Source organism: Streptosporangium sp. NPDC000563, assembly GCF_040299985.1.
Lineage (GTDB): Bacteria > Actinomycetota > Actinomycetes > Streptosporangiales > Streptosporangiaceae > Streptosporangium.
This window is the reverse complement of record NZ_JBEPDA010000004.1, coordinates 233,716-332,135: the sequence shown is the minus strand read 5'-3', so window position 1 is coordinate 332,135 and position 98,420 is coordinate 233,716. Positions and strand designations below refer to the sequence as shown.

Genomic DNA, 98,420 nt, shown 5'->3' with positions numbered 1-98,420 from the left:
CGGCTCCTCCACCGCGTCGGCGGAGGAGCCGGTCGCCGGTGCCCGGCGGGCCGTCGTGAGGCCGCCGGCGAACCGCGACGTAGCGCCGAAACCGAGGATTGATCGGGATTTCGGTCCTGTCGCGAAAGCCGCCCGTCCGGGCCGGCCACGGTGGATAATCACTGATCAGCTCCACTCTGTGAGACTGATCCCCGGTTAATGAGCGGAATGCCGTTATCTATCGCTAAGCTGCGGTTCGTCTGTTATGGGTGGGGGCCCAGACAACTGAGGAGACCGTTATGTACGGCACGCCATCGGCCTGGCGAGTCCCCGGATACACCGAGATCCGCGAGTTGGGCGCCGGTGCGGCCGGGCGTGTGGTGATGGCTCGGCACGACGCCGACGACATCATGGTCGCGATCAAGTATCTGTCCGACGAGCTCAGGAGCGACGTCGGGTTCGTGGCGCGCTTCCGGCACGAGGCGAGGCTGCTCAACGCCCTGAGCAGCCCGCACTCCGTCCGGCTGTACGACTACGTGGAAACCGGCGACGGCGCGGCCATCGTCATGGAGCTGATCAACGGCGTCCCCCTGCGCGCGCTGCTGCGCTCCGAGGGGCCGACCGGTCCCGAGGCGGCGCTGCTCGTGCTCAAGGGCTCGCTCCTGGGGCTCGCCTCCGCGCACTCGGCGGGCGTGGTACATCGCGACTTCAAGCCGGAGAACGTGATGGTGGAGGCCGACGGGAGGAGCAAGCTCGTCGACTTCGGCATCGCGGTCCGTTCCGGCGACGGCGACCTCCCGGCGGGCACGCCGCCCTACATGGCCCCCGAGCAGTGGGTGGGCGGGCCCGCGGGACCCGCCACCGACGTCTACGCCGCCACCGTCGTGTTCTTCGAATGCCTGACCGGCACCCGGCCCTTCCGCGCCACGAACGTCGCCGCGCTGGCCCGCCAGCACCAGATCATGCCGCCGCCGGTCGAGGAGGTGCCCTCCGCCCTGCAGGGACTGGTCGAACGCGGCCTGGCCAAGCACCCCGCCGACCGGCCGCCGACCGCGAGCGCGTTCCTCACCGAACTCGAAGCGGTGGCCGCCGACGCCTACGGCCCCGACTGGCAGGACCGCGGCCGGCGTCGCCTGGCCGCGGTCGCCGGACTGCTCGCCGGGATGTTCCCGATGGAGGCGCCCGTTCCCGGGGCCGACACCTCGCTGGCCATGACCGAGCTCGACGGCGGCGACCTCGACGGGACGAGAACCTCTTCGGTCGGCAGGCTGGGCATCAAGATCCTCGTCGGTGTCGGCTGCATCGCGGTGATCGGCGGGCTGACCGCGGTGCTGGTCGGCTCCGGCGACCCCACGGAGATCCAGTCGCAGGGTGCCGTCACCTCGCACAGCCCCTCCCCCTCCGACCCGCTGGAGACGCTCGCCCCCGAGGACGACCCCGACGAGCTCGACGAGCCTGTGGAGGATTCTCCGTCCGCGGGCACCCCCACCCCGACGCCGACGCCGACGCCGAGCACCACGACCACCTCCGGTCCTCCGCCCGTGGCACCCACCGCGACGTCGGCGGCCGCGACGCCCACAGCGTCGGCGAGGCCCACCACGAGGCCCACCACCCGGCCGACGAGGACCCCGACGCGGCGGCCGTCCACGGAGCCCACCCCGGAGGAGAGCACCACCCTGGACGGCGGCCCCCGCGACCCGGACCGGCCCACCACCGCGCCGCCGTCGGCCACCCCGACCCGGCCGACGACCGCCCCCACCCAGCCCACGGCCCAGCCGACCCGGACATCCCCTACGCGAACGCCGTCGGGACCGCCCCCGGAGCCCACTCCCACCCGCACGGACCCCTCCTCACCGGGCACCGAGCCGCCTCCCACCCTCTCCAGCTCGCCTTTGCCGCCGGTCGAGACGGCCCCCGCGGCGTTCCTCGCACTGGGCCTGGTGACGAGCGGTGTCGTACCGTTCACACTGGCCGTCAAGCGCGGCATGGCAGGACGGCACCGGAGACGCCGGTAGACCGGTAGACAGGGGAACGATCGCGATCATGAATATCACCCCATGAGCACCGATCGCGGAGACATCGCCGGGTTCCGGCTGACCGGCCGTACCCGGGCGGACGACCTGGGAGTCTGGTCGTCGGCCGTCGCGCCCGACGGACGACCGGCCGGCGCGCTCAGATTCGACCCGCGGCTGGTCGCCGATCCCGCGGCGCGCGAGCGGCTGGTCGCGGCCGTGCTCGCCGATCGCGGGCTCGCGCGAGGCGGCGTGACCGGGCTGGTCCCGGTCGCCGACCTCATCACGGCGAGGGACGAGGTCTGGCTGATCACCTCGAAACCGGTCGATCCGACGGTGGGCGACCTGCTCTCTGCCGGGCCGGCCTTCTCGCCCGGATCGTCCCGGCCCGACGCGGGCAGCGCGGCCACCGTCCTGGTGGAGACCGCGCAGACGCTGCTGGCCGTGCACGCCGCCGGGCTCGCCCACGGACAGGTTCACCCGGGCACCGTGGTGATCGCCTCGGACGGGTCGGCGCTGCTCACCGGGCGAGGGCTGGCCGACGCCCTTCTCGGCCGCCCCTCCGCACCGGAACGTGACGTGGCGGCCTGGGCGTCGCTCGCCCGAGGGCTCGCCGCGACCTGGGCCTCGGCCGATCGCGGTGCCGCGGCCCTGCTGGAGAGGGCGGCGGCCACGGCCTCCACCAGGGGGCTCGCCCCCGCGCGGGACGCGCTGCTCGCCGGGCGCGACGTGCTGCCGTCCGGGTTCACCACCCGTGACAGGCTCGTGGAGACCCTGCACCTGTGGCCGGCGCACGAGGCACCCGCTCCGGGCGGTCCCGCGGCCCCCGTACGACCGGCCCCGGACGAGGGGGAGATCGCGACCCTGCTGCACGTCCCGAGGGCCGATGAGCCGCGCGCCCAGGAGACCGGCGAGTGGGCCCCCGGGGGCGACCGGCGGGGGGCCGAGGAGGTGGTCATGAGGTTCGGTCCCGGGGTGCCCTCCGAGACCACGGCAGCCCAGCTCTGGCGGGCCGGAAGGGACCAGCAGCAGACCGAACCGCCCTCCGGCAGGCTCGACGCGGGTGCGGCCCCCCGTGCGCGTCGCAGACGCGGCCGTACGATCCTCGCCTCGGTGATCCTCGCGCTGATGGTCGTGGGCGCGCTGGCACTCTGGCTGTTCCGGGGTTCGGCGACGCCTTTGGAGGTGACGAAGGTGGACGTCAGCGCCCCGAAGAAGACGCAGGGGTGCGACACCACGGTAAAGATCACCGGCGTGCTGTCCACCAACGGCGCGGGCGGCGAGGTGCGCTACCAGTGGAAGCGGAGCGATCGTAAGAAGCCGATCGCGCAGACCGACCAGATCCCGTCCGGGACGACCTCGCACGAGGTGAGCCTGGAGTGGACGGTCAAGGGTGAGGGAAGTTTCAAGGGAACCGCCACCCTGGTGCTGCTCTCCCCGGTACCCGAGGGGAAGAAGATCCAGGACAAGGCTACCTTCGCCTACAAATGTTCATGATTGATCACCAAGGTCCACAATGCGACACAAAGCCGTTCTTACTACTCTGGCGGCCATGACCACGCAGACCCCCTCCGGCTGGTACCCCGATCCCTACGGCTCACCGTTGTTGCGGTGGTGGGACGGCAACCAGTGGACCGACGCCACCCACCAGGCGGACGCTCCCGCCGGACAGGGCACGGCCGAGGGGCCGCGGACCGGCCCCTCCCTCCAGCAGCACCCGGCGGGACCCGACTCCCGGCAGGCGGGCCCGCCTCCCGCGCGGGAAGGGGCGCACGGGGGTGGTCCCACCGGCCAGTGGACCCAGCAGGCCGGCCCCGGGGCGGCGGGCACGGGACAGCCACTGTGGGGCGGCGGGCCGCCGAACGGCGACACGGCGCAGATGCCCATGCCGCCGCACGGCGGCTACCCGTCCGGGCCTCCGCCGCGCAAGAGCAGCCCTCTCCCGTGGATCCTGGGAGGCGGAGGCGCGCTGATCCTCGTGATCGTGATCGTGGTCGCCGCGATGTACCTGATGAACCCCGACGGCACGAACACCGCGGGCAGGTCTCCCGCGCCCCGGACACCACCCCCCACGGCGAGCCTGGAGCCCACCGAGCCGACTCCCGAGGCGACGCCCGCGCCCTCGGGAAGCGCGCCGCCCCAGGCGGTGGACGGGCGCGTCACGGACCCGGTGACCGGCCTGTCGTTCGAGATGCCCGAGGGGCCCTGGGAGGTGCCTCCCACCGTCGGCGGCGGGCTCGGTTTCGTCTGGAACAGCGCGGCCATCGCCGTCGCCCAGGAGAACTTCGACGGCAGGGGCGGCGACTGGCTCGGCAACGTGCTCACCGGCGAGCTTCCCGACCAGTACGGCTACCAGGGCGTCGGCAGCCTGCGTTCGGCCGCCGCGACCCTGCTGCAGGTCGTGGAGCCCGCCTTCTACAGCCCTCCGCACAAGCGGAACATCGTCGAGGACAAGGCCGTCAAGGTGAGCGGCAAGGACGCCTGGCTGCTCGTCTTCGACCTGGACTTCTCCGAGCAGTCCGAGGTCAACGGCTGGAAGTGGAAGCGGGAGCGGGCCGCGTTCTTGATCGTTGACCGTGGCGAGAACACCCGTCCGGCGCTGGCCTACGTCTCCATACCGGACAATCTAGACATATCTGCAGTAGACAAGGTGATCAAGTCATTCAAGCTGCCCTGAAGTGAGTACTACCCTGAGGGCTATGAGTGACCTGCTGGTCTGGATCGACTGTGAGATGACCGGGCTCGACCTTGGCCGTGACGCGCTTGTCGAGGTGGCCTGCGTGGTCACCGACGGCGAGCTGAACCAGCTTGACGAGGGGGTGGACGTGGTCATCAAACCCCCGCCCGAGTCCCTTGAGCAGATGTCGGAGGTGGTGCGGGAGATGCACACCGCCTCCGGCCTGCTGGAGGCGCTGGAGGGCGGCGTCACGCTGGCCGAGGCCGAGTCCATGGTGCTCGAATACATCAGGGGCCACATCCGGGAGCCGAAGAAGGCCCCGCTGTGCGGCAACTCCATCTCCACGGACCGTTCCTTCCTCGCCCGCGACATGCCCGCCGTGGACGGGTTCCTGCACTACCGGATGATCGACGTCTCCTCGGTGAAGGAGCTGGCCCGCCGCTGGTACCCCCGGGTCTACTTCGCCTCGCCGGAGAAGCAGGGCGGCCACCGGGCGCTCGCCGACATCGTCGAGAGCATCCGGGAGCTGCGTTACTACCGCGCGGCGGTCTTCGTGTCCCAGCCTGGCCCCGATTCCGCCACCGCGAGGGAGTTGGCCGAGAGCGTGTCCACGCGTCGGCCTTGAACGTTTCACGAGAAACCCGGTACGAAACGACTCCCAAAGACCGCTACACTTTTCATGTGCTGCTGCGGCGGCGATGGTGGGCGTAGCTCAGTTGGCAGAGCGCTAGGTTGTGGTCCTAGATGTCGGGGGTTCAAGTCCCCTCGCTCACCCCACTGGAACGGCCGGTCCTTAAGGACCGGCCGTTCCGCATTTCCGGCACTATTACCCACCAAAAGTGGATATTGCAGGTTATGCTCGCTGCTATCGCAACGCCGTTAGGACCGGGGGTTTCGGCGACCTGACCGTGTTTCAGCCACGGAGGCCGGATGAGAGTCGACGATGCCCCGTTCGACGCGGAGCCCAGAGCCGTTACGGATCTGAGCAGGCGTGAGACCGAGGTCATGGAATTGATCGCGATGGGGCGCTCCAACGGGCAGATCGCCCAGCACCTGTTCCTGAGCGAGAAGACCGTGAAGAACCACGTGAACCGGATATACGCCAAGCTCGGCGTCGACTCGCGGGTCACCGCGATCGACCTGTGGCTGGAACGGGCCGCGCACGAGGAGCCGCAGCGCCACTAGCGCCCGCCGGCCCGGGACCGTCAGGTCCGTGCTAGGCGGTGAGCCGCAGGCAGCGGGACGCCTCCAGGGCCCGGGCGATGGCGGACGTGCCCTCCCCCAGCTCCGCCGAGGTGATCGAGAGCGCCGGACGCAACCGTACCGACCGCTCCCCGCAGGGCAGGACGAGCACGCCCTCCTCCTCCCGCAGGCGGGCCACCAGGAGATCGCGTTCCACGGGGTCCGGCAGGTCGAAGGCGCACATCAGGCCGCGTCCACGCGCGTTCTCCGCCAGGTCGGGGAAGCGCTCCTGGATCTCCAGCAACCCCGCGAGGAGCTCGGCGCCGAGCCTTCCCGCACGCGGGATCAGGCCGTCACGCTCCACGATCTCCAGTATCCGGCGGGAGCGGACCATGTCGACCAGCCCACCGCCCCAGGTGGAGTTGATCCTGCCGCTGACCTGGAACACGTTGCCCGGCACCGTGTCGACCCTGCGGCCCGCCATGATCCCGCCCACCTGGACCTTCTTGGCGAAGGCCACGACGTCGGGACGCAGGCCCAGCTGCTGGTACGCCCAGGGGGTCCCGGTGGTCCCCGCGCCGGTCTGCACCTCGTCCAGGACGAAGAGGGCGTCGTGCTCGTGGCAGAGCCGTTCCATGGCGAGCAGGAACTCCGCCCGCATGTGGTTGTCGCCGCCCTCTCCCTGGATGGGCTCGGCGATGAAGCAGGCGATGTCGTGGGGGTGGCGTTCGAAGGCCGCCCGCGCCGCGGCCAGGGACCGTTCCTCGGCCGCCTCGACGTCGCCGAGGTGGATCGCGGGCACCTCGATCCTGGGCCAGTCGAACTTCGGGAAGCGGTCGGTCTTGATCGGGTCGGTGTTCGTCAGCGAGAGGGTGTAGCCGCTGCGCCCGTGGAAGGCCCGGGTGAGGTGGAGGACCTTGGTGCCGAGTTCCGGCGAGTGTCCCCGCGAACTGTTGAGGCGGCTCTTCCAGTCGAAGGCGCACTTGAGCGCGTTCTCCACGGCGAGGGCGCCGCCTTCCACGAAGAACAGGTGCGGCAGTTCGGGATCACCGAGCACCCGGGCGAACGTCTCGGCGAAGTCGGCGAGGTGGGCGGTGTAGAGGTCGGAGTTGGCGGGCTTGTTCGCGGCGACCCTGCCGAGCAGAGCCAGAAACTCCGGATCGTCGTCGAACGGGTTCACCCCGAGCGGGGCCGAGGCGAAGAAGGAGTAGAAGTCGAGGTAGCTCCGGCCGGAGCCGGCGTCGACGAGCCGGGACCCCCGGCTCCGTTCCAGGTCCAGTACGAGCCGATAGCCGTCGACGAGCAGGTGACGGGCGAGACGGCCATGAACGTCCATGTCCCCTCCACGGTGATCCGAGAAGATGATCCCCCGCTGTTCGCACATCTACACGGAGACATTACGCGTCAAGGCCGGTTCTTGTGAAGATTTTCTTGCATACGCGTGGTCTGGGCGTGAATATCGGACCGCGCGGCCCGGCCTTCCCGCATGACCGTTCTCCTTCCCCGAGCCCGCCCCCGCCGAGACCATCAGCCGGTCAAATCGGCCTGTCGTGCGACAAGGCAGTGGGAAGGATCACGTCGCCGCGTAGACCACCAGCGAGACCGCCACGTACTGCGCCAGGTAGGCGGCGACGGTGAAGGCGTGGAAGACCTCGTGGAAGCCGAACCAGCCGGGAGAGGGGTCGGGCCTGCGCATGCCGTACACGATCCCGCCCGCCGTGTAGAGCACCCCGCCCAGAAAGAGCAGGGCCACCGCGACCGTCCCCGCACCCTCCACGAGCTGGGGCAGCACGAAGACGGCCGTCCAGCCGAGGCCGATGTAGAGCGCGGTCGAGAGCCACCGGGGAGCGCCGGTCCACAGCACCCGGAAGAGGACCCCGGCGATCGCGCCGGTCCAGATCACGCCGAGCACCACCGCGCCCGCCACACCGTCCAGGGCGAGCAGCGCGAACGGGGTGTAGGTGCCCGCGATGATCAGGTAGATGTTGGCGTGGTCGAGGCGCCGCAGCACCTCCTCCAGGCCCGGGGAGAGCTTCCCCCGGTGATAGGTGGCCGAGATGCCGAAGAGCAGGCCGGAGGTGATCGCGTAGACGACGGCGGCGAGCCTCGCCTCCAGGGTGGGGCCCAGCGCGACGAGGACGAAGCCCGCGACGAGCGCCACGGGCAGCGTCCCGGCGTGCAACCAGCCGCGCAGGCGCGGCTTGACGGACTCTGTGAGCGTTTCCGTGAGGGACGTGGCCATGAACCTACGGTAGCGTAAGTTACGCGTTCGTAGGTTGTGATCCGTCCTACACGGCGTCGACTCGGCGAGAGCCTCGGCCAGAACAAGGCGCCGCACGCCGGACCGTGCAGACGGTGATCCGCCCCACCCGGACGCCGACCGGTCGCCACTGCGCATATGGTTTCCCCTCGGGTTCGCATCAGGAACCCACGGATTCGCATCAGGGAAAAGAGGACCGCACCGATGGGCAGGCGGGAAGCGCGGGAGCCGATGCCGGGACGGTATCCGGTGACCTTCGGCGAGGTCGATCTCCTGCAGGACCTCGACAGGCCCTCCGGCTGGGTGGTCTCCAAGGACGGTGTGCCGCAGTCGTACGTCGACCTCGACGACGCCACCTACCTCGACTTCGAGTACGTCCGGCTGATGGCCGACGTCGTCGACCTCCTCCGCGAGGGTCCGCTGGACGCCGTGCACGTGGGCGGCTGCGCCTGCACCCTGCCCCGCTACGTCGCGGCGACCCGCCCGGGGTCCCGGCAGATCGTCGCCGAGCCGGACGAAGGGCTCGTCCAGCTCGTCAGGGACCAGCTCCGGCTGAAGTCGGTGCCCCGGCTCAAGGTCAGGATCCTCGACGGCCGCACCGCCACCGCCGGACTCGGCGACGCCTCCGCCGACCTGCTCGTGCTGGACGCCTTCAGCGGCGCCACGATGCCGATCGAGCTCGCCACCTCCGAGTACATGGGCGACGTCGCCCGCGTCCTGCGCACGGACGGCACCGTGCTGATCAACGTCGCGGACGGCAAGGGACTCGCCTTCGTCCGCCGGGTGCTCGCCACCGTCCGCGGCACCTTCCCCCAGGTCGTACTGCTCGCCGAACCCGGCGTCATGCGGGGACGGCGCTTCGGCAACCTCATCGTCGCCGCCTCCCGCCTGCCCCTGCCCGTCTCGGGTCTCACCCGCAGGGCCGCGGGCGGCCTCACCCAGGCCCGCTGCGTGTACGGCGACGACATCGTCAACTTCATCGCCGGAGCCCGGCCCCTGCACGACGGCGACGCCGTGGTCATCCCCGTCCCCCCGCCCGCGGTCTTCGGCTGACCCGGCCTCCCGGCCTGTTCCGCCCCTCTCCCTCCGGCACACCGGTCCGGCTGTCCGTCCGGCCTGCCACCCCAGCCCGTCACTCCAGCCCGTCAGCCCGACGCACGGGCCGAACGCGTCGCCCCTGCCCCCCGTTCCGCGCCTCAGTCCGGGACGGGAACCCAGGCGCTGACCAGGGTGCCCTCGCCGGGCGTCGAGGAGACGTCGAGGCCGCCGCCGAGCGCGGCCATCCGGTCGGCGAGCGCGCCCAGGCCCCCGTGGCCGGACCCGTCCCGCTCGAAACCCCTGCCGTCGTCGGAGACCGCGACCCGCAGGCGCCCGCCCGACCAGGCCAGCCGCGCCTCGATCCTGGAGGCGCCGGCGTGCTTGAGCGCGTTGGCGATGGCCTCGCTGACCGTGAAGTACACGGCTCCCTCGATCTCGTCGGGAAAGCGCCGCGAGCGAAGCGCGGGATCGACCGTCACGGTCGTGGCCACCGGCAGCCGCGAACAGCGTTCCTCGACCGCCTCGGCCAGACCGCCCTGGCTGAGCACGGACGGGTGGATGCCCGCCGCCAGTTCCCGCAGGTCGGCGAGGGTCTGGCGAGCCTGCTCGCGCAGGAGCGTCAAGCTGTCGGGGCCGCCGCCGGTGGCGCGGGCCAGCTCCAGCCCCGCGATCAGCGCGACGAGTTGCTGCTGTGCCCCGTCGTGGATGTTGCGCTCGATCCGCCGCCGCTCGGCCTCCTGGGCGTTGACCAGGCGTGCCGCCAGGCCCGCGCTCTGGATCGCCAGCCCGATCGGCACCGCGAGCGAGCCGAGCAGCCTGCGGTCCTCGGCGTTGAGGCGCCCCACGACCTTGGGCCCGCAGGCGATGTTCCCCAGCCCCGCCGGGACGGTGAGCACGGCCTCGCCGTCCTCCCTGCCCGCCACCACCCGTGTGCCGTCCGCGAGCGTCACGGCGGCCCAGCGCGTCTCCAGGCCCGCCCGTACGGCCTCCGCCAGCCTTCCCAGCTGCTCCACGGGCTCCACCTCCTCCAGGCCAGGCCCGAGCTCCGTCAGGAGTTCGTCCACCGTGGGCCTGAGATCGAAGATCAGGAAGAGTCTGGAGCCCCTGATGCCCACCCGGATGTCGAGCAGGTTGTGGCGGAACACAGCCGTGGTGATCACCACGGGCAAGGCCGCCATCGCCGTCACGACGCCGAGCCAGCTCAGCGCGTGGCTTCCCTGCCCGACCCGCCCGACCTGCCCGAGGATCACCGTCAGCACGGAACCGCTCAGACCGGCCGCCACCCCCAGGGCCATCCAGCGGAGAAGGCGGCGCTCGGCGCGGGGTCCGCGCCGAGCGCGCAGGACGAGGGAGACCAGCACCGACAGTGACACGAGGAAGGCCGCGAGCTGCCCGAACCCGCCCACCAGCGCGGCGAGCAGCCCTGCCATGCCTTCGAGCCCCAGCGGGTTGCCGTACGCGAGGGGCGCGTAGACCTCGTCCGGGCTCAGCAGGATGCCCAGCCAGTGCAGGAAGATCGCCACTGCGGCGATCCAGGCGACCGGGCGCCAGCGCGACGAGGGCAACCTGCCGTCGGGGAAGATCATCGGGATGAAAACCCAGCTCAGACCGTAGAAGACGGGAAGCGCCGAGGTCAGCAGCGCGGCGGCCACGGCGAGCGGGCCACTCCCGTCCCCGTACGTCGTCAGCATGCCCACCCCGAGAAGGCCGAGGCCGAGGCAGCAGGCGGCGGCGAGCAGCAGCCAGCCGTAGGGGTTGTCGGGGCGCCTCAGCGCGATGAGCAGACCGACCGACGGCAGGGCCGCGCAGGCCACGAGGAACAACCACTCGGTGAACGGCACGGACATGCCGCCCGTCAGCAGGACGCCCGCGACGATCCCGGCCACCGACACCGCGGCCATCGACGTGGCGAGGACACGAGTCGGGGCGGTGAACGCCGACGGACCCGGCGACGACGCGGGTGCCGGGACGGTGTGGGAGGCCGTGGACGTCATGGCACGTAGGGTGACCTGCCACCGGCTCCGCCGTCCAGGGGGTTGTCCGCACATCCGGTGCGGTTCGCCGCACCCGCGAGACGGAGGACCACCGGGTGTCGTGAGCCGGGAGCGCTTTCTAGTTTCGGATGAGGGCCATCGGGGAGATGGCCGCAACGCCGGAGACCATCAGAAGGAGAACCTCATGCGGTTGCCGTTCCGATCGAAGCGCCTGCTCGCCGTCGCCGTCGCCGTCACGGCCGTTCCGGCGACGGCCCTGCCACTGGCCGTCCCCGCCTCAGCGGTCACGGAGGTGGTCACGGAGGTGGTCACCGGGGGAGCGGCCACCTCCGTGACCACCGCGGGGACGGTCGCGTCAGGAGCGGTCACGGCCGAGACGACCACGTCGGGAACGGTTACGGCCGGAGGCGTTCTCGCCGAGCCGGAGATCCCCGACAGCCCCGCCGGCCGGCAGTTGCGCTGGTTCCTCGGCGCGCCCGACCGGGCACCGCTCTCGGAGAGCGAGCTCGGGGAGCATCTCAACTCCGGCTACCTCTCGTCGCTCACGGTCAACGGCGTCAACGCCTTCCTGCAGGCGTCGAAGGGGTTCCGCCTGGAGAAGCTGACCAGGGAGACGCCGTCCGCGCTGGCCGGGACCGGGGCGATCGGCGAGCAGGCGTTCGTCCTGCAGCTCGGCGTGGACGGCGACGGGAAGATCAACCTGCTCGGGCTGACGCCTCCGGAGCCCTCCGTACCCGCCGCTCCCAAAAGCTGGAAGCAGCTCGACGCCCGGCTCCGCGAGGTCGCGCCGCGCGTGGGCTTCCTCTCCGCCGAGATCGACTCTCGGGGCAGGTGCGACGTCGTGCACGCCGTGGCGCCGGACACGGTCCGGCCGTTGGGCTCGATCTTCAAGCTGTACGTGCTGGGCGCCGTGGCCGAGAAGGTCCGCGACGGCAAGCTGAGCTGGAACACCAAGCTCACGATCAAGCCCGAGTGGAAGAGCCTGGGCGAGGACGGGCTGACGGGCCGTCCGGACGGCGGCACCACCACGGTGAAGGAGGCCGCCAAGCTGATGATCTCGATCAGCGACAACACCGCCACCGACATCCTGATCCACACGGTCGGCCGCAAGGCGGTGGAGGCGAAGGTACGGCAGTGGTCGAGCCACGCCACCCGGAACATCCCCCTCCTCACCACGCGCGAGGTCTTCCTGCTCAAGGGCGTGAACCACCCGGCGCAGGCCCGCGCCTACCTGGCACTCGACACCGCGGGCAAGCGCACCTACCTCAAGGACACGGTCGCCGGACAGTCGCTGTCGGACATCGTGCTCTGGCAGAAGCCCAGGGAGATCGACACTCTGGAGTGGTTCGGCTCGCCCCGCGACGTCTGCCGCGCCTACGCCGGGCTCCTCAAGCTGGGAGGCAAGCAGGTGAGCGCGGTGATGTCGGCCAACGACGTCGGGATCAAGCTCGACAGGAAGAAGTGGCCGGTGGTCTGGGCCAAGGGCGGTTCGGAGCCGGGGGTCCTCGACCTGTCATACCTGGCACGCTCTGCCAACGGGAGGACCTATGTCGTGACCGCGCTGACCAGCGACCCCGCCGGCGCGCTGGACGAGCGGGTCGCGGTCCCCGAGCTGATCTCGCTGAGCCGAGGCGGCTTCGCGTTGGCCGACCCGGCAAGGAATAGTTGAAACATCAACCGAGTTGTCACCGGCGAACATCGCAGGAAGGAATCCAAGATGCCCGCCGTGACCGTTGAGAACCCGTTGACCCTGCCCCGCCTGCCGCAGCCGCTGAACGCGACCCGCGAGCGCCAGGTGCTGGCCGTCACCACCGCGCCGAGCGGATTCGAGGGAGAGGGATTCCCGGTCCGCAAGGCACTCGCGACGATCAAGTCCCAGTATCTCGACCCGTTCATCATGATGGACCAGATGGGCGAGGTCGACTACGCGCCGGGCGAGCCCAAGGGCACCCCCTGGCACCCGCACCGGGGCTTCGAGACCGTCACCTACATGATCGACGGCGTGATGGACCACGCCGACTCGCACGGCGGCGGCGGCACGATCTCCGACGGCGACACGCAGTGGATGACGGCCGGCGGTGGCATCCTGCACAAGGAGGCTCCCCCGGAGTGGCTGGTCGCCAAGGGCGGCCTGTTCCACGGGATCCAGCTCTGGGTCAACCTGCCGGGCAAGGAGAAGATGGTCGCGCCGAAGTATCAGGACATCGGCAGGACCAACGTCGTCCTTCTCAGCAGCCACGACGGCGGAGCGCTGGTCCGCCTCATCGCGGGCGAGGTCGGCGAGTTCACCGGCCCCGGCTCCACCCGGACGCCGATCACCCTGCTGCACGCCTCCCTCAGCCCCGGTTCCCAGCTGACGCTCCCCTGGCGCAAGGATTTCAACGCGCTCGCGTACGTCCTGTCGGGACGCGGCACCGTCGGCGGCGACCGGCAGCCGATCGAGTCGGGTCAGCTGGCCGTCTTCGACGGCTTCGGCAACCTGCCCGGGCTGGGCACCGACGGCGAGTCCATCACGCTCTCGGCCGCCGGTACGCAGGAGAGCCGTAGCCCCAACCTGGAGGTCATCGTGCTCGGCGGCCGTCCGATCGGCGAGCCGGTGGCGCACTACGGGCCGTTCGTGATGAACACCCAGGCGGAGCTGGCCAAGGCGTTCGAGGACTACCAGGCGGGCCGCCTCGGCACCATCCCCGCCGGCCACGCCTGAGCGCGGTCCGGCACCGACCATCCGGTGCCGGGCTTAGCGCTCGACGAGGGTGACGCAGGCGACGCGAAGACCGGCCGCGCCGGCCTCAGGACCCGTGCTGCGGGTGGGCTCGGCGTGGATCACGAGCGACCTGGGGAGCCGCCCGGGGACGAGCGCCCAGTCCTGGGTGGCGGTGCCGGTGGCGACGCCCTGGGCGTCGGTGGTGAAGTCGAGCCAGACCTCGTTCTCGGCGCTCGCGTGGGTGTGGGAGTGCTGGTAGTGCGGCCCGGCGTCCTCCGGTTTGAAGCCGCACGGGTTGACGTGCAGGTGCGCCCCGTACGTGCGCCCGGGGAGCATGCCCTTCACGGTGACCGTGGCGGTGGCGAGCACCGCCCCGGACTCCACGTTGACCTGTGCCCAGGCTCCTGGCGGCACCAGCCGGGTGTCGTAGACGATGGCGGAGGCGCGCGGCGCCGGATCGGTGAACGTGCCGCCCCCGACGAGACGCATCTCGCGGGCGCCCGGGGTGGCCGACGCCACGGCCGGGCCGCGCCCGGCCGGATCGGCGGCCTGATCACCGCAGCCCGCGCAGAGCAGAGCCACGGCGGCGAGAACTCCCATGATGCGCATCCACGATCTCCTTGAGCGGCTGGAGAAGAGCAGAGCCCACCATATCGAGTAATCATATGATCACTCTTGGTATTGACCGCTCTCGGCCATGCCGCCGGGAAGCGCGAGACGTGATCGGCGCGGGAGCGGTTCAGGCGTTGGCCGAGGCGATCTCGTCGATGCGGGCGGCCAGGGTGAAGTCGAGTTCCGTCAGGCCGCCCGCGCTGTGTGTGCTGAGCGCCAGGTGGAGGGTGCGCCAGCGGATGTCGATGTCGGGGTGGTGGTCGAGTTTCTCGGCCTCCACCGCGATCTCGTCCACGATGCGGATCGCGGTCGGGAAGTCGGTGGCGTTGATCGTGCGGCGGATCTCGTCGCCCTCGCGCCGCCACTCGGGCAGGCCGGTCAGCCGAGCGTCCACCGTGGAGTCGTCAAGCAGGTTCATCCCCCCAGGAGATCATGTCTCCGGCGAGGACACCAAGCCTGGGCAGGCTTCCGGCGCGTCTGGCCATGGCCATGATGCCCTGGGCCATGGAGGTCGCGTGGCTGGCCTGGTCGAGGAGAGGCTCCAGCTCGGGCAGCAGTTCGGGCAGCCCGGCGAGGCTCCACTCGTGCCAGCCCGACAGGCGGGTGCCCCCGCTGTCGGGGTCCTCGGCGCGGTAGGCGGCCAGGATCGGGCACTCGCGGTTGATGCGGAGCAGCCATCGCTCGATGTCGGCGTTGAACGCGGCGATCCGGGAGGGGGCGGCGTACAGCCAGCCGTCGTCGCCGATGCGGTCGGACTCGCCGTCGGCGACGGGGTAGGTGCGGACCACCGTGCCGTGCAGGAGCAGGCCGCTCGCCACCATGAGCTGACGGCCCTCGCACCAGTCGATCGCCCCGCGCAGGGGCGCCGGGACGGTGTCGACGATGACCGCGCGCTGGGAGCTGCTGGGCTGACGGGCGAAGCGTACGTGCACCTCGGCCCACATGTAGTAACTCGCCTCCCCCGCGCCGAAGAAGGGGAAGGGGAAATCCTGGTCGGGGTGGGCCATGTGTCGGGTTCTCCACGGGAGAAGGGGACAGGAGTCGTTCCGAATATGAACGACTCCCGACGACGCCTCCGGGATTACTCGCCGAGACCGTTTATTTGACCGGATCCGGTCATTTGACGGCGCCCGAGGTCAGACCCGACTGGATCTGGCGCTGGAAGATGATGTAAATGATCATGACGGGGATGATGGCCATGCTCAGCGCGGCGAACAGCCCCGGCCAGTCGGCCTCGTACCCGGCGCTGGTGGAGATGTTGGCGACGCCCTGGGTGATCAGCCACTTGTCCTCGACGTTGCCCGACAGCAGCACGATCGGCAGAAGATACTGGTTCCACTGGCCCAGGATGTTGAAGATCGTGATGCTGATCAGCCCCGGCCTCGCCATCGGCACCATGATCTGGAAGAACGTCCGGGTGTGCGAGCAGCCGTCCATCATCGCCGCCTCGGCCACCGAGGTGGGCAGCGTCTTGAAGAACGCCGACAGGAAGAAGACGGTGAACGGCAGCGAGTAGGCGATGTAGACGAGGATCAGCCCGAAGTGGGTGTCGATCAGGCCGAGGTTTCTCACCACGAAGAAGAGCGGGACCAGCGCGAGGAAGACCGGGAAGGTCATCCCCGAGACGAACAGGAAGTAGATGAACCTGTTGCCGGGGAAGGTGTAGCGCGCCAGCACGTACGCGGCCATCGAGCCGAGCAGCATGGTGCCCGCCGTGCTGCACGCCACCACGAAGACGGTGTTCAGCATGTACTGGCCGATGTGGGCCTTCTCCCAGGCCCGCCCCCAGGCGTCCCAGCCGAACGTGGCGGGGAGCGTGATCGCGTCCCCGAAGATCTCGGTGTTGGTCTTGAAGGAGGACAGGAACGTCCAGAGGATCGGGCCGACGATCAGGATCGCCCAGACCAGCAGCGCGACGTGGGAGAGCGCACCGAAGATCCCGAGTGGGTTTCTCACCCGGCGCCCGGCGCGCGCGGGGGCGGCGGGGCGGGTGGCGTCGGGCTTGCGAGCCGTGTCCGTGGGAGGCGCAGCCATCAGAACTCGATCCTCTCGCGCCGGGTCACGCGCAGGGTGAGGGCGGCGAACGTGATGGTCATGAAGAACAGCGCCACGCCCATCGCCGAGGCGTAGCCGAACTTGGAGAAGTTGAACGCCGTACGCCAGATCTCCAGCGGGAGCACCGTGGTGGAGTTGTCGGGCCCGCCGCGGTCGACCGAGAGGACCTGGACCAGGGCGAAGGCGTCGAACGCGGCGATGCCGAGATAGACCCAGGCGACCTGCATGGTGTCCCACAGCAGCGGGATCGTGATCCTGAAGAACAGGGTGAACCGGCCCGCGCCGTCGAGCGCGGCGGCCTCGAACACGTCCTTGGGGATGGAGGACATGCCGGCCGAGAACAGGACCACGTAGAAGCCGACGGCCTGCCAGACCATCACCGCGATGATCGACATCAGGGCGATGTCCGGGTCGATGAGCCAGCCGACCGGCTCGATGCCGACCTTGCCGAGCAGGCCGTTGATCACGCCGGTCCCGTCCGGGCGGTAGATCGCCTGGAAGAGCACGCCGACGATGGCGACGGCCAGGACCTGGGGCAGGAAGAAGATCACCCGATAGACCTTCGAACCCCAGATCCCGGTCATCCGCCCGTCCCGCTGCCCGCCGCTCAGGTTGAGCAGGAAGGCGAAGAACAGGGCGATCACGATCGTGACCAGCGGCATGACAAGCAGCAGAACACCGTGGTGCCGCACCGCGGCCCAGAAGACCTCGTCCTCGAAGAGCCTGGTGAAGTTCTCCAGGCCGATGAACTGAGGGTTCGCCGAGATGCCCTTCCAGTTGGTCATCGAGATCTGGAAAGCCTGGATGTACGGGCTGATCACGAAGACCACGTAGAGGAGGACCGGCGCGGCGAGAAAGCCGACGATGAACGGATACTTGCCCTGCCGCATCGGGAGCTACACCGTCCGTTCCTGCTTGGTGATGGACGAGTCGGCCTTGGTCTTGTCGGCGGCCTTCTGCACCTTCTCGCAGAACTCGTCGGCGGAGATGCGGCCGAACATCAGCGCGTTGGTCTGCTTGCGCAGCTCGGTCTCGAACTCCTTGTACCAGTTCTCGAAGCTGCTGAAGGTGACGATGTTCTGGCCGGCGGCGGTCTGCGCGGCGCTGAGGCTCGCGTTGCCCGGTGACAGTTCCAGGCCGTCGGCGGCCCCGGTCACGACGGTGATGTTGCCCGACTTCTCGGTGAAGCCGCGCGCACCCTCCTTGGAGAGCATGATGCGCAGATACTCCAGGCCGCCCTTGGGGTTCTTGCCCTTGGCGGGGACGATGTAGGCCTCGCCGGCCGCGGCGCGGATGGCCTCGAACGGCATCTTGTCGGCGGCGGTGACGCTGGGGGTGGGCGTCAGCGCGTACTTGAAGGTGTCGGGGGTCTGTTCCTTCTGCTCGTTCTCCAGCCAGGAGCCCGACGGGTACAGCGCGATCTTGCCCTGGTTCTGGCGGAGCTGCACCTCGGTGTGGATGAGGCCCTCGAAGGACTTGTCCATGTATTTGGCGATCTCGGCCCAGGCTGCGGCGGACTGCTTCATCGCGTCGCGCTGCCAGACACCGTCGGCGAGGTTGTCGACGTCGATGAGGATCTGGTTGCCCTCGATCTTCGCGGCGGAGATGAGGATCATCCAGTACATGTAGTAGGAGGCGTTCTTGCCCGCGTACGCGAAGGGGGTGATCCCCGCCGCCTTCGCCGTCTCGGCGAAGGTCTTGAACTCGTCGAAGGTCTTGGGCGGGGTCCAGCCGTTCTTCTCGAACAGCGCGGAGTCGTACCAGAGGCCGTACGCGGAGAAGACGTAGTTCATCAGGTAGGGCTTGCCGTCGATGAGGCCGGACTCGACGGTGCCCGGCGCGACCATGTCGCGCACCTTCTTGCTCGGGTCGTCGATGGAGGGGGCGTCCCACAGCTCGGTGAGCTCCAGGAGCTGGCCCTCCTGCTGCAGGGCGCCGTTGTCCATCAGGTCGGTGCCGGAGTTGGCGATCATGTCGGGGACGTCGCCGCCGGCGAACCTCGGCTGCAGGGTCTGGGCGATCTGCTGGGTGGCGACGTGCTTGATCTGGGCCTGCGGGAACGCCTTCTTGTACAGCGGCTCGTGGACCTCGGTGGCGTAGCTGTCGCCCAGGCCGCCCTTGAAGATGACGACCTCGAGCGGCGCGTCGGCGGCGACGCCGAACGGGTTCGCCGCGGAGACCGCGCCGCTCGCGGAGGGTGCCGCGGAGGCGGCGGGGGCCGGGCCGCCGCCGGTGGCGCAGGCGGTGAGCATCCCTGCGCCGGGGCCGGCGATCAGAGCGGTCATGCCGATCCGGCGGAGCATCTGCCGCCGGGTGATATCTCCGGGCGTACTGGCCGATGTGGACATGTAACCCTCCTGCACGGGGGATCAATTAGGAAAGTTTCCTAAACGTTTGCCCGAAGGTACGTATCCCTGGAGCCCACCGTCAAGGGCCCGCATCCGGTCTAGACCGAGCCGTGATGTCCTCGCGACCTATCCGGTAGCAACCAAACGCCAGGGAAGTGCTATCCGGCAACGAAACAGCACATAGCGGTCTAAATTCCTCTACCAACCGTTGACGCACGACCGCCGGAGAGGTAGAGGAACCCTGCTCGCCGACCGCCGACAGGCGGCAACCGGTCTAGACCAGATAATGAAGGTTTGCCGCCCGGTACCGCAACCCCCTACTTTTGACGACATGTTGCTGGCCGAGCAGCGCCGCCTGCTGTGTGAGTACGGCCATCGGGCCGCCACGACCGGACTGGTCGTCGGGACCGCGGGAAATCTCAGCGTCCGCGTGGGCGACCTGGTCGCCGTGACACCCGGCGGCGTCTCCCTCGACCGGCTGGAGCCCGAGGCCTGCCCGGTCGTCGACATCGAGGGACACCTCGTCGAGGGCGATCTGCGGCCGTCGTCGGAGACCCCCATGCACCTCGCGGTCTACGCGACCACCGGCGCCGGCGCCGTCGTGCACACCCACTCCGTCTTCGGCACCGTGGTCGCCACGACCATGAGCGAGCTGCCGCCGATCCACTACAACGTCCTGCTGCTCGGCGGGACCGTGCGGGTCGCCGAGTACGCCACCTACGGCACCCCCGAGCTCGCCGCCTCCGTCAGGGCCGCGCTCAAGGACAGGCGTGCCGCGTTGATGGCCAACCACGGCGGGGTCACGATCGGCGACGACCTGGACGGCGCCTTCGAGGCGACCAGGTTGCTGGAGTGGCTCTGCGAGGTCTACGTGCGGGCCAGGAGCGTCGGCGAGCCCCGCGTGCTCACCGAGGAGCAGCTCGCCTCGGTGGTCCGGCGCGCCCTCGACCCGCCCGCCTTTCCCCGCCGCGAGGACTGAGCGCGGCGCGACCACCTGCCCGTCCTGCACACCGCCGGACCACCCATCGCGAGGACTGACCCCATGCCCCTGCAGCTCACCGGCGCGCCGAGCGATCCGGACCTCATCCGCCTGCCCTGGGACGTCCCGCTGGAGCAGTGGCCCGAGCACCGCCTGGTCTCCCTGCCCCGGGGCATCTCCCGGCACGTGGTGCGCTTCGCCCGCCTGTCGGGCAAGGTGTACGCGATCAAGGAGATCAGCGAGTACTACGCCAAGCGCGAGTATCGCCTGCTGTGGGACCTGAGCCGGATGGACACCCCGTCCGTCGAGCCGGTCGCCGTGGTCACCGGGCGGACCGGCGCGGACGGCGAGCCGCTCGACTCCGCGCTCATCACCCAGCACCTGCAGTTCTCGCTGCCCTACCGCGCGGTCATGTCGGGGACGGTCCGCCCGGAGACGCTCAACCGGCTGCTCGACGCCCTCGCCGTGCTGCTCGTACGACTGCACCTCAGCGGCTTCTACTGGGGCGACTGCTCGCTGTCGAACGTCCTGTTCCGCCGGGACGCGGGCTCCTTCGCCGCCTATCTGGTCGACGCCGAGACGGGCGAGCTGCACCCCATGATCAGCGAGGGGCAGCGGCTGTACGACATCGAGGTGGCGCACACCAACATCTTCGGCGAGATGCTCGACCTGGAGGCGGGCGGGCTGCTGCACTCCTCCATCGACCCCGAGCAGGTCGCCGACTCGGTCTGCCGCCGCTACCACCGTCTGTGGGGCGAGCTCACCTCCGACGAGATCATCGAGGAGGTCGACTGGCACATGATCGACCAGCGGATCCGCCGGCTGAACTCCCTGGGGTTCGACGTCGCGGAGATGATGGTCCGCCGCAAGGCGGGCACCGGGCGGCTCATCGTCCGGCCCAAGGTCGTGGACGCCGGGCACCACCAGCGCAGGCTGTTGCGGCTCACCGGCCTGGACGTGGAGGAGAACCAGGCCAGACGCCTCCTCAACGACCTCGACTCCTTCCGCGTGTCACACGGCCTTCGCCACGAGGACGAGGCGATCGTGGCCCACCGCTGGCTCGCCGAGGTCTTCCAGCCCACGGTGCTGGCCGTCCCCCTCCAGATGCGGGGCAAGCTGGAGCCCGCGCAGTTCTTCCACGAGGTGCTCGACCACCGCTGGTACATGTCGGAGGAGGCCGGGACCGATGTCGGCCTGCCCGCCGCGGTGAATTCCTATGTGAAGAACATTCTCATTTTCAAGCCGGACGAAAAGGCACTCATCGCCGAGGACTAAAGGGTTGATTTCCACCCGGGGTGCATAACTTCCCCTCGGGGTGGTGAATCCTCCCCCTTCTCCCATCAAAGCCCCAGCCGGAGAGAGTGGTTTCCGAGGCTTTTCCCTACGCTGACCGGGCGACGTTCGAAGTCGTCGGCAAGGGAGAGCACGTGCTCGGAATCGAAGACTGCCTCACCGAGGTAATGGCCATCCCCGGGGCCCTGGACGCGATTCTCATCGATCAGACCAGCGGAACCGCGGTGGCCGCCGGCGGTGCGAGCCGCCATGCCGACGTGGAGAGGTCGGCCGCGGGGCTGAGCGAGACCCTGCGCGCGACGCTCGACGGGCTCGCCGTCACCGTGCCCGGCGGCACGGTCCGGATCAACGACATGATCGTGACCACGGACGGCGGACACCATTTACTGAAGCCGCTGGAAACGCCGTTCGACGGCCCGCTCGTCATTTACGTCAGGCTCGATCCGGAACGCTCGAACCTGGCACTGGCCCGCCACCGCCTCCAGGCCCTTTCCGGCCGTCTGATATCGACGTGAGCCCGTGCCCAGCGTCGAGAACATCCTCAGCGGACTCGCCGGCGACCACGCCACCGGATCCCTGCGACTCGGCAAGGCGGGGGTCATCTACCTCACCGACGGCCGGGTGACCTACGCCGAGAGCGCGTCCGCCCCTCGGCTGGAGGACCTGCTGGGTGCCCGCCGCGGCATATCCGCCCATGCCGTACGGCAGATCAGGCAGGCCACCACCCGCCGGCGACCGGACCCCGCGCTCCCTCCCGGGCCGCAGAAGTCGCGGGAGCCCCAGCCGACGGGGGGCGAGCGGCTGATCGCCCAGGGCCTGCTCACCAGGGGTGAGCTGGAGTTCTGCGTGCTCAGCACGGTGCTCGACGCCGCGTACTTCCTGCTGCGGGCCACCGGGCACCGGCCCAGGTTCCGGCGGGGGGAGCTGCACTGGCTCGGACCGCAGTGGTACTTCGACGCGACCGGCCTGCTCCGGGAGTGCGAGCGGAGGAAGGCGCAGTTGGAACAGATCTGGCCGTCCGCGGAGCTGGACACGCTCCCGGTCGTCCCGGTGGAGCGCATCGGCGCCCACCGGGTGGTGCTGAGCGCGCTCCAGTGGGAGGTGCTCGTCGGCGCCGACTCCGTCGCGACCCCGGCCGAGCTGGCGCGCAAACTGGGCCGTCCCGCGTACTCGGTGCTGCTCGCCGTACGACAGCTCGCCTCCTCCGGGCTGCTCCGCGTCCCGGAGCCCGGTCCGGCCGAGGCCCCCGCCGCCCCGGACCCGCTGCCCAGGCGGACGAAGGGCGCCACGGAGATCCCGGCGGCCGGGACGGGCTCCGTGGAGACGTCGGACTGGATCCCCAGGGCGAACGGGGACCCGGCCGACGTCAACCTGCTCATCCGGCTCAGGAACGCATTGGAGGCAATGACTTGAGCCCGGTCACATGCCGATAAGGCTACGGACGCTGAAGTTGATCGGAAGGAGGATGCCGGTGGAACTGCGCGAGGAGATACGCCGTGAGATGGCGATGCTGCGAGAACGCGTACCCGACGTGGACGGGAGCATCGCGTGCAGTGTCGACGGCCTGACGATAGCCAGCGACCTGAGAAACGACGTCGAGCAGACGGGCGCGCTCTCCTCCGCGGTGCTCGCCCTGAGCCGCCGGATGACGGGCATCGCCGGCAAGGGCGCCTTCGAGGAGACGCTCATCTCCGGAACCAACGGCTACGCGGCGTTCTACGCCGCCGGACCCAAGATCGTTCTCACAGTCCTGGCACGCCCGGGGACCAATCTCGGGCTGCTCAGGCTGGAGGGCCGCAGAACGGCGGACCGACTCGCCGCCGTCAGCTCACGCACATCGATATCCCAGTGATCGGAGACAGTAATGGGCAACATGGACATCTCGCTCAAGGAGATGATGGCGATCGACGGTGCCATCGGCGCGGTCGTCGTCGACTACAACAGCGGGATGGCGCTCGGCGCGCTCGGCGGGTCCAAGGACCTCGACCTCCAGGTCGCGGCCGCGGGTAACACCGAGGTCGTCAGGGCGAAGATGCGGACCATGGAGTCGCTCGGTCTCAAGGACGGCATCGAGGACATCCTCATCACGCTCGGCACGCAGTATCACGTGATCCGCCCGATCTCGGGCCGGAGCGGTAAAGGGCTGTTCCTCTACCTGGCCCTCGACCGGAACCGGGCCAACCTCGCACTCGCCCGGCACAGCCTGCGCGGCATCGAGGAGAAGCTCGAAGTCTGACCCTTTGGTTCGCGGTCCGCGCCCCGGCAGGCGCGGACCGCACCGGAACCCTCGGCGTTTCGAGGATGGTTCTTCCCGATGGCCGCGCCGCCGGGGACGGTGACGGCTCTTTTTGGCCGCCACACCGTCGGAGCCGGTGACGAGGACCGTCTCTGCCCGGTGGCCGCGCCGTCGGGGCCGGTGACGAGGACCGTCTCTGCCCGGCCGCCACACCGTCGGGGTCAGTTCTCCTCTGCGGCCACGCCGCCGGGGACGTACTCGGAGACATGCTCGACCATCACCTTGGGCTTGCCGAGCCAGGGTCGCGCCTCCGCGCTCACCAGCTGGGTCTGCAGGCCGATGCCCAGCTTCCTCGCCATCGCGAAGACGGTCGTCGGCGGCTGGGCCGGGTTGGTGTCCCTGCGGTTCCACGCGCCGGTGGAGAACGCGACCGGGTGGTTCTTGATCCCCGTGCCGCCGCCCCACTTGGTGACGACGTACTGGATGTCGATGTGGCCCATGCCACCGTTGCCGTCCACGCCGAGCGTGCCGGCGTTGAACGTGCCGCCGGTCAGGTCGGCGAAGGTCTTGGCGTCGATGTCGATCATGATGCCCTGGTTGGAGGGGTTACCCGGGCCGCGGTCGCCGACGAAGAACTTCGCCTTCTTGCCCTTGTAGAGGATGTATCCCTCGGTGAACAGGGGCCAGCTCGGGCTGGCGATCATGCCCTTCTGCATCGGCTTGCCGCTGGCGGGAAGTCCGGTGTCACCGGCCCGGCCCGAGGAGTCGTCCCAGAAGTAGGAGGCCGTGGTCGCGCCCTGGAGGAGAACGGCCTCGGTACCGGCGGGCGCGCCCGCCGCCGGGTCGTTCGCGAGGTGGGTGGAGGCGGGGGCCGCGGAGGCGGGGGCCGCGGAGGCGGGGAGCGCGAGGGCGACACCGCCGGAGACGAGGAGGCTCGCGGCGGTGAGGGCCGCGGCGAGGCCGCGCCCGAGGGAGGTGTTCCTGTACGGGGATCGCTCGCCCGGACAGGGCGTGTTCAGGTCGTTCTTGTGCATACCAAAGGAGGGGTGCATGGAGAAATGGCTCTTTCGCGAGGGAACGGGGCGGCCAGGTGCGAACACCGAAGGGGTGCACTGGCGGGGACGCGCTCATCGGAAAAGGTGGCGTAGCCGGATCAGCCGATCGCTACGCGGAGCACGGTCCTGAAGGTGCCACGATCAGGCGCGGCGGCGAGGTCGAGGGGACGGGGGGCGGCGTTGAAGTTCAGGTGGTCGGTGCCGACAGGGGGTCCACCGACGTGGTGACGCGGTGATCCATGAGGGGATCTCCTCTCCATCTCGTCTACCGGGTTAGCTGACGGGTTCGGGCGGTGGAGTTGCCCTACCGCCGCGCGTTCGCGGCGGATTCACCCCGGAAAATTGGTTCCCCGGCTCCGGAGCCCTGCGGGCCCTCGGGATTCGACGTCGGCCGGCCGCCTCCTCTTGTGAAGGGCAGGTCGCCAACCGATAACAGTGGACACTACCCACCAAACCGGACAAAGCAAAGCAAACACCATGAAAAACCCAGAAGATCTACCTACAAGCTTCAAGGAAGCCCCATCGATCGCCCCGCCAGGTCGGCACCCGCCCTACCAGCGAGAACGCCTTCCCCAACCCGGTATCCGCCGCGAGAACCCCCGCCCCGGACCCGTACGAGGGCCTTCCCGCCGGCGGCCGGCACCCCCGCCCGCGGGACGAAGCTCCTCCCCCGAGACCCACACAGGGCCTCCTCACCGGGGGTCGACAGCCCATCGCGGGACCCTCACCGAGACCCGCACGGGATCTCCCCCACCCCGCGGGTCATCCCCGTCCGGTCAGTCCCACCAGAACGACCAGGCGTTCCTGCCCTTGATCTGCTCGGCGTAGTCGACGAGGGTCCCCGCTCCCTGGATGATGCTGTCGGGGCAGAACGTCCAGTGTTCCGCCGCGACGTGCAGGGCGTGCTCGGAGGTCGTCGGCGGCGCGGCGACGCTGAGGTCGAGGGTGTTGAACCCCATTCCGACCACCCGCACCCCGAACCTCTCCTCCCAGCTCCGTACGACGGCCGCGAGCGGGACCATCCACTCGTTGTGGTTCAGGGCGCCCTGCCAGCCCATCACGGCCAGGGCGTCGGCCCCGCGCTCCACCGCGACGAGCCCGAGCGGGGTCCTGCGCTCGGCCACCAGCCCGGCGTACCAGTCGGCGACCACACCGGGATCGGCGGCGAGCCTTCCCGCCGGCGCCGGGCCCGGACACTCGGGACCGTAGGGATCAAGGAGTTCGAGCTGGTCCAGGGTCGCCCTCTCGATCCAGTCGGACCACACCTCGGCCATGAACGCGGCGGCGTTGTAGTTGTCGATCTGAGCGGCGGTGTCGGGGGCGATCTGACCCGCCGACCAGGGCTGGACGGAGTCCTCCAGCAGGACCGGCCACAGGCCCGACTGCTCGTGCTGAGCCCTCAACCGGGCCCAGTACTCACCGGAGACCGTCACCTCACTCAGCCAGAACGCCGGACGGCGACGGACCGCGAGCTGAGCGTAACCGGGGTCGGGCCACACCACGTCCCCCGGCGGCAACTCCACCGAGAGCCTCCTGCCCCCGCCTCCCCCGTCCCCCTCGCCTTCGTGGGCTCCTTCTCCCCCATCGGCGAACAACTGGCCCAGAACTGGCGGGAGTCTCTTACGCTCGCAATCGCTCATCTCTACCGATCCGATCCTGACCACGGATCAATTTTGGCCTGTCAACCACCCCGAGGGACAGTTCTGCCCTGGTCCAGGCAAAAATTATCGGTACAGAGAGGAACGAAGCCGAGCGGGTGCCACCCCTCCACGCCCGACGAATGCTCAACGAGGCCGTTCGGGGCCGCACGTCACGTCCGCGAGGGCGCCGTGAGTCTCGGGGGTAATGGACAGGCCCGCGAAGCCGGAGAGCTAGGGCTCGAAGAGCACCAGGGGATGGCGCCGCGTCATCTCCAGGACCACGCGGCACACCTCCCCCGCCCGTGGGAAGACCGCGTTCATCAGCACGAAGTCCTCCCCCACGGTGAGCGGCTCGGACCACGGTGAGGCGCCGTAGTTCTCGACGGTCAGGTCGGGGAAGAGCGCCGTCAACTCCTCGTAGAAGGCCGCCACCTCCGGGCGCGGCTCACCGGGCGCGGCTCCGCTCTCGTCCCAGGCGAGATATCGAAGAAGGGCCTCCCGCGCGGTGATCGGTCCGGCCGCGAACCAGACTCCGAGATCAAAGCTCACACCATGTCCTCGTCGTCCTCGTCGTCCTCGTCGTCGCCTGCCCAGCCGTCGAATCCTACGTGCCCGGCGGACACCTGATATGCGCGAACCGTACGGAAAGATCGACGCCCGAGATGCGCGACCGGCGCGGAAGGATCGACGTCTGGAATGCGCGACCGGCGCGGAGGACGGACACCTTTATATACGCGGCCGACGAGGAGGGGGCGCGGTGGGCCAGGACAACGCGAAAAGGGGGCACGCGTGTCCATGAGCGAGGCTAAATGTCGGTGGCGGGCCGTACCCTGCCGGCGTGATCATTATCTCCGGCTGGATCCGTGTCGACCCCGATGCCCGTGACGACTACCTCAAGGGATGCGTGAGCGTGATCGAGCAGGCCCGCGCCGCGTCCGGCTGCCTCGACTTCACGCTCGGCGCCGACCTCGTCGACACCGGCCGGATCAACGTCTACGAGCGCTGGGAGTCGGAGGAGACCCTCGACGCCTTCCGGGGTTCCGGGCCGAGCGACGGCCAGGAGACGATGATCCGCGACGCCGAGGTGTCTCGCTACCAGATCTCCGGCGTCGGCCCCGCCTGAGCGGGAGGCGACAGATCTCCCCTCCACCGGGTAGGGGACGGCGACGCGGTTCAGGGTCCGGGGTCCGGCAGACTGGATATGACAGAAAGGGGTTCTCGTCATGACCGACAAGCCCATCCTGGAGCCCAGCCCCAGTCACCCGATCACGATCACGCCGAACCCGGCCCGGATCGTCGTCTCGGTGGCCGGCCGGGTGGTCGCCGACTCGCGGAGCGCGTTGACACTGCGGGAGGCGGCGTACCCGCCGGTGCAGTACATCCCGATCACCGACGTCGACCGCTCGCTGCTGGAGCGGACCGACACCGCCACCTACTGTCCTTTCAAGGGCGACGCGAGTTACTACACCGTCACGGTGGACGGGAAGCAGGCGGTGGACGCGGTGTGGTTCTACGAGTCGCCGCATCCGGCCGTCGCCGAGATCAAGGACCACGTCGCCTTCTATCCCGACCGGGTCGACTCCATCGTCGAGGAACCGGCCGCCTGAGCGTCTCCCGGCGCGAGTGCGCCGGGAGACCCATCGATCAGAAGACTGCGTGCAGCCGAATCGCCTTCGAAATGCTCGCTCGACACCAGGCAGGACACAACCCAGATCGGGAACCAGACCTATTTGCGGTGAATGAGGAGGCGATGTGCCTCCTGCATTTCTTTCGGCAGATCGTGTGGCGCGAACCATCTCGCCTCCAGGATCTCGAAGTCGTCGAGCTTGAGCGTTCCACCGACGAGCTCGGCCTCGTACGCCACCTCCAGGCGGAGCCTGTAGCCGCTCTTGAGCTGCACGAGCTCTCCGACGTCGACCTTCAGGCCGGTCTCCTCGCGCACCTCGCGGCGGACCGTGTCCTCGAAGGTCTCCGACCTGTTCGCGCACCCGGTGGGCAACCCCCACTGCCTGCCCATCGGCCAGAAACGATGCTTCAGCAGAAGCACGTTGCCGTCCGCGTCACGGACGATCCCGGTCACCCCGACCGTGAACTTGGCGTGCCGGAGCCAGAGGATGCGCCACTGGAGCGAACCGTTGACGAGCCTCCAGGGCCGGACGATCAGCTTCTTCACGGTAGGTCCCATCTACGGGTCGGCGCCTGTCTGAAGGCTGGACGCTATCGGGAAAAGACGACGCGGCGCCGCCGGTTGGCCCCGTCTCGTACGAGGCCGACGACGGTTCGATCGGGTTCGCCCCGCTGAACATCCGGCACCTGACCGGGAGGTCTCCGTCGTGGGCCGGCAATCCCCCGCCACGGACCGGGATCGCCGTTCGGCGAAACCGATCGACTCCCCGAGTTTGATCACGTTAGCGTGGCCGCATGCTCGAACCGCGCACCGACCGTCTCCTGCTCCGCCAGTGGCGAGACTCCGACCTGGCCCCCTGGGCCGCGATGAACGCCGACCCCGAGGTCAGGGAACACTTCCCGGACCTGCTGACACATGAGCAGAGTGCCGCCTTCCTCACCCGCATCCAGGAAGAAATCGGCAGGCGGGGCTACGGGTGGTGGGCGGTGGAGGTCGTGGCGACCGGTGAGTTCATCGGCTTCACCGGCCTGAATCCGGTCGAGGGCATGCCGTTCACCGGCGTGGAGATCGGCTGGCGGCTGGCGCGCTCGGCATGGGGCCACGGCTACGCCACCGAGGCCGCCCTGGCCTGCCTGACCTTCGGTTTCGAGACCCTCGAACTGCCGGAGATCGTCGCGATGGCCACCACCACCAACCTGCGGTCCCACGCGGTGATGCGCCGGATCGGCATGACCCGTGACCCCGACGCCGACTTCGACCACCCGAACGTGCCCGAGGGGCCGCTACGCCGGCATGTGCTGTACCGGATTCGCCGATGAGGCGCCGGCGATCGGCCATCTGGCGAGGTTAAACGCCGCTCACCGCGCGAAGTGCCGTATCAGCGCGCTCACCACCACGTCAGTGTGGGCTCACACGATTGCTCGGACTTCTTGTCCCGGCTCGTCCCGAGACCGTTACTGGACGCACAGAACCCCCGACCGGTGACCGATCGGGGGTTGCGATAGCGAAGAGGTCGAAATTCTCCTCGCCATTAAGGGATAACCCGAAATGGTTCAATCCCGACAATCAGCTCATACGGTCAAAGTTTCCCGCCTTGATGCCATGAACGAAGGACCGCCACCCGGTGGAGGTGAAGAGCAGGTGGGGGCCGTTCGGGTCCTTGCTGTCGCGGACCGCGACCGCGCCGGACAGGTTGGTGGCAACCTCGACACACTGGCCACCATTCGGGCCGGACCGCGATGACTTCCGCCAGACGGCGGACCTCAGATCCATTTTCGCCTCACCTTCTTTGGAAGATGTCCGACCTTCCAGGGGGTGATCAGACCAGGCGGTCGAACTTCCCGGACTTGATGCCGCCGACGAAAGCTCCCCACTGCGCGAGAGTGAAGAGCAGCTTGGCGCCGTGTGGATCCCTGCTGTCGCGAACCGCGACGACGCCAGGGAGGTTGGCAGCGACCTCGACGCATTGCCCACCGTTCGAGCCGGAGCGGGACGACTTCCGCCATATGGCGGCACTCAGGTCCATTTCTCCTCGATTCGTGTAGACAGCACCCGAGTTCCCGAAGAGATCAGACCAGCCGGTCAAACTCGCCGGACTTGATGCCGCTGACGAAGATCCGCCACTCGCCAGGAGTGAAGAGCAGGTTGGGACCGTGCGGGTCCTTGCTGTCGCGGACCGCGACCGCACCGGGCAGATTCGCGGCGACCTCGACGCACTGGCCGCCGTTGTCTCCGGACAGCGAAGACTTCCGCCATACCGCGACGCTCAGGTCCATTCCTGCCTCGCTTCCTCGATCATTTTGAGGGACATATGGTCAGGATAAGCCCATCGACGTATCGCTTCATAGCGATTCCATATCGCGGTTACGCGGATAGGGTCGGCCGAATTCTGTCCATCTATCGAGGAGTCCACGTGAATCGCGTCCGGCTGCCCACCTGGGAGTTCCGCGATCATGAAAGCACCCAGTACACCGGACAGGCAGAGCTGATCGACGAGTTGGATGGAGATGGAAGGGCGCTGAGCTACCTCCAGCAAGTAACCAAGCTGTTCCCGCATCACCTCCGGGCCGCCGACATTACGGCGCAGCACGCTTTCATCGATGAGAACGAGGAAAAGCGGCGGATTGTCCCCTTCGAGGATTTTCTTACGCCACATGCGTGCCTTGACCCGCTCCTCCAACTCCTCCGGGGTGATCCGAGGGGCATTCTTGAAGATCGCTCGGGCGTACGCCTCGGTCTGCAGGAGACCGGGGATGAGCAGCGGATCCCACGAGCGCAGGACGAGGGCGAACGGCTCGACCTCCTGAGCCCAGCTCATGAACCAGACCGGGCCGCCGTGACGGGCGACGATGTGTTCGCGCAGGTCCGTGAAGTACGTGCTGCCGTCTGAGCCGAAGAGGATGTCCAGGCGTTCGGCGTCGGACTTGGACGGGGTGCGGGCGGCGCTCTCCAGGCGGCTCACCTGAGTCTGGGTGCAGCCGAGACGTCTGCCCACGGCGGCCTGGGAGAGCTGGGCGGCCTCGCGCAGGCGGCGCATCTCGGCGCCGAAGCGCGCGCGGGGGGAGCCCGGGTCCGGGGGGATCTCGTCGCTCATCGCATTCCTCCTGAAATAGAGAAAAACGGATTTTTGGTTATAGCGGCGATTCCAGGCCCTGGCATGCGGAAACCCTCGCCAGACATTCCAGAGCATCCACCGGGGTGTCAATCCAGCCATGAATCCACCTGCCACGCGGGCAATCTAATCACACGTCCTCTCGATCCGACAGGACGAAAAAGAAAGCATCCTCATACTTTTAAATCAGGGACGAGAACGAGTTATGAATGATCAGAACGGCGACCTTTCGCGCCTCGGTCGTGTTCGCCGTACGCATCCGGAGGACAGAAGCGTCACGGCGATCGAGCGGCGTGCGCGATTCATTCATCTGACCCGGCTCAGCTGGGATCTGCACGGCCTCGGAGTGTGCACCTCGCTGGTCCTTCCGGTGGCCGGGCAGCCGATTCTGGAGATCCGGACGGGCACGGCACTGGTCAGGGTCACCGTCGTCCGGCGCCACTGCGGCTGGGCGTTCGTCTGGCGGCCCTGGTGGGCGCGGCTGTGGCAGCGCGGCGAATGGGTCTGGGCGGAAGCCGACAACGCGGCCGACATGATCATGTCGGCGGTGACCGCATGAGGTCCGAGCCGGAGGCGTCGGGGGAAGAGAGCGACCGTTCCGGGCATCGCGGTGAGGGGACCTCAACGATGTCATGCCGGGAAACGGGACGTCACGACGCGATGCCGTGGGCGGGTGGGCCGTACAGCGCGTGGCGGCAGGTCTTTCCCGGCAGGGTGGCATCCGTACCGGAGGTGCGGGCCTGGGCGCGGGACCTGCTGACCGGACGCGTCGCGGCCCCGGTGCTCGACGACGTGCTGCTCCTGCTGAGCGAGCTGACCACGAACGCGGTGGCCCACTCCGACTCCGGACGCACCACGGACGGCCGCCTCACCGTCTACCTGGCCCGTACCACCACGCTGGTCCACGTGGAGGTCACCGACGAAGGCTCCGCCACGAGCGCGCCCGCCGTACGCGTGCCGGAGGCCGACGACGACGGCGGGCGAGGGCTGTGGCTCGTCGACCTGCTCGCCACCGAGTGGGGATCCCACCACGACGGCACGGGCAGGTCGGTCTGGTACCAGGTCACGGGGTAGTGCCCAGGGCGGCGGAGGTCAGGTCAGCACGTCGAACGGGTTGACGACGGATACCCACGTGCCGGATAAGTCGTTGTTTTCCGAATGGCCAGAGTTCAGCGGAAATCGACTGCCTGGGGAAAGTCCTGATTTCGCGGGAAGTCCACGTCGTCGTCCCAGTCGGGGGCCGCGAGAAGAAATCGCCTGAAGTCCGGAGCGTCCCCTTCGAGGTGGCGGCATTCGGTGATGTCGATGACGTCGACCACCTGCTCTCCGTGCCGAGTACCCCTTTGAGGACCTTCGCTCACCGCACGACCTTTCTGAAGCGTTGTTTCGCCTCCTGAATCCGCCATCCGCTCGCCTGCGTCTTCTGTCGAGCCTGTCCGGATACAGAGTAGTCACAGCATGGGATCACGTGGGCGGTCTTGGCAGCCCCGAGCTCGGTGTGGGTTATGAGGCTCCTACCTGCATGATCGGACGGGCGGCACGATCGGCAGCCTCTCTCATCTGATTCGGGAGGCCGCTCTCCAAGCCCTCCCGGACAGCACCGAGAAGATCAGTCGTCGATCTTGTCGGTGTTGCAACCCGCCGAATGATTTTGTGATAGTCGATCCATGGAATCGGCTGATGGCGGAAACCAGCAGGAGCTACTCGACGAGCAGATCATCTACTACCGGGCGATTGCCACAGAATACGAGCGTCATGCTCTCCCCTTTCCCGGAGCCTCTGAGCTGTCGGCGGCGCTTGATGCGTTCCGGCCGACCGGCAGCGTGCTCGAACTCGCCTGCGGCCCAGGCAGATGGACCGCCCAACTGCTCCAGCACGCCACCGATGTCACGGCCGTGGACGCGTCTCCGGAAATGCTCGCTCTCGCCTCGACGCGGGTGGGCGAGGACGAGCGGGTGCGCTTCGTGTCGGCCGACCTGTTTCGCTGGCAGCCGGACCGTCGTTACGACGTCGTCTTCTTCGGGTTCTGGCTGTCGCACGTTCCGCCAGAACGTTTCGCGTCCTTCTGGTCGCTGGTGGCCGACTGCCTAAAGCCGGAGGGGCGGGTGTTCTTCGTCGACGACGGCTACCGCACCGCCGACGAACTCATCGAGGGCGAGCAATCCGCGACCATACAACGCCGGCTCATGGACGGGACCGCTTACCGGATCGTCAAAGTCCCGCACCGCCCGTCGGACCTCGAACGGCAACTTGAGCAGATCGGATGGCGCATCAAGATTCACTCGACCTCTGGGCCGTTCTACTGGGGAGCAGGAAAGCGGTCCTGACCTCAAGAAACCGCCACCTTCGATGGGACGACCTCGGACCGCGTCTCATTCGATGACCATTGGCGAACCACAGGTCGGGATGTCGGCACTCGACTGGTCCAGAGGGAAGTCACACTCGGACGGGTAGCCGTCCGGCTCCAGGAGGTGGCTCACTGGAACCGGAGGGGGCGGTTCGAGCAGGTGGTCAGTTGGCCCAGGTGGCGTTTTTCAGGATGGTGGCGAGGCCGGGGGTGGCCCACTGGTCGATGATGAGGATCTTCGACTGGGGCAGATACCACTCGCGCTGCTTGAACGTCGACTTCTGCTCGCCGCCGCTGTAGGTCACGCACCGGCCCGGCCAGATCCGGTAGTGCGCCTTGTGGGCGACCCCGATGTTGCGGTAGCCGACCGCGATCGCCTTGCCGATGACCTGGCCGTACTTGGGGTTGGTCGCGCAGGGCACCACGTCGGAGGCCGGGTAGTACGGGCCCTGTGTGGGGTCGTATCGCCGGAAGCCTTCTCCCCCGGACTTGAGGGCCTTCGGTCCCATCACCCAGAAGCTGTCACATTTCGGCTGGAAGTAGCCGCCGTTGGGCCGCGCACAGGCACCGGTCACCACCCGGACCTGGTCCGCGGTCCCGTACACCCGCCAGGAGTTCGGGATCTCCAACGTCAAACCGCCGCGCAGCCGGAGCAGCGCGGTGGAGGAACTCGCGGACGCGGGGAGCTGGGCCGCCAGCACGGCGGCTCCGGCGACGGCGGCCAGCGTGATCGTTCTCTTCATCATGACGGCGATGCTATTGATCCCGACTTGCGGGGGATTTGCATATCTCTTGCGACGGGAATCTCGCGGCAGAGAGGCGGTGAGGCAGCAGCGTCTGCTCGCCACCGCCCCGCTCCCGGTCGGCGAGGACGACACCGCCGGGATCCTGCACCGTTCCCTCACCCTCGGCTGAGGGAACGGTGTGCGGGCGGCGGTCAAAAGGTGGGTACGCCGCAGGTTCGAACGCTCCGCGACCCGAGAGAACAGGTGCTCACGCGGGGTCCTTGCCGTCAGGCGGGGATGAGCAGGGTGCTCAGCAAGTCGTCCAGGCTGATCAGGCCGACCAGGGCGCCATCGGGGGTACGGACAAGCGCCAACTGTCTGTGGGCGACACGCAGTGTGGTCACGGCCTCGGAAACCGAGACGGTGGAGGGCAGTTCGGGCAGGCGGTAGGCGAGATCGCCCGCGCGAGAGGTGGCCCCGCGACGGCGGGCCAGGTAGGCGTCGCGCACGTGTACGACGCCTACCGCCTCACCGGCGTCGTCCCGGACGATCAGGCGGGTGCGGCCGGTGCGGGCGCAGGTGTCGATCACCTCCTGGCAGGAGTCGTCGGCCGCGACCGCGATGATGCCGTCCGCGGGGGTGACCAGCGGGGCGATCTCGGCGACCGGAGCGCGCAGTGCCTGGGTGAGCACGGCGTGGTCGGTGGTCTCGATGAGACCCAGCCGTCGCGACTCCTCCACCAGACGCTGCAGCTGGGCGGGGGTGCGCGGGTTGGAGATCTCATCACGCGGCTCGACCCGGAACAGGCGCAGCAGGTGGTTGCTGACACCGTTGAGCGTGGTCAGGATCGGCCGTACCGCCACGGTGAAGCCGCGAAACGGCAGCGCCAGGATGGTGGCCGAGCGCTCGGGGTGGGCGATGGCCCACGACTTGGGAGCCATCTCGCCGATGACCATGTGCAGGAATGTCACGATCGCCAGCGCGATCACGAAGGCGACCGCGTGCGCGGCGGCCTCGGGCAGGCCCAGGTCGTGAAACAGCGGGGTCAGACTTCCCGCGATCAGCGGTTCGGAGACCACGCCGAGGCCCAGCGAGCACAACGTGATGCCCAGCTGCGCTCCGGCGAGCATCAGCGACAGCTCGCGGATGCCCTTGACCGCCGCGGCCGCGGCCTTGCTGCCGTGCGCGGCGGCTTTCTCCAGCCGGTGCCGTTTCGCGGCGACCAGTGCGAACTCGGAGGCGACGAAGAAGCCGTTGCCGATCAGCAGGGCGACGGTGAGGGCCAGGCCCAGGGGCAGGTTCACCTTTCCTCGCTCTCGTCGGACTGAAGCCGTCCGTGGGCCTGCTCACCTGCGGGGCCGAGGCGGCGCAGGGGGTGTAGCCGTACCCGTTCGGGAACGTGCCGGTCCAAGGTCAACACCTCGATCTCGACGTGGGTGGGCGCGTTATCGGCCGTGGAGGGCACCAACTCCACGGTGACCACGTCGCCGGGGACGGCGAAACGGCCCAGGCGATCCAGCACCAGACCGCCGACGGTGTCGTAGTCGTCCTCGTCGGGCAGCTCCAGCCCGGTCTTCAGGGCGACCTCGTCGATGCGCAGCTCCGCCTCGATCTCCCAGTCCTCGCCGGTGTGGAGCACGGCGGGGATGTCGAGGTCGTTTTCGTCGGCGATCTCCCCGACCAGCTCTTCCGCGACGTCCTCCCAGGTGACGAGCCCGCTCAGGCCGCCGTGCTCGTCCAGGACGCAGGCGACCTCCTGCCCGCGGGCGTGCATCTGCGCCACCAGGTCCGGCAGCGAGGTCGAGAACGGCACCACCAGCACGTCGCGGGCGATGTCGGCGACGTGCGTGCCCGCGGCCCGCTGCGGTGACAGCGCGGCCAGCTCGCGCAGGCTCACCATGCCGACCAGGTCGTCCACGCCGTCACCGCCGAGCACCGGGTAGTGGGTGTGTCCGTGGCGGGCGATGATCTCGTCCAGCTCAGGGACCAGCGTCGAGCCGCTGACGGCGATGACGTTCGCACGCGCGACCATGACCTCCTCGGCGGTGTGGTCGGAGAAGGCCAGCGCCCGCTCCAGTAGGTCGGCCTGCTCGCCGGGCAGGTGCCCGTGCGCCTCGGACTCGCCGATGATGTGCCCGAGCTCCTCCAGGGTGGCACCGTGGTGCAGTTCCTCGACCGGTTCGATGCCGACCGCCCGCAACAACCTGTTGGCGGTCGAGTCGAACAGTTTGATGATCGGCCCGGCGATCATCAGGTAGACGAGGGTGGAGGAGGCCAGCGCGCGGGCCAGCGGCTCGGGCCTGGCCAGCGCGAGGTTCTTGGGCGCGAGCTCACCCAGCACCATCTGGATGATCGTGGCGATGACAAAACCGATCACCAGGGCGACGGCGTCGACCGCGCCGCCCAGTCCTGCGGCCACCAGCGCGGGGGCGACCAGCTCGGCCAGCGCGGGTTTGGCGATGAAACCGACGACCAGCGCGGTGACGGTGATGCCGAGCTGGGCACCCGAGAGCATGAACGACAGCCGCTCCATGACCTTGATGGCCTTGGCCGCCTTCTTGTCGCCGGCGGCCGCCTGCTGGGACAGGGCCAGCCTGTCGGCGGTGACGTAGGCGAATTCCTGGGCGACGAAGTAACCGGTCGCCAGGGTCAGCACAAACACGGCCAGGAGGCCGAGGGCGATACTCACCGCGAACCCCTGTCCCGTGATCGACAATCTTCGTGGTGTCCCGCTCTATGGCATGAGTCCGACGACACGGACATCATCACCTGGCTCTCTCCTCGGTTCCAGTGAACCGTTTCGGCTGATCCGGACACCGTCGGCCCGGGTGGTCTCACCATGCTGTGGACCCCTGCGGGACAAAACGACGGCGACATGTTCGCCCAGGCCAACGTCTCACCTGCCGGCCGAGTGCCCGGTTGTGAGGCAGGTCATACCTCGATCGTCTCGCCGATCCCTGTTCGCACGTGTTTACGATCATCGTTGTCGCAGTCTCGCCCCCAGCAGGAGCTGACCACTTGCCAGACCGAGAACGGGTACGTTCCTCCCTCGAAAACCCCCTCGTCGAACGTTTCGTCATCGCCGTCATCGTCTTCAACGCCATCACGATCGGCGCCGAGACCTCCCCCTTCCTCATCGAGCGGATCGGGGGCCTGCTGCACGTCGCCGACCGGATCGTGGTCGCGATCTTCGTCGTCGAACTCGTCGCCCGCCTGTACGCCTACCGTGGCGCGTTCTTCAAGGATCCCTGGAACTGGTTCGACACCGTCATTGTGGCCATCGCGCTGGTGCCCGCCTCCGGCCCGGCCTCGGTCCTGCGGGCGTTGCGCATCCTGCGCGCGCTGCGGCTGGTCGCGGCCGTTCCCAGCATGCGCAAGGTCGTCAACGCCCTGCTCGCCGCCACCCCCGGCATGGCCTCCATCGTCGGGCTGCTCGCCCTGGTGATGTACGTCTTCGCCGTCCTCGCCACCCAGTTGTTCGGCGAGGTGGCCCCCGACTACTTCGACGAACTGCCCACCTCGCTGTTCAGCCTGTTCCAGGTCATGACGGGCGAGGCCTGGCCCGACATCGCCGATCAGGTGATGGACGAAATCCCTTGGGCCTGGACTTTCTTCGTCATCTACATCCTGATGACGACCTTCGTGGTGCTCAACCTTTTCGTCGCCGTGGTGGTCAACGCGATGGACGACTACAACACCTCCGCCGAGGAGCAGCGGACCGAGGACAAGCTCAACACCGTGCTGAAGGAACTCTCCCGGCTGAACGCCACGGTCGAGGCGATGCGGGCCCCCGGCACAACCAACACTGCGGACGCGGCGGACACGGTGGACACAACGGACATGACACCCGCACCTCGGCAGGAATCGTGCACCTGTGACCTCCGCGCCAGGTGAGACACGTTTTTCTTACCTGCCGATTCGGCATGGGACATCGGGAACCCGGGCCACGGAGTGATCGTTTCCATCTCGACCGTCACACCAGACAGAGAGAGGAAACCGTGATCTTCAAACGGATGCTGGGGGCTTTCGGGGTCGGAGCTCCCTCGGTTGACACCGTGCTGGCCGCGCCGAGGGTGCGGCCCGGCGAGCTGCTGAGCGGCGAGGTGCGTGTCAAGGGCGGCGACTTCGACGCCGACATCGAGTACATCGCCCTCGGCCTGGTCACCAGGATGGAGTCTGAGCACGGCGAGGGTGAGCAGACGGGCCTGGTGGAGTTCTTCCGTACGCAGGTCAGCGGGCCGTTCCGGCTGCGCAGCGGCGAGGACAGGGTGGTGCCGTTCCAGCTGCCGGTGCCGTGGGAGGCTCCCGTCACCGAGGTGATGGGCCAGCGCCTGCACGGCATGGTCATGGGGGTGCGCACCGAGCTCGCGATCGCCGCGGCCGTCGACAAGGGCGACATGGACCCGGTCGAGATCGCACCGCTCGTCTCCCAGCAGGCCGTGCTCGACGCGTTCGTGCGGCTCGGCTTCCACTTCAAGAGCGCCGACATCGAGCACGGTCACCTCTACGGTGTCAGCCAGCAGCTGCCGTTCTACCAGGAGATCGAGTTCTACCCGCCGCCCGCGTACGCCGGGCAGATCAACGAGGTCGAGCTCACCTTCGTCGCCAGTCCCGTGGGCCTGGACGTCATCGTGGAGGCCGACAAGCGCTCCGGCGGCTACAGCTCCGGTGGGGACGCCTTCGGTCGCTGGCAGACCAGCCACGACGAGGCCCCGCACCGTGACTGGGCCGCCGAGATCAACGGCTGGCTCGCCGCTCTCGCCCAGAACGGGCACGGCGGCTTCCACGCCGGCGGCCACGACCCCTACGGCGGTCACGGCGGCGGACCCTACGGTGGTCACCACGACCCGTACGCCCACCAGGGCGGCGGCCACTACGGCGGTCACCATGGAGGCCATCACGGTGGCCACGGCAGCGGGCCTGGCTGGGGTGGCGTCGCCGCGGCCGGGGCGGCCGGTGTGGTCGGCGGCTTCGTCGCGGCCGAGATCGTCGACGAGATCTTCGAGGACGACGAGGGCGAGGACGAGTAGTGGGACCTCGGTGAGATCGACCCGTCGATCTCACCGAGGTCCCACCGGAGAGGCCACACCGCCGGGCCCGTCTCGCCAGCGCAGCGGGACGGGCCCGGCGCGGCTCCCCTCGGCTCAAGCGCCGACGATCGTGGCGGTGAGCGGGTCGGGCGAGGACGGACCCGCCGCGGTTCCTCTCGGTGCCTCTCGGCGCCCAGATGCCCAAGCGCTCGGGCGCTCAAGGGCTCAGGTACTCAAGGGCTCGGGTACTCAAGGGCTCGGGTACTCAAGGGCTCGGGTCGAGTGCCCAAGCGCTCAGATGCTCGGGTGCTCAAGGGCCCAGGCGCTCAGATGTTCAGGCGTCCTGAGCACCGTGGACCGGCCTTCAACGACAGGCCGGTCCGGATCGTTCAGTGAGAGATCAGCGGATCTGGCGCTTGTCGTACGCCTTCACCGCGAGCACCACGCCACCGGCGGCGACCGCGATCTGGATGACCAGCTCGATCCAGTCGATCCCACGGGTGTCCGCCACTCCCAGCACCGTCGCGATCGCGGTGCCGATGAACGCGGAGATGATGCCGATCACGATGGTGAGCCAGATCGGGATGGACTGACGTCCCGGGACCACCAGCCTGCCAAGCGCTCCGATCACGACACCGATGATGAGAGCGGAGATGATGCCCGTCACTTCCATGCTGCACGCTCCTGGGAGGCGGTCGCCGACTCGCGTCGGCCGAAGGCTGTGAGTCGATCACTACACCCAACGATCTCGCGCTCGTCGTGGTTCCCTCGGCCGCTCCCGCGTTCTTCATGGTTTCCCCGCTGCCTGTCGCAGGCATAGCGGCAGGCGTCGCCGGTCAGGGGGCCGTCACAGTGCCGATCAGGGTGCCGGTACGGGCTTTTTGAGCACCTCCGCCAGGAGTGAGAAGCTCTCGCCGCCCCGACCCGCGTCGATCGCCTGTCGGGCGACGGCGTGGGCGGCACTCATCACGCCGGTGTCGATGCCCCGGGCGCGGGGCCGCGTGGACGACGTGTTCCATGGTGGCCGCGGCCGACACGATGGTGGACTCGTCGCCCGGGTGCTCACCGTTGTCGACCTGCTCGGCGAACTCGTCGATGATGTCGGGCAGCAGGGCGCCGATCCCCTTGGCGAGCGGGGCGAGGTCCCTGGCGGCGATGTTCTCCGCGGACGCCAGTGCGAAGGCGTGAACGAGACCGCTCATGGACGTCCAGAAGAGGTCGAGCAGGGCGAGGTCGTGCGCCGCCGCCCTTCCGGGATCCGCGCCCAGGTACGCGGAGGTGCCGCCCAGGCTCGCCAGCGTCCGCCGATGGGCGCGGTGGATCTCCTCGGGCCCGCTGTACAGGACGACGGCCGCCGGTCCGCCGATGGTCTGCGTCGGGGTCATGATGGCGCCGTCGAGATAGTCGACGCCGCGCTCGGCGGTCCACGTGGCCATCCGGCGCGCGTGCTCCGGGGTGTCGGCGGTGAGGTTGACCAGGGTGCGGCCCTTCAGCGCGTCGGCGGCCGGTTCGACGATCGCCCGTACGGCGTCGTAGTCGATCACACAGGCGATCGTGAGCGGGCTCGCCGCGACCGCGTCGGCGACCGTGTCGGCGCGGGTCACGCCCCGGGCGACGAGGGCCTCGGCTTTCGCGGCCGTGCGGTTCCAGACGGTCGTGGGATGGCCGTTGTCCAGGAAGGCTCCGGCCAGCGCCCGGCCCATCGGTCCCAGGCCGAGGACCGTCACCGGTACGGGATGGTCGTGGGTCATCTTCTACTCCGATCCGAGGTCGTTCGATCCGGCGTCCGGGACCTTCGCGGGGTCCGTGCGGAGCAGGTCGATCAGGGCCGAGAGGTCGTCGCCGCCCCTGCCTGCGGCGACCCCCCGGTTGAGCAGCACCCCCATGGGCTCCAGTAGCTCGGTGCCGACGCCCTGGTCCCTGCCGGTCTCCAGCAGGTTGACGAAGCCCGTCGCCTGCATCTCCAGGTTCGAGACGGTGGCCGAGTGGTCGTTCGCGTCGTACGCCTTCGCCATCTCGGGCAGACTGGTGATCATGGCGTTGAGCCAGGAGACCACCATCGGGGTGAACTCCGTCGCCGGGACCTTCTCCGAGCCGGCCAGGGCGACGGCCTGGAGGAAGCCGCCGAACATCCCGTACATCGCGCTGAGCAGGGCGATGTCGTAGAGGGCCGCCCGGCCGGCGTCCTCGCCCAGGTAGCTGACGGTGCCCGTCGCCGACAGGGTCTCCTCGTGGGCCGCGAAGGCCCGGGGCGATCCGCTGCAGAGGATGAGCGATCCCGGACGCCCGATCATCGGGGGCACCGCCATGATGCCGCCGTCGAGGTAGTCGGCGCCTTGGGCGGAGGCCCAGCGGGCCAGTTCGCGCGCCTGGCGGGGGGTGCCGTTGGTGAGGTTCACCAGGGTCCTGCCCGCCAGGGCTTCGGACGCGGCGCCGGGGCCGGTGGAAGTGCCGGGGCCGCCGGTGGTTCCGGGGGTGTTCGCGAGGTCGGGCGGGCCTGGGGCGTGTGGGATGTCCGCGCTGTCGGACGCGCCGGGCGCGGCCGGTGCGCCGAGGGTGGCGCGTACGGCGGCGTCGTCCAGTACGCAGACCACGACGAGCGGGCTCGCGGCGATCGCCTCGGCGGCGGTGGCCGCCTCGGTCGCGCCCCGCTCCACGAGCTTCCCGCCTTTTCCGGCCGTACGGTTCCAGACGGTCGTGGGATGGCCGTTGTCCAGAAAGGCTCCGGCGAGCGCCTTTCCCATCGCCCCCAGGCCGATGACTGTCACCGGCGGACGGCCGTCGATATTCATTTATCCCCCTGTTTCATACGGTGTCGGCATGCGAAGGTCCCAGGCCCGGATTTCTTCGTGACCCCGAGGCTGGGACGTTTTGATGCTGTCGCGCCGCTGAAACTTCCTCAAGTACCTACTATTTTGTCAGGTACTAACCTTTTAGTAAGGATGGGGAGCGGGATGAAGAAACAGACCTATTCGTGTGGACTCGACGCCGCCATCGACGTCGTGGGCGGCAAGTGGAAGGCGCTGATCCTGTGGGCCCTCCACTACAACCCGCTCCGGTTCGGGGAGCTGAGGCGGAGTGTGTCGGGCATCAGCGAGAAGATGCTGATCCAGCAGCTGCGGGAGATGGAGTCGTACGGCCTGGTGCACCGCGAGGTATACCACCAGGTTCCGCCGAAGGTGGAGTACTCGCTCACCGAGTTCGGCCACTCGCTGAACACCGCGCTCATCCCGCTCGGCGACTGGGGCGAGTCGCACATGGAGACCATCGAGGCCCTCCCCCGCCCCTGACCGTTTCCGCCGTTCCGTCTCGTCGGCACGCTCGCCGGGAGAGCCCCGACCCGCACGGGACAGGAGCTCACCGGAAGACTCCGGACGGAACGGGAGCTCACCGGGAGAGCCCGCGCGGGACAAGGATTCACCGCAGGAGCCGGGACCCGCACGGCGAGAACTCACCGGAAGGCTCCCGACAGAACGGGAGAGCCCGTACGGGACGAGGACTCACCGCAGGAGCCGGGACCCGCACGGGCGAGAACTCACGCCGAGACTCCCGCCCCGGCCGGGACGGGACGCTCGGCGTGCACCAGCAGGTCGCTGAGGACCTCGCCGAGGATCTCCACGCCGTTCCTGGTGAGCACCGACGCGGGGTGGAACTGCACCGAGACGAAGCCGGGGCCGCGCAACGCGTGGACCTCGTCGCTCGACGCCTCCCTGAACACCTCCACCGTGCCCTCGCGCTCCAGGCAGGGGAACCGGTCGGCGGAGCTGCGGGCCGCGAAGGTGTTGTAGAAGCCCACCAGCTCCGTCCGCCCCATGAACTCGATCTTCCGCTGCACCCCCTGGTTGGGGAACGGGTTCCGCCTGATCTCCAGCCCGAGCAGCGTGCTGAGCACCTGGTGGCCGAGGCAGACCGACATGAAGGGGATACCCAGCTCAAGGAGGCGCAGCGTCGTCTCCCTGAGATGAGCGATCTTGGGATCGGCATAGTCCCTGGGGTCCCCCGGACCGGGGCCGACGATGACCAGATCGTGCTCCTCCAGCCGGTAGTCCTCGTCGAACCGGCGCACGCTGACCTCGCACCCCAGCGCGGCGAGCTGGTGCCTCGCCATCGCGGTGAAGGTGTCCTCGGCGTCGATCACCAGCACCCTGCGGCCGACCAGTCTCGGCACCAGGTGCCTCCTGCTGTCCGGTCCCTCGAACCAGAACCCGGCGAGCGGCGCGTTCCGCTCGATCAGCGCCCGCCGCACCTTCGGGTGGACGCTCATGTCCACCACCGGGGCGGAGGCGCCGATGCCGCCGCCCGGCGCGTGGCGCAGCGCCTCCAGCAGCCCTGCCGCCTTCGTCCGGGTCTCCTCCGCCTCGGAGGCCGGGTCGGAGTCGCGGACCAGCGTGGCGCCGACGGAGATCCGCATCCGGCCCGACGCGTCGATGTCGGCGGTACGGATGACGATCGCGGAGTCCAGCGCCCGCGCGCCGGTCTCGTCCCGGCCGATCAGCGCGACCATGCCCGCGTAGTAGTCCCGGCCCTCCGGCTCGTAGCGGCTGATCACCCGGCAGGCGCTCTCCAGCGGGCCGCCCGTGACCGTGGGCGCGAACATGGTCTCGCGCAGGATGTCCCGCACGTCCAGCGAGCTGCGCCCCTCGATCAGATACTCGGTGTGCGCCAGGCGCGCCATCTGCTTGAGGTACGGACCCACCGTGCGGCCACCGAGGTCGCACACCCGGCCCATCATCTTCAGCTCCTCGTCGAGCACCATGTAGAGCTCGTTCGCCTCCTTGCTGTCGGACAGGAAGCCGAGCACCCCGCACACCTCGGGGCCGTCCGCGGGATACCGGTAGGTGCCGCTGATCGGATTCATCACCACGGTGCCCGCGTCGAGGGTGATGTGCCGCTCCGGCGAGGCGCCCACGAAGGTACGCCCGCCGGTGTGGATCACGAAGGTCCAGTGACAGCCGGGGTCCCTGCCGACCAGCCGCCGGAAGAACGCGAGCGCCGTGCGGGTCGACCAGTTGGTGATCTCGGCGGAGAACGACCGCTTGATGACGAAGTTCGCGCCGGTCCCCCGGCCGATCTCCTCCGACAGCACCCGGCGCACGGTGGCCGCGTACTCCTCGTCGTCGGAGTCGAAGTCTCCCTCGCCCAGCTCGATCGGCCCGTCGGGGAGCCGGTCGAGGATCTCGCTCATCGGCAGTACGGCCTGGTCGACGACGGTCATCGCGAGCAGCGGGGCCTCGTCGTCGGGGAACGCGTACCCGCGCTCGCCGATCTGCCGGTACGGCAGCATCGCGAGCACCTCGTGCCGGGCACCGGCGCCCCGGGCGTCGTCGTCGGCGTTCTCGGGGGGAAGCGGGATGTCCGCGATGCGACTCACCTCGGTGGTCTCCCCGACGAGCAGGTCGAGCCGGTCCGCGCCGGTCGAGCCGGGACGGTGCAGCAGGGCGAACGGGGGTGCGTCCGGACCGAGGATCCGGTCGAGCAGGGTCGTCTCGTTCCTCGCGTCGGCTGTCGTTCCGGTCATCGCTCCGGCCTCCGTCCGGGTCGTCGGTGCGGCCCCTGTCCGGGAGGGCGGAACGGTCCCCGTCCCGGTCCCCGTGCCGGTCGCCGGCCCGGTCACCGTCCCGCTCCTTCCAGGGCCGCCTCGTGCAACGCCACCTCGTTCAACGCCATCTTGCCCGCGACCGCCTCGTCCAGCATCGCCAGCGCGGACCGGGTGGACAGCGTCACCGAGCATCGCGACGCCGCGTAGTCCAGCGCCTGCCGGTGGTACTCCCGCGAGAAGTCGGCCACCGCGTCCGCCACCACGAAGGTCTGGATGTCCTGGGAGAAGCCCTCGTGAGCGGTCATCAGGATTCCGACGTGGGCGTACACCCCGCAGATCACCAACTGGTCGCGACCCCGCTCGCGCAACAGGTCGAGCAGGCCGGTGCGGCAGAACGCGCTGGGCCGCCACTTGGTGAACACGACGTCGGGTCCGGCGGGGGCCACCCGGTCCAGGATCATCCGGTGCTCGGGGTCGGCGCTCATTCCCGAGCCCCAGAAGTCCTTGAGCAGGCCGCGCTGCTCGTCGGTCATCCCTCCCGGCTGCGCGGTGTAGACGACCGGCGCGCCGAGCGCGGCGAAGCGCGTCCGCAGGGCCACGACGTTCTCCACCAGGTCGGTCGTGGGGGCCTGGCCGCGCGGGAACGGGCTCAGGAAGTAGTTCTGCATGTCGTGGACGAGCAGCACCGCGCGATCGGGATCGACGGTCCAGCGCGCGATGTTCTCAGGCAGTTCGTCCTCGGTCGGCATGGGATAGGAGTCGATCGCCGGGATCGCCATGGTGTGCCTCCGTTCTTCGTGAAGTACCGGGTTCCGGCCTCGCCGGGCCGGGGTCGTGCTCATCGGGTTCGCCTCGGCGGACCGGGGCCGTACCGGCCGGGGTCGCCCGAGCGGGCCGGGGTCGTGCTCATCGGGTTCGCCTGGGCGGACCGAGGGCGTTCCCACCGGGTTCCGGCCTCGGTGGGCCGGGTCGTGCTCAGTTGCCGAGGGCGGCGCCGCCGTCGACCGTGAGGTCCTGCAGGGTGATGTGCGCGGCGCGGTCGGAGAGCAGGAAGAGCACCGCGTCGGCGACGTCGGCGGGCCGGGCCAGCCGTCCCATCGGGATGCCGACCCGGAAGGTCTCCGGCGCGCCCTCGATGGAGATCCGCAGCGCGTCGTCTCCGTTCCACAGCGAGGTCAGCATCGGTGTGTCGGTGGAGCCGGGGGCGACGACGTTGCACCGGATCCCGTGTTTGGCGAGTTCCAGCCCCAGGCACTTGGTGAAGCTGCTCGCCGCCGCCTTGGACGCCGCGTAGGCGGCCATGTTCCAGCGCGGGGTCCTCGCCGCGTTGGAGGCCAGCGTGACGATCGCCCCGGAGCCCCGGGGGATCATCCGGTTCGCCACCGCCCTGCTGACGTGGAACACACCGGTCGCGTTGACCGCGAACGTGGTGTCCCAGTCGTCGTCGCTGAGCGAGGCCCCCGCGCCGACGCGCAGCACCCCGGCGGCGTTGACCAGGTAGTCGATCGGTCCCAGCTCGCGTTCCGCCCGCTCCACCATGGCGTCCACCTCGGCGCTGGAGGCGACGTCCGCGACGAGGCCCAGGACGCGGTGCCCTGCCTCGGCGAGTTCCTTGACGAACGTGTTCAGTGCCTCGGCGTTCGCGTCCATCGCCGCGACGGCGACGCCCTCGGCGGCCAGCGCCCGCACCACCGCCTCGCCGATACCGCCTGCCGCCCCGGTGACCAGAGCTGTTTTATCGCGCATCGGTCGTGCCTCCTCATCTTCGTGCCGCACGGGTGAGCGTGGCGACCAGGTCGGGATCGACACCGAGACAGCGCACAGAGAAGGTTCCGAGTGCCTCAAGGTAGTCGGCTTCGAGTTCGTCCTCGTCGAGGCCGGTGGCCCTGCCGCCCTCCACCAGGGTCCGGCCCGCGACGATCACGGTGTCCACGTCCGCCGAGCCGCCGAGGGCGAGGAAGCTCTCCAGCGGGCGTGGGTTGAGCAGGTAGCGCCAGTCGTCGGCGGGGACGAGCAGCAGGTCGGCCTGCTTGCCGGCCTCCACGCTGCCGATCTCCCCCGCCCAGTCCAGCCCTTGGGCCGCTATCCGGGTGGCCATCGCCAGCGCGTCGGTCGGAAGCACCTCGGTCGGGTCGGCGTACATCTCGTTGTAGATCTGCCAGGTGACCCGCATCGCCTCGGCCATGCCGCCGATCGGCAGCGCGGCGCCGTCGGTGGAGAGCGAGACGTCCAGCCCGGCGCGCCGGAACTCCGGGATCACCCGGGTCTCGGTGAGCGAGGACTCCCCGGCGGGGCCGTACTTCGCCGGCGAGTGGCTGATGTGCGCGTTCGCCGCGACGAGCATCTTGCGCTCGTCCTCGTCGGCGAACGCGCAGTGCACCGCCATGAACCGGTCGGAGAGCAGGCCGAGGTCGGCGAACCTGCGGACCGGGGTCGTGCCGTAGTAGCTCCGCATCACCTCTGCCTCGTTGCGCAGCGCGCCGACGTGCGTCGCGAACGGCACGTCGTACCTGGCGACGAGTTCGGCGAGACCGGCGCCGAGCTCGTCGGTCATGGTGACCCCGTAGACCGAGGTCGGCCTCGCCCGTACCAGCCCGCTCGTGTCCTGCTCGCAGGCGCGCAGCAGGTCCTCGATCCGCCGCAGCACCACGTCGGCGTCGCGGGTCCTGCGGAACCGCGACTCGCCGGGGGCGCACACCGCGTCGCTCGCCCAGGTGCTGACCGAGCATCGCATGCCGAGGTGGCGGGCGGCCGAGGCGAGTGCCTCCGGCCGGTTGAACGAGCCCACGTCCCCGAGGGTGGTCGCGCCGGAGCGCAGCTGGGTCCACATCGAGTAGCGGGCGATCGCCTCGGCCTCCTCGGGGGTGAGCCGGTCGATCTGGTCGTGGAAGGAGTCGAAGACCATCGAGATCTGCCGGAGGTCGCCGCCCAGCGCCATGAACACGGGCTTGTCGTCGCGGTCGGCGGCGGGTCGCAGCGCGCCCTTGAAGGGGAACCGCATCGCGAACAGGTCGTGCCAGTGCGCGTTGACGAAACCGGGCAGGATCATCTTCCCCCTGGCGTCGATCGTGCGCAGGTTCTCGCGGTGCCGGGGCTCCAGCGCGGCCTCGACCTCCTCGGTGCTCCCCGCGGCGACGATCCGCTCGCCCTCGACGAGCACGGAGCCGTCGGGGACGACGCTCGCCTCGGCGTCGGCCGGGTAGAGGCAGCCGCCCCTGATCAGCAGCGCGCTCATCGGGCGGCCTCTTTCGTCTTCACCTGCCCGGCCTCCCAGGCCGCGCGCAGGTGCCTCTGCCAGGCGTCGACGGTCGGCTCGGCGGCGAGCTCGCCGAACTCCACGGCGATGCCCTGCCGGCGCCACCGGGTGACGAGCCGCATCATCTCCAGGGATCCCAGTCCGAGGTAGACGAGGTTGGCGTCGCCGGTGATCTCGCCGGGTTCGGTCCCGACGATCGTCGCGATGGCCCGCCGCAGGTCGTCGGTCGTGGGCGGTGCCGAGATGTCGCGTTGCATGGCTGGTTCACCTTTCCTGGCGTGCGAGCGGGCGCACGAGGGTCTTCTCGTGGTCGGGGATGTCCCGGGGGTCGGGGGTGGACGGCGCGGGCGCCCAGTCGCGGGACAGGGCCGGGTCCTTCGCCGCGGCGGCGAGCACCTTCTTGTCGATCTTTCCGAGCGGGGTGAGCGGGAAGTCCTCGACGAACTCCACCCGGTCCGGCAGCTTGAACTCCGCCAGCCCGCGCTCGTGCAGCGCCCGCTTCAGCTCGGCCAGCGCCGGCTTCTCGCCCCGGTGGACGACGAACGCGTAGATCCGCTCGCCGAGGAACTCGTCGGGCACCGGTACGACCGCCGCCCTCGCGACCGAGGGGTGGGTGAGCAGATGACCCTCCACCTCTCCGGCCGAGATCTTGTCTCCGCCGCGGATCACGACGTCCTTCAGCCGCCCCTCGATGACGAGGTTCCCCTCGGGGGTGAGGCTGGCCAGGTCGCCGGTGCGGTAGAAGCCGTCCTCGGTGAAGGCCCGCCGGTTGTGCTCCTCGGCGCGGTAGTAGCCGCGCAGGGTGTACGGGCCGCGGGTGAGCAGCTCGCCGGTGACGCCCGGGGGCACCTCGGCGTCGTGCTCGTCGACGATCCGCACCTCGTCGGCCGGTGAGATCGGCCGCCCCTGGGTCTGCACGACGGACTCGGGGTCGTCGCCCTTCCTGGACATGGAGAGCAGTCCCTCGGCCATGCCGAACACCTGCTGGAGGCGGCAGCCCAGCTCGGGCTCGATCCGCGCGGCCAGTTCCGGCTGGAGCCTCGCCCCGCCGATCTGCAGCACGCGCAGGCTGGACAGGTCCGCCTCTCCCCACGCCGCCTCCTCCAGCCAGAGCTGCGCCACGGTGGGGACGACCGAGGTGACGGTGACCCGCTCCCGCTCGATCGCGCGGAAGCAGTCCTCGGCGACCGGGGTCTCGACGAGCACGACCGTGCCGCCCTGGCCGAGCGTGCCGACGACCCCCGGGCAGCCCCAGGTGAAGTTGAACTCCACCGGCAGCGCCGCCAGGTAGACGTCGTCCGCGCCGAGCTCGCAGACTTCGGCCACCGCTCCTGTCTGGTAGACGTAGTCGTCGTGCGTACGCGGGATCAGCTTGGGCAGCGCGGTCGTCCCGCCGGAGAGCAGGAAGAACGCCACGTCCGAGGGGTCGCTGTCGGGAAGCGGGACCGGGTCGGCGTCCACCCGCGCGAGCGGGATCACCGTCGCACCGGCCGTGCCGGTCTCGGCGCCGCTCCCCGCGTCGCTCTCCTCGCCGTTTTCCGCGTTCAGGACGAAGATCTGGCGCAGGCTCGCCACCTCGTCGGCCATCCGCAGGGCGAGCGCGGTGTGGTCGAACCCGCGATAGACGCCGGGGACGACGTATCCGGACGCGCCGGACAGCTCGCACAGGTGCCTGATCTCGTTCGCCCGGTGCGACGCGAGGGAGAAGACGGGTTTGGCGCCCGCCCTGAAGAGCGCGAAGGCCACGATGACGAACTCGGGCACGTTGGGCAGTTGCAGGACGATCCGGTCGCCGGGCTCGACCCCGAGGCGGTGGAATCCCGCCGCCATCCGGTCGATCCGGTTCTCCAGGTCCCGGTAGGACAGGCGCAGATCTCCGGCGACCAGTGCCGTACGGTCTCCGAAGGTGCGGGCCCAGGTCCGCGGGAGGTCGCCGAGGCGCTCTCCGCGCCAGAGGCCCTCACTCCGGTAAAGGGTGGCGAACTCCTCGGGCCACGGTGTGCATCCGTCAAGCATCTACCGGCCTCCGTTCTCCGGCTCGCGGTTCTCGGGCCCTTGGTCGCCGTCTCGCGGCTCGTGCCCCGGGCGTCTGTGGTCGTCGTGCTGGATCTCCTGGTCCTCGGGCTCGTGGTCGTCGTTCTGGAGCTCGTGGCTCTCGGCTCCGCGGCTCGCTGCCTCGTCGCTCTCAGACCCGTGGTCGCCGGGCTCGTACGGGGCGATGATCTCCAGGACCACGCATCCGGCCTCCATGCCGGGGGCGCTGCCGATGAGCAGCACGTGGTCTCCGGGGACGACCTGCCCGCTCGTCCACAGGTGCTCCAGGCCGATGAACGGGTCGGCGGCGCCGGCGTGCCCGACCCTCCGGGTGAAGTCCCACAGGCCCCGGTCCGCGTCGATCTCCAGGGGGTCGAGGAACATCGCCTCCAGGGAGTTCCGCGCGAAGGCGGTGTGGCAGACGCGGGTGACCTTCTCCATGGAGATCCCGGCCTCCTCCAGCGCCCGGTCGGCCGCCTCGGCGACGCACTCGCCGAAGTGCCCCATGGGGGGTGCGATGCCCGCCGCCCACTGCCTGCGCCAGTAGTCGCTGCGCTCCTCGAAGTTCAGCGAGCGGCCGATCGTGACGCCGGGCGGGAAGATGACCTCCCCGCCCCGGTGCAGTTCCTCCATCCCGGGGTTGGAGACCGTCCCGAAGGCGAGCACCCGGGCGAAGCCTCCGCGCCGCGAGACCACCGCGGCGGCGCCGCCGTCCGCGAGCAGGAACATCCTGGAGGCCCGCCACCGGTCCACCCCCGGGGCCGAGAAGTTGTCGCCCGCGGTCAGCAGCACCGCGTCCTTGCGGTCCCTGCCACGGTCGGCGATGAGCCGGTGCGCGGCCATCTCAAGGCTCGCGATCATGCCGAGGCAGCCCTGCCGGATCTCCAGGGCGGTGATCGGCCGGTCCAGCGTCCTGCGCAGCACGTAGTGCGGCGCCGACCAACCGTCCGGCCCTTGGTGGTAACTGTCGCTGTGCAGCAGCGCGCCGAAGTCGTCGGGGCCGTGGCCCGAGCGGCGCAGCGCGACCTGGGCCGCGCGGGCCGCCATCTCCGGTGCCGGCGTCTCGCCGGCCACCATCACGGCCTCCATCCCGGAGGCCTCGCGGTCGGCCCGGTCGTACCAGGACCTTCCGACCGCGTGCTCGGTGGTCACCACGGGGGGCAGGTACGTGCCCACCCCCGCGAGGTAGATGTCGTCGACCCTCATCGCGCGCTTCCCCCCACGGCGGAGAGCAGGTCGGCGGAGTCGTCAGCCAGGACGCCTCCCCCTGCGGCGGGGACCAGGCCCGCGTCCAGGCCGGCGTCGAGACCGGCGGAGGCGGCGAAGTCGGCCGCCAGGGCGCCTCTCCCGCCGGCGGGAACCAGGTAGCGCGCCACGCTGTCGAGCTTCTCGCAGGTCTCCTCGAACTCCCGCTCGGGAGTGGACTGCCCGACGATGCCGGCCCCGGCGCGCAGCCAGGTGCGGCCGTTCTGGCGGTAGGCGCTGCGCAGCACGAGCGCCGCGTCCATCTCGCCGTTGTGGTCGACGGTGAGCACGGCCCCGCTGTACAGACCCCGCGACTCGGGCTCGTGCCTGCGGATCGTGGTGTACGCGGCCTCCTTGGGCACGCCGGACGCGGTCACGGCGGGGAAGACCGCGCCGAAGGCGTCCCACGCCCGAAGGCCGGGGGCGAGCTTGCCGGACACCTGGGAGGCGAGGTGCTGGACGCTGCCGCGTTCGCGGATCGCCATGAACTCCGGCACCTCGACCGAGCCGGGCACGCAGACGTCGACGAGCTCGTCGGTGCCGACCTTCACCGAGATGGCGTGCTCGTAGATCTCCTTGGCGGAGGCGAGCAGGTCGGCGCGCAGGCTCTCGTTCTCCAGCAGGTCGGAGGTGAGCGCCCTCGTCCCGGCGAGCGGCTGGCTCACCACGCGGCCGTCCGCGGACACCTTGACCACGATCTCCGGGCTGAACCCCGTCGTCTCCACGCCACCGAGGTTGAGCAGGAACGACCGCGCGGGGTTGTTGCCCCGGCGTCCCGCGAGGTAGGTGGCGATCAGGTCGATGTCCTCGTCGACGTCGACGACCCGCGACAGGATGACCTTGTGCAGGTCGCCCCGGTTGATCTCCTCGACCGCGAGCCGCACCGCCGTCCGGTACGCGTCCTCGCCGCGTTCGCGCACGTCCAGCGGCTTCGGCTGCGCCTCGGAGGTGACCGCGGGGCCGGAGATCGTCTCCAGCAGCGCGGTCAGCGTCTCCTGGTCGGCGGCGCGCAGGTGGGCGTGGCCGTCCTCGATGCGGACCTCGGCCTTCGGCACCACGAGGTGCAGCAGCCGGTTGTCGCCGACGTGGTCGAGCCTGCCGTCCTTGGCGTAGGAGAGCTCGAAGGTCGCCCAGCCGTAGGCGCGCCAGGCGGGGACCTTCACGATGTCGAGCAGCCGGGCCACCTGGTGCAGCGGCCGGTCGCTCCAGGGCAGGACGACGTCGGGCTCGTTCTCCTGGGTCAGCCGGGCGCCGGTGCGGTCCAGCGTGACCTCGGCCCGCGCGCCTGCCGCGTAGGACCATTTGCCGCCGCTCTCGTACACGACGTACTCCGCGTACGGGCCGGAGGCGGCGAGCCTGGCCGCGACCCTCGGCGGCTCCTCTGAGAGGGGAACCTGCGTCTCGAAGTAGTGCAGCCACCTGTTGGAACTCATCTGCGGGCATCCTTTCCTGGCCGTGGGAAGCCGGCTCTTTTTGTTACCAGCAATTACGCTAAGCTGGTAACAAAATCAGGACAATGGGCCCGCGATAAGACATGCTTTTCAGGATGCGAAGACGGAATGGCGAGGAAGAAAACGGGAGAGACGAAACAGCGACCGGGAAGTCGACCGGGAAAAGGGCGGGAGGACCGGAGAAACGCGAGGTCGCGGCCGGTTCAGACCCAGCCGGCCCTGATCGGTCAGAGGCCGGTCAGATCCAGCCGACGGACGGCGTCCACCCGGTTCCCCGCGTTCGGCTTGGTGACCGTCTTGCCGAGATGGTCGCGCACGGTCCCGACCCCGGCCGGTCGGAGGCCGGTCAGATCCAGCCGGCCTCGGTGGCGATACGGATGGCGTCCACCCGGTTCCTCGCGTTCAGCTTGGTGACCGTCTTGGTGAGATAGTTGCGCACGGTCCCGACGGACACGTGCATGATGGCCGCGATCTCCGGCGGCTCGGCGCCGCCCGCGGCCAGCCTCAGGACCTGGACCTCACGTCCGGACAGCGGGTTCTCCCCGACGTCCCACGCGGTCAGCGCGAGCTGCGGGTCGACGATGCGACGCCCCGCGGCCACCTCGCGGACCGCCTGGGCGAGGCGTTCCGAGGGCGTGTCCTTGAGCAGGAAGCCGGAGACCGAGACCGACAGGGCGCGGCGAAGGGTGCCGGGCCTTCCAAGGCCGGTCAGGATCAGCGTCCGGCAGGTGGGCAGCTTCGCGTGCAGCTCCTCCGCCGCGGAGAGACCGTCGAGCACGGGCAGGTCGACATCGATGATCGCGACATCGGGGCGCGTCTCGAGCGCGGTGGGCACGATCCTGTCCCCGCTGCCCACTTGGGCCACCACCGTGAGGTCGGGCTCGATGTCGAGGAGGGCCGCCAGCGCTCCGCGCACCATCGGTACGTCCTCGGCGAGGAGGATCTTCAGCACAGCGGCACTCCTGTCCGGACTTCGGCTTCAGGGCGAGAAACGACACCCGGACGCGACAGGGGCTCTCGATCTCGCGGGTGATCCCGCGATCGTCGTCACGGGGGGCTCGGTGACCAGCCTCTCGATCGACCTCGCGAGGCGACTCCCCTCCATGTACGCCTCACCACTGTTCGATCAAGCTTACTGGATCCACCGATCTTGATCCGAATAGTACCCAGTCAATTACGTTTGGCAATGCCAGCGGAATCTGACAGCTGCTTACTCTGACTTGTCAGTCAGAACGATCCGGCCGAATCACCCCCCGTCGCCGTCCGTTCCCTCCACATCCCTCGGCATGTCCCCGGACAGGGCATCGGGCCCGTCCTCCCGCACGCCTCCGGGCATGTCCCTCGGCTTCTCCGCACGGAAGACGACGACCAGCCGGAACGTGCCGTCGACGACCTCGGCCGTCAGTCGCCCGCCGACGGCACGCAGCCGCTCCGTGAGGTCCCCCAGCCCGGAGCCGTCACGGACGTCGGGAAGCGTCCCCGGCGGCACCCCGTCGTTGGTCACGCACAGCCGCGTCCCGGCCTCGTCCACGGCCATCTCGACCACGCAGTGCCGCGCCCTGCTGTGCCGCAGCACGTTCGTGGCCGCCTCCCGCAAAACGACCGCGAGCACCGCGTCCAGATTCCCCGGGGCCACGTCCTCGGGGATCCTCACCTCGACGTCGATTCCGGCGGCGGCGAGTGTGGAGACCAACAGGTCCGACTCCGCGCCGAACGACATGTGCCGGTATCCACCGGCCACCGCCCGGACATCCGCGACCGCCCGCCGCGCGATCTCCAGCACCTCCGCCACCTCGCACTTCGCCCGCTCCGCCGACCCCGGCAGCAGCCGGTACGCCAGCTCGCTCTTGGCGATCATCACCGAGAGGTCGTTACCCAGCAGGTCGTGCAGATCCCGCGCCACCCGCAGCCGCTCCTGGGTCACCGCCATCCACGCCAGTTCCCTTCGCGCCCGGTCCACCCGCGCCACCAGGTCCGACAGCGAGCCGATGCCGAAGACCACCAGGCCGGTCAGCAGCGTGGAGATCACCAGGTACGCGGTCCACTCCACCGTGTCGCCCTGCAGCACGGACAGCAGCAGCACGCCGGCGCCGATCGCCGCGTACAGCACCCACCGCCAGAAGCTCGCCACCATCAGCAGCACCGCCCCCGCGAGGAAGCCGCCCATCGAACCCCACGGCGCGCCGATCCACAGCAGCGGCAGGAGCGTGGCGACGGTCTGCACCACCAGGGTCGCCCTCCTGAGCCACGCCGGCCACGAACGCGGCTCCCCCAGGGAGTCGACGATCTGCACGCCGACCAGCACGGCGACACAGGCGGTGAATCCCGCCAGTTCGAGCGGGCTCGTCGGCCGCGCCAGCACGTTGACCACGATGAGCAGGCCGTACCCCGACAGCACCAGCACGGCGATGAAGCGGGCCACCCGCAGATGCCACGCCCGCGCCGGGCCCCTGCCCGGTGGCCCGTCATCCCGCGCGTCCGGTCGCGCGGACTCGCCCTGTGGCGTGCCGGACATCCCCGGCGCCTGGGAAACCGCGGCCCTCGCGGTGACCGGCGCCACGGGGGCCTCCGCGGTCAGCCGGAACCACTCGTCGTCGACCGTGACCGACAGTCGTCCGCCCGCCGCCTCCAGCCGGCCCTTGAGATTCCCCAGCCCCGTACCGGCCTCGAACGAACGTGCCCTCGGCTCGGTACCGTCCTCGAACGAACGCGCCCCCAGCTCCGGCTCGACCCCGTCGTTGCAGACCCGAAGCCGCGCCCGGCCCTTCTCCACAGACGCCTCGATCTCACAGTGCTGCGCCTTGCTGTGCCGCAGCACGTTGGTGACCGCCTCCCGCAGCACGATCGCCAGCACCGTGTCCAGCGCCTCCGGCAGGCCCTCCTGTGAAACGTTCACCCGGGCCCGCATCTCGGCGACCGAAAGCATCGCCTTCGCCGACTCCGCCTCCGCCGTCAGCGACATGGGCAGATACCCGCCCGCGACCACCCGTACCTCCGCCAGCGCGCGGCGGGCGACCACCAGGACGTCGCGGAGTTCGCTGCGCGCCCGCTCGGCCGCCCCCGGCAGCAGCCGGTAGGCCAGTTCGCTCTTCAGTGTCATCGCCGAGACGTTGTAGCCCAGCAGGTCGTGCAGATCCCGCGCCACCCGCAGCCGTTCCCGCGCCACCGCCATCCGCGCGAACTCCCCCTGCGCCGCGTGGACCGCCCGCACCAGGGACGCCAGCGAGCTCACCCCGTACACCATCAGCCCGGTGAGCAGGGTGAAGTACACGCTGTAGACGACGTCCACCACCATCAGGTGCTGTTCCCTGAGCGCGAGCAGCACGCCGACACCGGCCGCGACGGCGAAGAAGAGTCCCCAGCGCCACGGCCCCGCCACCACCAGCAGCATGGACCCGGCGAGAAATCCCGCGATGGATCCCGCCTGCGGGCCGACCCATGTGAAAGGCAGAAAAGTAACAATGGCCTGTACCGAAAGTGTGAGAACACGGAGCGGTACGGGCCAGCTCAGAGCCTCCTGTGTCGAATGTGAAAGTTGCAGGAAAAGCGCGGCCAGCAGACAGCCGGCGAAGCCCGACAGTTCGGTGCTCGGCAGGCCACTTCCCCATACGAACATCAGTGCGTTGAACACGTAGCCGTACAGAACGGCGACGATGATCGCGCGTGCCACCCTGGGGGCGGCGAGTCCGCCCTCCCTGTGCCGCTTTCTCCGGGTTCTCCGAGATGAACCGGGCAGCGACCTGGCGAGTCCGCGCCAGCCCTGCGGGGAGTCGGCGTCAACCGTCATCGATCGTCTCCTTCGAAGCCCGACCGGTTTCCCGTCCCCACTCATCCCGAGACCCTGAAGCAATCTATATCAGCTAAATAAGCTTAGATAGACCTATTTGCGTAGCTCTGGGTGAATCGACAGGGACTAGCAGTGGAAAACCATGCGTTGTCGCCGTACCGCATGATTCAAGCACGTCCGGCGAGAGGGCGGTGCTCACCGGACTCTCGCCGTGCGTGCCCTCATCCCCTCCGCGAAACGACGGGAAAGGCCAACTATCGGATTACGAGAGTGCCGCCCTCGCCTGAACAACCCATTCGGCATCATTCGCCGCGTATCGCCCGGAAAGCCGACTCGGCTCGGGAACGAGACGGTGGCCGACGACGAACCCGCCGACACTCGACTCGACGCGCCAGTCGAGGCCGAAGACGCGTCCCGTCACCTCGATGTCGCCGCTGTCCAGCCTGCACGCCGCCAGTCCCATCGCCGTGCAGACCAGGGAGAGCGTCTGCGTCAGCGCCCCGACGTTCTTGAGGACCAGCGAGTAGCTCAGCCCGTTGTACTTCCTCGACAGCCTGCGGAACCGCGCGGTGATGGTGATCAGTACGGGCGGCGTCGCGTCCAGGTTCGCCGCCACCTTGCCCGTCTCCAGCAACTCGTCCACGTCCGCCGGGTCGAACCCGATCGGCTCCAGCCGGTGCCGCAGCGGGTCGTAGTGGTAGATGCCCCGGGGCACGTCGGCACACCTGTCCACCGTGGCGTAGAGCTCAAGCTCATAAGAGCTCCCGCTGCTCGGGTAGGGGCGATCGCTCGTCGCGGTCGTCGAGGACTCGTCGGGCGAGCCGACCAGCGAGCGGACCCGGGCCGTCCTGTACAGCAACTCCCCCAGCTCACCGGCCGTCAGCTGCCGCTCGCCGTAGTGCCGGGTGTGCCTGCTCGCCTCGACGACCGCGGTGAGCGGCGGATCCGCCGCGAGCAGCTCACCCCACTTCGGCCGGGGCAGCGCGACGGGAGCCGGCTCCGCGCCGACGGGGACCTCCGGAGGCCCCGGCTTCACGACGGGCTCGACGCTCCACTGATCCCCCATCGGGTACGTCGCCCCGAAGTCGTGATCGTGCCTGCCGAGGGTGGAACGGGTGTGGAACATGAGATCGACGGGAGTCCAGGCGACGAGGGCGGGGTCGACGTCCTCCTCGAACACCATCGGCTGGAAGGGGTCCTCCTCCACGGCCTGCACCACCATCCCCGCCGCCATCAGGTAGGCGACCACGGGCCAGGACTCCGGCCCGATCGCCGAGGGGGCGACCGGGCGGATCAGCGACCCGACACCGGCCATCGCGTCGGGCCGGTGCAGGATGACGCGGTGCAGCGAGAGCGGCGACTCGACGTGGTAGTTGTTGCCGTCGGTTCTGATCAGCGCGAACCTCGACAGGCGGATCGGGTGGAGCAGAGGGACCGCCGGCAGCCGGAACCGCGCCCGCTGGGTGAGCGGGATCACCGACAGCGTCGGCTGCTCGGGATCGAAGCCGAAGGAGCGCACCACCATGTGCTGGAGACCGTCGAGGATCGCCTCCAGCTCCCGCCGTTCGTCCTCCTCGCGGATGACGTTGTCGAGCAGGATGGGCCCCAGGCTCATCCGGCGCATCGCCTCCAGCACGGCGGGTCCGGGGGACGGCAGGATCACGTCCTCCCAGCGGCTGTGCACCACCACGCTTCCGCTGTGCGGCTCCGGTTCGATGTAGACGTCCTCCCGGAACGACCACTGGGGAAATATCTGGAGCGAACCGGCATCATTGCCTTGGCCGCCGACCATCCTGTTGACTCCTGATCCGTGTTGGGACGGGAAAATGGCTACATGAACAGGGGAATCGGGTTGAGATCCTCGTACGCCGTCGCCCTGTCAAGACGTCCGAGCCGGACGGGGACGTCGTACAACCGCCCGGGGCCGAACCTCGCCCAGAAATGCCGTAGACCGGGGACGACCACCTTGACGACCGGCATCCCGATGTCGGGACGCGTCTGGTCGAGGACGAGAACCTCCAGGCCCGCCCGCCCGGCCAGTGTGACGATGTGCTCGACGTCCTCCCGCAGGTCATCTCGGGGAATGTAGGCGTAGTCACTCAGCGCCCGCGGCCCCCGATCCCCGCCCGGACGCAGATAGGGCTGGTTCTCCGTCGTCGCCCTGAGCCACCAGTCCTGGATGTGATGATCTGTCTCACCGTATCCCGTCCCGTCGGCGCGTGCCCCGGCGACGGCAGGAAGCAGTTGCCCGAGTTCGGTCAGCGCGCGCCGCGCGGCGATCCGGGGGTCGAAGTGGGCACCGAACCCGAGCATGATGTCCTCGGCCGGCTTGTCGACGCGCCGCGAGATCGCCGCCATCACGGGGATGCCCAGATCCGAGGTGACGTCGAGGACCCAGAACTCCCTGCCGATGCCCTCGTAGCGCGAGCGCAGGTCGGCGATCCACGGGTCGCCGAACGAGTCGAGGTCCACGGCGGGCTGACGCGTGCGGTTGTACCACCAGATGGCCACCGCGTCGCGCTCGACCAGTTCGAGGAACCCCTGGACGATCGCGTCCTCGACGCTGGAGCCCGCGGCGTTCCCGTTGGAGGTCGCGCGCAGCGAAGGATGACCGCCCCTGGTGAAGTAGAGCAGGTCGGTGGGGAGCAGGCGCTGCCGCTTCTCGGTGAGCGACCACACCGGGGTCCAGTCGACGACCTCCTCGTCGTCGAACGGCTCGGGGATGTGCTGGAAAGCCGAACTCTCGGCGTTCCAGCGGTGCCGGTCCTCGAACTGGCGCCGGTGGAAGTGCTGGCACTCGTCGGGGCGCACGGCCCGCTCACCCAGGCCGCGGAGGCTGCCGCGCACCGTCGGCTCGTCCCCGTGCCGCGATCCGCAGTGTCTCTCCACCGCCTCGCAGAGCGCGCCCACCCTCGCCTCGAGGTCGGTGCTCCCCTTGCCCCCGCTCTGCCGGCGCAGGCCGGCCCTCATCGCGGAGAGACTGTCGTCGGTGAGGGCGAGGTTCGGCCCGGAAAGGTAGCAGTGCAGGAAGGAGGGGCTGCGCGGGTCGCGCTGGATCACGTCCGTGATCCCGGTGAGGGGGTCGGCCAGATGGCGGTAGCGTTCCCAGACCAGTTCGGTCTCCAGCGCGCGATGCCCGTTGCCGCCCACCGCCGCCTTACTCCTGGACGCGACGGCGACGGGCCTGCCGACGCGTTCCGCGACCAGCCCGGGGTCTCCGCAGGAAGAGCACTGCGGGCGCCTCTCCACGGGGTGCCGCACCCCCTGCAGTGAGAAGGTGTCCAGCGTCCACACCGTGTCCTGGTGCTCGTCGCGCGATCCGGCCAGCCACTTGACCGCCTCCAGCGCCGCGAACCGTGCCCCGAGGGCGCGGGTGAGGGGCAGCGACGCCTCGGGCGGCCTGACGGCCCCCGTCTCCGGCGTGCTCCGCAGCCGTGTCTCCCCGCGCCGGTGCGCACGCAACCGCGTGGTCAGGCAGGACAGGCAGGGTCCCTCCCTCGGGCGGAAGATCGGGCCGATCCACAGGTCGGCGCCGACCGGCTTGACGAGCAGCCAGGGCCGCCCGTCCGCCAGTCTCCGTTCGTTGAACCGTTCGAGCTCAGGGTCGAGATAGTCGTCGCAGAGCACGAGGAACAGGGTCGCGGACCCGTCACCGTCCTCCTCGACGGTGACGTCCATCGACCGCAGCGCCTCGGCCGTGGGCCTGGTGTCGACTCCCCCCAGGGAGACGAGGTGGGCGGACGACTCCGCCAGCCCCGACGCGGCCCGGTCCGCGTCCAGCCGCCCGAGGTCCCAGTACGCCTCGGCGGCGGCGTCGGCCCTCGGGGAGGGCTCCGGGCGGCGAGGCCCGACGAGATTCGCCTCCGCCAGCCGGCCGAGGAGCCGGCCGAGCTGCGCGGCCGGGATCCCGGGCGCCACCCGCCTGCGCACCTCGGCCAGGCTGTGATTACCGTCCAGTAGCGGCGCGAGCGTCTGAATCTGCTCACCGGACAGGGCGACCGTCCCCCGTGCCGAGGTGAGATAGACCGCCTCCCCCGGAACCGTCACCGCCCGCAGGTGGCGCTTGAATCCGATCAGCGGTGAGTTCGCCCCGTTCTCAGTGAAGTGGTTCATCCGCAGTAGGTCCAAGCGGCAACGACGGGAGCGGGGTGGTCGAGGTCCTCGATGACGAGGTCTTCCAGGAGCGCGCGCTCCACGATCCCCGTACGCGGCCCGGCCGTCTCCTCGCCGCCGAGGAGGACGCCGAACCCCGCGAACGCGGTGCCTCCGAGGTCACCGGCGTGCCCGCCGGCGTTCTCGGACCCGGTCCAGGTCCTCATGAGGAACTCGGTGAAGCTCAGGTCCTGCTCGTTCACCCGGTCGGCCAGGGAAGCGTTCATGGTCGCCATCGCGGTCTCCTCGATCTGCGTGAGTTCGAATAAGGGAATTGTGCGCTCGACCTGGAGAGGGGAACAGTTTTCACGTCACCAAACGAACGTGAAAGTCTCACATCGCACTCGTGGCGCCGTGTGTAGGACTTCCCGCTCCCGCCGGTCTACGCTGACCGCATCCGGACCAGGAGACTGGAGGAGATCATGGAGCAGAAGCAAATCCGCCGGCCGCAGAAAAAGCTCATCCGGGTCCCCCGGCAGAAAAAGAAGCGCGCGGCCGACTCTCGCCACACCATCGACACCCGCACTCCCAGCGGGGTCTACCTGCCCTACTAGGGCACGGCCGCGCATATCCGGAAAACGAGCGACCTCTTGCCTCAAGAGCCATGCCAACCAAATGGCTTGACACTTTCCTACTAGGTTAGCTTAAGAGGAAAAATGTACCACGACCTGCAAATAAATCGGCTGAGAGCGCTGGTCACCGTAGTCGATGTCGGCGGTTTCCGAAGGGCCGCCGAGGCCCTGCACATAACGCAGCCCGCCATCAGCCAGCAAATTCGCCAGCTCAGCGGCCTCATCAAGGGCCCCATATTCACCTCGACCGGCAGGAAACTGATGCTCAGCCCGCAGGGCGAGGAGCTCCTCGGCTACGCCCGCCGTCTCGTCGCACTCAACGACGAGGCGGTGGGCCGTTTCATCCCCCCTCCGGGAAACCAGCGGCTGTCCATCGGGATCGTCAACCAGCTCGCGGAGGCGCTTCCCGAGATCCTGCGGCTGCTCACCAAGGGCATGCCGCACACCCAGGTCAGCGTCCAGACGGGATTGAGCGAATCCCTGGAGAGCCGGGTGAGCACCGGCCAGCTGGATCTCGCGCTGCTCCTGCAGACGAGACCGCACCGGAGCGGCGCCACCAGCCAGGAGCTCGGCCACATGCGGATGGACTGGTTCGGGCGCCCGGCCCACGGTGAGGGCGCCGCGCTCCCGCTCACGCTCTTCACCGAGCCGTGCACGCTGCGCGGCCGCATCGTGGAGGCGCTCGACGAGTCGGCCGTCCCGTGGCGTGTCGGCTACGAGGGCGCCGAACTCGTCGGACTGCGCGCGGCCGCCAAGGCCGGCCTGGGCGTGGCGTGCCTCGTCGCCAACGGCGACGAGCTCTGGGGCCTGCCCAAGGCTGCCAGGCTCACCCTTCCCTCCCCGCCCGGCCCCCTGCCGGTGACCATGGCCCTGTCCACCGCCGCCGCGTCCTCGGGGTACGTCCCGATCGCCCGCAAGGCCTTCCAGCAGTCACTGCGCGACTACCCCTTCGCCGGCTGAGGCGACCGAACCCCTGCCCCCACCGAACCGGCCGGGCCCGTCGGACCCGATGACACCACCGAACCGACCAGGCCGACCGAGCCCCTCGCACCCACCGGCACCACCGAGCGGCCCTGAACCGGCCGGCCCTGCCCCCGGTCGACCGAATCGGCTGTTCCCGTCCCTGGCCGACCGACCGGCCGGCCCCGTCCCCGAAGGTTCCCACCGGGTGACTCATCCTGAAGATGCCGGATGAATCACCCCGATGGCGCCGGGTGGCCCCACCCCGGCGGCGTCTCCTCGCTGACCTCCTCGTCTCCTCCACCCGGGGCGAGGACCTCACCGCTCAGGAAGCCTCGATGATCCCCGCCGCGCGGGTGGTCCCGTCCGCCGGGTCGATCAGCAGGCAGGAGCCCGTCGTACGGGAGTGCGCGTAGGGATCGACCGCGAGGGGCTCGGTGGTGCGCAGCACGACACTCGCGATCTCGTTCACGGCGAGGCTGTCCGCGCCCGGGGCGCAGGTGAGCTCCCCGAGCGCGGCGGAGGGCACGATGTCCTCGACGACCGCCTGGACCGTCCTGGTGGTGTGCTTGACCAGCACCCGTTCCCCGACGCGCAGGGCGCGCTCGTGCAGGTGGCAGGTGGTCACCCGAAGCTCCCAGGTGAGGGCGGGCGCCGCGTCCTCCGGCACGATGAGGGAACCCCTTGAGACGTCGATGTCGTCACGCAGGCGCACGGCGACCGACTGCGGCGCCCACGCCGTGTCGACCGGCTCGCCGAGCACGTCGATCGCCTCCACCGTGGACGTCTGCCCGCCGGGGAGCACCGTGACCCGCTCGCCGACCCGCAGGACGCCGTTGGAGATCTGGCCGGCGTAGGCACGGCGGCCGTTCGCCCGGATCACGTACTGGACGGGAAGCCGGGCGGGCGTCCCCGAGGGGTCGGTGCCCACCCGCACGGTCTCCAGGAGCTCCATGATCGTGGGCCCGGTGTGCCAGTCCATGTTCGGCGAGGGGGTGACGATGTTGTCGCCGGTGAGCGCGGAGATCGGGATCGCGGTCACCTCGCCGATCCCGAGGCCGGAGGCGTACCGGGTGAACTCCTCGGCGATCGCCGCGAACACCTCCTCGTCCCAGCCGACGAGATCCATCTTGTTCACGGCCAGCACGACGTGGGGCACCCGCAGGAGCCCGGCGACGGCGGCGTGCCGCCTGGTCTGCGAGGCGACGCCGTTGCGGGCGTCGACGACGATGAGCACCAGCTCCGCGGTCGAGGCGCCGGTGACCATGTTGCGGGTGTACTGCACGTGTCCCGGCGTGTCGGCGAGGATGAAGCGCCTGCGCGCGGTGGCGAAGTAGCGGTACGCGACGTCGATGGTGATTCCCTGCTCGCGCTCGGCGCGCAGGCCGTCCGTGAGCAGGGCGAGGTCGGCGGTCTCCCGCCCCTGCTTGCGCGAGGCGCTCTCCACCGCCTCCAACTGGTCGGCGAGGATCGACTTGGAGTCGTACAGCAGCCGGCCCACGAGGGTGGACTTCCCGTCGTCCACGGATCCGGCGGTGGCGAAGCGAAGCAGTGTGGTGGTCATCAGAAGTACCCCTCCCGTTTGCGGTCCTCCATGGCGGCCTCGCTCAGCTTGTCGTCGGCGCGGGTGGCCCCTCGCTCGGTCAGCCGTGAGGAGCGGATCTCCTCGATGACCTCCTCCAGGGTGGCGGCGCCGGAGTCGACGGCGCCCGTGCACGACATGTCGCCGACCGTGCGGTACCGCACGAGACGCCGCTCCAGGCGTTCGTCCCTCCTCGGGCCGCCCCACGCGCCGGGGGCGAGCCACATGCCCCGGCGTGAGAAGACCTCGCGCTCGTGCGCGAAGTAGATCGGCGGCAGCTCGATGCCCTCGGAGAGGATGTACTGCCACACGTCCAGCTCGGTCCAGTTCGACAGCGGGAAGACGCGGACGTGCTCGCCGGGCGAGTGGCGGCCGTTGTAGAGGTTCCACAGCTCGGGCCGCTGCCGTCGCGGGTCCCAGCCGCCGAAGTCGTCGCGCAGCGAGAACACCCGCTCCTTGGCGCGGGCCTTCTCCTCGTCCCGCCGCCCGCCGCCGAAGACCGCGTCGAAGCGGTTCTTCTCGATGGCTTCGAGCAGCGGCACCGTCTGCAGCGGGTTGCGTGAGCCGTCGGGCCGTTCGGCCAGCTCACCCCGGTCGATGTAGTCCTGGACCGAGGCGACCTTCAGCCGCAGCCCGTACTCGGCGACGACGCGGTCCCGGTAGGCGATGACCTCGGGGAAGTTGTGGCCGGTGTCGACGTGCAGCAGCGGGAACGGCACCGGCGCGGGGGCGAACGCCTTGCGCGCCAGGTGGAGCATGACGATGGAGTCCTTGCCCCCGGAGAAGAGGATGACCGGCCGGTCGAACTCCCCGGCCGTCTCCCTGAAGATGTGGGCGGCCTCCGACTCCAGCGCGGCCAGGTGGGACAGCTGGTAGGTGTGGCCGACGGTCTCGTCGACGGCGATCGTTGTCATCGTGATGTCCTCTCTCCTGCGGCGGCCGCGACGGTCACGAGGGCGGCGGCTTCGACGTCCTCGAAGGTGCCGGTTCCGTTCGCGGTCTCGGCGGCTTCGACGGGCCGGGCGCCGTTGACGCCCGCAGCGCTTCCCGGGCTTCCGGGGCTTCCCACGGTTCCGGTGCCCGCGGTTCCTTCGGCGGCGGACGGCGTGGCCCGCGGGCGGCCCTCCGCCACCCAGTTCGCGACCGCCCTGGCCAGCACGGTCCTGGAGCGCCGGAACTCCTCGGCGTCGAGGTGCTCGTCCGGTGTGTGGTCGAGCGCGGCGTCCCCCGCGCCGTAGGCGACCATGGGCACTCCCCGCCAGGTGGTGGCGAGGGTGTTCATGTCGCTGCTCCCCTTCTTCGCGAGGAACCTCGGGGCCACGCCCTCCTCCCTGAAGGCGCGCGAGAACGCCTTCACGAGCGGGCTGGTACGGGAGGTGATCACTCCTGGCGTGGCGCGGAGCACCTGTACGGCGACCGGCCCCGCGACCCGGTGGACGAGGTCGACGAGGTGTTCCAGGTCCAGGGTCGGCGGGACCCGCACGTCGATGACGGCCTCGCCCACCTGGACGTCCCCGCCGTTCCTGGCGTGGATGCCGAGCACGGCCACCAGTGCCTGCGGGTCGGCCGCGCCGATCTCGTCGCGGAGCCGGCTCAGCACGTCCACCAGCCGGTCGGCGGCGGTGGTGACCCCCTGCCCGGCGGTGTGCCCGACGCTGTGGCCGACCCGCAGCCGCACCTTGCACAGACCGTAGTAGCCGATGGTGAGGGCCTTCTCGCCGCTGGGCTCGCCCACGATCACCGCGTCCGCCGGGTAGTGGTCCCTGGCGTGGAAGGCCCCCGCCGAGGTGACCTCCTCCTCGACCGCGCCGATGACGCGCACCTGCGCCCAGCTCGGCACGTCCATCTCCGCGAGGGTCTCCAGGTAGGCGACGAGGCTCGCCTTGGCGTCGACGCAGCCCCTGCCGCTGATCGTGAGCCCGTCCCAGCGCACCGGCCACCGGTGCGGCACGGTGTCGAGGTGTCCGAGCATGAGCAGCCGCCGGTCGCCCGAGCCGCGGGTGGCCACGAGGTTGCCGGCCGCGTCGATCTCCGCGTGGATGCCGCGCTCGGCGCACCACCCCACCAGGTATTCGGCGAGTTCCCGCTCGTCGGCCGACACCGAGGAGATCTCCACGGTTCGCGACAGCAGCGACAGGTCGGGCGCGGGTGGCCGGACGCGCCAGAAGCGCGTCCCCGACGCGGGGGACAGGGTGTGCGGCCCGGTTATCGCGACGTCGGCGCTCCCGTCGAGGGCGATCTCCGCCGCGCGTACCTTCTGCCGCATCCTGCCGCGCGCGAACCGTTCCCCCTCGCCGCGTACCACGTCGACAAGGCGGCTCGCCCGGTCCTCGGGATCGGTGAGCAGGCCGGGTGTGCCGGTGACGAGGCGCAGGTGGTCGGCGTCGAGGGCGTTGGCCAGCTCGGCGGCGAGGACGTCGGCGTCGACGTTGAGCGCGGAACCGCCCGCGCCGTCGGCGACGGGCGGCGAGAGGCACACCACGTCGAACGCGTCGAGCAGCGCCTGGACGCGGTCCGCGGCCACGTCGGTCACGGTGCCGGCCCGGTGGTCGCGGACCACCGTCGTCCTGCCGTCCACCACGGCCCGCAGCGGCCGGTTGGCCAGGGCGCTCACCAGTGCCCCGTCCCGCGCGACCGAGGTGAAGACGGTGAGTCCGCGCGCGGTGAGCGCGTCGCGCACGCGCGGCAGCGTCACCCGCTCGTACGCGTCCACGATGTGCGGCATCTCCTCGGGAGGGCAGTAGCGCACCGCGCTGTCGCCTCGCAGGCTCAGCGTCCTGACGGGACGGCCGATGTCGGCGTAGTGCCGCGCGATGCCGGCCGCGCCGCCCGCGACGAGGAGCACGCGGGCGCCACGGCGGCGCAGCAGGGCCACCTCGTCGAAGAGCGCGTCGTGGCCGAGACTCGCGCTCCCTATCTTGACTACGTAGAGTGCCGCCTTGCGCGTGCTGGCGACGTGTCCGAGTACGGACATCTTTCGCTCCTCCTCAGCTTTCCGGCCCTTCAGCCGATGTCTTCGACCGGTGCTTCCGTCCGATGCCTTCGGCCGACTCTTCGGTCGGCGCCTCCGGCCGACGTCTTCCGTCGACGTGTCCTGTCGGCGTCTTCCATCGGCGTGTCCTGTCGGCGTGCTGCGTTGGCGTCTTCCGTCGACGTGTTCCGTCGGTGTGCTCCGTCGGTGTGCTCCGTCGGCGTTCGGCCGGCGCCTTCAGCCGATGCCGCGGGTGTTGCCTCCGTCGGCCACGAAAACCGTGCCCGTGACGTACGAGGCCTGGTCGCTGGCGAGCATGGCGGCCAGCGCGCCGAAATCCGCCACGTTCCCGATCCTGCCGAGGGGGATCCGCTCGGCGACGCGGGCGATCTCCGTCTCCACGTCCGCGCCGAACTGCTCGTCGAGGATGGGGGTGCGGTGGAAACCCGGGGCGAGGATGTTGACCGTGACCCCGTTCGCGCCGAGCGCGTGCACCAGGCCCTTCATGTAGCCGAGCAGGCCCAGCCGGGCCACCGACGACAACCCGCTCTCGGGGTGGGGCTGGCGCACGGACTCGGAGGCGATCATCAGCATGCGCCCCCAGCCGCCCTCCTTGACGAAGGGCAGCGCCGCGAGGGTGATGCTCACGTGCGGCAGGAGGTTCCCGTCGATCGCCGCGCGGTAGTCGGCGACCTGGAAGCTGTCGACGGGTCCGAACGGGACCCCGCCGGTGTTGGTCACCACGACGTCGAGGCCGCCGAACGTGTCCGCGGTCCGCCGCACCCATTCGGCGGCGGCCCGCTCGTCGCACAGGTCCACCGGGGTGCTGAGCACCTCGCCCGTTCCCATCGCGTTGACCTCGACGTGGGCGAGGGCGAGCCTCGCGGGGTCACGACCGCAGATCGAGACGTTCGCTCCCTCCGCAGCGAGGGCCTTGGCGACGGCCAGCCCGAGCCCGCTGCTCGAAGCCGCCACCAGTGCCACGCGCCCTTTAAGCCGAAGGTCCATGAGATGGCTCCCTAATTCTCGTGCCTACCTGGTCGGCAGGATCGGGTACCCGTAGCGGGTGAGCAGCGGCAAGGCGGGCGCGGTCGCGGCGGCGATCTCCCGCGCGGACAGCCTGGTGCGCCAGCGCTCGTCGGAACGGATCACCGTGTCGCCCTTGGACAGCCGGTCGGGGTTGCCGGTCACCGTGTGGTTCTCCCCGAGCGAGACCAGGCCGGTCTCGTCGACCGGCGGCTCTCCCGCCAGCCCGGCGAAGCTCATGACCCGCGCCAGGACCTCTCGCGGCCGGGCGCAGAGGTCCTCGTGCACGACCCTCAGGTAGCGGTCGGGGGCGGCCGCTCCGACGAGTTCGGAGGCGGTGTTGAACGCGCTCCAGTACCCGCTGCTGCGGGCGGGGCTCATCGGGTCGATGTAGTCCTTGGCGTTCTTGTAGGAGAAGGCCGTCGCGCGGGGGTCGCGCACCATGTGCAGCACCCGGACGTCCAGGTCCGCGCGTCCCAGCAGCGCGGCGGCCTCGGCGGGATACTTCGAGCCGTCCACGATCAGGCGCTCGCCGCCTCGCTCCGCCAGCGTCCGGTAGATGGAGGCGGTGCGTCCGAGCGCCTCCTCGACCCCGGGCGCCGTCCTCGCCTTCCCTCTCGCCTCGGCGAGGCGGTCGCGGGTGTGGCGGGTACGCAGCAGGGAGCGCTGCAGGATCGTCATCCGGCGCGCGGCGCCGATCCCCGCCACATCGCCGTCCCCGAGGACCGGGGACCAGACGTCGCACGCGGTGAGGTCCCTGCCGCAGCCGCAGGTGGAGTTCGTCCCGGCGTTCAGCACGCCGTTCTGCCACAGGTAGTGCAGCTCGCCGGTGTGCAGGACGCCGGGAAGCTCGCCGAGGACGTTGCCGAGCAGGGTGCTGCCGCTGCGCATCCACCCGGTGATGTACAGGATCCGCGGGTCACCCACGGCGACCACCCCACGAGAGCGTGATCAGGTGCTGCGGCAGGTGCACGGCGAGGCCGACGCGGCTGCTCGCCTCGACGAGGTCGGCGCCGTCGCTCCCGGCGCCGCGGCGCAGCGTGATGGAGGAGACGCCAGGCAGCAACAGGGTGAACGCGGCGCGGAAGTCTCCCATGAGCAGGGTGTCCTTCGGGATCATGCGTGTCCTCGACACGGTGATCCCGGCGACGGCGAGGCGGGCGAGCATGCCCGTCCGCACCATCTCCCAGTAGACGGCGGGGTGGGCGACGATGCCGTCGCACGAGCCTCCGGTCTCCTCGACCTCGGCGGCGGTCTGGGTGACCGCCTCCTCAAGGGCGAGGTCGGTCTCACGGTGGCGGGTGCCCGGCAGCCGGAGCAGCCCGGTGATCGCGCCGTCGCCGGTGCCGTGCAGCAGCGCCTCGTTCTCCGCCACCGACAGCCGGACGAGCACGCGGTAGTCGACGTACGGGGCGAGCAGGGCGGGCTTGTCGAGGATTCCCTCGGGGAGCGGAACGGAGACGGTGAGGTCGGTGAGCCGCGCCTCCTCCAGCCTCGGCGCGAAGGCCGCCTCGGGGGTGGCGGCGTAGGAGACGCCCGACTCGCTCACCGCTCCCCGAGGGGGCTCGTAGACGTAGGGCGCCGGGTCGCCGGCCACGGGCGCGGTCTTCAGCAGGTGGCGTACCGGATAGCGGGGACGGGAGGCGAAGAGCGGGAACGACGCGGGCAGGTGCGTGCCGAAGGACACCACCAGGTCCTCGCGCTCGTCGGTGTCGGCACGGTCGCGGGACACGCCCACGGCCGCCGCGAACTCCTCGCCGGGGGTGCGCGCCACGGTTCCGAGATCGAATTCAAGATCGGATGGAGCCGGGTGGGCACCGTTGCCGTTGACGGCAGGACTCTCTGCGATTCCTCGCATTACCCCTCCTTCTGGAGCTGTTCCGGAGACGCCCTGCGTCGGTGCTCCGGACGTTCGCCTGGTGTGCCGGCGATGAGGAAAAAGCCGGAAATAATCATCACTAGCGAGCTTAATCATCCGACATGGACATTTTCGGCCCCTAGCCAAGAAGCGATGCTTATGAGGTAATAGCCCGATAGTTATGAGATCGCCCTATAAGCGAGCACATTCATTCCGAACAAAAGCGCTTATTAGATGTTTTATGCGGAATCGGGTTACGGTTTATGCGAGAAATAACTCACATCAACCGACAGGGATGAGCCCATGCAGAAAGTTCTGAACGGTCCGGAGTGCCCCGAGTGCTCGGCCGAGGTGCCGATCGACGGGGACGCCCGGGTGAGCGAGATCGTCGAGTGCCTGGACTGCCGGAGCGAGCTGGAGATCGCCTCCGTCCAGCCGCCGACGCTCATGCTCGCACCGGACGTCGAAGAAGACTGGGGCGAGTGACACAGGGAGCTGTGCCGTGGATTCCGTAGCACCCCACCTCGCCGTCCTCGCCTCGCGAGTGCGGTTCGAGGAGAAGAACATCATGGCCGCGCTCGAACGGCGCGGCGCCAGGTTCGAACATCTGGATCCCAGGTCGCTGTTCGTCGCGAACGGCTCCCCCTGGAGCGGACCGAACCTCGTCCTCAACCGCGAGGTCGGGCACTTCCGCGCCCTGTACGCGGCGAGTGCCCTGGAGTCGGCGGGGGTGACGGTGCTCAACAGCGCCGCCGCCACGCATCTCAGCGGCGACAAGTGGCACACGTCGGCGGCCCTGCTGAAAAGCGGGCTGCCGACGCCCAGGACCGCGCTGGCGATGACGTCGGAGGCGGCGCTGGAGGCCCTGGACACGATCGGCTACCCGGCCGTGATCAAGCCACTCGTCGGCTCCTGGGGCCGGCTGGTGACCAGGGTCACCGACCGCGCCGTGGCGACGGCCGTGCTCGAACACGTCGCCGCACTGCCCTCGCCGCAGTCGCACGTGATCTACCTGCAGGAACAGGTGCCCAAGGCCGACCGCGACATCCGCGTCCTCGTCGTGGGCGGCGAGGCGCTCGGCGCGACCTACCGCAAGGGAGAGGAGTGGCGTACCAACGTGGCGAGGGGCGCGGTGAGCGAGTACTGCCCGCTCGGCCCCGACCACGTCAAGCTCGCGGTCGCCGCCGCGGAGGCGGTCGGCGCCGACATCGCGGGCGTCGACCTCATCGAGGACATGGACGGGCACCTCACCGTGCTCGAAGTCAACGACCGGGTGGAGTTCCGGGGCTTCCAGCAGGCCCACGGCTCCAGGGTCGACGTGGCGGACGCCATCGCGGCCCATCTCATCGCGAGGGGGGAGACATGACACGCGTCGCGGTCGTCGGGGCCGCCGGCTACATCGGCGGCGAGCTCCTGCGCATCCTGACCACCCATCCGAAGGTCGAGCTGGCCGCCGCCACCTCGCGGCGCCTGCAAGGCCGCCAGATCGACGGCGTCCACCCGAACCTGAGGGGAAGGACCCGGCTCACCTTCTGCCCCGAGGACCGGCTCGACCACTACGACGTGCTGTTCCTCGCCACCCCGCATCGGGAGACGATGCGCCGGATGCCGGAGTTCCTCGACATGGCCGACACGGTCATCGACCTGTCCGGCGACTTCCGGCTGCGGTCCACCGACACCTACGAGAGCTACTACGGGCTCCCGCACGAGGCCACCGACCTGCTCGGCACCTTCGTGCCCGGCATACCGGAGTTCCACCGGGACCGCCTGCGGACGGCCGACCGGATCAGCGTGCCCGGCTGCATGGCGAACGCCGGGATCCTCGCGCTCACCCCGCTGGCCGAGGCCGGGCTGATCAGGGACGAGATAACGGTCGACGCCAGGACCGGTTCCAGCGGTGCCGGAGCGACCGCGGGCTCGGAGAACCTGCACGCCGAACGCAGTGGCGCGCTCAGGGTCTTCGCCCCGACGCGACACCGGCACGAGGCGGAGATCTCCCAGGCGACCGGGCTCCCGGTCCGGATGACCGCGACCGGAGTGGAGGCCGTACGAGGAGTGCAGCTGGTCTGCAGGGCACGCCTCGCCGACGGCGTCACCGAGCGCGACATCCGCTCCGCCTACCGGGGACGCTACGGCGACGAGCCGTTCGTCCGGGTGGTCGCCCAGCGGCGCGGCCTGCACCGGTTCCCCGACGCGAAGATCCTGTCCGGTTCCAACTTCTGCGACGTCGGCTTCGCCCTGGACCCGGGGGCGTCCGACGTGACGGTGATCGCGGCCCTGGACAACCTGGTCAAGGGCGGTTCCGGGAACGCGGTGCAGTGCATGAACATCCGGCTCGGCCTGCCCGAGCCCCTCGGGCTCGACTTCACCGGCCTGCATCCGAACTGACCGAGGCGAAAGGAGTAGACATGAGCGGCGTCTCCACCCTGCCGGGTGCGATCCGAGCCGGGCAGAAGGCCGATCCGGCCGCGATGACCGGCCGGATCAGGGAACACATCGTGAACATGTGCGCGAGTCCCGAGGGCGGGCACCTGGGGGGTTCCATGTCCCTCGTCGAGGTCCTCGCCACCCTGTACTTCCGGATCATGCGAATCGACCCCCGGGATCCGGGCTCGCCCGACCGCGACATGCTGCTGCTGAGCAAGGGGCACGCGGGCATCGCCCTGTACGCGACCCTCTGCGAGGCCGGCTTCTTCCCCTCGGAGCGGCTCACCGACTACGCGCGGCCGGGCAGCGCCTTCATGGCCCACCCCCACGCCGAGGTCCCCGGCGTGGAGATGCCGTCCGGCTCCCTCGGTCACGGCCTCGCGCTGGGGGTCGGGGTGGCGCTCGCGGCCAGGCTCGACGGCTCCGACCGCCGGTGCTTCGTGGTCATGGGCGACGGCGAGCTCCAGGAGGGATCGGTCTGGGAGGCGGCGAGCGTGGCCGCGAGCCACGGGCTGGAGAACCTCACCGCCGTGGTCGACCGCAACCGCCTCCAGATCACCGGCGCGACGGATTTCGTCAACAACCTGGAACCCCTCGCCGACCGGTGGCGGGCCTTCGGCTGGCACGTCAGGGAGGCGGACGGCCACGACGTCGCCGCGCTGACCGAGGCGCTCACCGCGCCGCCCGAGCCGGGACGTCCCACCCTGATCATCGCCCACACCGTCAAAGGCAAGGGCCTGCCCTTCATCGAGGGCCAGGCACGCAGCCACTACGCCAAGCTGGGCGACCGCCAGCACCGCCGCGCGCTCTCCGCCCTGCGTGCCACCCCGGAAGGAGAACGGCGATGACCGCCACCACCCTCAAGACGCGCTCGTCCCGCGAGGTCTACCGCGACGTGCTCGTGGAACTCATGCCGGACGACGAGCGGCTGGTCTGCCTGGACAGCGACACCGGCCTGTTCGGCGGGGTCGACTTCGGCGAGGCGTCCGACAGGTACCTCAACCTGGGCATCGCCGAGCACACCCTCATGGGCGCCGCCGCCGGGCTCGCCAAGGAGGGACGCGTGCCCGTCGTGAACACGATGGCGGCGTTCGCCTCCACCCGGGCGCTGGAGGCCGTCAAGGTCGACATCGCGCTCAACAACCTGCCCGTCCGCATCGCCGCGACCCACTCCGGAGTGTCGGGCGGCCATCTCGGCCCCACCCACCACTCGCTGGAGGACCTGGCCGTGATGCGGAACCTGCCGAACATGACCGTCGTCGTCCCCGCGGACGAGGCCACCACGGACGAGCTGTTCCGCCAGGCCCTCGCCCTGCCGGGACCCGTCTACTTCCGGCTCGGCCGCAACGCCACCCCCGACCTCCCGGAAGGGCCGCCCGTGCGAATCGGGCAGGCCCAGATCCTGCGGGAGGGCGGCGACGTCACGCTCGCCGCCTGCGGCCCGTACCCGGTGCTCGCCGCCCTCGACGCCGCGGACCTGCTGGAGCGGGACGGCATCGCGGCGTCGGTGATCCACGTGCACACGGTCAAGCCGCTGGACACGGCGACGCTCGCCGCCGCGGCGAGCACGACCGGCGTCGTGGTCACGGTCGAGGAGCACTGGCGCGCCGGCGGCTTCGGCGCCGCCGTCGCCGAGAACCTCTCGGAGATCCTGCCGGTCAGGGTGTGCCGGGTGGCGATGCCCGACGCGTTCGTCCCGGTCGCCGGGAGCCAGAAGTACCTCCTGGAGCGGGGCGGCATCACGCCCCAGGCCGTGGCCGCGCGGGCCAGGACCGCCCTGGGCAGAACGAGGAGGAGCCGATGAAGGGCTTCCAGGACTTCCAGGACTTCCGGCGCTCCGGCCAGTGGCGCGACGAGACCGTCCTCGACGACCTACGGCGTTCCGTCGCGAACCACCCCGACAAGCCGGCGCTGGTCTGCTACCGGGACGGCGCCGCGGAGACGGTGACCTACGCCGAGCTCGCCCGGCGCGTCGACCGCCTCGCGGCGAGCCTGGTGCGGCTGGGCGTGGGACGCGGTGACGTGGTGACCCTGCAGCTGCCCAACTCCTGGCAGCTCGTCGCGTCGATCCTCGCCTGCGCGCGGATCGGCGCCGTGGCGGGCCCGGTCGTCCCCATCATGCGCAGGCGCGAGGTCGAGTTCATGACCCGGCTCACCGAGAGCCCGGTGTACATCGCGGCGACGGAGTTCCGCGGCTTCTCGTACGCGGACATGAGCGCCGAGGTCGCCCGCGCCGTCCCGAACCTGCGCCACCGGGTGCTGCTCGGCGGCGGTGCCGGTGTCCACGGCGGCGGCGGTGACGGCATCGGTGACGGCATCGGTGACGGTGGCGCTGACAACGGCGGCGGCGAGGGCGACGGCGGTAGGGGTGGGGCGCTGGACTTCGACCGCGACCTCCTCGGCCCCGAGCCCACCGCCGAGGAGATCGAGGCCCTCGACGCCCTCGAAGCCGCCCCGGACGACCCCGCCCAGGTCGTGTTCACCTCGGGCACGACCGGTGAGCCGAAAGGCGTCGTGCACAGCCACAACACCCTGTACTCGATGAACAGGGCACAGGCCGACGTGCTTCACCTCACCGGCGACGAGGTGACGGCGATGGGGTCCCCCACGACCCACCAGGCCGGCTACACCTGGAACTTCCTCATGCCGCTCATCCTCGGCGCGACGGCCGTGCAGGTGGACGCGTGGGACCCGGCCGTGATGCTGCGGATCCTGGAGGAGCGGAGGGTCACGTTCTTCATGGGCGCGCCCACGTTCCTCTCCGACCTCATCGAGGCGCAGCGCACCGGTCCGAGGGACCTGTCGGCGCTGCTCACGTTCGCCACCGGCAGCGCGCCGATCGCGCCGCTCCTGGTGGAGGACGCGCGGGAGGTCCTCGGCTGCCGGGTGTACGCCCTGTGGGGCATGAGCGAGAACGGCTGCGTGACGATCACCCGTCCCGAGGACCCGCCGATGCGCGCGGCCGAGAGCGACGGCACCCCCGTACCGGGGATGGAGGTCAGGATCGTCGGCCGAGGGGGCGAGCCGGTGGCCGCGGGACAGCCCGGCCTGCTCCAGGTCCGCGGCGCCGCCCAGTGCCTCGGCTACTTCCGCCGCCCCGAGGTGTACGCCGAGTCAATCACCGAGGACGGCTGGTTCGACACCGGGGACCTGGCCCGCGAGGACGGCTACGGAGGCATCCGGATCACCGGCCGGGTCAAGGACGTCATCATGCGCGGCGCGGAGAACATCCCCGTCGTGGAGGTGGAGGCGGCCCTGCTGCGGCACCCCTCCGTCAAGGACGTCGCGGTCGTCGGCTACCCGGACCGGCGGCTGGGCGAGCGCGCCTGCGCGATCCTCGTCACGGCGGACTCCCCGGCGGCCTCCCCGCTCACCCTCGACGACATGCGCGGCCACCTCTCCGGCCTCGGCATGGCCAAGCAGTACTGGCCCGAGCGGCTGGAGATCGTGCCGTCGCTGCCGAGAACCCCCTCCGGGAAGATCCAGAAATTCGCCTTGCGCGACCGGCTCCGGGCTTAGGACACCACATGGACTTCGAATTCACCAGTGATCAGCAGGCGCTCGCCAAGCGGGTGCGGGAGTTCGCGGCCGACAGGATCGCCCCGTACCGCCGGGAGAGCGACGTGCGGCGCGAATACCGTCCGGGGCTCCTCGCCGAGTTGGGCGAGGAGGGTCTGTTCGCGCTCCGGATGCCCGAGGAGTACGGGGGGCTCGGGCTCGACGCGACGAGCGCGGGCATCGCCCTTGAGGAACTGGCGGCGGCGGACCTGTCCGTCTGCTATCCCGTGCTCAACGCCGCCCTCATCGGCGGTGTCCTCGCGGCGAACTGCGCTCCGGAGCAGCTGGCGGGCTGGCTTCCGCCGATCTCCCGCGGTGAGTCGATCGTCGCGCTCTGCCTCACCGAGCCCGGCCACGGCACCGACGCCGCGGGCATCGAGATGCGCGCGGAGCCCGACGGCGACGGATGGGTGCTGAACGGCGAGAAGACCTCCATCATGATCGCCGCCTACGCCACGCACGGCCTCGTCTTCGCGCGTACGGGGGAGGCCGGAGCGCACGGCATCACCGCCTTCTACATCCGGCTCGACCAGGCCGGGGTGAGCCGCGAGACCCTCCCCGACCTCGGCTGCCGGTCCGGCGGGCGCGGCAGGTTCGTCTTCGACGGCGTCCGCGTCGGCCCCGAGGACGTGGTCGGGCAGCCGGGACTCGGCTTCGCGGCGGTCATGCGCGGGTTCGGCGTCTCGCGGGCGTACATCTCGCTGATGGCGCTCGGGGTCGCCAAGGCCGCGCTCGACGAGGCCATCGCCCACGCGGGCGCCAGGGAGGCGTTCGGCCGGCCCATCGGCACCTTCCAGGCGGTCGCCTTCCCCCTGGTCGAGCACGCGACCATGCTGCACGCGGCGCGGCTGGTGTCCTTCGAGGCGCTGTGGCGCGCCGACAACGGCATGGACCCGCGGATCCCCTCCAACATGGCCAAGTGGTGGGCGCCGAAGGCGGCGATGGAGGCCGTCCACCAGTCCCTGCTGACCATGGGCCACCTCGGCTGGGCCGAGGACGGGCCGATCGCGCAGCGGCTCAGGGACGTCATCGGCCTCCAGCTCGCGGACGGCACCGCGGCGGCCACCAAGCTCGTCGTCGCGAGGAAGCTCCTCGGCCGGGAGAACGCGCCGTGACTCCCGGACGACACGACCGGTGGGGGCGGCCGGACCGCCCCCACCGGCATGATCGCGGGCGTCGCGGCGGGCCGGTGTCGTCCCACGGCTCCCGAGACGTGTTCCCGCTCCCGGCCCACGCCCGAGGTGACGCCGCCTGACCCGGACATGCCTGACCCGCGCGCGAGGTGACACCGTCGGAGTCGGACGTGTCCCCCTGCCCCCGCGCGAAGTGACGCCGTCGGAGTCGGACGCGAGGTGACATCGGCGGACTCGGACATGCCTGACCCGCACGCGAGGTGACACCGCCTGACCTGGGCGTATCGCCGTTCCCGGCCCACGCGCGAGGTGACGCGCCGGGCGTACCCGGCAGGGGACCACGTGGTCCGCGCGGCTCAGCCGCTCTCGCTGTGGACCCGCTTCGTCTCGCGGTAGGTGCGCATCTTGGACCGCGTCCCGCACACCGCCATCGAGCACCAGCGGCTGCCCTTGTTTCGCGACCGGTCGTAGAAGATCCACTCGCATCGGTGCTCGCCGCACGCCTTGAGACGCTGCCAGGAGCCGTCGGCGACGGCGCCGGCGACGGCCGCGAGCACCCTGGCCAGGGCTCCGCGCACATCGGTGAGCGCGGGCCGCAGGCCGAGCTCCCCCGTCTCCCCTTCGAACCCCACGACGAGCGGGCAGTCACGCGCGATGTGCTCGATCGTGCGGCGGGCCTGGAGGTCGGGAGGGCCGCCGTTGTTCTCCCGCAGGAGCGCGCGCAACGCCTCCCGCAGGGTCACGGCGTCGCGGCGGTCGAGCTCGCCCGGCTCCACCCTCGGGTCACCGAGGCCGTTGCGCTCCAGCCAGATGGTGAGACCCTCCACGGTGGCCAGATAGTCAGGCCCGAACTCCACGTTCACGCTGTTGACGAACGCCTGCACCAGTGCGAGCGGGCCCGGTGCCACGGCCCTGTCTCCCGGTTGTCGCTTCATCCTGACAATTTTACTATTGAACTACCTTTGCCGGTAGTGCGCTACCGATGATTTAACGGCGATCCGACAGGACTCACGAAGCAGGATCCCCTCCTTTCCTCAACATGCGACGTTCGCATCCCGAAAAGGAGCTCTTATCACACCCCCGTTGCCCTACTCCTGTTACCGCCTTAGCGTAATTGCTGGTAACCGAGAAACGGCCAACCGCGAGTTCCGGAGCGCGAAGGGAAACGACGTGACAACCGAGGTCCACCCCGCCCGCATCGGCGGCGGGCAGATCACCGGTGACACGCGTCCCCCTGGAACGTCCCGAGGCCTCGGCACGGAAAGGACTCTCAGCGATGCGGTTCGATGACATCTGGATCTCCGGCACGGGCGGCACGCTCGGCGACCGGGTGCCCATAACCCGGGCCGTCGAGGACGGCTCGTACTCGGCCGAGGTCGCCGAGAGCACCGGAATGATCTCCGTCGCCCAGTCCTCGCAGGCTCCCCCCGAGATGGCCGTGACCGCCGGCAGGCAGGCGCTCAAGGAGGCCGCCGCCCACGGGACGGAGATCGGCCCCGACACCCTCTACCTGCACAGCCACAGCCACTTCCAGGGCATCGACATGTGGCCCGCGGCCTGCTGGATCGGCGGGGAGCTGCTGGGCACCCGGATGGCCGGGATGCCGATGACCGTCGCCGCGGCGTCGAACGGCTCCCTCGCCTGCCTGGAGATCGCGGCGAGCATGCTGGCGGGACGCCCCGAGCTCCCCTCCGCCCTCATCACGGTCGCGGACCGCTTCGCCCCTCCCACCGACCGCTGGTACCTCTCCCCCGGCATGGTCTTCGGTGACGGCGCCGCCTCGGCGGTGGTCACCCGGGGCCGCGGCCGGCTGAGGCTGCTGTCCTGCGCCTCGCAGACCGACACCGCCCTCGAAGGACTCTCGCGCGGCGACGAGCCGTTCCGTACGGCTCCCGAACCGCACCCCGACATGAGGCGCAGGACCCGGGAGTTCCTGACGCGCGGCGAGCTGTCGCTGCGCGACGTCCGCGCGAGGTCGGCGGCCGGGACCGCCGGCGTCGTCTCCACGGCACTGGCCGACGCCGGCCTGTCCATGGACGAGATCGACTGGCTCGTCACACCGTTCGTCGGGCGGACCCTGTTCAGGGAGAGCTTCGTACGACCCCTGAAGAGCATTCCCGGCAACACCCTGGCCGAACTCGGGCTCACGATCGGGCACCTCGGTCCCGCCGACCAGCTCTACGGCCTGCACCACCTGTTGAACGAGGACCTGCTGGAGCCGGGAGCACGGGTGCTCCTCATCGGCACCGGAATGGGATTCACCTTCTCCGCGGCGGTTCTCGCGGCGGACAACGCCTGACCACTCCACCGGAAGGAACCCCGCAATGACCATCACCCACACCCCCGACGTGCTGCCCTCCCTCATCGACTCCCTCGACTCCCGCGTCACCCCGGTCGACCGGCTCTTCTCACCCTCGGCGCTGCGGGAGGAGATCCCGGTCTCCTCCACCGCCAGGGAGACCGTCCTCGGCGGCCGGTACGGGGTCACCCAGGTGCTGAACGGCGAGGACGACCGGCTCGTCGTGGTCGCCGGCCCGTGCTCCATCCACGACCCCTGCGCCGCCCTGACCTACGCCGAGCGGCTCTCCGAGCTCGCGCGGCAGGTGTCCGGCTCGCTCGTGGTCGTCATGCGGGTCTACATGGAGAAACCGCGGACCCGCCTCGGCTGGAAGGGTCTCATCAGCGACCCCCACCTCGACGGTTCGCACGACCTCAACAGCGGGCTGCGCCTGGCGCGCGGGCTGATGCTGGACATCCTGGAGACCGGCCTGCCGATCGGCTGCGAGTTCCTCGACCCGCTCACCCCCCGCTACTTCGCCGACGCCGTGTCCTGGGGCTCGATCGGTGCCCGCACCGTCCAGAGCCAGGTGCACCGGCAGCTCACCAGCGGGCTCAGCATGCCCGTCGGCATCAAGAACGCGACGAGCGGCCACGTGGAGGACGCGGTCGACGCCATCGTCGCCGCCTCGAAGGGACACGTGTTCCCGGGCATCGACGACGACGGCGTCGTCTCGATCGTCTCCACCAGCGGAAACCCCGACTGCCACGTCGTCCTGCGCGGCGGCAGCACGGCCCCCAACTACAGCCCCTCCGACGTGGCCGGCGCCCTCGCACTGCTGAAGAAGGCGGGCCTGCCCCAGCGCCTCTTCATCGACGCCAGCCACGGCAACAGCGGCAAGGACCACATGCGGCAGCCCCTCGTCGCCGCGGACATCGCGCACCGTATCGCCGGCGGGGAGACCGGCATCGCCGGGATCATGCTGGAGAGCTTCCTCGCCGCGGGCCGGCAGGACCTGATCCTGGGCCGGACGGACGCCCTCGCGTACGGGCAGAGCGTGACCGACGCCTGCGTGGACTGGGACCAGACCACCCGCATGATCCACGGACTCGCCGAGGCCGTCGAGGCCGGGCGTGCCCTGCGACGGGCCGGTGCCGAGGGCATCTCCTCGCAGGTCGAGCTCGCCCTCCCCACCCCGCTGCCGGCTCTCGCCTGAGACCTCCGACCCGCTATTTCGAGAGGAACGATTCTCATGGAAACGACCAACTCGTCGCTTCCCCTAGCCCGTCCCGCCGGTGACGGCCCGCCCGGGGTTCCGCACCGGCACTCCATCCCGGTCCCGGAGAAGGCCCTGCCACACCGGGAGACGTTCGCGGTCGCGGCCCTGGCGGGCCTGCTCCACCGCTACACCGCCGAGACCGACCTGCTGATCGGGCGGGCGGGGCGGGGTCCCGCCGAGACCGTCCGGGTGCGGGTGTCCGGCGACACGACCGCCGCGGAGCTGCTGGCCGCGATCGCGGCCGGCACCGCGGAGCCCGCCACCGGCGAGCCCTGCCACGCCGTCGTCTCCACCGGCGACGCCCTCGCGAACGGCGCCCCCGCGGGTGACGTCTCCGCAAACGGCCTCTCCGCCGGTGCCGTCTCCGCGAACGGTGAGCAGCCGGGTCCGCGCGCCGCGCTGACCGTGTTCACCCGGGACGCCGACGGCCTCGACCTCGTGATGTCGCGGGCGGAGTTCGACGCGGACGCCGCCGCCCAGTACGCGCTGCACCTGGGACGGGTCCTCGACGCCCTCGCCGCCGACCCTGCCGTCACGCTGCGGGACATCCCCCTGCTCACCGAGGAGGAGTCCCGGCGCATCCTCGTCGACTGGAACCAGACCGACGAGCCCGTACCCGCCCTCTTCTTCCACGAGGTCGTCGCGGACATCGCGCGCCGGACGCCCGACACGGTCGCGGTGGCCTGGCCCGGTGGCCGGCTCACCTTCCGCGAGCTCGACGACCAGGCCAACCAGCTCGCCCACCGGCTCGCCGCACAGGGGGTCCGCCCCCGCGACCGGGTCGGGGTCTGCTTCCCACGCGGCGCCGAGAGCCTGATCGCGCAGCTCGCCTGCTTCAAGACGGCGGCGGCGGCGATCCTGCTGGACCCCGAGTTCCCCGACGACCGCGTCCGCTTCATGATCGAGGACGCCTCGGCCGTGGTGGTGCTCACCATGAGGGCCCACGAGTTCAAGGTGTCGGGGATCTGCCCGGTGCTCTCGCTCGACGGCACCGACTGGCGCGACGAGCCCACCACCCCCGTCAGCGAGCCGGTGAAGGCATCAGACCTCATCCACATCTGCTACACCTCCGGCTCCACAGGCGTGCCCAAGGCCGTGATGGTGCCGCACGGCGCGGCCCGCAACCTCATCTACAGCATGCGCGTGATCTGCGGTATCACCGAGGAGTCCCGAGGCACGTGGCTGGCCGCCCCCGGCTACGGCATGGTGGAGGTCGAGTGCTTCTCGGTCCTGGCCGCGGGCGCCACGGTCCACATCCCCGAGCCGTCGGTCGTGACCTCGCCCGAGTGGCTGCGCGACTGGCTCGTCTCCGAGCGGATCACCCACACCCTGCTCATGAAGGCGATGGCCGAACGGCTGTGGACGCTTCACTGGCCCGCCGAGACCGAGCTGGTCAACATCAGGATCTGCGGCGAGCGCGTGCAGTCGTGGCCCTCCGCCGACCTTCCCTTCCACGTGTTCAACCTGTACGGCTCCGCGGAGGCGACGGTGGTGGCCACGTGCGACATCACCCAGCTCGGCGTGGACCTCGGTGAGGAGGGACGCGCCCACCGCCTGCCCCCGATCGGGCGGCCGACGCCCAACGTCAAGGCGTACGTGCTCGGCGAGAACCTCGAGGTCCTCCCGCCGGGAGTCGTCGGTGAGATCTTCGTGGCCGGAGAGAGCCTGTCGGAGGGATATCTGGGCCGGCCGGAGGCCACCGCGGAGAAGTGGCTCGCCAACCCGATGGACCCGGTCCGCCACCCGGTGCTGTACCGGACGGGCGACGTGGCGCGCTACTGGACCGACGGAAGCATCGAGATCGTCGGCCGTACCGACAACCAGATCAAGGTCCGCGGCAACCGGGTGCACCTCGGCGAGATCGAGGCCGTCCTGGCCGCACAGCCGGGTGTCGGCCAGGCGGCGGTGCTGGCCAGGAAGGACGGTCAGGGAGACGTCCAACTGGTCGCCTACATCGAGCCGCGCCCCGGGCCCGTCCCCGAGGTGCGGGACCTTCGAGCGGCGCTGCGCCAGACGCTTCCCTCGTTCATGGTGCCGGCGGCGTACGTGGTCGGCGGCCTCCCGACGACGACGAACGGCAAGATCGACCGGACCGCGCTCCCCGAGCCGCCCCGGTCCCGCCCGGACGTCGGCAGCCCCTACCAGGAGCCGCGCAACGACATCGAGCGGACCCTGCAGCAGATCTGGGCGAAGACGCTGGAGCTCGAAGGCATCGGCATCCTCGACAACTTCTTCGAGCTGGGCGGTGACTCCCTGCGCGCGGCCCGCCTGACCGACCGGATCCGCGAGGCCTTCGACGTCGACGCCGACATCGACGACCTGTTCGACGAGGCGAGCATCGAGCGGATGGCCTGCACCATCGCGGCGGCGCAGAAGGGCTGACCCCTGATTTTCATGGAACGGCGCCGACGAAGCCGCCGACTTCCGTGAAACTGCACCGCTGAAAAAGGACCGGCCCCGGCATTTGCCGGGGCCGGTCCTCGTGTCCAGGCCCCCGGAGCCCGCACATTCGTTCCGCCAACCTTTTTCTGCGACCCCGCTTATCGTTCACATCCTGAGAAGAATGCCTTATCGCAGGGCCGTTGTCCCGCCCTTAACGGCGACCTACCGTAATAGACAACAGTCACAAGAATGGCCGTAAAACCGGAGTCGAAACCCGTTTCCTATGCGGGAAAAACGTCGTCGGCGACAACGGCATAAAGGCATTTGATTCCGGAGGTGTCAAGCGCATGCAGGCCGTCGTCGTCTGGTGGGACCTACGGGAGTCGGACCAGACCGTCGAATCGCTCCGCGCGTTCCTGCGCGACGAGGCGGTGGACCGCTTCGCCGGGATTCCCGGGCTGCGCCTGAAGTTCTGGATCTCCGACCGGAGCAGCGACCGCTGGGGCGCCGTGCTGCTCTGGGAGTCGGCGGAGGCCGCGGCGGTCCCGCTGCCGGCCAGGGCCGCCGAACTGATCGGATTCCCGCCCGTCCAGCGCTCCGTCTTCGATGTGGAGGCCACCACCGAGGGCATCTTCGACGTCGCCGAACTGGCGGGCCGTGGCCTGGCCCTGGAGGGATGACGAGGACATGGCGAGGATTCTCATTGCCGGTGGTGGCATCGGCGGTCTCGCGGCGGCGTTGAGCGTCGCCGATCGGGGACACCGGGTGATCGTGCTGGAACGCCAACCCACGTTCGCCGAACTGGGCGCCGGCATCCAGCTGGCACCGAACGCCTTCCACGCGCTCCGCCACCTCGGTGTCGGCGAGGCCGTGCGCGAGCGGGCGGTCTTCATCGACGAGTTGCGCTTCATGGACGGCACCACGGGCGAGCGGGTGGCCAGCATGCCGCTGACCGACGGCTACCGGCGCCGGTTCGGCGACCCGTACGCGGTGGTCCACCGGGGTGACCTGTACCAGTCGCTGCTCGACGCCTGCCGCGCGTCCGGCGACATCGAACTGCTCGGCAGCCGGTGGGTCACCCGCTACGAACAGGACCCGACCGGTGTCACCGCCGTCACGGACACCGGAGAGCGCTTCACCGGCGCCGCCCTCATCGGGGCCGACGGCATCCGCTCGGCCGTCCGCCGTCAGCTCGTCGGGGACGGCAGGCCCCGGATCTCCGGGCACACCATCTACCGTTCGGTCATCCCCATGGAGAAGGTCCCCGCGGAGTTGCGGTGGAACACCGTCACCCTCTGGGCGGGTCCGAAGTGGCACTTCGTCCACTACCCGATCGGCGGCGGAAGGTTCCTGAACCTCGCCGCCACCCGGGACGACGGCGCCCGCGAGGAACTGGCGGGCGAGCCCGCGGACAGGTCCCACGTGCTGGGCGAGTTCCCCGGCCTGAGCGAGACGGCCCGCGCCCTGCTGGAGCTGGGCGAGGAGTGGCGGACCTGGGTCCTGTGCGACCGCGACCCGGTCGACCGCTGGACGGACGGGCGGGTCGCCCTGCTCGGCGACGCCGCGCACCCGATGCTGCAGTACGCCGCCCAGGGCGCGTGCATGGCGCTTGAGGACGCGGTGGTGATCGGCAGGCTGCTCGACTGCGACGAGGACGCCTTCACCCAGCGCCTGGAGAAGTACAACGCCGAGCGCCGCGAACGCACGGCCAGAACCCAGCTGGTGGCCCGCGCGATGGGGGAACGCCTCTATCACCCGGCGGGCGCCGAGGCACGGGCGCGGAACGCGATGCTGTCCTCCCTCACGGTGGACGACCTGCACGACAAGGTGGCCTGGCTGCACGGCGCCCGCCACTTCGGCTCCGGCCTGGACTTCGGCTCGGGCTCCGATCTCGGCTCCGGCTCCAGGGACCTCGGCGTGTCCGGGGAACACCTGGTGTCCGACGACCTCCTCGAACTCAGCCTCAGTGAAGGAGTGGCCCGGTGAGCAGGTTGCGTTGGCTGACCGCGGGAGAATCGCACGGACCCGCCCTCGTCGCGACCCTGGAAGGGCTGCCCGCCGGTGTGCCGGTCACCACCGGCATGCTGGCCGACGCGCTCGCCAGACGGCGGCTGGGCTACGGCCGGGGCGCGCGGATGCGGTTCGAGATGGACGAGGTGACCATCCTCGGCGGCGTACGGCACGGGCTGACCCTGGGCTCGCCGGTCTCGATCGTGGTGGGCAACACCGAGTGGGCCAAGTGGGAGCAGGTCATGGCGGCCGACCCCGTCGGCCCCGAGGTGCTGGAAGGGCTGGCGCGCAACGCCCCGCTGACCCGACCCAGGCCCGGCCACGCCGACCTGGCGGGCATGCAGAAGTACGGTTTCGGCGAGGCCCGTCCGATCCTGGAGCGGGCGAGCGCGCGGGAGACGGCCGCGCGGGTGGCGCTGGGCGCGGTGGCCCGCTCCTACCTGCGGGAGACGGCCGGGATCGAGCTCGTCTCGCACGTGGTGGAACTCGCCTCGGCCAAGGCCCCCGACGGGGTCCTTCCCGTCCCCGCGGACGCCGGGAGGCTGGACGCCGACCCGGTGCGCTGCCTGGACGCCGACGCGAGCAAGGCGATGGTCGCCGAGATCGACCGGGCCCACCGGGACGGTGACACGCTCGGCGGCGTGGTCGAGGTCCTCGCCTACGGGGTCCCCGTGGGGCTCGGCTCCCACGTGCACTGGGACAGGCGCCTCGACGCGCGGCTGGCGTGCGCTCTGATGGGCATCCAGGCGATCAAGGGCGTCGAGGTCGGGGACGGCTTCGCGCTGGCCCGTACGCCGGGGTCGAGAGCACACGACGAGATCGTGCCGACCCCCGAGGGCGTGAGGCGCACCTCGGGCCGCTCAGGCGGGACCGAGGGCGGTCTGAGCACGGGCGAGGCGCTGCGGGTGCGCGCGGCGATGAAGCCGATCGCGACCGTGCCACGGGCCCTCGCCACCGTGGACGTCACCACCGGCGCCCCGGCGCGGGCCCACCACCAGCGGTCGGACGTGTGCGCGGTCCCTGCCGCCGGGATCGTCGCCGAGGCGATGGTCGCGCTGGTCCTGGCGGACGCGGTGGCGGAGAAGTTCGCCGGGGACTCGGTGGCCGAGACCCGCCGCAACGTCCGCGGCTACCTCGACCACCTGCCCATCGGCTGACACGTCCCCGGGGAGCGGCGGACCGACCGGCGCGGCCGGTCGAGGTAGCGCCAGCTGTACCACGGGTCTCCAGTTCGCGGGATCGAAGTGATGATCTCCCCCGCGACATGCTTCAGGGGTCGGCAAGTGACCCTCGAACAAGGAGTTCCGATGTTCAGCCCCGCCTCTCCCCGCTCCCGTTTCCTCGCCTGCGGGCTCGCCGCGATGATCGCCGTAGGCGCCGCCGCCGCGCCGGTCGCCGCCTCGGCCTCGACCTCGACAAAGGCGTCGGCGACCGCCGGTTTCGACGACGGCGTGCAGAAGTCACTCGACGGGCTGATCGGCAAGGAGTTTCCCGGCGCGCTCGCCTCGGTACGCGACCGCGAAGGTCGCGTCACCCGCTACACCGCGGGCGTCGGGAACCTGAAGACCCGGGAGGAGGTGCCGGCCGACGGCCGGGTACGCATCGGCAGCAACACCAAGACGTTCGTCGCCACCGTCGTCCTGCAGCTCGTCGGCGAGGGCAGGATCGAGCTGGACGGGCCGATCGAGAAGTACCTGCCCGGGATGATCCGCGGCAAGGCCGGCGACGGACGTAAGATCACCGTCCGACAGCTTCTCCAGCACACCAGCGGCCTGCCCAACTACACCCGCTACATGCACGGGGACTTTTCCAAGATCCAGCATCGCTATGTCGAGGCCAGGGACATGATCGACGTGGCGCTGCGCCACAAGGCGTCGTTCAGGCCGGGCAAGAGCTGGGAGTACAGCAACACCGGCTACCTGCTGCTCGGCCTGATCGTGCAGAAGGTCACCGGCCGGCCGATCGCCGAAGAGGTCACCAAGCGGGTCATCGACCGCGCCGGGTTGCGTGACACCTACTGGCCGGGCGCAGGCGACCAGACCGTCAAGGGCCCGCACCCCCGCGGTTACACGGTGAGCGCGCCCAAGGGTAAGTTCGTCGACGTCACCACGATGGACCCGTCCTGGGGCGGCGCGGCCGGCCAGCTCATCGGCACCCCGGACGACCTCAACACCTTCTTCCTCGCCCTCCTGGACGGCAAGCTGCTCAAGTCCGCGCAACTGGCGGAGATGAAGAAGACGGTGAAGGCCCCTGGGCTCCCCGAGGGCTGGCGGTACGGGCTCGGTGTGGTCAAGATGAAGCTGAGCTGCGGCGACACCGGATGGGGCCACGGCGGTGACATCGACGGCTACGAGACCCGCAACGCCGCCACCACCGACGGCCGGGCATCCGCGCTCGCGGTGACCGCCCTGCCCAGCAGCGAGGCCGGAGCCCTGAAGGTCATCAAGACCCTCGACACCACCCTGTGCGGGTAAAGGGCGGCCGCCCTCTCGCCTCCGCGCCGTCCTGACGGCACGCGGAGGCGTCGCCGTTCCGGTAAGTGGTGGCCTGCGACCGGGGGAGATACCACTGGGGATCAGAATCCCTCGGTGGTCACCATGGGGCCGCCTGTCAGGTAGTTGATCAGCGCGGCGCGAGTGGTGGACACGAATGCCTGGGGTATCCGGTCTGCCGGGTGCCAGGCAACGCGCGCGTGTTCGCGAGGTTCGGCGTTGATCGGGGTGCCGCTCCAGGTGTCGGTGACGAAGACAACGGTGACGAAGCCGTTCGGTGCCTCGACACCCCAGGAGCAGTGGATGAGACCGGCTACTCGGAGGTCGGCGGGGTCTACGACCAGTCCGGTCTCCTCTTTCAGCTCGCGGACCGCGGTTTGGGTGATCACTTCGCCCTTGCTCGCCTTGCCGACGGGAAGGTCCCAGTGGTTGGGGGCGAACTTCGCTCCGGCCGCTCGCTGTATGAGGAGGACTCGTTGCCGCGTCCGATCGTGGACGATGACGGCGGCGACGAGGAGGGTGTGTGCTTCGAGCGCGGGGGGCAGGGCGGTGCCGGGCGCGGGCATGGCCACGATCCTTTCACGCGGCGGTGGCCTCGTGTCGGATGCGCGGATGAAGCTGGGCGAATGGGCGGGTTGAATGCGAACAGCGCATCCCTTTATGATCAAGGAATGCGCTGTTCGGAACTGCTGTGCGCCGCCAGGGACTCGAACCCCGGACCCGCTGATTAAGAGTCAGCTGCTCTAACCAACTGAGCTAGCGGCGCTTGAAGCCCTTGAACAATAGCGCACATCGGGCGTGGCCTTGAAATCGTGACGGCCGTCGGCCGAGGGTGGACGGCGGCCGACGATGATCACCGGTTAAGGTAGAACAACATTCGGTCCTGTCCTGGGAGCACACATGTGGTTCGCCTCACCGAGCGACGCCGGAGAGCGGCTCGACGCCGCCGACTACCTCCCCGACGACTCCATCTCGACCTCGGTCTTCCTGGCGGGCGCGCTCGGCAAACCACTGCTCACCGAGGGGCCCGCGGGGGTGGGCAAGACCCAGCTGGCCAAGGCCGTGGCGACGACGACCGGCGCCCGGCTCGTCAGGCTGCAGTGCTACGAAGGGCTGGACGAGGCCAGAGCGCTGTACGAGTGGAACTACAAGAAGCAACTGCTGCGCATCCAGGCCGGTCAGGGTGAGGACTGGGACGCCACGCATGACGACATCTTCACCGAGGAGTTCCTGCTGGAGCGGCCGCTGCTCGCGGCGATCCGCTCGGAGACGCCGACGGTCCTGCTGATCGACGAGATCGACAAGGCCGACGTCGAGGTGGAGGGGCTGCTGCTGGAGATCCTGTCCGACTACCAGGTGACGATCCCCGAACTCGGCACGATCACCGCCGTACGGAAGCCGTACGTGGTGCTGACCTCGAACGCGACCCGCGAGCTCTCCGAGGCGCTGAAGCGGCGCTGTCTCTATCTGCACCTGGAGTATCCGACGCCGGAACGCGAGCGCGACATCGTGCTGGCCCAGGTGCCCGCGATCGAGGCGAGCCTCGCCGAGCAGCTCGCCCGCACGGTCGCCACCCTGCGCGCCCTGGAGCTGAAGAAGTCGCCCTCGATCGCCGAGACGATCGACTGGGCCAACACCCTCCTCGCGCTGGGCAGGACCGAGCTGGACGAGGAGGCGATCGGAGCGACCCTCGGCGTCGTCCTCAAGCACGCCTCCGACCAGACGCGCGCCCGCAAGGAGCTCGCCCTGTGAAGGGCACCGGGAACCGCATCGGGAACGGCGCGAAAAACGGCCGGGGAAATCCGCTCCACGATGCGAGAGAACCGGTTCGCAGCGAGGGAACCCTGGCTCGTGGGATGAAAGGTCCGATCCACCGCTCGGGAAAGCCGGGCCACGGCACGCGCGGCGCCTTCCGCGTGGCAGGGGCCCCCGGCACGGGCGGCGCTCTTCGCGAGGCGGGGGACCGAGGGTGAGCCTGCTCGACCGGCATGTGGGGTTCGTGCACGCGCTGCGCGAGGCCGGGCTGCCGGTGTCGCCGGCCGAGGGGCTGGACGCGGCCAGGGCGCTGGAGGTGATCGACCTGACCGAGCGGGAGTCGCTGCGGGCCGCGTACGCCGCGACGTTGGTCAAGCGGCCCTCGCACCGGCCGGGCTTCGACACGCTGTTCGACCTGTGGTTCCCCGCCTCGACGACCGGCCTGCGCGCGCCGCGCGAGGCCGAGCCCGGCCTGCCGGACCCGGAGAGCGCCGAGGTTCCCGAGCTGCGCGACCGGCTCGCCGAGCTGCTGCTGGGCGCCGAGGGCATGAACGAGTTCGTACGCGCGATGGTGGAGCGTTTCGGCCGCGTGCCCGCCGGTCCCGGCAGGCAGAACTGGTTCTCCTACCCGGTGATGCGGGCGCTCTCCCCCGAGACGCTCATGGCGCGGCTGCTCGCCGAGGTCCTCGCGGGCCGGGAACGCGGCGGGCTCGCCGAGAAGGTGGCCCGGCAGCGGATCACCGAGAACACCGAGCGCTTCAAGGAGGCCGTCTCAGGGGAGGTGCGCCGCCGGATCGCCGAGGACTCCGGGATCGAGCGGATCGCCCGCGCCTCCGTACGCCCTCCGCTTGAGCGGCTCGACTTCCTGCGGATCACCAAGGCCGACCTGGCGAGGCTCCGCAGGGAGGTGCATCCGCTCGCCCGCCGCCTCGCCGCCCGGCTCACGGTCAAGCACCGGCTCGGCCACCGTGGCCGCCTCGACTTCCGCAGGACCGTACGGGCCTCGCTGTCCAGCGGCGGGGTGCCGCTCACCACCTTCAACAGGCCGCGCCGACCGCACAAGCCCGAGCTGGTCGTCCTCTGTGACACCAGCGACTCGGTCGCCTCCTTCGCGCACTTCACCCTGCTGCTCACGTACGCGCTGCGCGAGCAGTTCACCAAGGTGCGCGCGTTCGGGTTCGTGGACACCGTGGACGAGATCACCCGGTTCTTCGTACCGGGCGCGGACGTGGTGGAGGCGATGACCCGGCTCACGCGGGAGGCCGACATGGTGCGGTTCGGCCGGACCGACTACGGCCACGCGCTGGAGGTGTTCGCCGAGCGATACGGCGACGCCATCGGGCCGAAGACGTCCCTGCTGATCCTGGGTGACGCCCGGTCCAACTACCGGCCGCCCGCGCTGGAGACGCTGCGCCGCCTGGCCGACGGCGCCCGGCACTCCTACTGGCTCAATCCGGAGCCGACCAACCAGTGGGACAGCGGCGACTCGCTGGCGACGGCGTACGGCGGAATCGTGCCGATGCACGAGTGCCGGAACGTCGAGCAGCTCGCGGCCTTCATCGAGGACCTCGTCTGACGAACGGGCCGGGCACGCTGAGGACCTTGTGCGAAGAAAGAGCCGGACGCGTTGAGGACCTTGCGCGAAGAACGGGCCGGGCGCGTTGAGGACCCTCTCCGAAGAGGCCGGACGCACTCGGGAACTCGTCCGGAGAACGGGCCTGGCGCGCTCAGCTCATCCGGCGCAGCACCCGGGCCGCGGTCCTGGCCAGGACCTCGACCTGGGCCTCGTCGAAATCGGCCCGGGGACCCTGCAGGATCCAGCGCGAGACGAGGCGGGGCTTGAGAAGGGTGATCCCCTCCGCGGTGACCGACCGCCTGATCTCCCCGCCGTGCACGGCGATGAGGGGTTCGATGGTGACGGGGATGCCCGACTCGCGGGAGAGCACCTCGGCCAGCGAATCGGCGACCTCCACAAGCGCCTTGGCCACCTTCGTGCCGTACTTCTCACCCAGGAACAACCGCTCGCCGTAGCGGGCGATCTCGGTGTCGGGGTCCCACGCCTCGTTGTCCACCACCCAGACGCCACCGGGGCCGATGACGAGGTGGTCGACCGAGGCCTTTCCGGGAATCGCCCGGCCTTCGAGGATCTGGTAGCCCGCCCTGCGCAGCTTGCGGCGGAGCAGCCTGGCGGTGATGGTCTCGCCTCTGCGCTTGCCGCGCCAGACGGCGGTGGCGTCGTACTGCCTCCAGGTCCAGTACGTGTCCGCGCCCGCGACGAGCAGGCCGCCCAGCAGCCCGAGGATCACCGGGGACAGGCCGAACCGGTAGGCGAGCGCGACGCCCACCACCAGGCCCGCCGCGGCCTTGACCGCGCGCACCTTCCTGCGGTGGACGACTTCCTTGATCCAGAACTGCTCGTACATGACCTGCGGCGACAGGCCGTGGACCTGGTCAACCGGCGTCACGTAGATAGATCCGCCCGGCATAGCGAACCCCCATGGCTGAAACGGTCGGCAAGGAGAAGGGTGGGGGGACCTGCCACATTGAAGATCCTTAGACTATGAAATACCCAACCGGGGGCTCCAGCCATCCCTGAGCCGCGAAGGTGACGCAAGTAACACGTATTCGCCAGTCACCGGCGACGTAACCGACCAGTCGGTATGCTTTCCCACACCACACCATGGGGGACGCATGACTCAGGACCAGGAGCCGGTACGACAACGCCTGCTCAGCGAGGCCACCCGCCTGTTCGCCGAGCAGGGCTTCGAGAGCACGTCGGTGCAGGAGGTCGTCTCGGCGGCCGGCGTCACCAAGGGCGCCATGTACCACTATTTCGACTCAAAGGATGACCTGCTCCACGAGATCTACGGGCGGGTGCTGCGCCTGCAGATGGAGCGTCTGACGCACTTCGCCGACGGCCCGGGGCCGGTGTCCGAGCGCCTGTACTCCGCCGCCGCGGACGTCGTGACGACCACGGTCGACAACCTGGACGACTTCAAGATCTTTTTCCGCTCGATGCACCTGCTCGCACCCGACACCAGCAAGGTCGTACGCGCCGAGCGGCGCCGCTATCACGAGCGCTTCCGCGACCTGGTCACCGAGGGGCAGCGCGAGGGCACCTTCAGGAGCGACATCCCCGCCGACATCGTCGTCGACTTCTTCTTCGGCTCCGTCCACCACCTGGGCACCTGGTACAGCGCGGAGGGCGCGCTCTCCGGCCCCGAGCTGGGGGCGCACTTCGCCGACCTGCTGCTCACCTCGCTGCGCCCGGATCGGCAGGCGCTCCCCGCCTGACCTCCGGTCAGACCGGCGCGGGCAGGTCCGCGAGAGCCGCCAGGGCGTCCCGGTGGGCACCGGGAGTGCCGAGCGCGACCTCGGTGGACTTGGCGCGCTTGAGATAGAGGTGCAGGGGGTGCTCCCAGGTCATCCCGATCCCGCCGTGCAGCTGCACGCTCTCCTCCGCGACGCGCACCGCCACCTCCGAGCACCACGACGCGGCCACCGCCACCGCCGGCTCGCGATCCCGGACCGCCTCCTGCCCACCGGGCGATCCCGGGTCCGTGGCGAGCAGGACGGCCGCGTTCCTCGCGGCGGCGCGGGCGCGCACCACGTCCAGCCAGAGATCGGCCATCCGGTGCTTGATCGCCTGGAAGGACCCCACCGGGCGGGCGAACTGCCGGCGCTCCTTGATGTAGGCGAGCGTCGTGCTCAGACACCATTCGGCGACCCCGAGCTGCTCCGACGCGAGCAGCCCCGCGCCGAAGCCCAGCACCCGCCGCACGTCGAGCCGGCCGATCGCCTCACCGGCGGGAGTGTCGGAGAACGTGACGGTGGCGACCGGACGCGTCAGGTCGAGCGACGGCACCACCTCGATCCGGACATCCGCCGCCTCCACCTGGTAGAGCGCCGTTCCGACGGGCACGAGCAGCACGTCCGCCACCTCCGCGCCCGCCACCGCCCTCACCTCACCGTTCAGGACCCCCCCGTCCACGGTGACGGTCTCCGGCAGCGGCCGGTACGGCGAAGCCGCCAGCGACACCGCGAGCGCCGCCGTCGTCTCCCCCGAGGCGAGCTCCTGGATCAGATCCTCCTCGCCGACCTGCAGCAGGGCCTCGGTCGCGAGCACCGAACCGGTGAGGAACGGCAGCGGCGCCACCGCCCGCCCCAGCTCCTCCAGCACCACCGCGACCTCCCGCGCCGACGCCCCCGCCCCGCCGTAGATCTCGGGCACGAGCAGGCCCGCGACCCCGATCTCCCGCGACAGCGTCTTCCACAGGTCCATGTCGTACGGCGTCCCGGACTCGACCCGCCTCAACACGGCGGCGGCCCCGCAGCGGTCCGCGAGGAGATCCCGCACGGAGGCGCGCAGCTCCTCCTCGACCTCGGTGTACAGCAGCGTCACAGCTCACCACTCCTCATTCGCCACGCGGACCACTCGTACCTCGCGACCCGCTCCGCTCACCGCGTCGGGTTCACTCCCGTCACAACCGCTCACCGCTCCTCATGCACCGCGCGACCCGCTCCGCTCACCGCGTCGAGCCCGTTCCCGTCATCGCGGAAGATCCTTCCAGGGCACGTCCTTGTCGACGCGGGGTTCCGAGGGAAGGCCGAGCACGCGCTCGGCGATGATGTTGCGCAGGATCTCCGAGGTGCCGCCCTCGATGGAGTTGCCCTTGGCGCGGAGGTAGCGGTATCCGGGACCCCTGCCGAAGAAGTCGACGGTGTCGGAGCGCCGGAAGGTCCAGTCGTCGTAGACCAGGCCCTCCTCGCCGCGCAGTTCCACGTCCAGCCCTGAGAGGGCCTGGTTGAGGTCGGCGAAGGCGAGCTTCATGCCGGAGCCCTCGGGCCCCGGCTGCCCGGCGGAGAGCTGTTCGCGCAGGCGCGTCCCGGCCAGGCGCGTCACCTCCGCCTCCACCCACAGTCGCAGCAGCCGCTGGTGCAGGTCATGGGTGCGCAGCTCGGGCCGGGAGCGCCAGGTCTCGGTGACCAGGCCGACCATGCCGCCGCCCCGCCGGACCGGCGCGCCGCCGATCGCGACCCGCTCGTTCATCAGCGTGGTCTGCGCGACCCGCCAGCCGTCGCCGACCTCCCCCAGCCGCAGGTCGTCACCGAGCCGTACGCCGGTGAGGAAGACCTCGTTGAACTCGGCCTCGCCGGTGATCTGCCGCAACGGCCTCACCTCGACCCCGGGGGCGTGCATGTCGCACACGAAGTACGTGAGTCCCCGGTGCTTGGGCACGTCCACGTCGGTCCTGGCGACCAGGATCGCCCACCGGGCATGGTGGGCGCCGGAAGTCCACACCTTCTGCCCGTCCACCACCCACTCGTCGCCGTCCCGCACCGCGCGGGTGCCGAGCGTGGCCAGGTCGGAACCGGCACCGGGCTCGCTGAAGAGCTGGCACCAGATCTCCTCGCCCGTCCACAGCGGACGCAGGAACCGTGCGCGCTGCTCGTCGGTGCCGAACGTCAGGATCGTGGGCGCCGCCATCCCCAGCCCGATCGTCTGCACCCCGAGATCGAGCTGCGGTGTCCCCTCCAGCTCGCGTTCCACCACGTTCTGCAGCTCACGTGCGGCTCCGAGCCCGCCGAGCCCTTCGGGGAAGTGCACCCAGGCGAGTCCGGCGTCGAACCTGGCCCTCAGGAACTCCAGCCGATCCCCGGCGGGGTCGTGCCCGGCCAGGAACGCGGCGGCGCGCTCCCTCACCGCCTTCTCGTCCAGCGCCACGAACGGCTCCCTTCGTCGATCTCCGTCGACCCGCGTCAATCTTGGCCGACTCATGTCGGTTCGCGCACCCCACGCCCGGCCTTGGAGCGCCTCGCACCGCCCGCCGACCGTGCTCCCCCACGTCGGAGACACCATCCACCCTGGCGTACGGGACGGCCGACGGGCGGCGCCGGATCACATGTGCTTCTTGAGCTCCCGGTAGGCGAGGGAGCGCTTGTGGACCTCGTCCGGGCCGTCGGCCAGCCTCAGCGAGCGCGCTCCGGCCCAGAGCGCGGCCAGCGGGAAGTCCTGGCTCACACCTCCGGCGCCGTGGGCCTGGACGGCCTTGTCCAGGATCCACTCCACATCGCGCGGTGTGGCGATCTTGATGGCCTGGATCTCCGCGTGGGCGCCCCGGTTGCCCACGGTGTCCATCAGCCAGGCGGTCTTCAGCACGAGGAGGCGGAGCTGCTCGATCCTCACCCGTGACTCGGCGATCCAGTCCTGGACGACACCCTGCTGGGCGATCGGCTTGCCGAACGTGCTCCGCGACAGGGTCCGGAGGCACATCATCTCGACGGCCCGCTCGGCCATCCCGATGAGCCGCATGCAGTGATGGATACGGCCGGGTCCGAGGCGTGCCTGGGCGATCGCGAAGCCGCCGCCCTCCTCGCCGATCAGGTTGTCGACCGGCACCCTGGCGTCCTCGAACACGATCTCGGCGTGCCCGCCGTGGTCGGAGTCGGAGTAGCCGAAGACGTGCATGCCGCGCTTGATGTGCATGCCGGGCGTGTCGCGCGGCATCAGGATCATCGACTGCTGCCGGTGCGAGGACGCCTCGGGGTCGGTCTTGCCCATCACGATGAAGATCGCGCACTTGGGGTTCATCGCGCCGGAGGCGAACCACTTGCGGCCGTTGACGACGTACTCCGAGCCGTCCCGCACGATCGACAGCGCGATGTTGGTGGCGTCGGAGGAGGCGGTGTCGGGCTCGGTCATCGCGAACGCCGACCGGATCTCGCCGCGCAGCAGCGGCTCCAGCCACTCCTTGCGCTGCCACTCGTTGCCGAACATGGAGAGGACCTCCATGTTGCCGGTGTCGGGGGCGGCGCAGTTGGTCGCGGTGGGAGCGATCTTCGGCGAGCGGCCCATGATCTCGGCCAGCGGCGCGTACTGCAGGTTGGTCAGGCCCGCGCCGTGCTCACCGGGCAGGAAGAGGTTCCACAGGCCCCGCCTGCGCGCCTCCTCCTTGAGATCCTCCATCAGCGGCGGGCTGGCCCACCCGCTCTCGGCGGCCTGGGCCTCGAATGCCTCCTCCGCCGGATACACACACTCGTCCATGAAACCGAGCAGCCGTCCCCGCAGCTCCTCGGTCTTGGCGTCGAACGCGAAATCCATGGACCCTCCTCACAGTCTCCCGCGAGAGTACCGACCGGACGGTATGCCTGTCGACACACCCCCTACCCTTGGACCCCATGGACCCCGTCTTCTTCGCCACCCCCGAGGAGTTCCGCGCCTGGCTGGAGGCACACCACGAGACCGAGACGGAACTGCTGGTGGGATTCCCCAAGAAGGGCTCAGGCCGCCCGGGGCTCACCTGGCCCCAGTCCGTCGAACAGGCCCTGTGCTTCGGCTGGATCGACGGCGTACGCAAAGGCATCGACGCCGAGAGCTACAGCATCCGCTTCACCCCGCGCAAGGCACGCAGTACGTGGAGCGCGGTCAACATCGCCAAGGTCGCCGAGCTGACCGAGCGCGGTCTCATGCGTCCGGCGGGGCTGCTCGCCTTCGAGCGGCGCACCGAGGACAACTCGGTGATCTACTCCCACGAGCAGGCCGAGACCGCCACGCTGGACGAGGAGCAGGAGCGCCGCTTCCGTGCGGAGAGCGCGGCGTGGGAGTGGTTCCAGAGCCGGCCGCCCGGTTACCGCAAGACCGCGCTGCACTGGGTGACCACCGCGAAGCGGCCCGAGACGAGGGAGAGACGTCTCACGCTGCTCATCCAGGATTGCGCGGCGGGCCGCAGGCTCGCACACCTTGAGCGCGGAGTGGTCCCCGGAAACACCCCTTAAGTGGACCTTCGGACAGGTCCACTGCGGGTTCTAGGGTCGTCCCCATGACCGCGAAGATGCCCGCGCCCGTCACCCTCGAAGGCGAGAACGTACGGCTGGAGCCGCTGACCGGCGACCACGTGCCCGACCTGTTCCTGGCCGGTGGCGGTGACGACGAGGTGTGGCGCTGGATGCCCGCCCCGACCCCGCGCACCGAGGCCGCACTGGCGGAGATCGCCGTGCGGCTGGCCGGGACGCCGGACCACGTGCCGTTCGCGGTGATCCTGCGGGAGACCGGCCGCGCGGTCGGCTGGACCACCTACATCGACACCCCCGGGTACGCCGACAGCATCGAGATCGGCTGGACCTGGTACGGCAGGTCGGTGTGGCGCTCCGCGGTGAACACCGAGTGCAAGGTGCTGCTGATCGACCACGCCTTCGACAAGCTGGGCGTGAACCGGGTGCAGCTCAAGACCGACAACCTGAACGTCCGCTCGCAGAACGCGATCATGCGCATCGGCGGCGTCCCCGAGGGCGTCCTGCGCCGCCAGCGCCGTCGCACCGACGGCACCTGGCGCGACACCGCCTATTTCAGCATCCTCGACGACGAGTGGCCCGCCCACCGCGCCCGCCTCACCGGCCTGCCCGGCTGAACCGTACCTCCGCGCCCGCCTCACCGGCCTGCCCCGCTGAACCGCGCCCCCGCGCCTATGCGGCTCCCTCACCGAGCATGCCGCGCAGGAACTCCCGCACCCCCAGCCGGAGGTCGTCCAGGGCCGGTTCGGCTCCGGCGCCGATGAGCACGTCGAACATCACCCCCTCGCCGAAGGCGACGAACTGGCGCCCGTGCCGTACCGGGTCGGACGACCCCGCGGCGGAGAGGATCGCGACCGCGAGGTCGCGGAAGCGCTCACCGGCCCTGTCGTAGATCGTGCGCAGCTCCGGTCTGCGGTTGGCCTCGAAGGCCAGCTCGTAGCGGGCGATCGTCTGCCGGCGGCCGACCGTCAGCTGTGTCCAGAGCGCCTGGGCCGTCATCTCGGCGAGGGCTTCGACCATGTCCGCCCCGGGGGGCGCGGGGGCCGCCGCGAACGCGGTGGACTCCAGCTGGGTGAGGCGCGCGAGGGTCAGCTCCAGGAGCGCGGACCGGGTGCGGGCCAGGTTGGAGGTCGATCCCGGCGGCAGTCCCGCCGCCTCGTCCACGGCTCGATGGGTCAGACCGCGCATTCCACGGTCGGCGAGCAGGTCGATGGCGGTATCGGCGACGAGCTCGGCACGCTGGGACTTCACCCCTCGATACTACATTTGTAGTCCAACTACAGGCGTAGTAATATTCACTACATTCGTAGTAAAGGAGAGGGTCATGGCGCGTGCGGCGGTCATCGGAGCGGGCATCGGCGGACTGGCGGCGGCGGTGGCGTTGCAGCGGCGGGGCTGGGACGTGACGGTGTTCGAGCGGGCGGCGGCCCTGGAGTCGGTCGGCTCGGGACTGGCCGTCGCCGCCAACGCGCTCAAGGCGCTCGACACGGTCGGGGCCGGTGACGAGATCCGCGAGCTGTCGGTGGTCCAGGGCAGCGGCGGCATCCGGCGCTCCGACGGCAGATGGCTGGTGAAGACGAGCGCGGAGGCCGCCTCCGCGCGCCACGGCGGCGACTCCGTGGTGCTGCTGCGCCGCGCGGACCTGATCGCCATGCTCTTCTCCCGCCTCACCCCCGGCACGGTTCGGCTGAACGCCAGGGCCTCGGGGGTCGACGCGGAGAGCGGTGTGGTGACTCTCCCCGGCGAGCAGGTGGAGGCGGACCTGGTGGTGGCGGCCGACGGCATCAACTCCGCCGTCAGGCCGGCGCTGTTTCCCGGCCACCCGGCCCCTCGCTACGCGGGCGTCACCAGCTGGCGGGTGCTCATCCCCGCCGCGGGCGCCCCCGGTGAGGCGTACGAGAGCTGGGGGCGCGGCAGGGTCTTCGGCGTGATGCCACTGGCCGGCGGCACGTCCTACTGCTACGCCACCGACACCGT

At 70.0% G+C, this 98,420-nt stretch carries 95 protein-coding genes, 2 tRNA genes and 1 riboswitch (1 of these 98 running past the window's edge); of the genes, 46 read left to right on the top strand and 51 right to left on the bottom strand.

Annotated elements, in window-relative coordinates:
- Positions 1-278 precede the first annotated feature (278 nt).
- The 6 genes from ABT352_RS14355 (at position 279) to ABT352_RS14330 (ending at position 5,853) form a co-directional block, all read left to right on the top strand.
- Positions 279-1,994, top strand: a complete 1,716-nt coding sequence (locus ABT352_RS14355) for a serine/threonine-protein kinase (RefSeq protein WP_350945250.1) — start codon at positions 279-281, stop codon at positions 1,992-1,994.
- 42 nt (positions 1,995-2,036) lie between these two features.
- Positions 2,037-3,488 carry a protein kinase family protein gene (locus tag ABT352_RS14350; protein ID WP_350945249.1) on the top strand — a complete coding sequence of 484 codons (1,452 nt, stop codon included), beginning with the start codon at positions 2,037-2,039 and terminating at the stop codon, positions 3,486-3,488.
- 55 nt (positions 3,489-3,543) lie between these two features.
- Positions 3,544-4,668, top strand: coding sequence for a DUF2510 domain-containing protein (locus ABT352_RS14345; RefSeq protein ID WP_350945248.1), 1,125 nt, complete (start codon positions 3,544-3,546; stop codon positions 4,666-4,668).
- A gap of 22 nt (positions 4,669-4,690) precedes the next feature.
- Entirely contained in the window at positions 4,691-5,293 is a 603-nt protein-coding gene (gene orn / locus ABT352_RS14340) for an oligoribonuclease (protein WP_350945247.1), read from the top strand.
- A gap of 76 nt (positions 5,294-5,369) precedes the next feature.
- Positions 5,370-5,445, top strand: a tRNA-His gene (locus ABT352_RS14335).
- Between the two features lie 153 nt (positions 5,446-5,598).
- Positions 5,599-5,853, top strand: coding sequence for a helix-turn-helix domain-containing protein (locus ABT352_RS14330; RefSeq protein WP_350945246.1), 255 nt, complete (start codon positions 5,599-5,601; stop codon positions 5,851-5,853).
- Positions 5,854-5,884: 31 nt separating this feature from the next.
- Here the strand turns inward: ABT352_RS14330 and lat are convergent, their stop codons facing one another.
- Together lat and trhA are read right to left on the bottom strand one after the other, a co-directional pair.
- Positions 5,885-7,186, bottom strand: coding sequence for an L-lysine 6-transaminase (lat, locus tag ABT352_RS14325; protein WP_350945245.1), 1,302 nt, complete (start codon positions 7,184-7,186; stop codon positions 5,885-5,887).
- A 237-nt stretch (positions 7,187-7,423) separates the two neighbouring features.
- Entirely contained in the window at positions 7,424-8,092 is a 669-nt protein-coding gene (gene trhA / locus ABT352_RS14320; protein WP_350945244.1) for a PAQR family membrane homeostasis protein TrhA, read from the bottom strand.
- 222 nt (positions 8,093-8,314) lie between these two features.
- On the opposite strand from trhA, the gene ABT352_RS14315 reads away from it, so the two are divergent.
- Positions 8,315-9,163: a spermidine synthase gene (locus tag ABT352_RS14315; protein WP_350945243.1), complete on the top strand. Its 849-nt coding sequence runs from the start codon at positions 8,315-8,317 to the stop codon at positions 9,161-9,163.
- A 143-nt stretch (positions 9,164-9,306) separates the two neighbouring features.
- Here the strand turns inward: ABT352_RS14315 and ABT352_RS14310 are convergent, their stop codons facing one another.
- Positions 9,307-11,142, bottom strand: a complete 1,836-nt coding sequence (locus tag ABT352_RS14310) for a sensor histidine kinase (protein WP_350945242.1) — start codon at positions 11,140-11,142, stop codon at positions 9,307-9,309.
- Between the two features lie 184 nt (positions 11,143-11,326).
- Here ABT352_RS14310 and ABT352_RS14305 point away from each other — a divergent pair, with 184 nt between their 5' ends.
- Positions 11,327-12,811: a serine hydrolase gene (locus tag ABT352_RS14305; protein WP_350945241.1), complete on the top strand. Its 1,485-nt coding sequence runs from the start codon at positions 11,327-11,329 to the stop codon at positions 12,809-12,811.
- A gap of 48 nt (positions 12,812-12,859) precedes the next feature.
- Complete coding sequence (locus ABT352_RS14300; RefSeq protein WP_350945240.1) at positions 12,860-13,846, top strand: pirin family protein; 987 nt, start codon at positions 12,860-12,862, stop codon at positions 13,844-13,846.
- Positions 13,847-13,879: 33 nt separating this feature from the next.
- Here the strand turns inward: ABT352_RS14300 and ABT352_RS14295 are convergent, their stop codons facing one another.
- The 6 genes from ABT352_RS14295 to ngcE form a co-directional block, all read right to left on the bottom strand.
- Positions 13,880-14,455 (bottom strand): superoxide dismutase family protein, encoded by a 576-nt coding sequence (locus tag ABT352_RS14295; RefSeq protein WP_350945239.1) that lies wholly within the window; start codon positions 14,453-14,455, stop codon positions 13,880-13,882.
- 130 nt (positions 14,456-14,585) lie between these two features.
- Positions 14,586-14,876, bottom strand: coding sequence for a 4a-hydroxytetrahydrobiopterin dehydratase (locus ABT352_RS14290; protein WP_350945238.1), 291 nt, complete (start codon positions 14,874-14,876; stop codon positions 14,586-14,588).
- Positions 14,863-15,465 (bottom strand): hypothetical protein, encoded by a 603-nt coding sequence (locus ABT352_RS14285; protein ID WP_350945237.1) that lies wholly within the window; start codon positions 15,463-15,465, stop codon positions 14,863-14,865. The genes ABT352_RS14290 and ABT352_RS14285 overlap by 14 nt, the downstream gene beginning before the upstream one ends.
- Before the next feature lie 109 nt (positions 15,466-15,574).
- Complete coding sequence (locus ABT352_RS14280; protein ID WP_350945236.1) at positions 15,575-16,492, bottom strand: carbohydrate ABC transporter permease; 918 nt, start codon at positions 16,490-16,492, stop codon at positions 15,575-15,577.
- On the bottom strand, positions 16,492-17,403 hold the full coding sequence (locus ABT352_RS14275) for a carbohydrate ABC transporter permease (RefSeq protein WP_350945235.1): 912 nt from the start codon (positions 17,401-17,403) through the stop codon (positions 16,492-16,494). The genes ABT352_RS14280 and ABT352_RS14275 overlap by 1 nt, the downstream gene beginning before the upstream one ends.
- Positions 17,404-17,409: 6 nt before the next feature.
- Complete coding sequence (gene ngcE, locus ABT352_RS14270; RefSeq protein WP_350945234.1) at positions 17,410-18,861, bottom strand: N-acetylglucosamine/diacetylchitobiose ABC transporter substrate-binding protein; 1,452 nt, start codon at positions 18,859-18,861, stop codon at positions 17,410-17,412.
- A 331-nt stretch (positions 18,862-19,192) separates the two neighbouring features.
- On the opposite strand from ngcE, the gene ABT352_RS14265 reads away from it, so the two are divergent.
- The 6 genes from ABT352_RS14265 to ABT352_RS14240 all read left to right on the top strand — a co-directional run bounded on the left by ABT352_RS14265 (position 19,193) and on the right by ABT352_RS14240 (position 23,369).
- The gene (locus ABT352_RS14265; RefSeq protein WP_350945233.1) at positions 19,193-19,840 is read left to right on the top strand and encodes a class II aldolase/adducin family protein; all 648 of its coding nucleotides are present in this window, start codon (positions 19,193-19,195) and stop codon (positions 19,838-19,840) included.
- Between the two features lie 63 nt (positions 19,841-19,903).
- On the top strand, positions 19,904-21,115 hold the full coding sequence (locus ABT352_RS14260) for a DUF4032 domain-containing protein (protein ID WP_350945232.1): 1,212 nt from the start codon (positions 19,904-19,906) through the stop codon (positions 21,113-21,115).
- A 152-nt stretch (positions 21,116-21,267) separates the two neighbouring features.
- Complete coding sequence (locus tag ABT352_RS14255; RefSeq protein WP_350945231.1) at positions 21,268-21,648, top strand: roadblock/LC7 domain-containing protein; 381 nt, start codon at positions 21,268-21,270, stop codon at positions 21,646-21,648.
- Between the two features lie 4 nt (positions 21,649-21,652).
- Positions 21,653-22,546 (top strand): hypothetical protein, encoded by an 894-nt coding sequence (locus ABT352_RS14250; RefSeq protein ID WP_350945230.1) that lies wholly within the window; start codon positions 21,653-21,655, stop codon positions 22,544-22,546.
- 58 nt (positions 22,547-22,604) lie between these two features.
- On the top strand, positions 22,605-22,985 hold the full coding sequence (locus ABT352_RS14245) for a roadblock/LC7 domain-containing protein (RefSeq protein WP_350945229.1): 381 nt from the start codon (positions 22,605-22,607) through the stop codon (positions 22,983-22,985).
- A gap of 12 nt (positions 22,986-22,997) precedes the next feature.
- Positions 22,998-23,369, top strand: a complete 372-nt coding sequence (locus ABT352_RS14240; protein ID WP_350945228.1) for a hypothetical protein — start codon at positions 22,998-23,000, stop codon at positions 23,367-23,369.
- 221 nt (positions 23,370-23,590) lie between these two features.
- Here ABT352_RS14240 and ABT352_RS14235 read toward each other — a convergent pair whose 3' ends face one another.
- The 3 genes from ABT352_RS14235 to ABT352_RS14225 form a co-directional block, all read right to left on the bottom strand.
- On the bottom strand, positions 23,591-24,421 hold the full coding sequence (locus tag ABT352_RS14235; protein ID WP_350945227.1) for a hypothetical protein: 831 nt from the start codon (positions 24,419-24,421) through the stop codon (positions 23,591-23,593).
- A gap of 250 nt (positions 24,422-24,671) precedes the next feature.
- A riboswitch (cyclic di-AMP (ydaO/yuaA leader) is annotated at positions 24,672-24,821 on the bottom strand.
- A gap of 379 nt (positions 24,822-25,200) precedes the next feature.
- Positions 25,201-25,947, bottom strand: coding sequence for a DUF4253 domain-containing protein (locus ABT352_RS14230; protein ID WP_350945226.1), 747 nt, complete (start codon positions 25,945-25,947; stop codon positions 25,201-25,203).
- 348 nt (positions 25,948-26,295) lie between these two features.
- Positions 26,296-26,613, bottom strand: coding sequence for a hypothetical protein (locus ABT352_RS14225; RefSeq protein ID WP_350945225.1), 318 nt, complete (start codon positions 26,611-26,613; stop codon positions 26,296-26,298).
- A 289-nt stretch (positions 26,614-26,902) separates the two neighbouring features.
- Here ABT352_RS14225 and ABT352_RS14220 point away from each other — a divergent pair, with 289 nt between their 5' ends.
- A complete protein-coding gene (locus tag ABT352_RS14220) occupies positions 26,903-27,187 on the top strand; it encodes a putative quinol monooxygenase (protein WP_350945224.1) in 285 nt (94 codons plus the stop codon).
- A 100-nt stretch (positions 27,188-27,287) separates the two neighbouring features.
- On the top strand, positions 27,288-27,671 hold the full coding sequence (locus tag ABT352_RS14215; RefSeq protein WP_350945223.1) for a DUF427 domain-containing protein: 384 nt from the start codon (positions 27,288-27,290) through the stop codon (positions 27,669-27,671).
- A 119-nt stretch (positions 27,672-27,790) separates the two neighbouring features.
- Here the strand turns inward: ABT352_RS14215 and ABT352_RS14210 are convergent, their stop codons facing one another.
- Positions 27,791-28,237: an NUDIX domain-containing protein gene (locus ABT352_RS14210; RefSeq protein WP_350945222.1), complete on the bottom strand. Its 447-nt coding sequence runs from the start codon at positions 28,235-28,237 to the stop codon at positions 27,791-27,793.
- Between the two features lie 248 nt (positions 28,238-28,485).
- Between ABT352_RS14210 and ABT352_RS14205 the strand changes: the two genes are divergently transcribed.
- The gene (locus tag ABT352_RS14205) at positions 28,486-29,010 is read left to right on the top strand and encodes a GNAT family N-acetyltransferase (RefSeq protein WP_350945221.1); all 525 of its coding nucleotides are present in this window, start codon (positions 28,486-28,488) and stop codon (positions 29,008-29,010) included.
- A gap of 247 nt (positions 29,011-29,257) precedes the next feature.
- On the opposite strand, the gene ABT352_RS14200 is transcribed toward ABT352_RS14205, so the two are convergent.
- Genes ABT352_RS14200 through ABT352_RS14185 form a run of 4 tightly spaced genes read right to left on the bottom strand, consistent with a single transcriptional unit; the run spans position 29,258 to position 30,785 of the window.
- The gene (locus tag ABT352_RS14200) at positions 29,258-29,464 is read right to left on the bottom strand and encodes a DUF397 domain-containing protein (RefSeq protein ID WP_350945220.1); all 207 of its coding nucleotides are present in this window, start codon (positions 29,462-29,464) and stop codon (positions 29,258-29,260) included.
- A gap of 46 nt (positions 29,465-29,510) precedes the next feature.
- Positions 29,511-29,717 (bottom strand): DUF397 domain-containing protein, encoded by a 207-nt coding sequence (locus ABT352_RS14195; protein ID WP_350945219.1) that lies wholly within the window; start codon positions 29,715-29,717, stop codon positions 29,511-29,513.
- Between the two features lie 43 nt (positions 29,718-29,760).
- Complete coding sequence (locus ABT352_RS14190; protein WP_350945218.1) at positions 29,761-29,967, bottom strand: DUF397 domain-containing protein; 207 nt, start codon at positions 29,965-29,967, stop codon at positions 29,761-29,763.
- A complete protein-coding gene (locus ABT352_RS14185) occupies positions 29,958-30,785 on the bottom strand; it encodes a helix-turn-helix domain-containing protein (RefSeq protein ID WP_350945217.1) in 828 nt (275 codons plus the stop codon). The genes ABT352_RS14190 and ABT352_RS14185 overlap by 10 nt, the downstream gene beginning before the upstream one ends.
- 223 nt (positions 30,786-31,008) lie before the next feature.
- Between ABT352_RS14185 and ABT352_RS14180 the strand changes: the two genes are divergently transcribed.
- A complete protein-coding gene (locus ABT352_RS14180) occupies positions 31,009-31,362 on the top strand; it encodes a hypothetical protein (protein ID WP_350945216.1) in 354 nt (117 codons plus the stop codon).
- A 68-nt stretch (positions 31,363-31,430) separates the two neighbouring features.
- Positions 31,431-31,877 carry an ATP-binding protein gene (locus tag ABT352_RS14175; protein ID WP_350945215.1) on the top strand — a complete coding sequence of 149 codons (447 nt, stop codon included), beginning with the start codon at positions 31,431-31,433 and terminating at the stop codon, positions 31,875-31,877.
- A 95-nt stretch (positions 31,878-31,972) separates the two neighbouring features.
- Here ABT352_RS14175 and ABT352_RS14170 read toward each other — a convergent pair whose 3' ends face one another.
- Positions 31,973-32,122, bottom strand: a complete 150-nt coding sequence (locus ABT352_RS14170) for a hypothetical protein (protein WP_350945214.1) — start codon at positions 32,120-32,122, stop codon at positions 31,973-31,975.
- 348 nt (positions 32,123-32,470) lie between these two features.
- On the opposite strand from ABT352_RS14170, the gene ABT352_RS14165 reads away from it, so the two are divergent.
- Complete coding sequence (locus ABT352_RS14165; RefSeq protein WP_350945213.1) at positions 32,471-33,130, top strand: class I SAM-dependent methyltransferase; 660 nt, start codon at positions 32,471-32,473, stop codon at positions 33,128-33,130.
- Positions 33,131-33,314: 184 nt separating this feature from the next.
- Here the strand turns inward: ABT352_RS14165 and ABT352_RS14160 are convergent, their stop codons facing one another.
- The 3 genes from ABT352_RS14160 to ABT352_RS14150 form a co-directional block, all read right to left on the bottom strand.
- Positions 33,315-33,896 (bottom strand): hypothetical protein, encoded by a 582-nt coding sequence (locus ABT352_RS14160; RefSeq protein WP_350945212.1) that lies wholly within the window; start codon positions 33,894-33,896, stop codon positions 33,315-33,317.
- A gap of 266 nt (positions 33,897-34,162) precedes the next feature.
- Positions 34,163-35,179 (bottom strand): hemolysin family protein, encoded by a 1,017-nt coding sequence (locus ABT352_RS14155; RefSeq protein WP_350945211.1) that lies wholly within the window; start codon positions 35,177-35,179, stop codon positions 34,163-34,165.
- Entirely contained in the window at positions 35,176-36,564 is a 1,389-nt protein-coding gene (locus ABT352_RS14150; RefSeq protein ID WP_350945210.1) for a hemolysin family protein, read from the bottom strand. Before ABT352_RS14150 ends, ABT352_RS14155 begins: the two co-directional genes overlap by 4 nt.
- A 329-nt stretch (positions 36,565-36,893) precedes the next feature.
- Here ABT352_RS14150 and ABT352_RS14145 point away from each other — a divergent pair, with 329 nt between their 5' ends.
- Positions 36,894-37,769 carry an ion transporter gene (locus ABT352_RS14145; protein WP_350945209.1) on the top strand — a complete coding sequence of 292 codons (876 nt, stop codon included), beginning with the start codon at positions 36,894-36,896 and terminating at the stop codon, positions 37,767-37,769.
- 104 nt (positions 37,770-37,873) lie between these two features.
- Positions 37,874-38,905 (top strand): sporulation protein, encoded by a 1,032-nt coding sequence (locus tag ABT352_RS14140; protein ID WP_350945208.1) that lies wholly within the window; start codon positions 37,874-37,876, stop codon positions 38,903-38,905.
- A gap of 400 nt (positions 38,906-39,305) precedes the next feature.
- Here ABT352_RS14140 and ABT352_RS14135 read toward each other — a convergent pair whose 3' ends face one another.
- The 3 genes from ABT352_RS14135 to ABT352_RS14120 form a co-directional block, all read right to left on the bottom strand.
- Positions 39,306-39,578: a GlsB/YeaQ/YmgE family stress response membrane protein gene (locus tag ABT352_RS14135; RefSeq protein ID WP_350945207.1), complete on the bottom strand. Its 273-nt coding sequence runs from the start codon at positions 39,576-39,578 to the stop codon at positions 39,306-39,308.
- A gap of 163 nt (positions 39,579-39,741) precedes the next feature.
- Positions 39,742-40,656, bottom strand: a complete 915-nt coding sequence (locus tag ABT352_RS14125) for an NAD(P)-dependent oxidoreductase (RefSeq protein ID WP_502992864.1) — start codon at positions 40,654-40,656, stop codon at positions 39,742-39,744.
- Between the two features lie 3 nt (positions 40,657-40,659).
- Positions 40,660-41,697: an NAD(P)-dependent oxidoreductase gene (locus ABT352_RS14120; RefSeq protein ID WP_350945206.1), complete on the bottom strand. Its 1,038-nt coding sequence runs from the start codon at positions 41,695-41,697 to the stop codon at positions 40,660-40,662.
- A 162-nt stretch (positions 41,698-41,859) separates the two neighbouring features.
- Between ABT352_RS14120 and ABT352_RS14115 the strand changes: the two genes are divergently transcribed.
- Positions 41,860-42,195 carry a winged helix-turn-helix transcriptional regulator gene (locus tag ABT352_RS14115; protein WP_350945205.1) on the top strand — a complete coding sequence of 112 codons (336 nt, stop codon included), beginning with the start codon at positions 41,860-41,862 and terminating at the stop codon, positions 42,193-42,195.
- Positions 42,196-42,440: 245 nt separating this feature from the next.
- On the opposite strand, the gene ABT352_RS14110 is transcribed toward ABT352_RS14115, so the two are convergent.
- The 13 genes from ABT352_RS14110 to ABT352_RS14050 form a co-directional block, all read right to left on the bottom strand.
- Positions 42,441-44,423, bottom strand: coding sequence for an anthranilate synthase family protein (locus tag ABT352_RS14110; RefSeq protein ID WP_350945204.1), 1,983 nt, complete (start codon positions 44,421-44,423; stop codon positions 42,441-42,443).
- A gap of 92 nt (positions 44,424-44,515) precedes the next feature.
- Complete coding sequence (locus ABT352_RS14105; protein ID WP_350945203.1) at positions 44,516-45,223, bottom strand: isochorismatase family protein; 708 nt, start codon at positions 45,221-45,223, stop codon at positions 44,516-44,518.
- Between the two features lie 196 nt (positions 45,224-45,419).
- Positions 45,420-46,190, bottom strand: a complete 771-nt coding sequence (locus ABT352_RS14100) for a 2,3-dihydro-2,3-dihydroxybenzoate dehydrogenase (protein ID WP_350945202.1) — start codon at positions 46,188-46,190, stop codon at positions 45,420-45,422.
- Positions 46,191-46,203: 13 nt separating this feature from the next.
- Entirely contained in the window at positions 46,204-47,679 is a 1,476-nt protein-coding gene (locus tag ABT352_RS14095; RefSeq protein ID WP_350945201.1) for an amidohydrolase family protein, read from the bottom strand.
- The gene (locus ABT352_RS14090) at positions 47,676-47,957 is read right to left on the bottom strand and encodes a phosphopantetheine-binding protein (protein ID WP_350945200.1); all 282 of its coding nucleotides are present in this window, start codon (positions 47,955-47,957) and stop codon (positions 47,676-47,678) included. The genes ABT352_RS14095 and ABT352_RS14090 overlap by 4 nt, the downstream gene beginning before the upstream one ends.
- 7 nt (positions 47,958-47,964) lie before the next feature.
- Positions 47,965-49,716, bottom strand: a complete 1,752-nt coding sequence (locus tag ABT352_RS14085) for a (2,3-dihydroxybenzoyl)adenylate synthase (protein WP_350945199.1) — start codon at positions 49,714-49,716, stop codon at positions 47,965-47,967.
- Positions 49,717-50,940: a ketoacyl-ACP synthase III family protein gene (locus ABT352_RS14080; RefSeq protein WP_350945198.1), complete on the bottom strand. Its 1,224-nt coding sequence runs from the start codon at positions 50,938-50,940 to the stop codon at positions 49,717-49,719.
- Positions 50,937-52,412, bottom strand: a complete 1,476-nt coding sequence (locus tag ABT352_RS14075; RefSeq protein ID WP_350945197.1) for a salicylate synthase — start codon at positions 52,410-52,412, stop codon at positions 50,937-50,939. Before ABT352_RS14075 ends, ABT352_RS14080 begins: the two co-directional genes overlap by 4 nt.
- A 364-nt stretch (positions 52,413-52,776) precedes the next feature.
- The gene (locus tag ABT352_RS14070) at positions 52,777-53,382 is read right to left on the bottom strand and encodes a response regulator transcription factor (protein ID WP_350945196.1); all 606 of its coding nucleotides are present in this window, start codon (positions 53,380-53,382) and stop codon (positions 52,777-52,779) included.
- A 294-nt stretch (positions 53,383-53,676) separates the two neighbouring features.
- Entirely contained in the window at positions 53,677-56,217 is a 2,541-nt protein-coding gene (locus tag ABT352_RS14065) for a sensor histidine kinase (RefSeq protein WP_350945195.1), read from the bottom strand.
- A 262-nt stretch (positions 56,218-56,479) separates the two neighbouring features.
- A complete protein-coding gene (locus ABT352_RS14060; RefSeq protein WP_350945194.1) occupies positions 56,480-58,009 on the bottom strand; it encodes a SagB/ThcOx family dehydrogenase in 1,530 nt (509 codons plus the stop codon).
- A gap of 38 nt (positions 58,010-58,047) precedes the next feature.
- Complete coding sequence (locus ABT352_RS14055) at positions 58,048-60,330, bottom strand: TOMM precursor leader peptide-binding protein (RefSeq protein ID WP_350945193.1); 2,283 nt, start codon at positions 60,328-60,330, stop codon at positions 58,048-58,050.
- Complete coding sequence (locus tag ABT352_RS14050; RefSeq protein WP_350945192.1) at positions 60,327-60,605, bottom strand: hypothetical protein; 279 nt, start codon at positions 60,603-60,605, stop codon at positions 60,327-60,329. Before ABT352_RS14050 ends, ABT352_RS14055 begins: the two co-directional genes overlap by 4 nt.
- Before the next feature lie 186 nt (positions 60,606-60,791).
- Here ABT352_RS14050 and ABT352_RS14045 point away from each other — a divergent pair, with 186 nt between their 5' ends.
- The gene (locus ABT352_RS14045; protein ID WP_350945191.1) at positions 60,792-60,923 is read left to right on the top strand and encodes a hypothetical protein; all 132 of its coding nucleotides are present in this window, start codon (positions 60,792-60,794) and stop codon (positions 60,921-60,923) included.
- Positions 60,924-61,025: 102 nt separating this feature from the next.
- The gene (locus ABT352_RS14040; protein WP_350945190.1) at positions 61,026-61,901 is read left to right on the top strand and encodes a LysR substrate-binding domain-containing protein; all 876 of its coding nucleotides are present in this window, start codon (positions 61,026-61,028) and stop codon (positions 61,899-61,901) included.
- Positions 61,902-62,226: 325 nt separating this feature from the next.
- On the opposite strand, the gene ABT352_RS14035 is transcribed toward ABT352_RS14040, so the two are convergent.
- The 6 genes from ABT352_RS14035 to ABT352_RS14010 all read right to left on the bottom strand — a co-directional run bounded on the left by ABT352_RS14035 (position 62,227) and on the right by ABT352_RS14010 (position 69,338).
- Positions 62,227-63,465, bottom strand: a complete 1,239-nt coding sequence (locus tag ABT352_RS14035) for a sulfate adenylyltransferase subunit 1 (protein ID WP_350945189.1) — start codon at positions 63,463-63,465, stop codon at positions 62,227-62,229.
- Entirely contained in the window at positions 63,465-64,397 is a 933-nt protein-coding gene (cysD, locus tag ABT352_RS14030) for a sulfate adenylyltransferase subunit CysD (RefSeq protein WP_350945188.1), read from the bottom strand. Before cysD ends, ABT352_RS14035 begins: the two co-directional genes overlap by 1 nt.
- Complete coding sequence (locus tag ABT352_RS14025; protein WP_350945187.1) at positions 64,394-66,457, bottom strand: M20/M25/M40 family metallo-hydrolase; 2,064 nt, start codon at positions 66,455-66,457, stop codon at positions 64,394-64,396. Before ABT352_RS14025 ends, cysD begins: the two co-directional genes overlap by 4 nt.
- A 234-nt stretch (positions 66,458-66,691) precedes the next feature.
- On the bottom strand, positions 66,692-67,462 hold the full coding sequence (locus tag ABT352_RS14020) for an SDR family NAD(P)-dependent oxidoreductase (protein ID WP_350945186.1): 771 nt from the start codon (positions 67,460-67,462) through the stop codon (positions 66,692-66,694).
- A 24-nt stretch (positions 67,463-67,486) separates the two neighbouring features.
- Positions 67,487-68,407 (bottom strand): sulfotransferase, encoded by a 921-nt coding sequence (locus tag ABT352_RS14015; RefSeq protein ID WP_350945185.1) that lies wholly within the window; start codon positions 68,405-68,407, stop codon positions 67,487-67,489.
- Complete coding sequence (locus ABT352_RS14010; protein ID WP_350945184.1) at positions 68,400-69,338, bottom strand: family 3 encapsulin nanocompartment shell protein; 939 nt, start codon at positions 69,336-69,338, stop codon at positions 68,400-68,402. The genes ABT352_RS14015 and ABT352_RS14010 overlap by 8 nt, the downstream gene beginning before the upstream one ends.
- Positions 69,339-69,641: 303 nt before the next feature.
- On the opposite strand from ABT352_RS14010, the gene ABT352_RS14005 reads away from it, so the two are divergent.
- The 7 genes from ABT352_RS14005 to ABT352_RS13975 are packed head-to-tail and all read left to right on the top strand — an operon-like array spanning position 69,642 to position 76,438.
- Positions 69,642-69,824, top strand: a complete 183-nt coding sequence (locus tag ABT352_RS14005; protein WP_350945183.1) for a lysine biosynthesis protein LysW — start codon at positions 69,642-69,644, stop codon at positions 69,822-69,824.
- 16 nt (positions 69,825-69,840) lie between these two features.
- On the top strand, positions 69,841-70,704 hold the full coding sequence (locus ABT352_RS14000; RefSeq protein ID WP_350945182.1) for a RimK family alpha-L-glutamate ligase: 864 nt from the start codon (positions 69,841-69,843) through the stop codon (positions 70,702-70,704).
- Positions 70,701-71,726: an N-acetyl-gamma-glutamyl-phosphate reductase gene (gene argC / locus ABT352_RS13995; RefSeq protein WP_350945181.1), complete on the top strand. Its 1,026-nt coding sequence runs from the start codon at positions 70,701-70,703 to the stop codon at positions 71,724-71,726. Before ABT352_RS14000 ends, argC begins: the two co-directional genes overlap by 4 nt.
- Positions 71,727-71,746: 20 nt before the next feature.
- Positions 71,747-72,613: a transketolase gene (locus tag ABT352_RS13990; protein WP_350945180.1), complete on the top strand. Its 867-nt coding sequence runs from the start codon at positions 71,747-71,749 to the stop codon at positions 72,611-72,613.
- Entirely contained in the window at positions 72,610-73,569 is a 960-nt protein-coding gene (locus ABT352_RS13985) for a transketolase family protein (protein WP_350945179.1), read from the top strand. The genes ABT352_RS13990 and ABT352_RS13985 overlap by 4 nt, the downstream gene beginning before the upstream one ends.
- The gene (locus ABT352_RS13980; protein WP_350945178.1) at positions 73,566-75,284 is read left to right on the top strand and encodes an AMP-binding protein; all 1,719 of its coding nucleotides are present in this window, start codon (positions 73,566-73,568) and stop codon (positions 75,282-75,284) included. The genes ABT352_RS13985 and ABT352_RS13980 overlap by 4 nt, the downstream gene beginning before the upstream one ends.
- Positions 75,285-75,292: 8 nt before the next feature.
- A complete protein-coding gene (locus tag ABT352_RS13975; protein ID WP_350945177.1) occupies positions 75,293-76,438 on the top strand; it encodes an acyl-CoA dehydrogenase family protein in 1,146 nt (381 codons plus the stop codon).
- A 374-nt stretch (positions 76,439-76,812) separates the two neighbouring features.
- Here ABT352_RS13975 and ABT352_RS13970 read toward each other — a convergent pair whose 3' ends face one another.
- On the bottom strand, positions 76,813-77,391 hold the full coding sequence (locus ABT352_RS13970; RefSeq protein ID WP_350945176.1) for a CGNR zinc finger domain-containing protein: 579 nt from the start codon (positions 77,389-77,391) through the stop codon (positions 76,813-76,815).
- A 341-nt stretch (positions 77,392-77,732) separates the two neighbouring features.
- On the opposite strand from ABT352_RS13970, the gene ABT352_RS13965 reads away from it, so the two are divergent.
- The 7 genes from ABT352_RS13965 to ABT352_RS13935 all read left to right on the top strand — a co-directional run bounded on the left by ABT352_RS13965 (position 77,733) and on the right by ABT352_RS13935 (position 86,879).
- A complete protein-coding gene (locus ABT352_RS13965; RefSeq protein ID WP_350945175.1) occupies positions 77,733-78,755 on the top strand; it encodes a ketoacyl-ACP synthase III family protein in 1,023 nt (340 codons plus the stop codon).
- A 25-nt stretch (positions 78,756-78,780) separates the two neighbouring features.
- A complete protein-coding gene (locus ABT352_RS13960; RefSeq protein ID WP_350945174.1) occupies positions 78,781-79,950 on the top strand; it encodes a 3-deoxy-7-phosphoheptulonate synthase in 1,170 nt (389 codons plus the stop codon).
- Between the two features lie 36 nt (positions 79,951-79,986).
- On the top strand, positions 79,987-82,395 hold the full coding sequence (locus ABT352_RS13955; protein ID WP_350945173.1) for a non-ribosomal peptide synthetase: 2,409 nt from the start codon (positions 79,987-79,989) through the stop codon (positions 82,393-82,395).
- Between the two features lie 347 nt (positions 82,396-82,742).
- A complete protein-coding gene (locus ABT352_RS13950; protein ID WP_350945172.1) occupies positions 82,743-83,075 on the top strand; it encodes a hypothetical protein in 333 nt (110 codons plus the stop codon).
- A gap of 7 nt (positions 83,076-83,082) precedes the next feature.
- Positions 83,083-84,381: a 3-hydroxybenzoate 6-monooxygenase gene (locus tag ABT352_RS13945; protein WP_350945171.1), complete on the top strand. Its 1,299-nt coding sequence runs from the start codon at positions 83,083-83,085 to the stop codon at positions 84,379-84,381.
- A gap of 5 nt (positions 84,382-84,386) precedes the next feature.
- A complete protein-coding gene (gene aroC / locus ABT352_RS13940; protein WP_350945390.1) occupies positions 84,387-85,562 on the top strand; it encodes a chorismate synthase in 1,176 nt (391 codons plus the stop codon).
- Positions 85,563-85,712: 150 nt separating this feature from the next.
- Positions 85,713-86,879: a serine hydrolase domain-containing protein gene (locus ABT352_RS13935; protein ID WP_350945169.1), complete on the top strand. Its 1,167-nt coding sequence runs from the start codon at positions 85,713-85,715 to the stop codon at positions 86,877-86,879.
- A gap of 101 nt (positions 86,880-86,980) precedes the next feature.
- Here ABT352_RS13935 and ABT352_RS13930 read toward each other — a convergent pair whose 3' ends face one another.
- Both ABT352_RS13930 and ABT352_RS13925 read right to left on the bottom strand, forming a co-directional pair.
- Entirely contained in the window at positions 86,981-87,463 is a 483-nt protein-coding gene (locus tag ABT352_RS13930; RefSeq protein WP_350945167.1) for an NUDIX domain-containing protein, read from the bottom strand.
- A 126-nt stretch (positions 87,464-87,589) separates the two neighbouring features.
- Positions 87,590-87,663 (bottom strand) — tRNA-Lys (locus tag ABT352_RS13925).
- Positions 87,664-87,797: 134 nt separating this feature from the next.
- On the opposite strand from ABT352_RS13925, the gene ABT352_RS13920 reads away from it, so the two are divergent.
- Both ABT352_RS13920 and ABT352_RS13915 read left to right on the top strand, forming a co-directional pair.
- Positions 87,798-88,649: an AAA family ATPase gene (locus ABT352_RS13920; protein WP_350945166.1), complete on the top strand. Its 852-nt coding sequence runs from the start codon at positions 87,798-87,800 to the stop codon at positions 88,647-88,649.
- A 217-nt stretch (positions 88,650-88,866) separates the two neighbouring features.
- A complete protein-coding gene (locus tag ABT352_RS13915; protein WP_350945164.1) occupies positions 88,867-90,228 on the top strand; it encodes a vWA domain-containing protein in 1,362 nt (453 codons plus the stop codon).
- 151 nt (positions 90,229-90,379) lie between these two features.
- Here ABT352_RS13915 and ABT352_RS13910 read toward each other — a convergent pair whose 3' ends face one another.
- Positions 90,380-91,117 carry an NERD domain-containing protein gene (locus ABT352_RS13910; protein ID WP_350945162.1) on the bottom strand — a complete coding sequence of 246 codons (738 nt, stop codon included), beginning with the start codon at positions 91,115-91,117 and terminating at the stop codon, positions 90,380-90,382.
- Positions 91,118-91,343: 226 nt separating this feature from the next.
- Here ABT352_RS13910 and ABT352_RS13905 point away from each other — a divergent pair, with 226 nt between their 5' ends.
- On the top strand, positions 91,344-91,946 hold the full coding sequence (locus ABT352_RS13905; RefSeq protein WP_350945161.1) for a TetR/AcrR family transcriptional regulator: 603 nt from the start codon (positions 91,344-91,346) through the stop codon (positions 91,944-91,946).
- 7 nt (positions 91,947-91,953) lie between these two features.
- Here the strand turns inward: ABT352_RS13905 and ABT352_RS13900 are convergent, their stop codons facing one another.
- From ABT352_RS13900 to ABT352_RS13890, 3 genes are all read right to left on the bottom strand, one after another.
- The gene (locus tag ABT352_RS13900) at positions 91,954-93,054 is read right to left on the bottom strand and encodes an acyl-CoA dehydrogenase family protein (RefSeq protein WP_350945159.1); all 1,101 of its coding nucleotides are present in this window, start codon (positions 93,052-93,054) and stop codon (positions 91,954-91,956) included.
- 147 nt (positions 93,055-93,201) lie between these two features.
- Positions 93,202-94,431, bottom strand: coding sequence for an acyl-CoA dehydrogenase family protein (locus ABT352_RS13895; protein ID WP_350945158.1), 1,230 nt, complete (start codon positions 94,429-94,431; stop codon positions 93,202-93,204).
- Between the two features lie 120 nt (positions 94,432-94,551).
- Positions 94,552-95,754 carry an acyl-CoA dehydrogenase family protein gene (locus ABT352_RS13890; protein WP_350945156.1) on the bottom strand — a complete coding sequence of 401 codons (1,203 nt, stop codon included), beginning with the start codon at positions 95,752-95,754 and terminating at the stop codon, positions 94,552-94,554.
- A gap of 77 nt (positions 95,755-95,831) precedes the next feature.
- Here ABT352_RS13890 and ABT352_RS13885 point away from each other — a divergent pair, with 77 nt between their 5' ends.
- Positions 95,832-96,428 (top strand): YdeI/OmpD-associated family protein, encoded by a 597-nt coding sequence (locus tag ABT352_RS13885; protein ID WP_350945155.1) that lies wholly within the window; start codon positions 95,832-95,834, stop codon positions 96,426-96,428.
- Between the two features lie 44 nt (positions 96,429-96,472).
- Positions 96,473-97,060, top strand: coding sequence for a GNAT family N-acetyltransferase (locus ABT352_RS13880; protein WP_350945153.1), 588 nt, complete (start codon positions 96,473-96,475; stop codon positions 97,058-97,060).
- A 55-nt stretch (positions 97,061-97,115) separates the two neighbouring features.
- Here ABT352_RS13880 and ABT352_RS13875 read toward each other — a convergent pair whose 3' ends face one another.
- Positions 97,116-97,694, bottom strand: a complete 579-nt coding sequence (locus tag ABT352_RS13875) for a TetR/AcrR family transcriptional regulator (RefSeq protein WP_350945152.1) — start codon at positions 97,692-97,694, stop codon at positions 97,116-97,118.
- Positions 97,695-97,767: 73 nt separating this feature from the next.
- Between ABT352_RS13875 and ABT352_RS13870 the strand changes: the two genes are divergently transcribed.
- Positions 97,768-98,420, top strand: partial view of an FAD-dependent oxidoreductase gene (locus ABT352_RS13870; RefSeq protein WP_350945151.1) — the 5' portion only. It continues 637 nt past the right edge of the window; 653 of the gene's 1,290 nt are visible here — the first part of the coding sequence; it begins with the start codon at positions 97,768-97,770; its stop codon lies beyond the right edge, outside the window.

Coding starts and splice junctions, on each gene's coding strand:
- ABT352_RS14260 (WP_350945232.1), top strand. CDS start 19,904: ATGCCCCTGCAGCTCACCGGCGCGCCGAGCGATCCGGACCTCATCCGC.
- lat (WP_350945245.1), bottom strand. CDS start 7,186: ATGGACGTTCATGGCCGTCTCGCCCGTCACCTGCTCGTCGACGGCTAT.
- ABT352_RS14065 (WP_350945195.1), bottom strand. CDS start 56,217: ATGACGGTTGACGCCGACTCCCCGCAGGGCTGGCGCGGACTCGCCAGG.
- ABT352_RS14280 (WP_350945236.1), bottom strand. CDS start 16,492: ATGGCTGCGCCTCCCACGGACACGGCTCGCAAGCCCGACGCCACCCGC.
- ABT352_RS14135 (WP_350945207.1), bottom strand. CDS start 39,578: ATGGAAGTGACGGGCATCATCTCCGCTCTCATCATCGGTGTCGTGATC.
- ABT352_RS14010 (WP_350945184.1), bottom strand. CDS start 69,338: ATGCGAGGAATCGCAGAGAGTCCTGCCGTCAACGGCAACGGTGCCCAC.
- ABT352_RS13990 (WP_350945180.1), top strand. CDS start 71,747: ATGAGCGGCGTCTCCACCCTGCCGGGTGCGATCCGAGCCGGGCAGAAG.
- ABT352_RS14090 (WP_350945200.1), bottom strand. CDS start 47,957: ATGCAACGCGACATCTCGGCACCGCCCACGACCGACGACCTGCGGCGG.
- ABT352_RS14035 (WP_350945189.1), bottom strand. CDS start 63,465: ATGACCACCACACTGCTTCGCTTCGCCACCGCCGGATCCGTGGACGAC.
- ABT352_RS14300 (WP_350945240.1), top strand. CDS start 12,860: ATGCCCGCCGTGACCGTTGAGAACCCGTTGACCCTGCCCCGCCTGCCG.
- ABT352_RS14075 (WP_350945197.1), bottom strand. CDS start 52,412: ATGAGTTCCAACAGGTGGCTGCACTACTTCGAGACGCAGGTTCCCCTC.
- ABT352_RS14190 (WP_350945218.1), bottom strand. CDS start 29,967: ATGGACCTGAGCGTCGCGGTATGGCGGAAGTCTTCGCTGTCCGGAGAC.
- ABT352_RS14025 (WP_350945187.1), bottom strand. CDS start 66,457: ATGTCCGTACTCGGACACGTCGCCAGCACGCGCAAGGCGGCACTCTAC.
- ABT352_RS13955 (WP_350945173.1), top strand. CDS start 79,987: ATGGAAACGACCAACTCGTCGCTTCCCCTAGCCCGTCCCGCCGGTGAC.
- trhA (WP_350945244.1), bottom strand. CDS start 8,092: ATGGCCACGTCCCTCACGGAAACGCTCACAGAGTCCGTCAAGCCGCGC.
- argC (WP_350945181.1), top strand. CDS start 70,701: ATGACACGCGTCGCGGTCGTCGGGGCCGCCGGCTACATCGGCGGCGAG.
- ABT352_RS14100 (WP_350945202.1), bottom strand. CDS start 46,190: ATGCGCGATAAAACAGCTCTGGTCACCGGGGCGGCAGGCGGTATCGGC.
- ABT352_RS14240 (WP_350945228.1), top strand. CDS start 22,998: ATGGGCAACATGGACATCTCGCTCAAGGAGATGATGGCGATCGACGGT.
- ABT352_RS13985 (WP_350945179.1), top strand. CDS start 72,610: ATGACCGCCACCACCCTCAAGACGCGCTCGTCCCGCGAGGTCTACCGC.
- ABT352_RS13975 (WP_350945177.1), top strand. CDS start 75,293: ATGGACTTCGAATTCACCAGTGATCAGCAGGCGCTCGCCAAGCGGGTG.
- ABT352_RS14200 (WP_350945220.1), bottom strand. CDS start 29,464: ATGGATCTGAGGTCCGCCGTCTGGCGGAAGTCATCGCGGTCCGGCCCG.
- ABT352_RS14195 (WP_350945219.1), bottom strand. CDS start 29,717: ATGGACCTGAGTGCCGCCATATGGCGGAAGTCGTCCCGCTCCGGCTCG.
- ABT352_RS14160 (WP_350945212.1), bottom strand. CDS start 33,896: ATGATGAAGAGAACGATCACGCTGGCCGCCGTCGCCGGAGCCGCCGTG.
- ABT352_RS13890 (WP_350945156.1), bottom strand. CDS start 95,754: ATGGATTTCGCGTTCGACGCCAAGACCGAGGAGCTGCGGGGACGGCTG.
- ABT352_RS14125 (WP_502992864.1), bottom strand. CDS start 40,656: ATGACCCACGACCATCCCGTACCGGTGACGGTCCTCGGCCTGGGACCG.
- ABT352_RS14290 (WP_350945238.1), bottom strand. CDS start 14,876: ATGAACCTGCTTGACGACTCCACGGTGGACGCTCGGCTGACCGGCCTG.
- ABT352_RS14205 (WP_350945221.1), top strand. CDS start 28,486: ATGCTCGAACCGCGCACCGACCGTCTCCTGCTCCGCCAGTGGCGAGAC.
- ABT352_RS14275 (WP_350945235.1), bottom strand. CDS start 17,403: ATGCGGCAGGGCAAGTATCCGTTCATCGTCGGCTTTCTCGCCGCGCCG.
- ABT352_RS14175 (WP_350945215.1), top strand. CDS start 31,431: ATGTCATGCCGGGAAACGGGACGTCACGACGCGATGCCGTGGGCGGGT.
- ABT352_RS14095 (WP_350945201.1), bottom strand. CDS start 47,679: ATGAGCGCGCTGCTGATCAGGGGCGGCTGCCTCTACCCGGCCGACGCC.
- ABT352_RS14355 (WP_350945250.1), top strand. CDS start 279: ATGTACGGCACGCCATCGGCCTGGCGAGTCCCCGGATACACCGAGATC.
- ABT352_RS14045 (WP_350945191.1), top strand. CDS start 60,792: ATGGAGCAGAAGCAAATCCGCCGGCCGCAGAAAAAGCTCATCCGGGTC.
- ABT352_RS14185 (WP_350945217.1), bottom strand. CDS start 30,785: ATGAGCGACGAGATCCCCCCGGACCCGGGCTCCCCCCGCGCGCGCTTC.
- ABT352_RS13945 (WP_350945171.1), top strand. CDS start 83,083: ATGGCGAGGATTCTCATTGCCGGTGGTGGCATCGGCGGTCTCGCGGCG.
- ABT352_RS14305 (WP_350945241.1), top strand. CDS start 11,327: ATGCGGTTGCCGTTCCGATCGAAGCGCCTGCTCGCCGTCGCCGTCGCC.
- ABT352_RS14105 (WP_350945203.1), bottom strand. CDS start 45,223: ATGGCGATCCCGGCGATCGACTCCTATCCCATGCCGACCGAGGACGAA.
- ABT352_RS14265 (WP_350945233.1), top strand. CDS start 19,193: ATGTTGCTGGCCGAGCAGCGCCGCCTGCTGTGTGAGTACGGCCATCGG.
- ABT352_RS14330 (WP_350945246.1), top strand. CDS start 5,599: ATGAGAGTCGACGATGCCCCGTTCGACGCGGAGCCCAGAGCCGTTACG.
- ABT352_RS14020 (WP_350945186.1), bottom strand. CDS start 67,462: ATGGACCTTCGGCTTAAAGGGCGCGTGGCACTGGTGGCGGCTTCGAGC.
- ABT352_RS14165 (WP_350945213.1), top strand. CDS start 32,471: ATGGAATCGGCTGATGGCGGAAACCAGCAGGAGCTACTCGACGAGCAG.
- ABT352_RS14295 (WP_350945239.1), bottom strand. CDS start 14,455: ATGCGCATCATGGGAGTTCTCGCCGCCGTGGCTCTGCTCTGCGCGGGC.
- ABT352_RS14285 (WP_350945237.1), bottom strand. CDS start 15,465: ATGGCCCACCCCGACCAGGATTTCCCCTTCCCCTTCTTCGGCGCGGGG.
- ABT352_RS13930 (WP_350945167.1), bottom strand. CDS start 87,463: ATGCCCGCGCCCGGCACCGCCCTGCCCCCCGCGCTCGAAGCACACACC.
- ABT352_RS13935 (WP_350945169.1), top strand. CDS start 85,713: ATGTTCAGCCCCGCCTCTCCCCGCTCCCGTTTCCTCGCCTGCGGGCTC.
- ngcE (WP_350945234.1), bottom strand. CDS start 18,861: ATGTCCACATCGGCCAGTACGCCCGGAGATATCACCCGGCGGCAGATG.
- ABT352_RS14350 (WP_350945249.1), top strand. CDS start 2,037: ATGAGCACCGATCGCGGAGACATCGCCGGGTTCCGGCTGACCGGCCGT.
- ABT352_RS13970 (WP_350945176.1), bottom strand. CDS start 77,391: ATGAAGCGACAACCGGGAGACAGGGCCGTGGCACCGGGCCCGCTCGCA.
- ABT352_RS13885 (WP_350945155.1), top strand. CDS start 95,832: ATGGACCCCGTCTTCTTCGCCACCCCCGAGGAGTTCCGCGCCTGGCTG.
- ABT352_RS13920 (WP_350945166.1), top strand. CDS start 87,798: ATGTGGTTCGCCTCACCGAGCGACGCCGGAGAGCGGCTCGACGCCGCC.
- ABT352_RS13965 (WP_350945175.1), top strand. CDS start 77,733: ATGCGGTTCGATGACATCTGGATCTCCGGCACGGGCGGCACGCTCGGC.
- ABT352_RS14080 (WP_350945198.1), bottom strand. CDS start 50,940: ATGAGGGTCGACGACATCTACCTCGCGGGGGTGGGCACGTACCTGCCC.
- ABT352_RS14120 (WP_350945206.1), bottom strand. CDS start 41,697: ATGAATATCGACGGCCGTCCGCCGGTGACAGTCATCGGCCTGGGGGCG.
- ABT352_RS14060 (WP_350945194.1), bottom strand. CDS start 58,009: ATGGTCGGCGGCCAAGGCAATGATGCCGGTTCGCTCCAGATATTTCCC.
- ABT352_RS13895 (WP_350945158.1), bottom strand. CDS start 94,431: ATGAGTCGGCCAAGATTGACGCGGGTCGACGGAGATCGACGAAGGGAG.
- orn (WP_350945247.1), top strand. CDS start 4,691: ATGAGTGACCTGCTGGTCTGGATCGACTGTGAGATGACCGGGCTCGAC.
- ABT352_RS14235 (WP_350945227.1), bottom strand. CDS start 24,421: ATGCACCCCTCCTTTGGTATGCACAAGAACGACCTGAACACGCCCTGT.
- ABT352_RS13950 (WP_350945172.1), top strand. CDS start 82,743: ATGCAGGCCGTCGTCGTCTGGTGGGACCTACGGGAGTCGGACCAGACC.
- ABT352_RS14180 (WP_350945216.1), top strand. CDS start 31,009: ATGAATGATCAGAACGGCGACCTTTCGCGCCTCGGTCGTGTTCGCCGT.
- ABT352_RS13880 (WP_350945153.1), top strand. CDS start 96,473: ATGACCGCGAAGATGCCCGCGCCCGTCACCCTCGAAGGCGAGAACGTA.
- ABT352_RS14055 (WP_350945193.1), bottom strand. CDS start 60,330: ATGAACCACTTCACTGAGAACGGGGCGAACTCACCGCTGATCGGATTC.
- ABT352_RS13980 (WP_350945178.1), top strand. CDS start 73,566: ATGAAGGGCTTCCAGGACTTCCAGGACTTCCGGCGCTCCGGCCAGTGG.
- ABT352_RS14005 (WP_350945183.1), top strand. CDS start 69,642: ATGCAGAAAGTTCTGAACGGTCCGGAGTGCCCCGAGTGCTCGGCCGAG.
- ABT352_RS14040 (WP_350945190.1), top strand. CDS start 61,026: ATGTACCACGACCTGCAAATAAATCGGCTGAGAGCGCTGGTCACCGTA.
- ABT352_RS14315 (WP_350945243.1), top strand. CDS start 8,315: ATGGGCAGGCGGGAAGCGCGGGAGCCGATGCCGGGACGGTATCCGGTG.
- ABT352_RS14050 (WP_350945192.1), bottom strand. CDS start 60,605: ATGGCGACCATGAACGCTTCCCTGGCCGACCGGGTGAACGAGCAGGAC.
- ABT352_RS14215 (WP_350945223.1), top strand. CDS start 27,288: ATGACCGACAAGCCCATCCTGGAGCCCAGCCCCAGTCACCCGATCACG.
- ABT352_RS14310 (WP_350945242.1), bottom strand. CDS start 11,142: ATGACGTCCACGGCCTCCCACACCGTCCCGGCACCCGCGTCGTCGCCG.
- ABT352_RS14085 (WP_350945199.1), bottom strand. CDS start 49,716: ATGCTTGACGGATGCACACCGTGGCCCGAGGAGTTCGCCACCCTTTAC.
- ABT352_RS13960 (WP_350945174.1), top strand. CDS start 78,781: ATGACCATCACCCACACCCCCGACGTGCTGCCCTCCCTCATCGACTCC.
- ABT352_RS14110 (WP_350945204.1), bottom strand. CDS start 44,423: ATGACCGGAACGACAGCCGACGCGAGGAACGAGACGACCCTGCTCGAC.
- cysD (WP_350945188.1), bottom strand. CDS start 64,397: ATGACAACGATCGCCGTCGACGAGACCGTCGGCCACACCTACCAGCTG.
- ABT352_RS14345 (WP_350945248.1), top strand. CDS start 3,544: ATGACCACGCAGACCCCCTCCGGCTGGTACCCCGATCCCTACGGCTCA.
- ABT352_RS13905 (WP_350945161.1), top strand. CDS start 91,344: ATGACTCAGGACCAGGAGCCGGTACGACAACGCCTGCTCAGCGAGGCC.
- ABT352_RS14115 (WP_350945205.1), top strand. CDS start 41,860: ATGAAGAAACAGACCTATTCGTGTGGACTCGACGCCGCCATCGACGTC.